This window comes from Coralloluteibacterium thermophilum, from assembly GCF_042654365.1.
Taxonomy (GTDB): Bacteria; Pseudomonadota; Gammaproteobacteria; order Xanthomonadales; family Xanthomonadaceae; genus Coralloluteibacterium; species Coralloluteibacterium thermophilum.
In genome coordinates this window covers 1-111445 of sequence record NZ_JBHSGG010000007.1, presented here as the reverse complement: position 1 = coordinate 111445, position 111445 = coordinate 1, and the positions used below count along the sequence as shown (strand labels likewise).

The window sequence follows — 111445 nt, the reverse complement described above, 5'->3', positions numbered from 1 at the left end:
AGGCAAGACCAGAAGTTCTCAGCCCTTTTACAACCGTCCGTGATTTCGGGGTAGAACCCTGCCTCAACTTTTCGCCTCAGGCACTTACACTCCCTGCACGGACCCGGCGGGGAGTCGCCGGATCGCCGACCGACCTCCCGCGACCTGCCCCCGAGACTGCACATGGACCGCATCCGCCTCCGCATCCTGCTCGTCGACGACCACGAGGGGTTCATCAATGCGGCGATGCGCCACCTGCGCAACGTCGAGTGGATCGAGGTCGTGGGCCGCGCCGGCAACGGGCTGGAAGCCATCGAGCAGTCCGAGGCGCTCCGGCCCGACGCCATCCTGATGGACCTGGCCATGCCGGAGATGGGCGGCCTGCAGGCCACGCGCCTGATCAAGGCGCAGGACGAGCCGCCCTTCGTGGCCATCGCCAGTCATTTCGACGACGCCGAGCACCGCGAGCACGCCATGCGCGCGGGCGCCGACGCCTTCGTCAGCAAGCTCAACTACATGCAGGACGTGATGCCGCTGCTCGAGCGGCTCGCGGGAGGGGAGATGGCATGAGCGAATCGCGTGTCCTGATCGTCGACGCGGACGCCGCGCGCGCGGAGCGCACGGCGGCCCTCCTCGAGTTCATGGACCTGACGCCGGTGATCGTGGGCGGCGTCGACGAGATCCGCATCGAGCGCCAGCAGCAGACCGACTGGGTCGCGATCGTGGTCGGCACCATCGAGGACCACGCCGCCTGGCGGGGCTTCACCGCGTGGCTGGCGCGCGAACCGGTGCATCCGCCGCTGCTGGTGCTGCCCGAGGAGCAGAACGACGCCGCCGCGCGCTTCGGCATCCACCAGGCCCAGATCTGGCCGCTGGACTTCCCGATCCGCCACGCCCAGCTCGAGGAACAGCTGCGCCGCGCCAGCATCAAGCGCATCGCCGAGGAGGAGCGCCCGGCGCCGGCGCCGCAGTTCGGCCCCACCGGCTCCAGCCCCGCGGTCAAGCGCCTGCGGCACATGATCGAGCAGGTCGCGGGCTTCGACACCACCGTGCTGATCACCGGCGAGTCCGGCAGCGGCAAGGAGGTCGCCGCGCGCGCCATCCACGAGCGTTCGCAGCGGCACAAGGGGCCGTTCGTCGCGATCAACTGCGGCGCGATCCCCCCCGACCTGCTGGAGAGCGAGCTGTTCGGCCACGAGAAGGGCGCATTCACCGGCGCGCTGACCGCGCGCAAGGGCCGCTTCGAGATGGCCGACGGCGGCACCCTGCTGCTCGACGAGATCGGCGACATGCCGCATCCCATGCAGGTCAAGCTGCTGCGCGTGCTGCAGGAGCGCTGCTTCGAGCGCGTCGGCGGCACCCAGACCATCCACGTGGACGTGCGCGTGGTCGCCGCCACCCACCGCAACCTCGAGGACGCCATCGCCCGCGGCGCCTTCCGCGAGGACCTGTTCTACCGCCTCAACGTCTTTCCGATCGAGATGCCCGCGCTGCGCGAGCGCGCCGGCGACCTGCCGGAGCTGATCCGCGCCATCACCGACCAGCTCGGCCGCAGCGGCCGCGGCGAGGTGCGCCTCGCCGACGAGACCGTCCGGACGCTCCAGGCCTATCCCTGGCCGGGCAACGTGCGCGAGCTCACCAACCTGATCGAGCGCCTCGCGGTCCTCCACCCCGGCGGCGAGGTCCGCCCCGCCGACCTGCCGACCCGCTACCGGGTCGAGGTGCCCGCCGCCGCGCCCGCCGCCGGCACCGGCGAGGGCAATCGCCTGCCCACCGAACTTCCGGCCGACGGCATCGACCTGCGCGAGCACCTGGCCCAGGTCGAGCTGGGCTTCATCCACGCCGCCCTGGAACGCGCCAACGGCGTCGTCGCCCACGCCGCCCAGCTCCTCGGCCTCCGCCGCACCACCCTTGTCGAAAAGCTGCGCAAGTACGGCATCGAGCGGGATGCGGCCTGAGGGGGTGAAGCGGGTCGGGTGAAGCGGGGACGGGAGGTCGTCGGGCGCCGCGGATCTCCGGCCGCTTCGCGCACCCGCCTCCTTCCCACGCGGGCGCGAGGGAGCTCGTCGCGATCCCTGGCCCGACACGGACGAGGATCTCCGCGCCGCGCCTCCTGCTCCTTCCCCCGCCTGCGGGGGAAGGCTGGGATGGGGGTGAGGCGCGCGTAGCGCGCTGTTTGAGGAGAGTCGTGGAGAGGAGTGAGGAACGAAGATGAGCAGTCGCCTGCCTTTCGCTTCTCACACCTGATCTCTCGCTCCTCGCCGCAAAGCGCCCCCACCCCAACCCTCCCCCGCTGGCGCAGGGGAGGGGGCTGCCGGCGCTTCGTAGGGCGTGGCGAAGAACGATGGGCTATGGGCTATGGGCGAGGAGTTGAGGAGTGAGGAGTAGTGAGGGGTGAGGGCGACCTCTTCCAGCCTTGCGCGACCGGCTCCTTCCCCCGCGTGCGGGGGAAGGCGGGGATGGGGGTGAAGCGCGCGCAGCGCGCTGCTTCGAGGAGCGGGCACGGAGAAGCGACAAACCAGTGCCGGCAACCGCGCTTTTCCTCTCATCTCACTCCTCGTCGCTCGCTCCTGCCGCAAAGCGCCCCCACCCCAACCCTCCCCCGCTGGCGCAGGGGAGGGGGCTGCCGGCGCTTCGTAGGCCGTGGCAAAGAACGATGGCCAAGGCGTTGAGGAGTGAGGGTGACGCTTCCGCCTTGCGCGACCGGCTCCTTCCCCCGCCTGCGGGGGAAGGCTGGGATGGGGGTGAAGCGCGCAGCGTCGAGGAGTGAGTAGGGAGGAGTGAGAAACGAGTACGGCAGCACGCTGCTTCTCTCCCGCTCCTCACTCCTGATCTTTCGCTTCTGCCAAAAAGCGCCCCCACCCCAACCCTCCCCCGCTGTCCGCGGGGGAGGGGGCTGGTGAGGCTGCGACGGGAGCGACGAGGCGTGGGAAACGAGCGCGGGCGGCCAGCGTTCGCCGTTCCCGTTCCCGAACCTCGAAACGTCCCGAGTCCCGGCCTCCGGCCTCCGCCTCGGCCCGGCCCTGAGCCGGAGCCCTGGGCCTAGGGCTCGGGGCTCAGGGCTCAGGGCTCAGGGCCCAAGCTCCAAGCTCCAAGCCCAGCCCCAGCCCCCCAGCCCCCCAGCCCGAAGCCCGAAGCCCGAAGCCCGAAGCCCCAAGCCCCAAGCCCCAAGCCCCAAGCCAAACCGCCCCACACTGCGCGGAATACCAGACAGCGAATGCCCTCCAGGTCCCGATTCCCGCTTCCCCCTTCCCGCCCCACCCAAAACAGGCACGCCTCTTGCACCTCCCCCGCGACCGCACTCCCCCGAGTGCATGACGCGACGGAGAACCGACGTGAGCGACGGCATCAGCGCCATCCTTTCGCAGATCCGCGGCTACCAGGGCCAGTTGAACGTCCCGGTGGCGCGCCCGCTGCAGAGCGGGCTCGAGGGCGTGGGTCGGAACGATGGCGTCGGCGCGGCGCAGGGCGTGCCCGGATTCTCCGAGACGTTGGGCTCGATGCTGCGCGGGGTGAGCGATGCCCAGGCCAAGTCCGGCGCATTGCAGACGGCATTCGAGCTGGGCGATCCGCGGGCCGACCTGGCGCGCGTGATGGTCGCCCAGCAGCAGGCGTCGGTGGCGTTCAAGGCGACGGTCGAGGTGCGCAACCGCCTCGTCCAGGCCTACCAGGACGTCATGAACATGCCGGTCTGAGCTGACGCCCGATGAGCCTGATCTCCCTCACCAAGGATGCCGAGGCCCGCGCCAATGCGGGCCGCAAGCTCCGCGAGCTGCGCGACATCCCCGGCGTCAGCCAGGCCGGGCGCGCCCTGCTGCTGGCCGCCGCGGTGGCGGTCGGCCTGATGGTGTTCTTCTGGTCGCAGAAGCCCGCCTACGTGCCGCTCTACGCGGGTCTCGACGCCAAGGCCACCAACGAGGCCACCGACCTGCTGCGGGCCGCGGGCATCCAGTTCCGGATGGATCCGGCCACCGGCGCCATCGCGGTGCCGCAGGAAAAGATCCACGAGGCGCGGCTCAAGCTCGCCGGTGCCGGCCTGGCCGACAGCGGCCAGCCGGGGTTCGAGATGATCGAGCGCGACCCGGGCTTCGGCGTCAGCCAGTTCGTCGAGACCGCCCGCTACCAGCGCGCGCTGGAGACCGAGCTGGCGCGCACCATCGCGTCGCTGCGCCCGGTGCGCGACGCGCGCGTGCATCTCGCCATCCCGCGGCCCAGCGCCTTCACCCGCCAGCGCGAGCCGGCCAGCGCCTCGGTCGTGCTCGACCTCCAGGCCGGCGCCCTGCTGGAGCGCAACCAGGTGGAGGCCATCGTGCGGCTGGTGGCGTCGAGCATCCCCGACATCTCGCGCGAGCGCGTCACCGTGGTGGACCAGGCCGGGCGCCTGCTTTCCGAGACCGAGGTGAATCCCGACGCCGCGCTCTCCGCGATGCAGTTCGAGCAGGTGCGGCGCGCCGAGCAGAGCTACGTGCAGCGCATCCAGGACCTGCTGGAGCCCATGACCGGGCGCGGCCGGGTCAGCACCCAGGTCGCGGTGGACATGGACTTCTCGGTGAGCGAGGAGGCGCGCGAGGTCTTCAACAACGACCCGGCCAAGCTGCGTTCCGAGCAGGTCGCCGAGTCCAGCAGCACCGAGAGCGGACCGCAGGGCGTGCCGGGCGCGACCGCCAACACGCCGGGCAACGAGCCGGGCGCCGATCCGGCCGCCCAGCCCGTGCAGCAGTCGCGCAGCGCCACCCGCAACTACGAGCTCGACCGCGTCCTCAGCCATACCCGCAATCCCGGCGGCCGCGTCAATCGGGTGACGGTCGCGGTGCTGGTCGACAACGTGCCGCGTCCGGACGAGGAGGGGCGCATGCAGCTCGTCCCGCTGTCCGACGAGGAGCTCGCGCGGGTCGAGAACCTGGTCAAGCAGGCCGTGGGCTTCAACGCCGAGCGCGGCGACTCGGTCTCGGTGATGTCCAGCGCCTTCGTGCGCGACATGGACGATCCCGCGTTCGAGCCCGAGCCGTTCTGGCAGAACCCGATGCTGCGCGACCTCGGCCGCGCCGCGCTGGGCGCCCTCGCGGTACTGGTGCTCCTGCTCGGTGTGCTGCGCCCGGCGGTCAAGCAGCTCCTGAATCCGCCCGCCGCCGCGCAGCCGGAGCCGGAGACGCTCAAGGCCACGCTGGTGGACGAGGAGGAGGGCATCGACGACCTGCGCGTGCCGCTGGCCGCCGCCGGTACGCCGGCGCTGTCGTCCGACCCGTTCGAGCACAGCCTCCAGCAGGCGCGCGACGCGGTGGGCACCGACCCGCGGCGGGTGGCGCAGGTGGTGAAGACATGGGTGAACGCGGATGGCTAAGCCGAACAACGGCGTCGAGGAACTGACCGGCGTGCAGCGCGCCGCCGTGCTGCTGCTCTCGCTCGGCGAGGCCGAGGCGGCCGAGGTGCTCAAGCACCTGGACGCCAAGGAGGTGCAGAAGCTCGGCACCGCCATGGCCACGGTGAGCGGCGTGACCCGCACCCAGGCCGAGCAGGTCATGACCAGCTTCGTCGGCGAGCTCGACCGCCTGACCTCGCTCGGCGTCGGCGCCGACGACTACGTGCGCAACGTGCTGGTGCAGGCCCTCGGGCAGGACAAGGCCGCGAGCCTGATCGACCGCATCCTGTTCGGCCGCAACACCAGCGGCCTGGACTCGCTGAAGTGGATGGACCCGCGCGCCATCCACGACCTGATCCGCAACGAGCACCCGCAGATCATCGCCATCGTGCTGGTCCACCTCGACGGCGACCAGGCGGCCGAGGTGCTCAAGCTGCTGCCCGAGCGCGTGCGCTCCGAGGTGCTGCTGCGCATCGCCACGCTGGAGGGCATCCCGCCCAACGCGCTCAACGAGCTCAACGAGATCATGGAGCGCCAGTTCTCCGGCAACACCGGGCTCAAGGCGTCCAACATCGGCGGCGTGCGCGCCGCGGCCAACATCCTCAACTTCATGGACGGCGGCCAGGACCAGGCGCTGCTGGGCGCGATCTCCAAGGTCGACGCCGAGCTCGGTGCGCGCATCCAGGACCTGATGTTCGTGTTCGACGACATCGCCGACCTCGACGACCGCGCCATCCAGACCCTGCTGCGCGACGTGCCGGGCGACCGCCTCGGCCTGGCGCTGCGCGGCGGCGACACCCGCGTGCGGGAGAAGATCACGAAGAACATGTCGCAGCGCGCGGCCGAGATCCTCCTCGAGGACATGGAGGCCCGCGGGCCGGTGCGGCTGTCCGACGTCGAGGCCGCCCAGAAGGAGATCCTGGTGATCCTGCGCAAGCTGGCCGAGACCGGCATCGTCCAGCTCGGCGGCAAGACCGAGGAGTTCGTATGAGTTCCACGGTGCTGCGCTGGTCGGCGCCCGACCTGGGCGCGCCGCCGCCGCCACCGGAGCCGGAGGTCGCGCCGCCGACGCTGCCCAGCGTCGAGCAGTTGCAGGCCATCGAGGACGCCGCGCGCGAGGAAGGCTTCAAGCGCGGCCACGCCGAGGGCCACGCCGAAGGGCTGGCGCAGGCGCAGGGCGAGATGCGGCGCCTGGCCGCCCAGGTCGAGGGCATCCTCGACAACTTCGCGCGGCCGCTGGCGCGGCTGGAGGACGAGGTCGCGCAGGCCCTGCAGGCGCTCGCCGTGCGCGTCGCCGGCGCCCTGCTCGGGCGCGCCTACGCCGCCGATCCCCAGCTTCTCGCCGCCCTGGTGGACGCCGCCATGGACGCGGTCGGCAGCGCCAGCCGCGCGGTCGAGCTGCGCCTGCATCCCGACGACATCGAGGCGCTGACGCCCCTGCTCGACCTGCCCGCCGGCACCCGCCTGGTGGCCGACACCACGCTCGCGCGCGGCGACCTGCGCGTGCACGCCGAGAGCGTGCGCATCGACGGCGCGCTGGATTCCCGCCTGCGCGCCGCCCTCGCCGAGATCCAGCAGGAACCCGCGCCGTGATGACTCCCGCCAGCGTCCACCCGCACGTCGACCAGTGGGCGCAGGCGCGCAACCTGCGGCTGGCCGCGCGGCTCGACCTGGCCGTGCCGCGCCTGCCGCAGCGCGGCCTCACCCGCGAGGGCGTGCTCAAGCGCGCCGTCGGGCTGACCCTCGAAGCCACCGGCTGCGAGGCGCCGCTGGGCGCCACCTGCCGCGTGGAGACCTCCGGTGGCGGCTGGGTCGATGCCGAGGTGGTCGGCTTCGCCGGCGAGCGCACCTACCTCATGCCGAGCGCGGAACTCGCCGGCCTGCTGCCGAACGCGCGCGTGGTCGCACAGCCGGGCATCGGCGGCGTCGAGGTCGGCGAGGGCCTGCTCGGCCGCGTGATCGATTCCGACGGGGTGCCGCTCGACGGCCGCGGCCCGATCCGCGCCGAAGGCCGCATGCGCCTCACCGGCCAGTCGATCAACCCGCTGATGCGCGAGCCCATCACCACACCGCTCGACGTCGGCGTGCGCGCGATCAACGCCATGCTGCCGATCGGCCGCGGCCAGCGCGTCGGCCTGTTCGCCGGCTCCGGCGTCGGCAAGTCGACGCTGCTCGGCATGATGACCCGCTACACCGCCGCCGACGTCATCGTCGTCGGCCTCATCGGCGAGCGCGGCCGCGAGGTGCGCGATTTCGTCGAGACCACGCTCGGCAGCATGGGCCTGTCGCGTGCCGTCGTGGTCGCCGCCCCGGCCGACCGCCCGCCGCTGGCGCGCCTGCACGGCGCCTACCGCGCGACGGCCATCGCCGAGTGGTTCCGCGACCAGGGCCTCAACGTGCTGCTGCTGATGGACTCGCTCACCCGCTTCGCCCAGGCGCAGCGCGAGATCGGCCTGTCGGTCGGCGAGCCGCCGACCACCCGCGGCTACCCGCCCAGCGTGTTCGCCAAGCTGCCGGCCCTGGTCGAACGCGCCGGCAACGGCGCCGCCGGGCGCGGCTCCATCACCGCCTTCTACACCGTGCTGACCGAGGGCGACGACCAGCAGGAGCCGATCGCCGATGCGGCGCGCGCCATCCTCGACGGCCATTTCGTGCTCAGCCGCCGCATCGCGGAGGCGGGGCTCTACCCGTCCATCGACATCGAGGCCTCGGTCAGCCGCGTGGTGACCGACATCGCCGACCTGCCGTGGCGCGAGCGCATGCGCCGGGTCAAGCAGCTGATCTCCGCCTACACCTCGCACAAGGACCTGATCGCCATCGGCGCCTACCAGCGCGGCAGCGACCCCCTGGTGGACGAGGCCATGGCGCGCTGGCCGGAGATCACCGCCTTCCTCGGCCAGGACGTGACCGAGGGCGCGGGCCTCGACGAAAGCCGCGAGGCGCTGGCTGCGCTGGCCGAGCGCCGCGCGGCCTGATCCTTGCCTTTGCTCCTCGAACGCAGCACCGAAGGACACCGATGAACTCCCGACGCATGCAGCCCCTGCTCGACCGCGCCAAGGAGCGCGAGGACCGGCTCGCGCGCGAGCTCGCCGAACAGCAGCGCAGGCAGGCCGAACAGGAAGGCCGCCTCGAGGAGCTGCGGCGCTACGCCGAGGAGTACGCCCAGGCCGGGCAGGGCACGGTGGCGCCCGCCCTGCTCGCGAACCGCTACGCCTTCGTCGCGCGCATCGACCACGCCATCACCCAGCAGCGCCAGAACGTGGACCGCAGCCGCGAGCGGGTCGACATCGAGCGCGCGCGGCTGATGATGGCCAGCCGCGACGCCAAGGTGATGGAGAAGCTCGCCGCCAGCTACAGGGCCGACGAGGCGCGCGAGGTCGAGAAGCGCTTGCAGCGCGAGATGGACGACCTCGCCGCGCGCGGGGTGCGCCTGCGCCGCGAAGGAGACGCCTCGTGAGCGCCGCCGCGACCGGCGGCGTCTCCACCGGCGCGCCCGCCGCGGCGCCGCGTCCCGCCTCCGGCGGCGGTGGCAGCGGCGGCCCGTCGGGCCCGTCCGGCTTCGCGGACCTGCTGGCCGGCACCGCGTCCGGCGTTCCGGCTGATCCCGAGGCCACCACGGCATCCGACGCCGGGACGAGCGACACCGACGACACCGGGCTCCGCGAGGAGGACGGTGGCTGGCCGCCGCTGTGGCTGACCGGGCTGCCCGCACCGCCGCCCGCGCCCCTGGCGGGGAGCGCGGTTCCGCCTCCGGAGGCCATACCGGAGGAGGGGGCGACGCCGCTGCCGTCGCCGGCGGTCCCGGCGCCGGTCGTCGCCGCGCCCACGACGGGGCCCGCGCCGCGGCCCGAACCCGGCCTGCCCTGGCAGATCGATCCGCGCACGCCGGCGGCCGCCGCCGAGCCGGCCCTCGAACCGGTCGCCCTGGCTCTGGGCGAGGCCGTCGACGCCACCGCCGAGGCGCCCGACGAAACGCTGCGCACCTTCCTCCTGCATCCCACCGCCACGTCGGCGCCGCGCACCGCGGCCGCCGTCGCGGTCGTGCCCGGCCCGCCGGTCGAGGTCGCCGCCGAGGCCGACATGGGCGGCGAGCTCGGCACCCGCCTGCAGTGGATGGCCGACCAGCGGATCGGGCACGCCGAGATCCGCCTCAATCCGGCCGACCTCGGCCCGGTCGAGGTCCGCCTGCGCCTCGACGGCGACAGGCTGCTCGCCGAGTTCTCCAGCACCCAGGCCGAGGTCCGCCAGGCCATCGAGCAGAGCCTCCCGCGCCTGCGCGAGCAGCTCGGCCAGGCCGGCCTCCAGCTCGCCCACGCCGGCGTCGGCGACGGCGCACGCCAGGACGCCCCGGGCGACGGCGCGCCCCGTCGTACCGCCGACGCTCCGCACGACGCATCCGAGCCCGCCGGCGCCACCGCGGCCGAGAGCGCGACCCCGCAGACGCTGCACGCGCGCGGGCTGCTGGATGCGTATGCGTGAGGGTGGGTTCTGGGCGCAGGGCGCAAGGGGCAGGGCGCAGGGTGTAGGGCGTCGTAGGGCGTAGGGCTCAAGGCCTGGGGCCTGGGACCTGGGGTTCTGGAGGGGCGGGAGTCGCCAGGGCGTCGTGCGGGGTGGGAGTGCCTTCGGTCGCGACGCCTGCATGACTCCGGTCGCCACCGGAGCCGCTCCAACAGCTCCCTGACGCAGGCGTCGGAAATCCGTCGGCCGTCCGTCACGGGCACCCGTCCCGCTCCTCACCGAAAGCGCCCCCACCCCAACCCTCCCCCGCTGTCCGCGGGGGAGGGAGCGGGTTGCGCTTCGGCGGGAGAGGGTTCGTCCCGTGGGAGGTCCGCCGTGACATGAGAGCCCCCCGCCCGCGCGACCAGCTCCTTCCCCCGCCTGCGGGGGAAGGCGGGGATGGGGGTGAAGTGCGCGCAGCGCACTGCTTCGGACGCGTGTGGAATAGGCAAGGTGCGAGTACCGCGCAGCCGGGTTCGTCGATTTCGCGTCTGATGCCCGGTTTCCACTGAAAGCGCCCCCTCCCCAACCCTCCCCCGCTGTCCGCGGGGGAGGGAGTGGGTGCGCTTCGGCGGGAGAGGGTTCGTCCCGTGGGAGGTCCGCCGTGACATGAGAGCCTCCACGCCCGCACGACCGGCTCCTTCCCCCGCTTGCGGGGGAAGGCGGGGATGGGGGTGAACGTGCGCAGCGCGTTGCCCGAAGCGTGACTGAGGGAGCGCGCGCGATCGCGCTCCGGCCCGCTCCCCGTCCGGTCCTCACCGAAAGCGCCCCCTCCCCAACCCTCCCCGCTGTCCGCGGGGGAGGGAGCGGGTTGCGCTTCGGCGGGAGAGGGCGCGTCCCGTGGGAGGTCCCATGACGCAAGAATCGCCACGTCCATGCGACCAGCTCCTTCCCCCGCCTGCGGGGGAAGGCTGGGATGGGGGTGAACGCGCGTAGCGCGTTGCCCGAAGCGTGACTGAGGGAGCGCGCGCGATTGCGCTCTGGCCGTCTCCCGCGCCTCGCCGAAAGCGCCCCCTCCCCAATCCTCCCCCGCTGTCCGCGGGGGAGGGAGCGGATCCCAAGCCCCAAGCCCAAACCGCCCCAACACTGCGCGGGATACCAGACAGCGAATCCCTCCAGGTCCCGATTCCCGCTTCCCTCTTCCCGCCCCACCCAAAACAGGCACACCTCTTGCACCTCCCCGCGCGGGACCTCCGGAAACACGTGAGATGGCAAGCAAGGCAGACGCGGGCAAGGGTGAGAAGAAGGGCATGCCGATCGTGCTCATGATGGTGGTGATGCTGCTGGGCATCGGCGGCGGCGCCGGGGCGATGTGGTTCTTCGCCAAGGGCGCGCACGCCGACACCGGTGCCGCCGCCGCGCCGGCGGTCGCGCTGGCGGTGCCGCCGCCCGCGCACTACATCGCCATGGATCCGTCGTTCGTGGTCAACCTCGCCGACCCGGACGGCACGCGCTATCTCCAGGTCGACGTGCAGCTGATGACCCGCGATCCCGCGGCCGCGCCGGTCATCCAGGGCAACCTGCCGGCGCTGCGCAACGGCCTGCTGATGCTGTTCTCGCAGAAGCTCGCCGACGAGCTGCGCTCGCGCGACGACAAGGAGGCGCTGCAGGCCGAGGCGCTGGCCGAGGTGCAGCGCATCCTCACCGCGGAGACGGGCCGCCCCGCCGCCGAGGCCCTGTACTTCACCAGCTTCGTGACGCAGTGAGCGCGCGCGCCATCACGTCCAGCCAGACCCCAGGGACCGCCCCGTGAGCTCCGATCTGCTTTCCCAGGACGAGATCGACGCCCTCCTGCACGGCGTCGACAGCGGCGCGGTCGAGGTCGAGCCCGAGCCCGATCCGCCGGGCACCGTGCGGCCGTTCGACTTCGCCAGCCAGGACCGCATCGTCCGCGGCCGGCTGCCCACGCTCGAGATGATCAACGAGCGCTTCATCCGGCTGTGGCGCATCGGCCTGTTCAACCTGCTGCGCCGTTCGGCCGAGCTCTCGGTCGGCGGCATCGAGATGATGAAGTTCGGCGAGTACATGCACTCGCTGTACGTGCCGACCAACCTCAACCTCGTCCGCATGAAGCCGCTGCGCGGCACCGGGCTCATCGTGTTCGAGCCCAAGCTGGTGTTCACCGTGGTGGACAACTTCTTCGGCGGCGACGGGCGCTACCCGGTGCGCATCGAGGGCCGCGAGTTCACCCAGACCGAGATGCGGGTCATCCAGCTGCTGCTGCGCCAGACCTTCGCCGACCTCGTCGAGGCCTGGGCGCCGGTGATGCCGGTGGAGTTCGACTACATCAACTCCGAGGTCAACCCGCACTTCGCCAACATCATCAGCCCGCGCGACTACATCGTGGTGTCGAAGTTCCACGTCGAGCTGGAGGGCGGCGGCGGCGACCTGCACGTCGCGCTGCCCTACGCCATGCTCGAACCGATCCGCGACCTGCTCGACGCGGCCATGAGCGACCGCGCCGAGCGCGACGACACCTGGATCGAGGCCATGCGCGAGCAGCTGCGCAAGGCGGAGGTGACGCTGTCCTCCACCCTGGTCGAGAAGCGCATGACCCTGGCCCAGCTGCTGAAGCTCAAGGTCGGCGACATCCTTCCCATCGACATGCCGAAGCACGTCGCCCTGAGGGTCGACGAGACGCCCGTGTTCACCGGCGAGTTCGGCGTCGCCAACGGCCGCAACGCGGTCAAGATCACCACCATCCACGCGGCCGGGAAGCGCCGCGACGAACGAGCCCTGGCATCCCATGAGCATCAGTAACGCCGACGCGGCCATGGCCGCCCAGTTCGAGACGCTGCAGGCCGAGCCCGCGGAGGGCGGCGGCGCCGACCTCAACCTCGACGTCATCCTCGACGTGCCGGTGACCCTCTCGCTCGAGGTCGGCCGCGCGCGCATTCCCATCCGCAACCTGCTGCAGCTCAACCAGGGATCGGTGGTCGAGCTGGAGCGCGAGGCCGGCGATCCGCTGGATCTCTACGTCAACGGCACCCTGATCGCCCACGGCGAGGTGGTGGTGGTCAACGACCGCTTCGGCGTGCGCCTGACCGACGTGGTCAGCCCGTCCGAGCGGATCCGGAGACTGAAGTGAGCGCAGCCGCCGCCGCGACCGGCGCGGCCGCGCAGGCCGGCGGCTTCGCCGGCAGCGCCGCGCCGTCGCCGTCGATCGCGGGCGGCCTGTTCGCCCTGCTCCTGGTCGTCGGCCTGATCCTCGGCCTGGCCTGGCTGCTGAAGCGCCTGCCCGGCAGCGGCTTCCGGCCCACGCCCGGGCTGCGTCTGGTCGCGAGCCTGCACGTCGGTCCCAAGGAGCGCCTGCTGGTGGTCGAGACCGGCGGCGAACAGTTGCTGCTCGGCGTCGGCGCCGGCGGCATCCGCCCGCTGCACGTGCTGCGCGAGCCCATCCCCGAGACGCCGCAGCCGCAGGGCTTCGCGGCGCTGCTGAAGCAACGCACCGGTTCCGCGCCATGACGCCCGTCGAGATCCGCGCCACGCCCCGCGGCGCCCGCGCGCGTTGTCCGTTCCGCGCCGAGCGCCTGGCGACCTGGCTGATCGGCCTGCTGCTGGCCGGCCTGCTCGCGCTCGGCGCCGGCGAGGCCCTCGCGCAGGAGGCGCCGGTCCCGCCGACGCCGGTGGCGGGCACCGCGACCGCGCCGGCCGTGGACACCCCGGTGCTGCCGGACCTGCCGGACGTGGCCATCGGCCGGGTCGGCGGCAACGACATCAGCGTGCCGTTGCAGATCCTGCTGCTGATGACGGCGATCACCCTGCTGCCGGCCATGCTGCTGGGGCTGACCGCGTTCACCCGCATCATCATCGTGCTCGGCCTGCTGCGGCAGGCGCTCGGCACCGGCCAGACGCCGTCCAACCAGGTGCTGGTGGGGCTGGCGATCTTCCTCACCGCCATGATCATGATGCCGGTCGGCCAGCAGGCCTGGAGCGAGGGCATCGGTCCCTACCTCAACGACCAGATCGACTTCGCCACCGCCTGGCACCTCACCCTGGCGCCGTTCCGCGAGTTCATGCTGGCGCAGATCCGCGAGACCGACCTGCTGACCTTCGCCGGCATGACCGGCAGCAGCGGCTACGCCTCGCCCGACGACGTGCCCTTCGGCGTCCTGGTCGCCGCCTTCATCACCAGCGAGCTCAAGACCGCCTTCGAGATCGGTTTCCTGATCTTCATCCCCTTCGTGATCATCGACCTCGTCGTGTCCAGCGTGCTGATGTCGATGGGCATGATGATGCTCTCGCCCATGCTCGTCTCCGCCCCCTTCAAGATCCTCCTGTTCGTCCTGGTGGACGGCTGGGTGCTGGTGGTGGGCACCCTGGCGGCGAGTTTCAGTTGATGGGGTGAGGCGGGCGCAGGGCAGGGGGCTCGGACACCGCGCGGGCCCTTCCGAGCCCTCCGCCCGCTTCTCCTGCCCGCATCTGCCGGCGCCGTTGCGAGGCACGCCGCTTGCACCGACCGGACGTTAGCGCTTCTCCACGAACACCATGACCCCCGAACTCGCCCTCACCGAGCTGCGCCTCGGCCTGGAGACCATGATGTGGATCGCGGGCCCGCTGCTGCTGGCGGTGCTGGTGGTGGGCGTGGTGGTGGGCGTGATCCAGGCGGCGACCCAGATCAACGAGCCGACGGTGGCCTTCGTCGCCAAGGCCATTGCCCTGGCCGTGACCATCGCCGCCACCGGCGGCTGGCTGCTGGTGCGCCTGGTGGACTTCACCACCGCGCTGTTCCAGCGCATCCCGCACCTGATCGGCTGAGCCCGGTGCCGCCGCACGCGCGTTAGCTATGGACGCGGTCACCGCCACTGTCATCGACGGCAGCCAGCTCTTCGCGATGCTCGCCACCATCGTGTGGACGCTGCTGCGCGTCGGTGCGCTGTTCATGGTGGCGCCGCTGATCGGCACGCCGGCGGTGTCGGTGCGCGTGCGCCTGGTGCTGTCGGTGGCCATCGCCGTGGTGCTGACGCCGCTCATTCCCGCCCCGCCGCTGGCGCAGCTCGATGCCGCCACCGTCCTCAACGTGCTGCGCGAGATGGCGATCGGCGCGGCCATGGGCTTCCTGCTCAAGCTGGTGTTCGAGGCGGGCGCGCTGGCCGGCGAACTGGTGGCGCAGGGCATGGCGCTGTCCTTCGCGCAGATGTCCGACCCCATGCGCGGCGTCAGCTCCGGCGTGGTCGGGCAGTGGTTCTACATCGCCTTCGGCCTGCTGTTCTTCGCCGCCAACGGGCACATCGCGCTGATCGACCTGCTGCTCGGCACCTACCGCACCCTGCCCATCGGTGCCCCGCTGCCCGACGTGCACGCCCTGCTGCAGGCCGCGCCCATGCTGATGTCGCAGGTGCTGCGCGTCGGCGTCAGCATCGCCCTGCCGGTGATGATCGCCATGCTCGCGGTCAACGTGTCCTTCGGCGTGCTCAGCCGCGCCTCGCCCGCCCTCAACACCATCGCCATCGGCCTGCCCGGCGCCCTGCTGGTCGGCCTCTTCCTCCTCACCGCCCTCGTCGGCCAGCTCGCCGCGCCCGTGCAGGCGCTGTTCGACGAAGCCTTCCGCGCGGCGGCGGATCTGGTGCGTTGAGGCACCCTCCGGGGCTCGCGTCGGCCAAGCGTCGCTGCACCGGAGCGCGCCCGCTTCCGCGCGCTCCGGGGGATCGGTTGCTGCCGTGCCGGCGAGGCGCGCGAGGGACGTCAGCCGCGCCTGGTCCGGCCGCGACGTCCTCCCGCCCTCGTCATGCGGAGGTCCACCCAGGTGGGGGCGTGGTCGCTGGTCCCGGGGAGGGCGCGTACCCAGCGGTCGACGCCGGCGTCGCGCAGGCGGGGGGCGAGGTCGGCGCTGAGCAGGAGGTGGTCGATGCGCAGGCCGGCGTCGCGTTCCCAGTGCTGGCGGAAGTAGTCCCAGAAGGTGAACACCTTGTCCTCGGGGAAGCGCGTGCGCAGGGCGTCGGTCCAGCCCTGTGCGAGCAGGCGCTCGAAGCAGGCGCGGCTCTGGGGCTGCAGCAGGGCGTCCTTCCTCCACGACCTGGGGTCGTAGATGTCGAGCGCGTCGGTGGGCACCACGTTGTAGTCGCCCGCCAGCACCACCGGATGGCCGCTGTCCCACAGGGACTGCGCATGGGCGATCAGGCGCTCGAACCAGGCGAGCTTGTAGTCGAACTTCGGCCCCGGCTGCGGATTGCCGTTGGGCAGGTAGAGGCAGCCGACCAGCACGCCGTGCGCGGCGGCCTCGAGGTAGCGGCTCTGCGCGGGGTCGGGATCGCCGGGCAGGCCGCGCCGGGTTTCCAGCGGCGCCATGCCGCGGGCCAGGATGGCCACGCCGTTCCACGAACGCTGCCCGTGCCACAGCGCGCCGTAGCCGGCGGCGCGGAGGGCCTCGGCGGGGAAGGCCGCGTCGGGCGCCTTGAGCTCCTGCAGGCAGACGATGTCGGGCGCGGCCTCGGCCAGCCAGCGCAGCAGGATGTCCAGGCGCGAGCGGATGCCGTTGATGTTGAAGGTGGCGACGCGCAGGGTCGGCATGCCGCCATGGCTACCGGTTGCCGCGTGCAGGCGGGGTCGGCGGGTCGCCGGCCGTTGGGCGCGGCGTCAGCGCCCGCGCCCCGCCGCAACGGATAATGCCGGCTCCCCACGCCGAGACGCCGCTTCGATGAAGGTTCCCGCCGCGCTGCAGCCGCTGATCGACGACGGCGTGATCGATGCGGTCCTGCGCCCCCTCAAGAGCGGCAAGGAAGCGGCCGTGTACACGGTCCTCGCCGGCGGTCGGGTGCTCTGCGCGAAGGTCTACAAGGACCTGGCGCAGCGCAGCTTCCAGGCGCGCGTGCAGTACCAGGAGGGTCGCAAGACGCGCGGCAGCCGCGAGGCGCGCGCCATGGGCAAGGCCTCGAAGTTCGGGCGCCGGCAGCAGGAGGAGGACTGGAAGAACACCGAGGCCGAGGTCCTCTACCGGCTCGCCGATGCCGGCCTGCGCGTGCCGACGCCGCGCGGCTACTTCCACGGCGTGCTGCTGATGGACCTCGTCGCCGACCTCGACGGCGAGAGCGCGCCGCGTCTGGGCGAGGTCGAGTTCCCGCCCGAGGTCGCGCGGATCTTCCACGACATGCTGATCCGCGACGTGGTGCGCATGCTCTGCCTGGGCCTGATCCACGGCGACCTGTCGGAGTACAACGTGCTGGTCGCGCCGGACGGGCCGGTCATCATCGACTTCCCCCAGGTGGTGAGCGCGGCCGGCAACAATGCCGCGCGGACGCTGCTGCTGCGGGACGTGCACAACATCCGCGCCACCCTGGCGCGGGCGGCGCCGGAACTGGCGCAGACCCACTACGGCGAGGAGATGTGGGCGCTGTACGAGAAGGGCGAGCTGCGGCCGGACACGGCGCTGACCGGACGCTTCGCCTTCGACCGCCGCCGCGCCGACGTGCGCGCGGTGCGGGCGTCCATCGAGGAGGCGCGCCAGGAGGCGCTGATCCGCCGCCAGGGCCGGGAGGCGGCGGAGCAGGGCGACTGACGCGGCGGACGGGCGGCAGGCGCGCCGCGACGCGCTCAGCCGGCGCCGTCGGGCTCGCGCCGGCGCAGGCGCGACTGCGGCACGGCGGCCTCGATCCCGGAGTCGAGCTGCACCAGGTACACGGTGTCCTCGCCCAGCTCCGCGAGGCTGCTCAGGACGCCGCGCTCGCCGGCGTGCTCGCCCTCCATGATCTCGACCGTCTCGTCCACGTCGAAGGTCACGCCCGCCACCGGGCGGTGCGCCATGAAGTCGTTGTACTGCTCCGGAGTCGGTTTCATCGTCTGCTCTCTCCCTTGGGCGCTGCGGCACCACGTGCCGTCGACGCGGCCCTGTCGTGGTCGTGGCTCCACTGTGCCCACGCCGGGGACCAAGGCGACGTGAGCGCGCGCCCGCGGAAGGCCGCCATCTCGTCCCCGCGCACGCCGCGCCCTGGACTCGCGCGCTTTGCCCGGAGGGCGGCATGGCGGCATCGCGCGCGAAAAGGACCCTCGCATGGGCGTGGGCGGAGGACGGGAGCCTGCTGATCACCACGCAGCCCATGACCGGGGTGGGGGTGCTGGCCCTCGTGGCCGGCATGTCCTTCGTCATCGCGCCGCTGAGGAGCCCCGGCCTGGATGCCTGGTTCTTCTGCGCGGTCGGGGTGGGCCTCGGCCTGGTGGTCTGGGCGGGTCGCCTGCTCCGGACCGGGCGGACCTGGCATTTCGATCCGCACCGCCGCGAGCTGGTCGTGCGCTCGGGGCCGGGGCCGCGGGCGCGCGAGTCGCGCATGGGTTTCGACGCGGTCGTCGCGGTCGAGACCGAGGCCAGGCGGCATACCCGGCCCAGCACCGGAGGCGCCGGAGCCGTCCTCGTCCACACCGTGCGTCTGCGCCTGCGCGATGGCGACGCCTTCACCATCTACCAGGGAAGCCACGCGGAGGTGGCACGGCGTCGGGACCGGCTCGCCGCGCTGTTGCTGTAGGCCCGACCCTGCGTCGCCGGGGGTTCCTGGATCGGCGCCCGCCGCGGCGGGGCGCGTCGCGTGGCACGCGGGTTGCACGGCATCGGCACCGCCGGATCCGCCGCGCGGACGGCCGCGGCCGCTTCCGCGCACGCGACGCTCGGCAGGTCATGGCGCAGGAAGGCGAGGACGGCCAGGAAAAGACCGAACAGCCAACCGAGAAACGGCTGCGCGACGCCCGCGAGAAGGGCCAGGTCCCGCGCTCGCGCGAGCTGGCCACGGCGCTGATCTTCCTCGCCGCGGCGGGTGGCCTCGCCCTGCTCGGCACCCGCCTGTCCATCGGCGCCCTCGGCTGGATGCGCGGCGCGCTCACGCCGGACGTGGCCCGCATGGGCGACCTGCGCCGGCTTCCGGCCCACTTCGGCGAACTGCTCGGCGGCCTCCTGTGGCAGGCGCTGCCGCTGATGCTGCTGTGCATCCTGGCCGCGGTGGTGGCGCCCATCGCGCTCTCGGGCCTGCGCTTCAGCCAGAAGGCGCTGATGCCGGACTTCAAGCGCTTGAGCCCGCTCGCCGGGCTCAAGCGCATCTACGGCCGCGAAGGTGCGGTCGAACTGCTCAAGGCGCTGCTGCGCGTGATCCTGATCGGCACCGCCGCGAGCCTCGTGCTGTGGGGCGCCTACGCCCAGCTCCTGGGGCTGGTGAACCAGCCGCTGGAGACCGCCGCGGGCGAGGGCCTGGGCCTCACCGTGATCCTGCTGCTCGCCATGACCCTGGCCACCGCCCTGCTCGCGGGCGCCGACGTGCCGTACCAGCTCTGGAGCCACAAGGAAAAGCTCAAGATGAGCCGCCAGGAGCTGCGCGACGAGATGAAGGAGTCCGAGGGCAGCCCCGAGGTGAAGGGCCGCGTGCGCCGCCTGCAGCAGGAGATCTCGCAGCGCCGGATGATGGAGGCCGTGCCGGGCGCGGACGTGGTGGTGGTCAACCCGACGCACTACGCCGTCGCGCTCAAGTACGACGCCAAGGCCATGGGCGCCCCGCGCGTGGTGGCCCGCGGCGTGGACGAGATCGCCGCCGCCATCCGCACCGTCGCCATCGGCAACCGCGTCCCCATCGTCGAGGCCCCCCCGCTCGCCCGCGCCCTCTACCGCGACGTCCGGCTCGGCCAGGAGATCCCCGCCCCGCTCTACGCCGCCGTCGCCCAGGTCCTGTCCTACCTCTACCAGCTCAAGGCCTGGAAGCCCGGGCAGGGCGTACCCCACCCGACGCTGCCGAAGGTCGAGCTGCCGGAGGGGTATGGGGAGGTGTGAACGCAAAGGCGGGAATGGGGAATCGGGAACAGGGACCTGGACGGCTTAAGGACTTGCAGGCGGTTGTTCCGGGTCGACGCTGTCGGCAAGGCATTCCGGTCGCAACTGAAGTCGTTCCTACAGCGAGCGGCGTGGCGGTCGTCGCCAGCTTCCAGGTCCCGATTCCCCATTCCCGCTTCCCGCCTCCCGCCGCATCGACCGCGCCGGTCATCCGACGACGGCCGACGTCGTTCCTACGGCGAGCGGCATGCGGGTCGCCGCAGGCCCGCATTCCCCATTCCCCATTCCCACTTCCCGCTCCACCCAAGAGCTGGCACACCACTTGTATCCCCCAGGCGCCTGTCGTCCTGGAGTCGCCCGTGATCGTCGCCGTCCGTGTCCGCCCGTCCGCCTGCGCCGCTGGCGCTGCGCCGTCGCGCGCGGGGGGCTGAGCCGTGGCCGCCGCGACGCAGGCCGGGCGGGTGGGGGAGATCGTGCGCCAGGGCATGGGGGCGCCGCTCGTTGTGCTGGCGATGCTGGCGATGGTGGTGGTGCCGCTGCCGCCGCTGGTGCTCGATGCGCTCTTCAGCTTCAACATCGCGCTGTCGATGGTGGTGCTGCTGGGCGTGGTCTACATCAAGCGCCCGCTCGACTTCTCGATCTTCCCGACCGTGCTGCTCATGGTCACCCTGCTGCGGCTGGCGCTGAACGTCGCGTCCACCCGCGTGGTGCTGATGCACGGCCACAACGGGCCCGGTGCGGCCGGCAACGTCATCGAGTCCTTCGCGCAGTTCGTGGTCGGCGGCAGCTTCGCGGTCGGCCTGGTGGTGTTCGCCATCCTCACCATCATCAACTTCGTGGTGGTGACCAAGGGCGCCACGCGCATCTCCGAGGTCTCGGCGCGCTTCATCCTCGATGCGCTGCCCGGCAAGCAGATGGCGATCGACGCCGATCTCAACGCCGGTCTTCTGACGCGCGAGGACGCCAAGGCCCGGCGCGAGGAGGTCCGCGAGGAGGCGGACTTCTACGGCTCCATGGACGGCGCCTCCAAGTTCATCCGCGGCGACGCCATCGCGGGCATCCTGATCCTCTTCATCAACCTGATCGGCGGCATCGTCATCGGGATGAGCCAGCACGGCATGGCCTTCTCGGCCGCCGGCACCACCTACACCCTGCTGGCGATCGGCGACGGCCTGGTGGCGCAGATCCCGGGCCTGCTGGTCTCGGTCGCGGTGGCGATGCTGGTCACCCGCGCCACCCGCCCGCAGGACATGGGCAAGGCGGTGCAGGGCCAGCTGTTCGGCCAGTACAAGGCGCTGGCGATCACCGCGGCGCTGCTGGGCCTGATGGGCCTGGTGCCGGGCATGCCCAACGTCGCCTTCCTGACCCTGGCCGCCATCGTCGGCTACGCCGCCTGGGTGCTCTACCGCAAGGCGCAGGCCCCCGCGCAGGCGACGCCCGAGCCCGTCGTGAATCCCGACGGCACCGTCAGCAGTCCGGCGCAGCCCACGCCCGAGCTGTCCTGGGACGAGCTGCAGCCGGTGGATGCGCTGGGGCTGGAGGTCGGCTACCGCCTCATCCCGCTGGTGGACGCGGCCCGCGGCGGCGGGCTGATGGCGCGCATCAAGGCCGCGCGCCGCAAGCTCACCCAGGACCTGGGCTTCCTGGTCCCGGCGGTGCACATCCGCGACAACCTCGAACTCGCGCCGGGCGCCTACCGCGTCCTCGTCCACGGCGTGCCGGTGGCGACCGGCGAACTCCACCCCGACCGCGAGATGGCGCTCGACCCCGGCCGGGTCTACGGCGAGCTCGAGGGCATCCCCGGCAAGGACCCGGCGTTCGGCCTGGACGCGATCTGGATCACGCCCGCGCAGCGCGCGGACGCGGAGGCGCTCGGCTATACCGTGGTCGATGCGCCCACCGTCGTCGCCACCCACCTGTCGCACCTGGTGCGCGAGCACGCGGCCGAGCTGCTCGGCCACGAGGAGGTCCAGCAGCTGGTCGCGACCCTGGCGAAGTCCGCGCCCAAGCTCGCCGAGGACCTGACGCCCAAGACCCTGCCGCTGTCGGTGGTCGTGCGCGTGCTGCAGAACCTGGTGTCCGAGCGGGTGCCGATCCGGCAGATGCGCCAGATCGCCGAGGCGCTCATCGAGCACGGCGCCCACAGTCAGGATCCCGCCGTCCTCACCGCGGCGGTGCGCACCGCGCTGGGCCGCTTCATCGTCCAGGAAATCAACGGCATGGCGCCCGAGCTGCCGGTCTACACGCTGGCGCCCGGACTGGAACGGGTCTTGCAGGAATCCGTCGGCGCCAACGGCGGCGGCGCGGTCGAACCCGGCCTCGCCGAGCGGCTCCACGCGGGTCTGGGCGACTGCGTGCAGCGCCAGCAGGCGGCGGGCGAGCCCGCGGTCCTGCTGGTTCCCGGCGCGGTGCGTGCGGTGCTGTCCCGCCTCACCCGCCACAGCGTCCCCGGGCTCTCGGTCCTGGCCTACGGCGAAGTGCCGGAGGACAAGCGGCTGAAGCTGGTGGGGTCGATCGGGTAGCGGTGCGGCGGGAATCGGGAAGCGGCAATCGGGACGGGTGAGGCAATGCGAGGCCTGGGCGAAATCATGACGACGCAGCGACTTCAACACGACGGGACAACGGCGGCAGGGCAGCGCGACGCGTCGCCTGCACGCGCCGACGGCGCCATGCCCCATTCCCGCTTCCCGATTCCCGGCGCCACGGGAGCAACCCCATGAGAATCAAGCGCTTCACCGCCTCCGACATGCGCACCGTGCTGCGGCTGGTGCGGGAGGAGCTCGGGGCCGATGCGGTGATCCTGTCCAACCGCCGGACCGATGCCGGCGTCGAGATCGTGGCCGCGACCGACTACGACGAGGAGCAGGTCCAGGAGGCGCTGCGCGCGGCCAGTNATCGTGGCCGCGACCGACTACGACGAGGAGCAGGTCCAGGAGGCGCTGCGCGCGGCCAGTGCGCAGCAGGCGGCGACCGCCGCCCCCGCTCCCGTCCCCGCCCCGGCGGCCCCCGCCGCCGCCGCGCCGGCGCCGCGCGCCGGGGAACCGGCGCTGCCCTCCTTCGCGGAGCGCCTGGCCGCCCTGCAGGCCGGGCAGCCCATGCCGGCCACGCCCTCGGCCGCCGCCGCGGTGCCGCGCGCGCAGCTGGTGGATACGCAGGCGCTGGCCGCTGCGGTCAAGGCCGCGCCGGCCGTGCCCGGGCCGGTCCCGGCACCGCCCGCCGCCGCGTCGCCCGGACTCGCCGCGGTGCCGGCCGCACCCGGGCCGCAGGCCGAACCCGCGCTGGACGAGGTCCGCAACGAGCTGGCGGCCATGCGCGAGATGATCGAGCGCGAGATGGCGCGCCTCGGCGACGAGCGGCTGCGCGGCGCGCCGGTGCGCGCCCAGGCCCTCGACACCCTGTCCGACTACGGCGTGGAGATCGACCTCGCGCGCGTCGTCGCCGCGCAGATCCCGGTCGACATGGAGCCGGCCCGCGCCAAGGGCCTGATGCTCGGCCTGCTGGCCAAGAAGCTCGCGATCACCGACTACGACCCGGTCGACGAGGGCGGCATCGTCGCGCTCATCGGCCCGACCGGCGCCGGCAAGACCACCACGCTGGCCAAGCTCGCGGCGCGCTACGCCGCCCGCCACGGCGCCCGCAACGTCGCCCTGGTGACCACCGACACCGTGCGCGTCGGCGGCCGCGAGCAGCTCGCCGCCTACGGCCGCCTGCTCGGCATGGCGGTGTTCGAGGCGGACAACGAGCAGGCCCTGGTCGGCCTGCTGGAGCGCCTGTCCGACTACGGCCTGGTGCTGGTGGACACCGCCGGCCTGTCGCAGCGCGACCGTGCCCTGATGACCCGTCTGTCGTGGCTGCGCGACACCCATCGCGTGCGCAGCCTGCTGGTGCTGCCGGCCAACGCCCATCCCGCCGACCTCGACGAGACCGTGCGCCGCTTCCGCAGCGTCGGGCCGGAGGCCGTGGTGCTGAGCAAGGTCGACGAGACCGGCCGCCTCGGTGCCGCGCTGTCGGTGCTGGTGCGCCATGCCCTGCCGCTGGCCTTCGTCGCCGACGGCCAGAACGTGCCCCAGGACCTGCAGCGCGCCGAAGCCCACCGCATCGTGCTGCGCCTGGATGCCCTGCGTCGCGCCGCCGACGCCCACAACGAACCGGAGACCGCGCATGTCGCCTGAGATCCATCCCCCGCGCGACGGCGTGCGCGTCCCCGAACAGGCCGCCGCCCTCGCGCGCCCGCCGGTGCGGGTCATCGCGGTGACCAGCGGCAAGGGCGGGGTCGGCAAGACCAATGTCTCGGTGAACCTGGGCGTGGCCCTGGCCGCCGCCGGCCGCAAGACCCTGCTGCTCGACGCCGACCTCGGCCTCGCCAACGTGGACGTGATGCTCGGCCTGTCGCCGCGCTTCACCCTGGCCGACGTGATGGCCGGCCGCTGCGCGCTGGCCGACACCATCCTCGACGGCCCGCACGGGCTCGGCATCGTCCCGGCCGCCAGCGGCAAGCGCCACATGGCGGAGCTGTCGCCGGCCGAGCACGTGGGCCTGATCCGCGCCTTCTCCGAGATCGAGCGCCCGGTGGACACCCTGCTGGTGGACACCGGCGCCGGCATCAACGACGCGGTGCTGACCTTCTGCCAGGCCGCGCAGGACGTGATCGTCGTGGTCTGTGACGAGCCGGCGTCGATCACCGACGCCTACGCCCTGATCAAGGTGCTCTCGCGCGAGCGCGGCGTGGAGCGCGTGCAGGTGCTGGCCAACCAGGTCGGCAGCGTCGCCGAGGGGCGCCAGCTCTACGACAAGCTGGCGCGCGTCACCGACAAGTTCCTCGACGTCACGCTCGGCTTCCTCGGCGCGGTGCCCTACGACGAATACCTGCGCCGCGCGGTCCAGCGGCAGTCGCCGGTGACCGTGACCTTCCCGTCCAGCCCCTCGGCCCGGGCCTTCCGCGACTTCGCCGGGCGCATCGAGCGCTGGCAGCCGCCGAGCGCGCCGCGCGGGCACCTCGAATTCTTCGTCGAACGCATGATCGCCGGAGGCGTCGCCGCATGATCGCTCCCGCCGCCGAATACCGCGCCGCGGCCCGTCCCAGCCCCGGCACCCTGATCGAGCAGCACGCCGAACTGGTGCGGCGCATCGCCCACCACCTGGCCGCGCGCCTGCCCGCCAGCGTCGAGGTCGACGACCTGATCCAGGCCGGCATGCTCGGCCTGATCGAGGCCTCGCGCGCCTTCGACGCCGAGCAGGGCGCGAGCTTCGAGACCTACGCCTCGATCCGCATCCGCGGCGCGATGATCGACGAGATCCGCCGCGGCGACTGGGTGCCGCGCTCGGTGCACCGCGGCGCGCGCGCCGCCGCCGCGGCCATCCACCGCATCGAGCAGGCCAACGGTCGCGCCGCGCAGCCGCAGGAGGTCGCCGCCGCGCTGGAGATGCCGCTGCCCGACTACCTGCGCCTGGTCGAGAACGCCGCGCGCGGGCACGTGCTGAGCCTGGACGCGCACGTCGAGGACGCAGGCGAGCTGCCCGACATCCGCGGCGGCGGCCCGAGCCCGGAACGCGCCCTGGAGCGCGAGGAGTTCGCCGCCCTGCTCGCGACCGAGATCGACGGCCTGCCCGAGCGCGAACGCCTGGTGCTGTCGCTGTACTACGAGCAGGAGCTCAACCTGAAGGAGATCGGCGCGGTGCTCGGCGTGAGCGAATCGCGGGTCTGCCAGATCCACGGCCAGGCGATGCTGCGCCTGCGCGGCCGCCTCGCGCCGTTCCGCGGCATCGACGACGACCTCGACAACGAATGAATCCGGAGCAGTACGTGAACAAGAACATGCGAATCCTGATCGTCGACGACTTCTCCACGATGCGCCGCATCGTGAAGAACCTCCTCGCCGATCTCGGCTACACCAACACCGTCGAGGCCGACGACGGCACCAGCGCCCTGACCGTGCTGCGCCAGGGCGGCATCGAGTTCGTCGTCACCGACTGGAACATGCCGGGCATGACCGGCATCGACCTGCTCAAGGCGATCCGCGCCGATCCCCAGCTGCGCATGCTGCCGGTGCTGATGGTCACCGCCGAATCCAAGCGCGAGCAGATCATCGAGGCCGCGCAGAACGGGGTGAACGGCTACATCATCAAGCCGTTCACCGCCATCACGCTCAAGGAGAAGCTCGACAAGATCTTCGAGCGCATGGGGGCCGCGGCATGAGCGAGGTCGCAGCAGCCGGCCATCCGGTGGTGGACCGCGCCGAGTTCGCCCAGCGCCTGCAGTCCGCGCTGGACGCGGTCGCGCGCGGGGACGAGGTGGGCCTGCGCGGCGAGGTCGAGGCGCTGGCCGCCTGGCGCGCCGCGTCGATGGTGCAGAGCCTGAGCCGCATCGCGCGCGAGCTCGGGCAGGCGCTGGGCGAGCTGCCCGCGGTCGATGCGGCCGCCGCCGAACTGCCCGACGCCTGCGACCGCCTGGACCACGTGGTCCGCACCACCGAGGAGGCCAGCCTGCGCACCCTCGACCTGGTCGAGGACAGCCGCGGCCTGATCGAGCGGGTCGCCGGCGGTCCGCTCGACGACGAGCAGCGCGCGGCGCTGGAGGCCCTGCGCGGCAAGCTCTCGGAGATGTCGCTGGCGCAGAGTTTCCAGGACCTCACCGGCCAGACCATCCGCCGCGTCGCCGCCATCGTGCGCCGCGTGCACGAGGGCTTCGGCGCGCTCGGCCTGCCGCCCGAGGAGCATCGCCGCGGCGGTCTCGCCGGCCCGGCCGTGCCCGGCCTCGACCACCACGCCGTGTCCCAGCAGGACGCGGACGACCTGCTGTCCGCGCTGGGCCTCTGAGGCCCGCGCCATCCGGAGTGCGCGCATGAGCGCCGTCAACGACGACATCGCCGCCGACTTCATCGTCGAAGCCCAGGAACTCGTCGACCGCCTCGGCGAGCAGCTGGTCGCGCTCGAGCAGGCGCCGACCGACCGCGAGCTGCTGAACGCGGTCTTCCGCGCCTTCCACACCATCAAGGGCGGCGCCGGCTTCCTCGACCTGCCGCCGATGGTGCGCCTGTGCCACGCCGTGGAGGACGCGCTCAACATCGTCCGCGACGGCGCCCACGTGCTGGACGCGGCCGACTTCGACGGCGCGCAGCGGGCGATCGACAGCGTCAACGACATGCTCGTCGCGCTGGCCGCGGGCGACCCGCTGCCGGATCCGCCGGAGGACGTGGTCGCGCATTTCCGCGCCATCCGGCCCGGCGGCGGCGCCGTGGCCGCCGCGCCCGCATCCGCGCCCGCGCCGAAGGCGGCGCCCCGGCCGAAGGCCAAGGCGAAGGCCGGCGAGGCGCCGGCCCAGGCCGAGCCGCCGGAAGTGACCGTGCGCGTGGACACGCGCCGGCTCGACACCATCGTCAACCTCGTCGGCGAGCTGGTGCTCGCCCGCAACCGCCTCAAGACCCTGCGCGAGAGCCTGCGCGACGACCAGCTCGACCGCGCCGTGGGCGCGCTCGACATCGCCACCAGCCGCCTGCAGTCGGCGGTGATGAAGACCCGCATGCAGCCGGTGGGGCGGGTGTTCGCGCGCTTCCCCAAGCTGGCCCGCGACGTCGCGCGCAGCCTGGGCAAGGACGTCGAGCTGCACATGGACGGCGTCGACACCGAGCTCGACCGCAACCTCGTCGAGACCCTGGCCGATCCGCTGGTGCACCTGGTGCGCAACGCGATCGACCACGGCATCGAGTCCGCCGACCTGCGTGCGCGCCTGGGCAAGCCGCGCGCCGGCAACGTCTACCTCAACGCCGTGCAGGAGGGCGACCACGTCACCATCGAGGTGCGCGACGACGGCGCCGGCATCGACCCGGAGCGCCTGCGCGCCAAGGCGCGCGAGCGCGGCCTGATCGACGACGAGACCGCGGCGCGGCTGACGCCGGAGGAATGCCTGCAGCTGGTGTTCCTCGCCGGGCTGTCGACCAAGTCGCAGGTCAGCGACCTGTCCGGCCGCGGCGTCGGCATGGACGTGGTGCAGTCCAAGGTGCGCGAGCTGTCCGGCGAGGTGCGCATCCAGTCCGAGATCGGGCGCGGCAGCCGGTTCCTGATCCGCGTGCCGCTGACGCTCGCGATCCTGCCGACCCTGCTGATCCAGTGCGCCAACGCGGTCTACGCGCTGCCGCTGGCGCGCGTGGTCGAGGTGATCGGCTGCAAGCCGTCCGACCGGCGCTGGATCAACGGGCGCGCCACCCTCGACATGCGCGAGCGGCCGCTGCCGCTGGTCGACCTGCGCCACTGGCTGGAACTGCCCGAGGTGCAGACCGAGGGGCTCACCATCGTCGTGCTGCAGGGACGCGACGCGCGCTTCGGCCTGGTCGTCGACGCGGTGCGCGGGCGCGAGGAGATCGTCATCAAGCCGCTGCCGCGCGCGCTGCGCGGACTGCAGGGCTACGCCGGCGCGACCCTCATCGGCGACGGCAGCCTCGCGCTGATCCTCGACGTCGACGGGATCGGCGGCGACTCAAGTTCGACCCCCGCGCGCCGATAGCTTCGCCATGGACGTTCTCAGCCTCGCAGGTCTGTTGCTCGCGCTGGTCGCGCTGGTCGGTGGCAGCATCCTCAAGGGTGCCGGCATCGCCGGACTGTGGTCGCCTGCGGCCTTCGTGATCGTCATCGTCGGTACCGTCGCCGCGATCCTGCTGCAGACGCCGATGGCGACGCTCAAGCGCGCGCTCGGCATGGCGTCGTGGGTGTTCAGCCCGCCGGCCTCCTCGCGCGAGGCGCAGCTCGCGCAGGTCGTGGAGTGGGCCAACGTCGCGCGCAAGCAGGGCCTGCTCGGGCTCGAGGCCGAGGTGCGGCAGCAGACCGACCCCTTCGTGCAGAAGGGCCTGCAGATGCTGGTCGACGGCATGGAGCCGGAGGCCATCCGGCAGATGCTGGAGGTCGAGGTCGGCGCGCAGGAGAGCCAGGGCCTGGCCGCGGCCAAGGTGTACGAGGGCATGGGCATCTATGCGCCCACGCTCGGCATCATCGGCGCGGTGCTGGGCCTGATGTCGGTGATGCAGAACCTCGCCGATCCGAGCAAGCTCGGCCAGGGCATCGCCGCGGCCTTCACCGCGACGATCTACGGCATCGGCGCCGCCAACCTGATGTTCCTGCCGATGGCCAACAAGCTGAAGGGCCTCGTCGAGCAGCGCACCGGCGAGCGCGAGATGATGATCGAGGGGCTGATCGCGATCGCGCAGGGCGAGAACCCGCGCAACATCGAAGCGCGCCTCGCCGGCTACCTGAACTGAGCGCGCCACGGCCATGGCGCGCAGGAAACGGCACGAGGAACACCAGAACCACGAGGCGTGGGCGATCCCCTATGCCGACCTGCTGACCCTGCTGCTCGCCTTCTTCGTCGTCATGTACGCGATCTCCTCGCTCAACGAGGGCAAGTACCGGGTGCTGTCGAACTCGCTGTCCGAGGCCTTCGGCGGCTCGCCGCGCTCGATCCAGCCGATCCAGGTCGGGCCGGTCGCGCCGGCCGAGGTGTCGCCCGAACACGTGCGCCCGGTGCCGCTGGGCGTGCGCGCCAATCCCATCCGCCTCTCGCCGAGCATGCGCGCGGCCAACGGCCCGCAGCTGGCGGAGCGCAGGCCCGCCTACCTGCCGGTGTCCATCCCCAGCAACGACCGCGAGCGCTTCATGTACCGCGGCGCGCAGCAGCAGCTGCGCAGCATCGCCGCGCGCCTGCAGGCCGCGCTGGAGGACCTGGTGCGCGAGGACCTGGTGGTCATGCGCCGCGAGCAGCTGTGGCTGGAGGTCGAGATCAAGAGCGACATCCTGTTCCCGAGCGGCTCGGCGGTGCTGAGCCTGTCCGCGCTGGAGACCATCGCGCGGCTCGGCGCGATCCTCGCCGAGGTGCCGAACGACGTGCACGTCGAGGGGCATACCGACGACGTGCCGATCAGCACCGCGCAGTACCCGTCGAACTGGGAACTCTCCGCGGCGCGCGCGGCCAGCGTCGTGCACAGCCTCGCCGTGCAGGGCGTCGCGCAGGACCGGATGGCCGTGGTCGGGCAGGGCGAATTCCGCCCGCGCGAGAGCAACGCCACGCCCGAAGGTCGCAACGCGAACCGCCGCGTGGTGCTGGTGATCCTCGCCGAGCCCGAGGGGCTGTCGCGCGACAGTCCCGCGCTGCACGCCGGCGAAGTGCCGGTTTCCACCGATTCCGAGGCAGGCTGACATGCAGGTTTGGACCATCGCGAACCAGAAGGGCGGCGTGGGCAAGACCACCACCACGCTGGCGCTGGGCTACTGGCTGGCGCGCCAGGGCGCGCAGGTGCTGCAGATCGACCTCGACCCGCACGCCTCCCTGAGCCGCGCCCACGGGGTGCCGGCCGAACCGGCGCCGCAGGGCACGTTGGAGTTGTTCGCCGACCCGCCGCAGCCGCTGGCCGCGCTCGCCCGGCCGACCGCCCTGGCGGGCCTGGCCCTGGTGCCAGCGCAGTCCGCGCTGGCGACCCTGGAGCGCCGCAGCGCCACCCAGCCCGGCCTCGGCCGCGCGCTCTCGCAGGCGCTGGCGCGCGACGCCGGGCGCTGGGACTACGTGCTGCTCGACTGCGCACCCACCCTGGGCCTGCTGATGGTCAACGCCCTGGCCGCGGCCGACCGGCTGATCGTGCCGACCCAGACCGAGCCGCTGGCCCTGCACGGCCTCGACGGCATGCTGCGCACGGCGCAGATGATCGAGCGCTCGCGCGGCAGCGCCCTGCCGACCTTCGTGCTGCCGACCCTGCACGACCGCCGCACGCGCGTCGCCCAGGAGAGCCTTGCCGCCATGCGCGGGCGGCCCGGGGCCAAGGTGTGGGATGCCGAGATCCCGATCGACACGCGCCTGCGCGACGCGCAGAGCTTCCTCGACCTCGAGGCCCGGTTCGGTCGTGGCCTCCGCGCCTACGGCGACGCCCTCGACTGGCTGCTCGACAGCGCCCCCGTGCAGGAGCAGGTGGCATGACCCACGCCGACGGACTCGACGACTACATGGAGGCGCTGCTGGGCGAGGCCGCGCCGCAGGGCGATCCCGCCCCGGCCGGCGCCGCGGCGTCGCCCGACGGCGACAGCGAGGATCTGGAGGCGGCCTTCGAGGCCGCGCTGAACCTGCCGACGCCCGCACCGGTGTCCGCGTCGGGGGACAGCGAGGACCTGGAAGCGGCCTTCGAGGCGGCGCTGAACCTGCCGACGCCCGCACCGGTGTCCGCGTCGGGCGACAGCGAGGACCTGGAAGCGGCCTTCGAGGCGGCGCTGAACCTGCCGACGCCCGCACCGGCCCCCGCGTCGGGCGACAGCGAGGACCTGGAAGCGGCCTTCGAGGCGGCGCTGAACCTGCCGACGCCCGCACCGGCCCCCGCGTCGGGCGACAGCGAGGACCTGGAAGCGGCCTTCGAGGCGGCGCTGAACCTGCCGACGCCCGCACCGGCCCCCGCGTCGGGCGACAGCGAGGACCTGGAAGCGGCCTTCGAGGCGGCGCTGAACCTGCCGACGCCTGCCCCGGCGAGTCCACCTGCCCCGGCGAGCCCGCCGGCCAAGCCCGCGCCCGCGCGCGACGACCCCGAGCTCGAAGCGGCCTTCGAGGCCGCCCTCAACCTCCCCAGGCCGCTCGCCCCGCTGGCCGCCGAGCTCGCCGCACGCGAGCAGGCAGCCGGTGGCCGCCGCGCGGGCGAGCGCAGCTCGCGCTGGCTGCACATGAGCGTCGCCGGCCAGAACCACTGCCTGGAACTGCTCAAGGTGCAGGAAGTGCTGCGCGTGCCTCCGATCCAGCCGCTGCGCGGCGCCGGCACCGGGATGCTGGGCGTCATGAACCTGCGCGGCCAGATCGTCCCCGTGCTCGACCTCGGCGCCTGGCTCTACGGCCGCCCCTGCGAGCCCGGCCCCGCCTGCCGCGTCGTCGTGCTCGAGGAGCGCGGCGAGACCCTCGGCCTGCTGGTGGAGGAAGTCAGCGACGTCGCCACCCTGTCCGAATCGATGATGGAGAACACCGCCATCGTCGGCGCCGCCAACGCCTGCAACGCCTTCCGCGGCATCGCCCGCGTCGGCAACACGCCGATGATCCTGGTGGACGCGGGGCGGTTGCTGGCCATCTAGGTGAGGTGGGGAGGATGAAGCGGGAATCGGGAGTCGGGACCCGCAGGGCGCTGCCGCCTCCAAGGTTGCGGCGGTAGGGAGCGATCTCAGTCGCGACCGCCGGGACAGTGGGGCGTGCGCTGCCTGGGGGGCGGATCCGACATCCATGCCGGTAAAGCGCGAAGGGTGGAGCGGGAACGGGACCGGGACCCGGAGCGTGCTGCCACCCACACGGGCCTCTGGATCTGTAGGAGCGACTTCAGTCGCGACCGGGGCCTCCAATGCCCTTCACCCAGCCGGCCGAACCGCGCCGGTCGCGACTGAAGTCGCTCCTACGGGGGGCAAGGTGATCCGGCGACGCCTCGCGCCCCAGTGACATCCTCCCGTTCCCCGTTCCCCGTTCCCCGTTCCCCCAGCCCCCAGCCCCCAGCGCCCAGCGCCAAGCGCCAAGCGCCAAGCCCCAAGCCCCAAGCCCCAAGCCCCAAGCCCCAGGCTCCAGGCCCAGGCCCAGGCCCAGGCCCAGGCCCAGGCCCCAGGCCCCAGGCCCCAGGCCCGGGCCCCTAAAGTTCCTCCCCAGCCCGCCGATACCCCCTGCATCCCCCACCTTCGAGCGTGTGATGACAGCAGTGGAACTGGGCGCCGATCTGGGCATCGAGAGCGCGGCCGAGCTCAAGGCCCGGCTGTCGGCGCACCTGGCGAGCGAGACCGGCGTGGTGCTGGACGCCGAGCATGTCGAGCGGGTCCACACCGCGTCGCTGCAGCTCCTGGTGGCCTTCGTGCGCGACCGCCGCGAGGCGGGGCTGCGCACCGACTTCCAGTCCGCGGCCGCGCCGTTGCGCGAGGCCGCGCGCCTGCTCGGACTGGCCTCACACCTCGGCCTCGACGCCGCCGAACCGACTTCCGCTACGGAGCAACCTGCATGAGTTCCAAGATCCTCGTCGTCGACGACTCCACCTCGATGCGCCAGATGGTGGCGTTCGCGCTCACCAGTCAGGGCTTCGACGTGACCGAGGCCGAGGACGGGCTCGTCGCCCTCGATCGCGCCAAGGGACAGCGCTTCGCCGCGGTGGTGACCGACGTCAACATGCCGAACATGGACGGCATCTCGCTGATCCGCGAACTGCGCCAGCTGCCCGACTACAAGTTCACCCCGCTGCTGATGCTGACCACCGAGTCGGGCGCGGACAAGAAGTCCGAGGGCAAGGCCGCCGGCGCCACCGGCTGGCTGGTCAAGCCGTTCAACCCCGAGCAGCTGGTCGCCACGGTCCGCAAGGTCCTGAGCTGACGCTCCCCCGCACGCCCGCTCCGCCCCTCTTTTCGCTCCAGCACGGTCCTCGCCCATGAACATGGATATGCAGCGCTTCCAGGCGGTCTTCCTCGAGGAGAGCCGCGAGGGCCTGGACGTGATGGAGGCGGGGCTGCTCGCGCTGGAGTCCGGCCGCCAGCAGCCCGACACCATCCACGCGGTGTTCCGTGCCGCCCACTCGATCAAGGGCGGCTCTGCGACCTTCGGCCTGACCACGCTGGCCGGTCTCACCCACCTGCTCGAGACCCTGCTGGACGAGATCCGCGACGGCCGCCGTGCGCTGTCGGGCGCGGCCATCGACGCCATGCTCGCCTCCGTCGACGTGCTGCGCGGCCTGCTCGCGGCCGTGGACAGCGGCAGCCCGGAGGACGCCCAGGCGGTGGCCGCGGTCAAGGCCAGCCTCACCGCCGTGCTGGAAGGCAGCGCGGCATCCGCGGCGGAGGCGCCCCAGGCGGCCGCGCCCGCCGCCCCGCCCGCGGGCTGGCGCATCGGCTTCACGCCGCACACCGGCATGTTCATGGGCGGCAACGACCCGCTGCGCATCCTGCGCGAGCTCGACCGCCTCGGGCAGCTCCGTGCGGATCCCGATCTCTCGCGCCTGCCGACCTTCGAGGAACTGGACCCGGTCGAGGCCCACATCGCCTGGGATCTCGCCCTGATCGGCCCGGTCGCGCGCAGCGACGTGGACGACGCCTTCGCCTGGGTCGAGGACGAATGCGACCTGGTCGTGGAGCCGATCGCCGGGGAGGCGCCCCAGCCCGTGGCGGAGGCGCCCGCCGCCGCGCCCGAGGCGGAGCCGGCAGCGGCCGCGCCCATGGCCCAGGGCGGTGGCGCCGCCGAGCCCGCCGGCGCCGACGCGACCATCCGCGTCAGCGTCGCCAAGGTGGACGCCCTCATCAACCTCGTGGGCGAGCTGGTCATCACCCAGGCCATGCTCAAGCAGTCGGGCGCGCTCATCGAGGGCAGCCGCGCGCAGGATCTGCTCTCCGGCCTGGAGCTGCTCGAGCGCAACACCCGCGACCTGCAGGAGGCGGTCATCGGCGTGCGCATGCTGCCGGTGTCCTCGGTGTTCCAGCGCTTCCCGCGCCTGGTCCGCGACCTCGCCGGCCGCCTCGGCAAGCAGGTCGTGCTGGAGACCCGCGGCGAGTCCACCGAGATCGACAAGAGCGTCATCGAGAAGATCGCCGACCCGCTGGTGCACCTGGTGCGCAACGCCATCGACCACGGCATGGAGATGCCAGACGAGCGCGTCGCCGCCGGCAAGCCGCCGGGCGGCCGCATCACCCTCGACGCCTCGCACCAGGGCGGCTTCATCCTGATCGAGGTCGGCGACGACGGCCGCGGCCTCGACCGCGAGCGCATCCTCGCCAAGGCCACCGAGCGCGGCATGAGCCTGCCGGAGAACCCGACCGATGCGCAGGTCTGGGACCTCATCTTCCAGCCCGGCTTCTCCACCGCCGCCCAGGTCACCGACCTCTCCGGCCGCGGCGTCGGCATGGACGTGGTGCGCAAGAACATCCAGTCGCTCGGCGGCGACGTCGCCATCGAGAGCCGCAAGGGCGCGGGCACGCGCATCACCGTGCGCCTGCCGCTGACCCTGGCCATCCTCGACGGCATGACCGTCGGCGTCGGCGGCGAGACCTTCGTGCTGCCGCTGAACTTCGTGGTCGAGTCGCTGCAGCCGGCCGCCGGCGACATCCGCCGCGTGCAGGGCGACGGCCGCCTGCTGCGCGTGCGCGGCGACTACATCCCGCTGCTGGACATGCGCGCGCTGTACCGGCTGGCGCCGACCGCGCGCGACACCGCGCCCCTGGTCGTGGTGGTGGAGAGCGACGGCCGCCGTCTTGCGCTGCAGGTCGACGAGCTCATCGGCCAGCAGCAGATCGTGGTCAAGAACCTCGAGTCGAACTACCGCAAGGTCCACGGCGTTTCCGGCGCGACCATCCTGGGCGACGGCCGCGTCGCGCTCATCGTCGACGTGGGCGACGTGGCGCGCAGTCTCGCCCACGCCGAGGCCGCCTGATGCGCCCGCGCCGCTCGCCCCTCGTGGCCTGCGGCGCGCCGCCTTCGTCCCGCTCCGCATGCCGCCATCGCGCGGCGCCCGCCGGCCGGGCCGGCATTCCCTCCCGATGAACCCGTAGAGCGAGCCATGACCTTCCTCAAGAAGATCCAGACGGCCTTCGGCGACCTGTCCATCCGGCGCAAGTTCGTCGTGCTCAACGTCCTGCTCGCCTTCGGCGTCGTCGCCCTGGCGGTGACGGCGGCGCGCATCCAGTACGTCGACCTCCGCGACAGCCGCGAAGCGGTGCTGCGCACCGAGGTGGAGATGGCGCTGGGCGCGATCGCGCACTACGCGGCGCGCGCCGAGGCGGGCGAGCTCAGCGAGGAGGAGGCGCAGGCCGCCGCCCTGGCGACGCTGGAGACCATGCGCGCCAACGACGACGTGGACTACTTCTTCGTCCACGACATGCGGCCGACGCTCCTGATGCATCCCTTCCGCAAGGACCTGGTGGGCAGGGACGTCGGCGACGTGGTCAGCCCGGACGGCGTCGCGGTGTACCGCGAGCAGGTGGCGGTCGCCCGCGCCGGCGGCGGCCACGTCGACTTCGCGTGGGAGAAGCCCGGCCACGACGCGCCGGTGCAGAAGATGTCCTACGCCGCCGCCTACGCGCCCTGGAACTGGGTGGTGGCCACCGGCATCTACATGGACGACGTGCAGGCGCAGGCGCTGGTGTTCACCGCGATCATGACCGCCGCCGGCGGCTTCGTGGTGATCTCCGTGTTCGTGCTCTGCTGGATCATCGGCAGCGCCATCGTGGTGCCGATGCGCGCCGCCACCGAGGCGGCCGACGCGGTGGCCGCGGGCCGCCTGGACCAGCCGATCGCAGCCGGCGCGCGCGACGAGGTCGGCCGGCTGCTGGGCGCCATGCGGCGCATGCAGAGCACGCTGCAGGACTACAGCCGCGCCCAGCTCGAGATGGGCCGCCGGCACGAGGCCGGCGAGATCGGTCACCGCATCGACGCGGCCGCCTTCCGCGGCGCCTATGGCGAGATGGCGGCGAACACCAATGCCCTGGTGGCCGCGCACATCTCGGTGATGATGCAGCTGGTGGCACTGATCGAGCAGTACGGCCGCGGCGACCTCAGCCAGGACATGCCGCAGCTGCCCGGCGAGAAGGCGCGCGTGACCGAGGCCATGCAGGCGACCAAGGCGGCGTTGACCGGCATCCAGGACGAGATCCTCATGCTCTCGGCGGCGGCGGCCCGCGGCGACTTCTCCGCCCGCGGCGACGAGGCGAAGTACCAGCACGCCTTCCGCGAGATGGTGGCGGCGCTCAACCGCCTGATGCAGGAGGCGGACGCCGGCCTGAGCGACGTGGGCCGGATCATGGGCGCGCTGGCCGAGGGCGACCTGACCCAGCGGGTGGAGCGCGAGTACCAAGGCGCCTTCGGCAGGCTGGCCGCCGACGCCAACCGCACCGTCGAGCAGCTCACGGGCATCGTGCGCGGCATCAAGGACTCGGTGGAGACCATCAACACCGCCTCCGGGGAGATCGCCTCGGGCAACGCCGACCTCTCCAGTCGCACGGAACAGCAGGCGGCGAGCCTGGAAGAAACCGCGTCCTCGATGGAGGAACTCACCTCCACCGTCCGCCAGAACGCCGAGAACGCGCGCCAGGCCAACCAGCTCGCGGTCGGTGCCGGCGACGTGGCCGAGGCCGGCGGCCGGGTGGTGGACGAGGTGGTGACGACGATGGGCGCGATCAGCGAATCCTCGAAGCGGATCGCCGACATCATCGGCGTGATCGACGGGATCGCGTTCCAGACCAACATCCTCGCGCTGAACGCGGCGGTGGAAGCTGCGCGCGCGGGCGAGCAGGGCCGCGGCTTCGCGGTGGTGGCCTCGGAGGTGCGCGCGCTGGCCCAGCGCTCGGCGGACGCGGCCAAGGAGATCAAGACGCTGATCGAGGACTCGGCCGAGAAGGTGGAGCTGGGATCCAGTCTGGTGCACCGCGCCGGCACCACGATGGGCGAGATCGTCACCTCGGTGAAGCGGGTGACCGACATCATGGGCGAGATCACTGCCGCATCGGCGGAGCAGAGTTCCGGCATCGACCAGGTGAACCGGACGGTCATGCAGCTGGACGAGACGACGCAGCAGAACGCGGCCCTGGTCGAGGAAGCGAGCGCCGCGGCGCGCAGCCTGGAGGTCCAGGCCGGCGAGCTGGCGCAGGCGGTGGCGGTCTTCCGCCTGGAACAGGCGGCGGCGAAACCGGCAGCGAAGCCTGCGCCGGCCCCCGGGCCGAAACCGGTCCGGAAGCAGGCCGAAGCCCTCGCCGGGGCAGCGGCCTCCGCAGCGCCGAAGCCCGCCGGCCCGAAGCCGAAGATCGCCGCCGCGTCCGTGGCCACGTCCGACGCCAAGACCGATCCCAAGGCCGATCCCGAGCCTCGGTCGGCACGTGCCGCGCGGCCGGCCCGGCGCGCCGCCAGGGCGGCCAAGGCCGCTGCTCCCCAGCCGGTGCTGAGCGACATCGACGGCGACTGGCAGGAGTTCTGAATCGCCGACGGCCGGTGGGCCTGCTGCGGGTCCGCCGCGCCCGGACATCGCGCGCTCCACGCGAGGCCACCGCCGGCAGCGTGGCGCCGCGGCGAGCGTGATCCCCCGCACAGTTTCTCCATCGGCCATGCCTGCTGCCCTCAAGAACGCGCCGTTCCGGCCGATCAGGGCAGCGTGGGCATGTCCGCCCCCCTGAACCCCCCTCGTCTGGAGACATCCGTCATGCGCTGCACCCGTTCCATCCTCGCCGCCCTCGTCCTCGCCGCCACCGCTGCCGGCGCCGGCGCCCAGGAAATGATCCCGCCGGAGCACGCGTCCCGCTTCATCGGCAAGAACGGCATGGTCTGCGGCAAGGTCGAGCGCGCCCGCTTTGCCCAGAACTCGGAAGGCGAGCCGACCTTCCTGTACATGGGCGGGGCCTTCCCGCGCCACACCTTCTCCGCCCGCATCCCCGGCAGCGAGCGCGCCAAGTTCAACCCGGCGCCGGAATCGCTCGAAGGCCAGGACATCTGCGTGGTCGGCAACATCCGTCGCGACGCCTCGCGCGCCGAGATCGTGGTCACCGGCCCCGCCGACGTGAAGCTGGCGACGATCCGCTAAGCAGCAACCGCCGGGCGTCCACATGGGCGCCCGGCGCCTGTGCGCGCTCGCGCGCAGTCGATCACGAGGGGAGTGTCATCGATGCACTGGTTCAATTCCTTGAAGCTCGCGCCGAAGCTCATGCTGGCCTTCGGCATCGTCCTCGCACTGATGCTGGTGCAGGGCATCGTCGCCTTCAGCGGCATGAGTTCGCTCAACGGGGCGACCAGGAGTGTGGTCGACGAGACCCTCCCCAGCGTCCGCGCCGGCGGTGAGCTGCGCGCCCTGCTGGGCGAGTACCGCAACACCTCCTACCGCGGCCTGATGCGCGCGAGCGAGACGGTGAGGCGCGAGTCGCGCACCCAGGCCGACGCGCTGCACGCGCAGATCGAGGAGCAGGCGCAGCATTTCCTCCAGATCGCCAGCGACGACGAGGAGCGCGGCCGCATCGAGGCCTTCGTCGCCGACTGGGTCGCCGCCCGCGAGTCCTACCTCTCGGTCAACGAGATGATCGACTACGAGCTGGAGGACGACGCCATCGACACCTTCCTCGGCGAGACCCGCGGCCTGCACGAGCGGGCGACCGCCTCGCTCGCCGCGATCATCGCCGCCGAGGACGAGAAGGCCGTGGCCGCCGGCGCCGGTGCGCGCCGGGCCTACGCCACCTCGCTGACGATGACCGTGATCTTCCTGCTCGCCGGCATCGCCGCGGGCCTCGGCATCGCCTGGTTCTTCGCCGCCATGCTCTCGCGCAACCTGCGCGGCGCCGTCGCGGTCGCCAACGACGTGGCGACGGGCAAGCTCGACGGCCACATCGACACCAGCGGCAGCGACGAGGTCGGCGACCTCCTGCGCGCCATGCAGCGCATGCAGCACGACCTGCGCGAACGCATCGAGAGCGACCAGCGCATGGCCGCCGAGAACCTGCGCATCCGCAATGCGCTGGACAACTCCGGCACCAGCGTGATGATCGCCGACCCGCAGCGCCGCATCATCTACAGCAACGGTGCCACCCAGCGCCTGCTCGCGACCTACGAGGACGAGATCCGCAAGGACCTGCCGGACTTCGACGTGTCCGCCGTCGTCGGCAGCAGCATCGACACCTTCCACGCCGACCCCGAGGGCACCGCGGTGTACCTGGAGGCGCTCGAGGGCGTGCACAACGGGCAGATCCGTCTCGGCGGCGCCTGGTTCGGCCAGTCCATCTCGCCGGTCATGGGCGAGGACGGCGAGCGCCTCGGCTTCGTCGTCGAGTGGCGCGACCGCACCGTCGAGGTGCGGGTCGAGGAGGAGGTCGCGCGCATCGTCGAGGCCGCGGCCGCCGGCGACCTGTCGCAGCGCATCGCCACCGGGGACAAGCAGGGCTTCTTCCGCCAGCTGGCCGAGCGCCTCAACGTGCTGCTCGACGCCAACGCCGACAGCCTCGGCCAGGCGTCGGAGCTGCTCAACGCGCTGGCGCGCGGCGACCTCACCCAGCGCATGACCGGCGAGTTCCAGGGCGTGTTCGGCCGCATCCGCGACGACATCAACGCCACCGCCGACCAGCTCGCCGACATCGTGGCGCGCATCAAGGAGTCGTCGGAGGCCATCACCGTGGCGGCGGGCGAGATCGCGTCCGGCAACACGGACCTGTCGGCGCGCACCGAGCAGCAGGCCGCCTCGCTGGAGGAGACCGCCAGCTCGATGGAGGAACTCACCTCCACCGTGCGCCAGAACGCCGAAAGCGCGCGCCAGGCCAACCAGCTGGTGATGGGTGCGGCCGACGTCGCCTCGCGCGGCGGCCAGGTGGTGGGCGAGGTCGTCACGACCATGCAGGGCATCGAGCAGGCATCGAAGAAGATCGCCGACATCATCGGCGTGATCGACGGGATCGCGTTCCAGACCAACATCCTCGCGCTGAACGCGGCGGTGGAAGCCGCGCGTGCGGGCGAGCAGGGCCGCGGCTTCGCGGTGGTGGCCTCGGAGGTGCGTTCGCTGGCCCAGCGCTCGGCGGACGCGGCCAAGGAGATCAAGGGCCTGATCGGCGCCTCGGTGGACAAGGTCGCCACCGGCTCGGAGCTGGTGGGCCGGGCCGGCGCGACGATGTCGGAGATCGTGGCCTCGGTGAAGCGCGTCGCCGACATCATGGGCGAGATCACCGCGGCGAGCGCCGAGCAGGCCTCGGGCATCGAGCAGGTCAGCCGCACGGTCAGCCAGCTCGACGAGACCACCCAGCAGAACGCGGCCCTGGTCGAGGAAGCGAGCGCCGCGGCGCATGCGCTCGATGCGCAGGCGACGGCCCTGGCCGAGGCCGTGGCGATCTTCCGCACCGGCACCCAGGGCGGCGCGGTCGACAGCCTGCTGGTGAAGGCACGCGGCGAGCTGGCCGAGACCGACTGATCCACGCCATCCCCGGTGGCATCCCAAAGCGGCGCTTCGGCGCCGCTTTGCGTTAGGGGACGGTCGACCGCGGACGCTGGCGGTTCGCCGCCGCCTGCCCGCCCGTCCCACGGACGGCTTCCCCGTTCCGCGCCCGGACGGCGGGCCGCGCGCAACGCCATCCGTCCTTGTCCGTCGCGTGTCCCGGTTCCGGCCTTGGACGAGGGGCGGTGTACGCAGAGCTGTAACAATCCGCGCTGCGTGATCCTTTTCGTTCTGATGGCGATCTCAATCCAGGCCGGATCCGGTCGATAAGGCTGCGAGCCCGGCGGGCGGACGTGTTCGTGGCGAGGCGCTGCCTGCCGCGGCGCGGACCCATCTCCGGTCGGTTCGCCATCGCCGCTGCTTCCGAAAGTGACTGGAAGCACAACGGAAATGCGATGGCGATCACGTTTTGTACAGATTGCCGGGTCCGCGCCGATAACCGCGGAGAGGCCGGCCCCCGCATGCCGTCCCGTGGCGACCGGACGACGGTCGCGTCGGCGGCGGGGCGCAAGAGCGGCACGCACGACGTGCCGATCGCGGCGACGGGCAGGCGGAGCCTGCCCGCGTAGTGCGGAAGCGCCGGGTGTCCGGGCCGAAACGGAGCGTGCCGACACCAGCCGGGCGAGGCCCAGGGCCGGGATGCGTTCCCGCGCCGGCAGCGCGACCGCTCGAATCGAGAACCAGGCCCACGCCGGCAGTCCCGGCGTGCGCGGCCTGCCGACACCGAATCACTCTCTAGAAGGATCTGTCATGCACGCGTTGTCCCGCTTGTCCATCGGTACCAAGTTGTCGCTGCTGCTCACCGCGGCGCTCGTCCTGGTGCTGGCCCTTCTCGCATTCCTGATCGACCGGCAGGCGCGCCGCGCGTACGACGCGCGGGTGAACGCGGTGGTGGCCACGGAAGTGCGCGCGCTGGCGCAGCGCTCGGCGGACGCGGCCAAGGAGATCAAGGACCTGATCGGTGCCTCGGTGGACAAGGTCGCCACCGGCTCGGAGCTGGTGGGCCGGGCCGGCGCGACGATGTCGGAGATCGTGGCCTCGGTGAAGCGCGTCGCCGACATCATGGGCGAGATCACCGCGGCGAGCGCGGAGCAGGCGTCGGGCATCGAGCAGGTCAGCCGCACGGTCAGCCAGCTCGACGAGACCACCCAGCAGAACGCGGCCCTGGTCGAGGAAGCGAGCGCCGCGGCGCAGGCGCTCGACGCGCAGGCGACCGTGCTGGCCGAAGCGGTGGCGGTGTTCCGCACCGGCGCGCAGGAGACGGCCCCGCAGGCGGCGCCGAAGGCGCCGACCGCGTCCGCACCGACGCCCGCGCCCCGGCCGGCCGCCAGGGCCCGGGCGGAAACGGGTCCGGCCCTGGCGGCACGGCCCGCACGCGCGCCGAAGCCGGTGCCGCAGCCGGCCCTTGCCGAGGCCGATGGCGAGTGGCAGGAGTTCTGAGTCCGGACCGAAGGGGCGCGGCGGCCGGGCCGGCCGTGCGCCCCGTCGCGCTCCTCCGCATGCGGCGCCTCCGGGCGCCGCCTCTGTCTGCGGCGGGCTGCTCTACTCCGTAAACATGACGTTTTCGTGAAAAAGCCTCAAGTCGGCCGCCTCCGGGTCGATACAGGACGGGAACGTCCCCTGCGGGCCCTTGTCCTCCGATCCGCCGCCGCGCGCGGCTCCCCGTATGCCCTCCATATCGTTGTTCCGGCGCGGGAAGGATCCCCTGCAAACCTGGTCGTCGCGTCCCTCCTGCGGCGCCATCGCCCTCCTCGGCCTGCTGCTCCTCGTCCCCGACACGGCCCGTGCCTGGCCGGACCTCGCGCCCGCATTCCGCGCGGGCGAGGTCGAGCTGGGCCTGAGCGCGAACTGGGTGTACGACAGCAACAGCTTCCATCGCGATCCCGACGGCCGGTTCGAGGACGCGACCGGCTTCCGCCGGCGCGAGACCGGCGTCTTCCTGCGCCGGCCGGGCCACTACGAGGTCATGGTGCAGTACGACCTCGAGGGACGTGCCTGGACCGACACCCTGGTCCGGCTCCACAGCAAGGGGCTGCTCGGCCGCGATCTCGGCAGCGTGCGGATCGGCTACTTCAAGACGCCGGTCGGCTTCGACGCCGTGTCCCCGGTGCGGGCGGCACCCTTCCTCGAACAGGCGCTGCCGGTCCAGGCGGTGTACGCCGGCCGGCGGACGGGCGTGGAATGGGCCCTGCAGCGGCCCGGCTACCTGGTCGGCGTGTCCGGCTTCGCGGGGCACGACCTCGAGGGCGACAACCACGGCCAGACCGTCGCGGGGCGCGCCGCCTGGGTGCCGCGCAACGCGCCGGGCGACGTCCTCCACCTCGGCGTCGCCGCCAGCCGCGAACGTCCCGACGCCGACACGCTGCGCCTGCGTGCACGGCCCGAGGCCGGGTTGACGCCGGTGCGGCTGGTCGATACCGGAACCCTCGCGGGCGTGGAGACCGTGCACCGCGGCGGCATCGAGGCGCTGTGGATCGCAGGGCCCTGGTCGCTGCAGGGCGAGCTGCTCGGAATCGACGTGCGCCGCGAAGGCCAGGACGTGCGCGGCCGGGGCGGCTACGTGTTCGGCAGCTGGATGCTCACCGGCGGTTCGCGCACCTACGGCGGCCATGCCGGCAACCCGACGGCCGGCGACGGCGACCAGGTGGAGCTGCTGCTGCGCTACAGCCACCTCGACCTCGACGACGGCGCCGTGGCCGGCGGCACCCAGTCCGACTGGACCCTGGGCATGAACTGGTACCTCGGCCGCAACCTCAAGCTCCAGGCCAACTACGTGCACGCGCGCAGCCGTCGCGGCGGAGAGACCGCCGACCCGGCGGTGCTCGGCCTGCGTGCCCAGTTCTACTTCTGATCCGCATGCGGCCGCGCGGCATGGGCCGCGCCGACGACACGACCGCAGCACACACAAGACGACTTCAGGACATAACGCGATGCGCTGGTTCAACGACCTCTCCATCACCCGCAAGCTGCTGGCAGGCATCTCGCTGGCGGCCCTGCTCACCCTGACCCTGGGTGTCACGGCGGTGAACCGCCTCACCCAGGCGAACGCGGACGCGAGCTACGTCGTGACGGTCAACGTCCCGCAGGTGCAGGCGATCGGCGACCTGCGCGGCTACCTGGGCGAGCTCCGCACCTACGAGCTGTCCCTGCTCGCCACGCAGAACTACGACGAGTACACCGGCCGCGTCGCCGCCATGGAGCAGGCCATCGCCGCGGCACGCAACGCCTACGCCGAGAACATCTCGGCGGGCACCGACCGCGACCGCTACGACGCCGCCAGGGCCGCGATCCAGGCCTATCTCGACGCCTCGTCGCGGCTCCTCCAGGCGGCCGGCGCGGGCGACTACGAGACCGCCGCACTGATCTCCGACGGCGAGTCGAGGCCGCTGCGCCGCACCGCCTTCGAGGCGCTCGACGCACTGGCGGCCCACGACCGCGAGCGGATGGACGCGCGCATCGCCGCCGCCGACGCCACCTTCCGCAGCAGCCGCGTCCTGCTCGGCGCGCTGACCGTGGCGGCCATCCTCATCGCCCTCGGCGCGGGCGCCTTCCTGGCCTACCGCATGGGCCGCGCGCTCCGCCAGGCGACGGCGGTATCCGCGGCGATCGCCGACGGCCGCTTCGACAGCCGGATCGACATCGAGTCCCGCGACGAGACCGGCCAGCTGCTGGCGAGCATGCAGCGCATGCAGAGCACGCTGCAGGAGTACAGCCGCGCCCAGCTCGAGATGGGCGCGCGCCACGACGCCGGCGAGATCAGCCATCGCATCGACGCGGCCGCCTTCCGCGGCGCCTACGGCGAGATGGCCGCCAACACCAACGCCCTGGTCGATTCGCACATCGTCGTGATGAACGAGATGGCCGGCCTCGCGCAGCGCTACGCCATCGGCGACCTCTCCGAGGACATGCGCGACCTGCCGGGCGAGAAGGCGGCGATCACCGAGGCCATGCGGGCGACCAAGCAGAACCTCGACGCGGTCAACCTGCAGATCAAGGCCCTGGCCGACGCCGCCGCGCGCGGCGACTTCAGCGAGCGCGGCGACGAGGCGAAGTACCAGTACGCCTTCCGCGAGATGGTGGCGGCGCTCAACCGCCTGATGCAGGAGGCGGACGCCGGCCTGAGCGACGTGGGCCGGATCATGGGCGCGCTGGCCGACGGCGACCTGACCCAGCGGGTGGAGCGCGAATACCAGGGCGCCTTCGGCAGGCTGGCCGCCGACGCCAACCGCACCGTCGCGCAGCTCACGGGCATCGTGCGCGGCATCAAGGACTCGGTGGAGACCATCAACACCGCCTCCGGGGAGATCGCCTCGGGCAACGCCGACCTCTCCAGCCGCACGGAACAGCAGGCGGCTTCGCTGGAGGAGACCGCCAGCTCCATGGAGGAACTCACCTCCACCGTCCGCCAGAACGCCGAGAACGCGCGCCAGGCCAACCAGCTCGCGGTCGGTGCCGGCGACGTGGCCGAGGCCGGCGGCCGGGTGGTGGACGAGGTGGTGACGACGATGGGCGCGATCAGCGAATCGTCGAAGCGGATCGCCGACATCATCGGCGTGATCGACGGGATCGCGTTCCAGACCAACATCCTCGCGCTGAACGCGGCGGTGGAAGCCGCGCGCGCGGGCGAGCAGGGCCGCGGCTTCGCGGTGGTGGCCTCGGAGGTGCGTTCTCTGGCCCAGCGCTCGGCGGATGCGGCCAAGGAGATCAAGACGCTGATCGAGGACTCGGCCGAGAAGGTGGAGCTGGGATCCAGCCTGGTGCACCGCGCCGGCACCACGATGGGCGAGATCGTCACCTCGGTGAAGCGGGTGACCGACATCATGGGCGAGATCACTGCCGCATCGGCGGAGCAGAGTTCCGGCATCGACCAGGTGAACCGGACGGTCATGCAGCTGGACGAGGTGACGCAGCAGAACGCGGCCCTGGTCGAGGAGGCGAGCGCCGCAGCCCGCAGCCTGGAGGAGCAGGCCGGCGGCCTGGCCCAGGCGGTGGCCGTGTTCCGGCTCGTGCAGGGCGCGACGGTCCAGCCGGCCGTGAAGACCCCGGCCCCGGCCGCGCCGGCGCCGAAGCCTGCGCCCAGGCCGGCCGCCAGGGCCCAGGCGGAAACGGCCCCGGCTCAGGCCCCGGCGGCGCGGCCTGCGCCCGCGCGTGCGCCGAAGCCGGCGCCACAGCCGGCCCTCGCCGAGGCCGACGGCGAGTGGCAGGAGTTCTGATCCCCGGGGCACGGGCGGGCGCGGCCGTCGCGCCCGCCTCCCGCGGCCCCGCCTGGCGGGGCCGCTAAACCCCGGCCGCTTCCTGCCGATAAGGGGGAAAGGCGAACCTCCCGCCAGTCCCCCCAGCATCCTGGAGCCAGCGTCATGAGTCAGACCAACGCAGCCGTCGCCGCGGCCGAGTCCGCCGAGTACCTCACCTTCGATCTCGGCAGCGAGCAGTACGGCGTGGACATCCTCAAGGTGCAGGAGATCCGCGGCTACGACGGCGTCACCCGCATTCCCGATGCGCCGGAGTTCATCAAGGGCGTCATCAACCTGCGCGGCACCATCGTCCCGGTGGTGGACCTGCGCATCAAGTTCAAGCTGGGCGAGGTCCGCTACGACGAGTTCACGGTGATGATCGTGCTCAACGTGCAGGGCCGCGTGGTCGGCATGGTGGTCGACGGCGTCTCCGACGTGACCGCGCTGACCGCCGAGCAGGTGCGCCCCGCCCCGGAGCTGGGCAGCGCCGTCGACACGCGCTACCTCAGCGGCATCGGCGTCGTCGGCGAGCGCATGCTGATCCTGATCGACATCGAGCGCCTGGTCGGCAGCACCGACATGTCGCTGTTCGAGGACGCCGCCTGACACGGGCGGCTGTACCCGGACCGTCCACGATGAGCGTCGGCCTCGACGAGCGCGAGCGTGCCCGCGAGTTCGCGTTCTCCGAGCGCGACTTCCGCCGTATCCGCGACCTGATCCACGCCCGCGCCGGCATCGCGCTGGCGCCGAGCAAGCGCGACATGGTCTACAGCCGCCTGTCGCGCCGGCTGCGCGCGACCGGCATCGCGAGCTTTTCCGACTACCTGGACGCGCTCGAACGCGACGAGGGCGCGGAGTGGGAGGCGTTCACCAACGCCCTCACCACCAACCTCACCTCGTTCTTCCGCGAGGCGCACCACTTCGACATCCTCGCGCGCCACCTGGAGGCCCGCCGCGGCCGCCGCCTGCGCATCTGGTCCTGCGCGGCCTCGACCGGCGAGGAGCCGTGGTCGCTGGCGATCACCGCCTGCGAGGCGATGGGCACCCTGGCGCCGCCGGTGGAGATCGTCGGCACCGACATCGACACCCAGGTGCTGCAGACCGCGGCGCGGGGCGTCTACCCGCTGGAGCGGATCAAGGGTCTCTCCGCGGAGCGGCAGCGGCGCTTCTTCCAGCGCGGCACCGGCGCCAACGAGGGCATGTGCCGGGTCAAGCCCGAGCTGCGCGCCCTGGTGCGCTTCGCGCCGCTCAACCTGCTGGCCGAGCGCTACGACGTGGGCGGCCCCTTCGACGCGATCTTCTGCCGCAACGTCATGATCTACTTCGACAAGCCGACCCAGCGCGCGGTCCTGCAGCGGCTGGCGCCGATGCTCGCGGAGGACGGCCTGTTCTTCGCCGGGCACTCCGAGAGCTTCTTCCACGCGGGCGACCTCCTCACCCTCACCGGCCACACCGTCTACCGCCGCGCCGCGCGCACTGCAGGCGCGGCATGAGCGCGCGGGTGGCCCCGTCGGGCGCGCAGCGCGACGCCGCGCGCACCTACTTCGACGTGGGCCTGCGCGTGCGCGCGACCAAGCTGTTGCCAGCCGACTACTACGTGGGCGAGCCGGGCGTCGCCCTCACCACCGTGCTCGGTTCCTGCGTGGCCGCCTGTCTGCGCGATCCGGTGATGCGCATCGGCGGCATGAACCACTTCATGCTGCCCGACGGCGACATCGGCGGCGGCGCCCCGGCGCGCTACGGCAGCCACGCGATGGAACTGCTGATCAACGCCCTGCTGGTGCGCGGCGCCCGCCGCGACCGCCTGGAGGCCAAGGTCTTCGGCGGCGGCAACGTGCTGCAGGGCTTCACCAGCACGCCGGTGGGCACGCGCAACGCGCAGTTCGTGCTCGCCTACCTGCAGACCGAGGGCATTCCCGTGCTCGCCAAGGACCTCGGCGGCATCCATCCGCGCAAGGTCGCCTTCTTCCCCGAGACCGGCCGTGCGCTGGTGCGCCAGCTCCCGCACGCGCACGAGGACGCGGTGCGCGCCGAGGAGCGGGCCTACCGCGACCGGCTCGTGTCCGCTCCGCCGGCGGGCTCGGTCGAACTGTTCTGAGCGGTGCCGTGGTCATGCCCATCAAGGTCCTCGTCGTCGACGATTCGGCGCTCATCCGCCAGCTGCTGACCGAGATCCTCTCCGCCGACGACGGCATCGAGGTGGTCGGCACCGCGTCCGACCCCTACATCGCCCGCAGCAAGATCAAGGCCCTGCGCCCCGACGTGCTCACGCTCGACGTCGAGATGCCGCGCATGGACGGCCTCAAGTTCCTCGAGAACCTGATGCGCCTGCATCCGCTGCCGGTGGTCATGGTGTCCTCGCTCACCGAGCGCGGCGCCGACGTCACGCTGGCCGCGCTCGCGCTGGGCGCGGTCGATTTCGTCACCAAGCCCAGGCTGGAGATCGCGCGCGGCATGCACGACTACGCCGAGCTGGTGCGCGAAAAGATCCGCGGCGCCGCGCGCGCGCGGCCCGCGCCGCCGCTGCCGCGTGAGGTCGCGCCGGTGCTGCCGCAGGGCTACCGCACCACCGACCGGCTGATCGCCCTGGGCGCCTCGGCCGGCGGCACCGAGGCGCTGCGCGTGGTCATGGAGGCCATGCCCGCCGACGCACCCGCGGTGGTCATGACCCAGCACATCCCTGCCGGCTTCAGCCGCCCCTTCGCCGAGCGCCTCAACCGCAGCTCCGCCATGACCGTCTGCGAGGCCGAGGACGGCCAGCCCATCACGCCGGGCTGCGGCTACGTCGCGCCGGGCGGCCGCCACCTCGAAGTGGTGCGCAGCGGCGCCCGCTGGCTGTGCCGGCTGACTGACGCCGAGCCGGTCTGCCGCCACCGCCCCAGCGTCGACGTGCTGTTCGGCTCGGTGCTGCGTGCCGCGGGCCGCAACGCCGTGGCCGGCCTGCTCACCGGCATGGGCGACGACGGCGCGCGCGGCCTGCTGGCGCTGCGGCGCGCCGGCGTGCGCACCCTGGTCCAGGACGAGGCGAGCTGCGTGGTCTGGGGCATGCCCGGCGCCGCGCATCGCCTGGGCGCCGCAGACGAGGTCGTCCCCCTGGGCCGGGTCGCCGAGCGCCTGCTGGCCTTCGCCGCGGAATGAGGCGGCGGCCCGGCGCGCGGGCCGACGTGCGCGATGCGCTCTAAAGATGCCGCGCCGGCCGCCGATACCGAGGTCGACACTGGATTGGTGACTTCCATGCAGACCTCGCTCCTCATCCGTCTGGCGGCCCCCGCCGCGCTGACCCTCCTGCTGGTGCTGGCCGAGGCGCTCGGCTGGGCCGCTCCCGTGCGCTGGGCGATCCTCACCACGCTGACCCTGGCCTGGGGCGCCGTCGCGTTCTGGACCGTGCGCAGCCGCACCCAGCCGACCGAGGACGAGGCCAGGCTGATGCGCGAGCAGGACGCCCTGCTCGGCGAGCTGCGCACCTTCGTGGCCAACGAGGTGGACGGTTCCCGCCACGAGATCGACCGCACCCGCACCCTGATCCGCGACGCCGTGGCCCAGCTCGGCCACGCCTTCGAGGCCATGAACCGCAAGTCGCGCGAGCAGGGCAGCGTCGTCGCGCGCATCGTCGACCGCGGCGAGGGCGGCGGCGTGGACATCGCGCGCTTCGCCAAGCAGGCCAGCCGGCAGATGGAGCAGCTCGTCGAGGCGCTCGAGGAGGTCAGCGGCCAGTCCGGCGCGACCGTCCACCACATCGACGCCATGGCCCAGCACCTCGACGGCATCTTCGCCCTGCTGGAGGACGTGAAGTCCATCGCCGACCAGACCAACCTGCTGGCCCTCAACGCCGCCATCGAGGCCGCCCGCGCCGGCGAGGCGGGTCGCGGCTTCGCGGTCGTCGCCGACGAGGTGCGCAACCTGTCCGAGCGCTCGACCGCCTTCAACGAGCAGATCCGCAAGCTGGCCCACAACTCCAAGGACGCCGTCGCCAAGGTGCGCGAGTCGGTCACCCAGATGGCCTCGCGCGACCTCGACCGCTCGCGCGAGGCGCGCGCCGAGTCCGCCTCCATGCTGAGCCAGGTCGCCGCGATGAACGACGCCCTCGGCAGCGGCATGCGCGAGATCTCCGAGTGCGGGCGCGCGGTGGACCAGTCGGTGGCCGAGGCGGTGCGCTCGCTGCAGTTCGAGGACATCGCCAACCAGGCCCTGGGCTCCGCCCTCGTCCACATCGAGCGCCTGGGCACGATCAACCGCGAGGCGAGCGAGCTGCAGGAACTCCTGCATCGCGCCGGCGGCAGCCTGAGCCCGGAGGTCGTGCAGGCCCTGCGCCAGATCGGCGCACGCCTGCGCGAGCAGCGCGGCGAATGGCAGCGGCCCCCGCACAAGCCGGTCTCCCAGCAGCACATGGGCGAGGGCACGGTGGAGCTGTTCTAGGAACGTTGTCCGGGGGGACAACGGGGGTGAGGCGCCGGGCGGTCATGCCGTCCGGCGCCTTTTTTTGTTGGTGAAGCGGGAATCGGGAAGAGGGGGCGGGTGGATGACGTACGCTCTACCGCTTCCCGCTTCCCGCTTCCCGCTTCCCGCTATGCCCACCACCGATCCCCGACTCGCTCCGCTTCTCGAGGAACGCGCCGCGGTCTCGCGCGCGCTGCACGACGACATCGGCCAGGCGCTGACCGCGGCGGTGCTGGAGCTGCAGTTCTCCGGCACCGGGCCGGTCGATGCGGAGACGCGGGATGCGGTGGTGGCGGAGCTGAAGGCGGCCATCGCACGGCTGCGCGACATCTCGCTGCGGCTGGCGAAGCCGCCCGGGGCCACGGGCGGCTGAGCGGCCTCGGCCCGAGGAGCGAGACATCAGGAGCGAGAAACGAGGGCCGCACGGCCAGCCTCCCTTCTCGATTCTCTACTCATCCCTGGCCCACCCGCCCCTCCCCGCGAACGCGGGGGGAGGCTCGGGGAGGGCGCTTTCGGCCGAGAAGCCAGACGCAGGGGCGAAGCACCGGAGAAACAGGGGCCTGACCCTCGTTTCTCACTCCTCCCACTGACTCCTCAAGCTTCTCAGGCCAGCGGCCGGCGGTAGACGGCGGCGTGGATGCAGGCCAGCACGCTCACCACGAACCAGCCGAAGGGCAGCAGCGACAGCGTGAGCAGCCAGGTGATGGCGCCGGCGATGCAGGCCAGCACGAACCAGGCGATGGCCCACAGCACGCGACCCTGCACCAGTTGTCCCAGGCCGGGAATGATGAGGCTGCAGATGGCGGCGATGACGTTGCCGGTGGAACCCTGTCCTGTGCTCATCGTGGCGGCATCCTCGGTTGCGGAACGAAGCCCAAGGGTGCCCGCGGGCCGGCCGTCTGCCAGTGAAGGTCGTCACCGTGCCGGACGGCGGTGCTGCACCGCACGAACACATTTCATTGGCGTCCGCCATGGTCCCCTGCGGCCGTGCCGCGTCCTTGCCGCGGCCCCCACTGGTGGACGAATGGACGATCGCCGACTCGCCCCGCTGGCTGTTGCCCGCGGGCACGCCGCTTCCTCTCATCCCGTCCGCGGCCGCGCCGTGCCGCGCTCCTCGCCGCTTCCGTCCGGAACGTCCCGCCCCCGCGGGGCGCCGCGCCGTCGCATGCCCCACACCCCGACTGTGGCGTCCTGATCCACCCCCGACACCCTCTCCGACCGTCGACGTCCGCCCCATGCATCTCTGCCTGCTCCCGCCCTCCGACTCCTCCGACGCCGATGGCCGTGCCCGTCGCTTCGCCGCGGCCGCGGCCGCCGGCTGCGACCACGTGGCGGTGGAGGGGCCGTTCGCCCGCGACGTGGCAGGACGCCTGCGCGATCCCGGTGCCGACGGGCACGCCGAGGCGCTGCGCGCGCTGGTCGAGGCCGCCGCGGGGCACGGCCTGCGCGTGCTGATCGACCTGCGCATCGACGAGGTCGCCGGCGACGCGGCCCTGGCGACCGGGCACCCGCACTGGTTCCGCCCGCGCGGCACGGCGCTGCCGGACCCGCGCAGCGGTCGCCGCGAGGCCGAGGTCGCGCAGGCCCGCTTCGACGACGGCGGCGACGCGCTCGCGCTCGCGACGTGGTGGGGCGACACGCTGGCCGCCTGGCTGGCGACCGGCATCGCCGGCCTGCGCGTGCTGCATCCCGCGCGCACGCCGGCCGCCGCCTGGGCGGAGCTGCTGCGGCGGGCGCGCGCGGCGGCCCCGGAGGCGGTGTTCTGCGCCTGGACGCCGGGCCTGACGCGGGAGGAGCTCGCCGGTCTCGCCGGCGCCGGCTTCGACGCGGTGTTCTCCTCGCTGGCGTGGTGGGACCTGCGCGCCGGCTGGTTCTACGACGAGGACGCAGCCCTGCGCGCGGTGGCGCCGCGGGTCGTCGCCCTGGTGGATGTCCCGGGCGAGGGCACGCCCGACGATCCGCGGGCGCGGCTCGCCCGGCGCCGCCTGCAGGCGCTCGCCGCGGCGCTCGGCGGGGACTGGGCGGTCGGCGCGGATGCCGTCGCGCCGCTCGCGGACGAGGACGCGGCGCGCCTGGCGCCGCCCGCACCGCCCGCCCTGGTCCGGCCGCTGCTGCCGGAGGGCGGCACCGTCGCCGCGCTGCGCCTGGAGAGTCCCGGCGCGCCGCACACCGTGGTCCTGGTCAACGCGGACGACGACCACGTCGTGCCGGTGCCGGCCTCGGCCCTGCTGCACGCGCTGGGCGACAGCAGCTGCCTGGTCGACCACGACGGCGAAAGCGTCGACGTCGAACACGCCACGATGCTCGAACCCGGCGAGGTCCGCGCCTACCGGCTCGGGCGCGGCAAGCCGGTGCTCGCGGCCCCGCGCGGGCGGGTGCCGGCCGAGCGGGTCGCCGCCGAGTCCCCGCGGGTCAGCATCGAGGCGGTCTCGCCGGCGGTGGACGACGGCCGCTTCCCGGTCAAGCGCACCGTGGGCGAGCGGGTCTGCGTGGAGGCCGACGCCTTCTGCGACGGCCACGACCGCATCGCGGTGGCCGTGCTGTGGCGCGCGGCGGATGCGCGCACCTGGAACAGCGCGCCGATGCGCCACATCGGCAACGACCGCTGGCGGGGCGAGTTCCCGCTCGAACGCATGGGCCGCTACGAGTTCAAGGTCGAGGCCTGGCGCGACGTCTTCGCCACGGTGCACGCCGACCTCGACAAGAAGCGCGCCGCCGGCACCCTGCTGCCGGTGGACGTGCAGGAGGCGACGGCCCTGGTCGAGGCCGCGCAGGCGCGCTGCCGGGGCGCGCTGGCGACGACGCTCAAGGGCATCCTCGCGCGCGTGCGCAAGGCGGCCGACGACCTCGCGCGGGTCGAGGTGCTGCTGGAGCCGGCCACCGCCCAGGCCATGGCCCGCGCCGACGACAAGCCCTTCCGCACCGAGTACCCGGCGGTGTTCCCGGTCGAGGCCGAGCGCCGCGCCGCGCTGTATTCGAGCTGGTACGAGCTGTTCCCGCGCTCGCAGTCGGGCGATCCCGCACGCCACGGCACCTTCGACGACGTGATCGCGCAGCTGCCGCGCATCCGCGCCATGCACTTCGACGTGCTCTACATGCCGCCGATCCATCCCATCGGGCTGAAGAACCGCAAGGGCAGGAACAACGCGGTGACCGCACAGCCCGGCGAGCCCGGCAGCCCCTACGCCATCGGGTCGGAGGAGGGCGGCCACACCGACATCCACCCCGAGCTGGGCGGCATCGAGGCCTTCCGCCGCCTGCGCGACGCGGCCGCGGCGCAGGGCCTGGAACTCGCGCTCGACTTCGCCATCCAGTGCGCGCCGGATCACCCCTGGCTCCGGGAGCACGCGGACTGGTTCACCTGGCGCGCGGACGGCTCCATCCCCTACGCCGAGAATCCGCCCAAGAAGTACCAGGACATCGTCAACGTCGACTTCTACGCGTCGGGCGCGGTGCCGGCGCTGTGGAACGAACTGCGCGACGTGGTCCTGTTCTGGGTGAACGAGGGCGTCAGGCTGTTCCGCGTCGACAACCCGCACACCAAGCCCTTCCCGTTCTGGGAATGGATGATCGCCGAGGTGCGCGGCCGGCACCCCGACGTGGTGTTCCTGTCCGAGGCCTTCACCCGGCCGAAGATGATGTACCGCCTCGCCAAGGTGGGCTTCTCGCAGTCCTACACCTACTTCACCTGGCGCAACCACAAGGCGGAGATCGCGGCCTACCTGGAGGAGCTCAACCAGGGCGTGCCGCGCGAGTGCTTCCGGCCGCACTTCTTCGTCAACACGCCGGACATCAACCCGCACTACCTCCAGACCTCCGGGCGGCCGGGCCACCTCGTGCGCGCCGCGCTGGCGACCACCCTCTCCGGGCTGTGGGGCATGTACCAGGGCTTCGAGCTCTGCGAGGCCACGCCGCTGGCGCCGGGCAAGGAGGAGTACCTCGATTCGGAGAAGTACGAGATCCGCGCCTGGCCCGCGCGCCGGCCGGGCGACATCGTCGACGAGATCGCCCGCCTCAACCTGCTGCGCCGGCTCAACCCCGAGCTGCAGACCCACCTGGGCACGCGCTTCTACGTCGCGCACAACGACCAGGTCCTCTACTACGGCAGGTTCATCGACGCCGCGCACCTGTCGCGCGCGCGCAGCATGGTGCTGGTCGCGGTCAACCTCGACCCGCACCACGCGCACTCGGCCGCGATCGAGGTGCCGCTGTGGGAGTTCGGCCTGCCCGACCACGCCGGCGTGGAGGTCGACGACCTGTGGACCGGCCGCCGCTTCCGCTGGGACGGCAAGGTCCAGCACGTCCACCTCGACCCCTCGCGCCCCTTCTCGATCTGGCGCATCCGCGCAGGAGCCGAACGATGATCCCGGCCACGACGACCGCCCCCGAGGCCGCCGCCCCGCCGCTGGTGGAGGATGCGCTCTGGTACAAGGACGCGATCATCTACCAGGCCCACGTCAAGTCGTTCTTCGACTCCAACGACGACGGCATCGGCGACTTCCCCGGCCTGATCGCGCGGCTCGACTACATCGCCGACCTGGGCGTCAACGCGATCTGGCTGCTGCCGTTCTACCCGAGCCCGCGCCGCGACGACGGCTACGACATCGCCGAGTACATGGCGGTGCACCCGGACTACGGCACCATCGACGACTTCCGCCGCTTCGTCGACGAGGCGCACGCGCGCGGCATCCGCGTCATCACCGAGCTGGTCGTCAACCACACCTCGGACCAGCATCCCTGGTTCCAGCGCGCCCGCACCGCGCCGAAGGGCTCGCCGGAGCGCGACTTCTACGTGTGGTCCGACGACGACACCGCCTACGCCGGCACGCGCATCATCTTCTGCGACACCGAGAAGTCGAACTGGACCTGGGACCCGGTCGCCGAGCAGTACTTCTGGCACCGCTTCTACTCGCACCAGCCCGACCTGAACTTCGACAACCCCGCCGTGCTGGAGGCGGTCCTGGAGGTCATGCGCTTCTGGCTGGACATGGGCGTGGACGGCCTGCGCCTGGATGCGGTGCCCTACCTGATCGAGCGCGAGGGCACCTCCAACGAGAACCTGCCCGAGACCCACGCGATCCTGCGCCGCATCCGCGCCACGCTCGACGCCGAGTACCCGGACCGCATGCTCCTGGCCGAGGCCAACATGTGGCCGGAGGACACCCAGCAGTACTTCGGCGAGAACGGCGACGAATGCCACATGGCGTTCCACTTCCCGCTGATGCCGCGCATGTACATGGCGATCGCACGCGAGGACCGCTTCCCGATCACCGACATCATGCGGCAGACGCCGGCGATCCCCGACACCTGCCAGTGGGCGATCTTCCTGCGCAACCACGACGAGCTGACGCTCGAGATGGTGACCGACTCCGAGCGCGACTATCTCTGGCAGACCTATGCCGCCGACCGCCGCGCGCGCATCAACCTCGGCATCCGCCGGCGCCTGGCGCCGCTGCTCGAACGCGACCGCCGCCGCATCGAGCTGATGACCTCGCTGCTGCTGACCATGCCCGGCACCCCGGTGCTGTACTACGGCGACGAGATCGGCATGGGCGACAACATCCATCTCGGCGACCGCGACGGCGTGCGCACGCCCATGCAGTGGTCGATCGACCGCAACGGCGGCTTCTCGCGCGCCGATCCCGCGGCCCTGGTGCTGCCGCCGATCATGGACCCGCTGTACGGCTTCCAGGCGGTCAACGTCGAGTCGCAGCAGCGCGACCAGCACTCCCTGCTCAACTGGAACAAGCGCATCCTCGCGGTCCGCAAGCGCTACAAGGCCTTCGGCCGCGGCGAGCTCCGCTTCCTGTACCCCGGCAACCGGCGCATGCTCGCCTACCTCCGCGAGCACGAGGACGAGGTGGTGCTGTGCGTGGCCAACCTCTCGCACACGCTGCAGGCGGTGGAGCTGGACCTCTCCGCGTTCGAGGACCGGGTGCCGGTGGACATCATCGGCGGCAACAGCTTCCCCCCGATCGGGCGCCTGCCCTACCTGCTGACCATCCCGCCGTTCGGGTTCTACGCCTTCCAGCTCGTGAGCGAGGGCGCCATGCCCGACTGGCATCTTCCGCCGCCGGCGCCCCTGCCGGAGTACCAGACCCTCGTGCTGCGCGGCGCGCGGCCCGACATGGATGCGCTCGAGGTGCACCGCGGCGTGCTGGAGCGCGACATCCTGCCGGCCTGGCTGGCCGCGCGGCGCTGGTTCGGCGCCAAGGACCGCGACCTGCGCGGCGTGCGCGTGGCCCGCGCCACCGCCCTCTCCGCGGGTGGCCCGCCGGTGCTCTACGAGGTCGAGGCCTCGCTCGGCGACGGCGGCCGCGAGCACTACCTGCTGCCGGTCGGCATCGCCTGGGAGCGCGACCATCCCAGCCTGCTCGCCGAGCAGCTGGCGCTGGCGCGCGTGCGTCACGGCCGCGAGGTCGGCTACCTCACCGACGCCTTCGTGCTGGAACCGCTGGCGCGCGGCGTGCTGGCGGCGATGGCCGAGTCGCGCGTGCTGCGCCTGGGCGAGACCGGCGATGCGCGGCCGGTGGGCGAGCCGGGCGCCGGCGAGCTGGGCGCGGGCGTGTCCGGGCCCGGCGAGATCCGTTTCCTGCCGACCCCGGCGTTCGCCGCCACCGCCTTCCCGGAGGCGCCCGAGATCCGCTGGCTGTCGGCCGAGCAGAGCAACAGCTCGCTGATCATCGGCGACGCGGCGGTGTTCAAGCTGCTGCGCCGGATCGTCCCGGGCATCAACCCGGAGGTCGAGATCGGCCGCCGCCTCACCGCGCTCGGCTATCCCAACGCGGCGCCGCTGCTGGGCGAGGTGGTGCGCGTCGGCGGCGACGGCGAACGCACCACGCTGGCCCTGCTGCAGGGCTTCGTGCGCAACCAGGGCGACGCCTGGCGCTGGACCCTGGACCACCTGTCGCGCTCGCTGGACGAATACCAGGCCGCGCAGACCCCGGAGCAGCTCGAGGAGGTCGCCAGCGGCTACGACACCTTCGCCGCCGTGCTGGGACGCCGCCTCGGCGAACTGCACGAGGCCCTCGCCACGCCGGTGGACGATGCCGACTTCGCGCCGCAGACCATGGGCGCGCAGGAGGCGGCGCGCGCGGTGGCGCGCGTGCGCGAGCAGGTGGAGTCGGCCTGGCTGACGCTGAGCGCGCGCCGCAGGAGCGGCGCCGACGAGGCCGAGGCGGCCTGCATCGACGCCGCCTTCGCCGTGCGCCCGCGTCTGGAGGCCCTGCTGGACCGCGCCGCGCCGGCGCTGGAGGGCAGCCTCGCGACCCGCATCCACGGCGACTTCCATCTCGGGCAGGTGCTGGTCGCCTTCGACGACGTGGTGATCATCGACTTCGAGGGCGAGCCCGCGCGCTCGCTGGAGGAGCGTCGCGCCAAAGCCAGCCCGCTGCGCGACGTGGCGGGCCTGCTGCGTTCGCTGGACTACGCCGGCGAGGTCGCCGCGCGGGGCGAGGAGGGCACCGTGCCGCGCACCGGGACCGGCGCCGACGCGCGCGCCGAGACCTTCATCGCCGAGTTCCGCGGCCGCGCCATGCGCGCCTTCGTGGACGCCTACCGCGCCGTGCTGACCGCGAGCGCGCACCCATGGATCGAGGCGCGGGCCTTCGTCACCGCGACCGAGCTCTTCCTGGTCGAGAAGGTCTGCTACGAGATCCGCTACGAGGCGGCCAACCGGCCGGGCTGGATCGGCGTGCCGATCCGCGGCCTGCTGCGCCTCGCCGAGGCCCTGCCCGACCCGGAGGCCGGTGCATGAGCCCGCCGGTGATCCCGCTTTCCGATGCGACCCGGCGCGCCTTCGCCGAGGCGCGCCACGGCGATCCCTTCGCCGTGCTCGGCGCCCATGCGGGCGAGGGCGGGCGGGTCCTGCGCGTCTTCCTCCCCGGGGCGCAGGCGGTGTCCGCCCGGCTGGACGACGGCGAAGCGGTGGCGCTCTCGCCCGAGGGCGGCGAGGGCTTCTTCGTGGCGACGCTGCCGCAGGACGGCGGCTACCGCCTGCGCATCGAATGGCCGGGCGGCGTGCAGGAGACCGCCGATCCCTACGCCTTCGGTCCCCAGCTGGGGGACCTCGACCTGCACCTGATCCGCGAAGGGCGGCACCTCAACCTGGCCGATGCGCTCGGCGCGGTGGTCGCCGAGGTCGATGGCGTGCGCGGCACCCGGTTCGCGGTCTGGGCGCCGAACGCGCAGCGGGTCGCGGTGGTCGGCGACTTCAACGCCTGGGACGCGCGCCGCCACCCCATGCGCCTGCGCCACGAGGCCGGCGTGTGGGAGCTGTTCCTGCCCGACGTCGGCCCCGGCGCGCGCTACAAGTTCGCCCTGCGCGGCCCGCACGGCGAGGAACTGCCGCTCAAGGCCGACCCGGTCGCCCGCCAGGCCGAGCTGCCGCCCGGGACTGCCTCCATCGTCGCCGACCCGGCGCCCTTCGCCTGGAGCGACGCGCACTGGATGCAGACCCGCGCGCGCCGCCACCGGCCGGACGCGCCGCTGTCGGTGTACGAGGTGCACGCCGGTTCCTGGATGCACGACGCGCAGGGGCGACCGCTCGACTGGGACGCGCTGGCCGACCGCCTCATCCCCTACGTGGCGGACATGGGCTTCACCCACATCGAGCTGCTGCCGGTCAGCGAGCATCCCTTCAGCGGCTCGTGGGGCTACCAGCCGCTGGGCCTGTTCGCGCCGACCTCGCGCTTCGGCGAGCCGGCCGGCTTCGCGCGCTTCGTGGACCGCTGCCACCGCGAGGAGATCGGCGTCATCGTCGACTGGGTGCCGGCGCACTTCCCGACCGACGCGCACGGCCTCGCGCGCTTCGACGGCACCGCGCTCTACGAGCACGCCGATCCGCGGGAGGGCTTCCACCGCGACTGGAACACGCTCATCTACAACCACGGCCGCAACGAGGTCTCGGGCTTCCTGATCGGCAGCGCGCTGGAGTTCCTCCGGCGCTACCACGTGGACGGCCTGCGCGTGGACGCGGTGGCCTCCATGCTCTACCGCGACTACAGCCGCGAGGCCGGCGAGTGGATTCCCAACGTCCACGGCGGGCGCGAGAACTACGAGACCATCGCCTTCCTGCGCCGGCTCAACACCGTGGTGCACGCCGAGGCGCCCGGCGCCGTCACCATCGCCGAGGAATCCACGGCCTGGCCGGGCGTCACCGCCGACGTGGCCCACGGCGGGCTGGGCTTCGACTACAAGTGGAACATGGGCTGGATGCACGACAGCCTGCAGTACATCCACGAGGACCCGGTCCACCGCCGCTACCACCACGACAAGCTGCGCTTCGGGCTGGTCTACGCCTTCTCCGAGCGCTTCATGCTGCCGATCTCGCACGACGAGGTGGTGCACGGCAAGGGCTCGCTGCTGGGCAGGATGCCGGGCGACGACTGGCAGCGGCGCGCCAACCTGCGCGCCTACCTGACCTTCATGTGGACCCATCCGGGCAAGAAGCTGCTGTTCATGGGCTGCGAGTTCGGCCAGCCGACCGAGTGGAACCACGACGCCGCCCTGCCGTGGTGGCTGCTGGACGACCCGGGCCACCGCGGCATCCAGCGCCTGGTGCGCGACCTCAACCGCATCCATGCCGCGCACCCCGCGCTGCACGTGCACGACGCCGACGGCGCGGGCTTCGCCTGGGTGGTCGGCGAGGACGCGGCGCAGAGCGTCTACGCCTACCTCCGCCGCGGCGGGCCGGAGCACCCGCCGGTGCTGGCGGTGCTGAACTTCACCCCGGTGGTGCGCCATGGCTACCGCATCGGCGTGCCCCACGACGGCGCCTGGCAGGTGCTCCTCGATTCCGACCGCGCCGTCTACGGCGGCGCCGGGGCCGCCGATGCCGCCGGCGTGCACGCCGAGCGCGTGCCCGCGCACGGCCAGCCGGCCTCCCTCGTGCTCGACCTGCCGCCGCTGGCCGGGCTGCTGCTGATACCAGGGCCCGGATAGGAGAGGCCCGCCCCCCGGCGGGCGCGCCCGTCCGGCGCGTCCCGTCCCTTCCCGACGCACGGAGGCTCCCCATGCCAACCCGCCCCGATCGACTTCTCCCCGGCAGTCCCTATCCCCTCGGTGCCACCACCGACGGCGTCGGCACCAACTTCGCGGTGTTCTCCGCGCACGCGACCCGCATCGAGCTGTGCCTGTTCGATCCGTCCGGGCGCCGCGAGGTGGCGCGCTACGACCTGCCCGAGTGCACCGACCAGGTCTGGCACGGCTACCTGCCGCACGTGCGCGCCGGCCAGCTCTACGGCTTCCGCGCGCACGGGCCGTACCGGCCGGAGGAGGGGCACCGCTTCAACCACAACAAGCTGCTGCTCGATCCCTACGCGCGGCTGCTCCACGGCCAGGTGCGCTGGAGCGATTCGCTCTACGGCTACCGCATCAACGCGCCCAAGGCCGACCTCAGCTTCGACCGCCGCGACAGCGCCGCGGCCATGCCCAAGTCGGTGGTGGTGGACGACAGCTTCCACTGGCGCCGCGAGCGTCGGCCGGAGGTGCCGTGGCCCAGGACGGTCATCTACGAGGCCCACGTCAAGGGCCTCACCCAGCGCCTGGAGCACATCCTCCCGCCCGAACGCGGCACCTTCAGCGCACTGTCCGACCCGCGCCTGATCGACCACCTGGTCAAGCTCGGCGTGACCGCGCTGGAGCTGCTGCCGATCCACGCCTTCGTCCAGGACCGCTACCTGGTGGAGAAGAAGCTCGCCAACTACTGGGGCTACAACACCCTGGCCTTCTTCGCGCCGGAGCCGCGGTACCTCGGCGAGGGCGGGCTCAACAGCATCCGCGCCGCGGTGCAGAGCCTGCACGCGGCGGGGATCGAGGTGATCCTCGACGTGGTCTACAACCACACCGCCGAGGGCAGCGAGCTCGGGCCCACGTTCTCCTTCCGCGGGCTGGACAACGCCAGCTACTACCGCCTGCTGCCGGACAACCCGCGCCACCACATCAACGACACCGGCACCGGCAACACGGTCAACACCTCCCACCCGCGGGTCATCCAGCTGATCATGGATTCGCTGCGCTACTGGGTGGAGGCCTTCCACGTCGACGGCTTCCGCTTCGACCTCGGCGTCACCCTCGGCCGCGAACCGCACGGCTTCGATCCCAACAACGGCCTGTTCAAGGCCATGCGCCAGGACCCGGTGCTGGCCAACGTCAAGCTGATCTCCGAGCCCTGGGACGTGGGCCCCGGCGGCTACCAGATCGGCAACCATCCGCCCGGCTTCGCCGAGTGGAACGGCCGCTTCCGCGACCACGTGCGCCGGTTCTGGAAGGGCGACGGCGGCATGCGCCCGGCGCTCGCCGCGGCGCTCGGCGGCACCGCCGAGCTGTTCGACAAGGAATGCCGCCGGCCCTGGGCGTCGGTCAACTTCGTCACCGCGCACGACGGCTATACCCTCGCCGACTGGACCGCCTACGAGCAGAAGCACAACGAGGCCAACGGCGAGGACAACCAGGACGGCGCCAACGACAACGAGAGCCGCAACTGGGGCGTCGAGGGCCCGACCGAGGACGAGGCCATCCTCGCGCAGCGCGCGCGGGTCGCCCGCGCGGCGCTGGCGACCCTGGCCTTCTCGCACGGCACGCCGATGCTGCTCGGCGGGGACGAGTTCGGCCGCACCCAGCAGGGCAACAACAACGCCTACTGCCAGGACAACGAGCTGTCGTGGTTCGACTGGGGCCAGGCCGCGAGCGACCCCGGGCGCGCGATGACCGGCTACGTCGCGCGCCTGCTGCGGCTGCGGGCGGAGCTGGGGACGATCTCGGCGGCCTGCTTCATGCACGGCGTTGACGAACCGCTGCCGGGCGTGGCTGATACCGCGTGGTTCGACGAGACCGGCGCGCCCATGGGCGAGGACGACTGGAACTACACCGAAGGCCGCCTGCTGGCCCTGCGCCGCGCGGCGCGCCGCGACGACGGCCGCATCGAGATCACCCTGCTCCTGGTCAACGGCAGCCACGAACCGCGCCGCTTCGAGCTGCCGCCGCCGACCTTCTCCTGGACCTGCCGCCTCGACAGCGCCGCGCCCGAGGCGCCCGAGCACCACCTGGACGACGCCGGCCTCGACGTGCAGGCGCACTCGGTCGTGCTGTTGTCCACCTACGCCGAAGACCACCGCACATGACGATGCACCGCATGCCCTACGGCGCCGAGCCCCAGGGCGACGGCACCACCCGCTTCGCCCTGTGGGCGCCCGACCGCGAGACGGTGACGCTGGAGCTGGACCGCGACGGCCGTACCGACCGGCTGCCCATGCAGGCGGAGGCCGACGGCTGGCACCGGCTGACGACCGCGGCGCCGCCCGGGACCCGCTACCGCTACCGCATCGACCCGGAGCTGGCGGTGCCCGACCCGGCCTCGCGCCTGCAGGAGGGCGACGTGCACGGCTGGAGCGTGGTCGTGGACGCCTCGGGCTTCGCCTGGAAGAACACCCGCTGGCGCGGCCGCCCGTGGCACGAGACGGTGCTCTACGAGTTGCACGTCGGGGTCATGGGCGGCTTCGAGGCGGTCACGCGGGAACTCCCCCGGCTGGCCGAGCTGGGCGTCACCGCCGTGCAGCTCATGCCGGTCAACGAGTTCCCCGGCAGCCGCAACTGGGGCTACGACGGCGTGCTGCCCTACGCGCCGGATTCCGTCTACGGCACGCCGGACGCGCTGCGCACCCTGGTCGACACCGCGCACGGCCTCGGGCTGATGGTGTTCCTCGACGTGGTCTACAACCACTTCGGACCGGACGGGAACTACCTCAACGCCTACGCCTCGGACTTCTTCCGCGGCGACGTCCCCACGCCCTGGGGCGAGGCGGTGAACGTCGCCAATCCGGTGGTGGGCGACTTCTTCGTCCACAACGCGCTGTACTGGATCCACGAGTTCCGCCTCGACGGCCTGCGCTTCGACGCCGTGCATGCGCTGTCCGACCCGGCGTGGCTGCGTTCGCTCGCGCGCCGCGTGCACGCCTCGCTGGACGCCCGCCACGTGCACCTGGTGCTGGAGAACGAGCACAACCAGGCGTCCCTGCTCGGGCCCTGGGCCGACGGCGAGCCGCCGCGCTTCGACGCGCAGTGGAACGACGACTTCCACAACGCCCTGCACGTCATGCTGACCGGCGAGACCGAGGGCTACTACGGCAACTATGCCGACGACCCCGCAGGCCACCTGGCGCGCGTGCTGGGCGAGGGCTTCGCCTACCAGGGCGAGACCACCATCCACGACACCCCGCGCGGCGAGCCGTCGGCGCAGCTGCCGCCGACGGCCTTCGTCAGCTTCCTGCAGAACCACGACCAGGTCGGCAACCGCGCCTTCGGCGACCGCCTCGCGACCCTGATCGACGACGCGGTCTACGACGACGCCATGGCCCTGCTGCTGCTGTGCCCGCAGATCCCGATGCTGTTCATGGGCGAGGAGTGGCGCAGCCGCACGCCCTTCCTGTTCTTCGTGGACCACGATGCCGACGGCCTCGCCGATGCGGTGCGCGAGGGGCGGCGGGCCGAGTTCAGGCATTTCGCCGCCTTCCAGGACGAGGCGGCGCGGGCGCGCATCCCGGATCCGAACGACGAGGCGACCTTCCTCGCCTCGCGCCCCGATCCCGCCGAGGCGGCGCAGGACCGCCACGCGGCGGCGCTCGAGCTGGTGCGCTCCCTGCTCGCCCTGCGCCGCATCGAGATCGTGCCGCGCCTGCACGGCGCGCGCGCGCTGGGCGCGCGGGTGCTGGGCCCGAAGGCCTTCGTCGCCCGCTGGCAGATGGGCGACGGCCAGGTGCTGGCGATCTACGGCAACCTCGACGCCGCCCCGGTGCCGGCGCAGGTCACCCACGCCACCCGCGGGCGCTGGATCTGGGGCCGCGCCTCCGCCATCTCGGCGCTGGAGACCGCCGATCCGCACCAGGGCGTGCTCAACGGCCACACGCTGCTGGCGCACCTGGAGCGGGTGCCATGAGCGACGCGGCCCTGCATGCACTGGCGCGCGCCGCGGGGCTGAGCATCGACTGGCGCGACGCCTTCGACAGCCCGCGCACGGTTGCGCCGGACACCCTGCGCCGCGTGCTCGGCACGCTCGGCCTGCCGGCCGGCAGCGACGCCGAGATCGCGGAGAGCCAGGCCCGCCTGCGCGAGGAGCAGGCCGAGACCCGCTTGCCCGCGCTCGTCGTCGCCGACGCCGGCGGGCGCTGGACGGCGCCGCCCGGCAGCCGCCGCTGGCGCGTCACCGCGGAGGACGGCAGCGCGCTCGGCGAGGGCAGGGTGGGCGAGGACGGGCGGATCCCGGTGCCCGGGCAGGTCGGCTACCACCGGCTGGCGCTGGACGAGGCCGAGACCACGCTCGCGGTGGCGCCGGCACGCGCCTACGGCATCGACGAGGCCGCCGGTGCCGGCGCCCGCCTCGCCGGCATCGCGGCCCAGCTGTACTCGCTGCGGCGCGAGGGCGACGGCGGGGTCGGCGACTTCACCGCGCTCGCGCAGCTGGTGCGCGCCGCGGCCCGGCACGGCATCGACGCCGCCGCCATCAGTCCGGTGCACGCCATGTTCGCGGCGGCGCCGGAGCGCTTCAGTCCCTACTCGCCGTCGAGCCGCCTGTTCTACAACTGGCTGCACGTCGATCCGGCGGAGGTGTTCGGCGCGGACGCGCTGGCGGGGCTGGACCTCGACGCGGCCGAGCGCGAGGCCCTCGCCGCGCGCGAGCACGTGGACTGGCCGCGGGTCGCGCGGCACCGGCGCGCGCTCCTCGCGGCGCTGTTCGAGCGCATCGACCGCTTCCCCTCGGCGCGCGACGCCTTCGTGCGCTGGCGCGCCCAGGCCGGCGAGCCGCTGGCGCGGCACGCGCGCTTCGAGGCCCTGCAGGCGCACTTCGCGGCGCGCGACGGCGAGGTGCGCGGCTGGCAGGGCTGGGACGCGGACTTCCGCAGCCCGGAGTCCGCCGCCGTGGCCGGTTTCGCCGATGCGCACGCGCACGAGGTCGCCTTCCACGCCTGGCTGCAGTACCTCGCCCACAGGGGCCTCGAGGCTGGCCAGCGCGCCGCGCGCGACGCCGGCATGCGCCTCGGCCTGATCGCCGACCTCGCGGTCGGCAGCGATCCCGGCGGCAGCCAGGCCTGGAGCCACGGCGACGAGATGCTGCAGGGCGTCTCGGTCGGCGCCCCGCCCGACATGCTCAACGCCCAGGGCCAGGACTGGGGCCTGACCACCTTCTCCCCGCGCGGCCTGCGCGCCAGCGGCTTCGCCGGCTTCCGCGCCATGCTGCGCGCGGCCTTCGCCCATGCCGGCGGCGCCCGCATCGACCACATCCTCGGCCTCAAGCGCCTGTGGCTGATCCCGCACGGCGCCGGCGCGACCGAGGGCGCCTACCTCGACTACCCCTTCGACGACCTGTGCCGGCTGATCGCGCTCGAATCGCACCTGCACCGTGCCGTGGTCATCGGCGAGGACCTCGGCACGATCCCCGAGGGCTTCGGCGACCAGCTCGCCGAGCGCGGCATCCTCGGCATCCGCGTGCTGTGGTTCGAGCGCGAGCGCGACGGCGGCTTCCGCGCCCCCGCGCGCTGGTCGCGGCGCGCCATGGCGACCACCACCACCCACGACCTGCCCAGCGCCTCCGGCTGGTGGCGCGGCCGCGACATCGAGCACCGCCAGGCGCTCGGCCTGTGCGACGACGCCGGGGCCGAGCTGCGCGAGCGCGAGCGCGACGCGCGCCGCCTGTGGGAGGCCATGCTCGCCGCCGGCACCGCCGAGGGCCCCCCGCCGCCGGAGTGGGACGGCCATCCCGTCGCGCGCGCCGCCGCCGCGACCATCGGCGCCACGCCCGCGCCGCTGGCCGTCCTCCCGCTGGAGGACGTGCTCGGCCTGACCGAGCAGCCGAACCTGCCCGGCCCCACCGACGAAGGGCACCCGAACTGGCGCCGACGGCTCCCGGTGCACGTGGACACGCTGTTCGAGGTGCCCATCGCGCACGACACCCTCGACGCGCTCACCGCCCGCCGCCGCGACTGACCCGGAGCCGCACCGCCGCTCATCCCGCCCCGCTTCCGCGTCGCCGAGGACCCCGACCATGCCCGCCCCCCGCGCCACCGTCCGCCTACAGTTCCATGCCGGGTTCACGCTCGACGACGCCTGCGCACGCCTCGACTACTTCGCCGCCCTCGGCGTCAGCCACGTCTACGCCTCGCCGCTGCTGACCTCGCGTCCCGGCTCGACCCACGGCTACGACGTGGTGGACTGCCACGCCATCGACCCCGAACTGGGCGGCGAGGACGCGCTGCGGCGCCTGGTCGCCGGGCTGCGCGCGCGCGGCATGGGGCTGATCGTCGACATCGTGCCCAACCACATGGGCGTCGGCACCGACAACGCCTGGTGGATGGACGTGCTGCAGTGGGGGCGCGAGAGCGCCTACGCCGGCTACTTCGACATCGACTGGCGCGCCCCCGACCCGCTGGTACGCGGCAAGCTGCTGCTGCCGATCCTCGGCGCGCCCTATGCCGAGGTCCTCGCCGAGGGCCAGTTGCGGCTGGTGCTGGACGCCGACGCCGGCGCGCTCGGCCTGCAGGTCTACGACAACGTGCTGCCGCTGTCGCCGGCCAGCTACGGGCGGGTGCTCGGCGAGGCCGGCGGGCCGCCCGCCGCCGAGGGCTTCCGTCGCTTCGCCGGCCGGCGCATCGAGGCCGCGGCCTTCGCCGCCGCGCAGCGCGAGCTGGCCGCGGCCCTGGCCGATGCCGACGTCCGCGCCGGGGTGGAGCGCGCGCTGGCCGCGCACGACCCGCAGACGCCCGAGGGGCGCGCGCGCCTGGATGCGCTGATCGAGCGCCAGCACTACCGCCTCGTGCACTGGAAGCTCGCCAGCGACCTGGTGAACTACCGGCGCTTCTTCGACATCAACGAACTGGGCGGCCTGCGCATCGAGCGCAACCGCGTGTTCGAGGACACCCACGCGACGATCTTCCGGCTCTATGCCGAAGGGCTGATCGACGGGGTGCGCTGCGACCACGTGGACGGCCTCGCCGATCCGCGCGGCTACTGCCGCAAGTTGCGCCGGCGCTTCGCCTCGCTCGACCGCCAGCGCCCGGCCGGCGCCCCGCGCGGACGCGCCTACGTGGTGGTCGAGAAGATCCTGGGCGAGGGCGAGCACCTGCGCGCGGACTGGGACACCGACGGCACCACCGGCTACGAGTTCATGGACCAGGTCGCGGCCCTGCTGCACGACCCCGGCGGCGAGCCGGCGCTCGATGCGCTGTGGCGCAGCGTCAGCGAGGACGGCGACTTCGCGACGCAGGCGCGCGCCGCGCGCCGGCAGATCCTGGTCGACAGCTTCGAGGCCGAGCTGGACCGCACCGCGCGCGGGCTGTTCGCGGCCGCGCGCGCCGCGCCGGACACGCGCGACGTCAGCCTCGCCGCGCTGCGCCGGGTGCTGGTCGAGCTGCTGGTGCACTTCCCGGTCTACCGCACCTATGCCGGCGTGCTCGGCCGCGACGCCGAGGACGAGGCGGTGTTCGCGCGCGCGGTCGCCGGCGCGCGGCGGCGCGTACGGGTCGAGGACCGGCCCCTGCTCGAGCGCGTCTCGGCCTGGCTCGGCGGCGAGCCGCTGCGTGCGCTGCCGCCGGGGCCGGTGCGCCAGGCGCGCGAGCGCGCGCTGCGGATGTTCCAGCAGGCGACCTCCCCGGTCGCCGCCAAGGCCGTCGAGGACACCGCCGGCTACCGCTACGGCCGCCTGCTCTCGCGCAACGAGGTGGGGGCGGAGCCGCAGCACGTCGCGCTGTCGCCGGACGCCTTCCATGCCGCCTGCGCCGCGCGGCGCGAGACCTTCCCCGACAACCTCCTCGCCACCGCCACCCACGACCACAAGCGCGGCGAGGACCTGCGCATCCGCATCGCGGCGCTGAGCGAGATCGCCGACGACTGGGCCGCCACCGCGCGGACGTGGCGCGCCCGCAACGACATGCTGCGCATCGACGCCGACGGCCGCCTCGCGCCGGCGCCGCAGGACGAGCTCATGCTCTACCAGATGCTGGTCGGCGCGTGGCCGCTGGACCTCGGGCCGGACGACCGCGCGGGCGTTGAGGCCTTCGTGGAGCGCATCGCAGGCTGGCAGCGCAAGGCCCTGCGCGAGGCCAAGCGGCGCTCGCGCTGGACCGACCCCAACGAACCCTACGAGGATGCCTGCGAGGCCTTCCTGCGGCGCCTGCTGCTGGGCGACGCGCCGGGCTTCGTCGCCGCCCTGCACGCGCTGGTCGAGCGCATCGCGCCGGCCGCCGCCCTCGCCTCGCTCGCCCAGGCGACCCTGCGCCTGACCACGCCCGGCGTGCCCGACCTCTATCAGGGCACCGAGTTCTGGGACTTCTCCCTGGTCGATCCGGACAACCGGCGCCCGGTGGACTTCGAGGCGCGCGAACGCGGCCTTGCCGACGGGGCCGACGACGCCGAGCGCCTCGCGCAGTGGCGCGACGGCCGCATCAAGCAGCGCCTCGTCGCGCGCCTGCTCGACCTGCGCCGTCGCGCGCCGGGCCTGTTCGCGCGCGGCGACTACCGGCCGCTGGAGGTGACGGGCAGCCACGCGGCGCATGCGGTCGCCTTCGTGCGCAGCCACCGCGGCCGGCACCTGGCGGTCGTGGTGCCGCGGCATCCGCTGCGCATGGCCGAGGCCGCCGGCGAGACGCTGGCGACGCCGGCACTGGCCGGCGCGCTGTGGGGCGACACCCGGGTGACGCTGCCGGACGTCGGCGGCGGCGCATGGCGCAGCCTCGACGGCGGCAGCGTCCGCACGGGGGCGCAGCTCGCGCTCGCCGATGCGCCGCCGATCCTCGTGCTGTCGCGGATCGACTGAGCGCGGGGGGCGCCGGCCTGCGCGCGGGCGGCCGGGCGCGCCCAAGGTCGCATTGACCGGCCGCCGCCGCGGCCGTCAGCCTCCTCCTCCCGCCCGGTCGGAGCCCCGCATGCAGGACGCGCCCACGCCGTCGCCCCGTCGCTGGACCGCCCTGCTGTTCCTCGCGCTGGCCCTGGTGCTGTCGATGACGCCCTGGTTCTCGGCCACCGCCGTGGTGGGGCAGCTGCGCGCGCAGTGGGGCTTCGGCGGGTCCATGGCCGCGTGGCTCACCATCGCGGTGCAGCTGGGTTTCCTCGCCGGCGCGCTGGTCTCGGCGGGCCTGGGCATCGCCGACCGCTTCCCCGTGCGGCGGGTGATCGTGGTCGCCGCCCTCGGCGCCGCGCTCGCCAACCTGCTGGTGCTCGCGGCCCGCTCGCCCGGGGAACTGCTGGCGGCGCGGCTGGCGACCGGCGCCTTCCTGGCCGGGGTCTACCCGCCTGCGCTCAAGCTCGTCGCGACCTGGTTCGTGCGCGGCCGCGGGCTGGCGCTGGGCGTGCTGATCGGCGCCATCACCCTCGGCTCCGCGGCGCCGCACCTGCTCAACGCCGTCGGCGGCGCCGACTGGCGGCGGGTGATCGCCTGGACCACGGCCGCCACCGTGGTCGGCGCGCTGGTGGTGGGCGCGCTGGTGCGCGAGGGGCCGTATCCCTTCCCCGTCGCGCGCGTGCGCCTCGCCGACCTCGGCGCCATCCTGCGCAACCGCGGCGTGGTGCTGGCGACGCTCGGCTACCTCGGCCACATGTGGGAGCTGTACGCCATGTGGGCCTGGTTCGCGACCTTCGCGGCGACGGCGGCCGCGGTCGGCGGCGACCCCCGCACCGCCGCGGTGCTGGCCTTCGTCGCCATCGCCGCGGGCCTCGTCGGCTGCGTGCTCGCCGGCGTGGCCAGCGACCGCATCGGCCGTGCGCGCACCGCGGCCATCGCGCTTGCGGTGTCCGGCGCCTGCTGCGTGCTCGCGGGCTTCGCGCACGCCGCGCCGCTCGCGCTGTTCCTCGCGCTCGCGCTGGTCTGGGGCGCGAGCGTGATCGCCGACTCCGCGCAGTTCTCGGCCCTGGTGACCGAGCATGCCGATCCCCGCACCGTCGGCACCGCCCTGACCCTGCAGCTCGGCCTGGGCTTCCTGCTGACCGTCGCCACCATCTGGATCCTGCCCCTGCTCGCCGGCGCCCTGGGAAGCTGGCGCTGGGTCTTCCTCGCCCTGGTGCCGGGGCCGGTGCTGGGGCTGGTGGCGATGGGGGCGCTGATGGGGCGTGGGGCAGGGCGTGGGGCGTAGGGCGAGGGGCGAGGGCGCGTAGGGCATAGGGCATAGGGCATAGGGCGAGGGGCGTTGGGTCAGGGGGGCGAGCGAGGGGCGAGGGGGGCGGGAAGAAGGGGGCCGGCAACGGCAACGGGTTGTCGGCGCGTCGAGGTGCTAGCCTTCGCGGCCCATGTCGTACGAACGTTCCGAACCGCGCGTCGGGCCGCCGCGGCGCGATCCGCGTGCCAGGCTCGGCCAGTACTGGCTGCTGATCCGCGGCGACCGCCCCATCGGCACCCTGCTGCTGCTCTGGCCGACGTGGTGGGCGCTGTGGCTGGCGGCCGACGGCCTGCCGCCCTGGCACCTGCTCGCCATCTTCACCGCGGGCGTCTGGCTGACGCGTTCGGCCGGCTGCGTGATCAACGACTACGCCGACCGCTGGCTCGATCCCCACGTCGAGCGCACGCGCAACCGGCCGCTGGCGACCGGCGCGGTGAGCGGCCGCGAGGCGCTGGCGCTGTTCGCCGTGCTGATGCTGGTCGCCTTCGGCCTGGTGCTGCTGACCAACCGCCTGACCGTGCTGCTCAGCGTCGTCGGCGTGGTGCTGGCGGCGACCTATCCCTACCTCAAGCGCTACACCTGGTTCCCGCAGGTGTACCTGGGCGTGGCCTTCGGCTGGGGCATCCCGATGGCCTTCGCCGCGGTGCAGGGAACGGTGCCGCCGCTGGCGTGGCTGCTGCTCCTGGCCAACATCCTCTGGGCCACCGCCTACGACACCTGGTACGCCATGGTGGACCGCGAGGACGACATCCGCGCCGGGTCCAGGTCCACCGCCATCCTGTTCGGCGACGCCGACCTCGCCGCGCAGGCGGTGCTTTACCTGTCGATGTTCGGCGCGCTGCTGCTGGTCGGGCAGCGCGCCGGCCTCGGCGCCGCCTACCTCGCCGGGCTGGGCGTCGCCGCGGCCCTGGTCGCCTGGGAGTTCCACATCGCCCGCCACCGCGCGCCGGCGGCCTGCTTCCGCGCCTTCCTGCACAACAACTGGGTGGGCGCGGCGGTGTTCGCGGGCATCGCCGCGGCGCTGGCGCTGCGCGGCTGACCCGGGCGCGCCCGGTGGACTACCCTTGCGGGTTTTCGGCAGGGGAAGGCGCATGCAGGGGATGAGGACGGTCGTCGCGGCCGCGATGCTGGCCGGCGCGGCGATGGCGCAGGCGGCGTCCGACCCGGCAGAGGCCCTGGCGGCCTACCACGCCGACACCGCCGCCGCGCTGGCGGCGTCCCCGGCGGTGCGCGACCGTGTGCTCGCGCTGCGCTTCGAGGCCCTCGGCCGGATGCAGGAGGGCGAGGAGGCGGCCGACGCCGAGCGCCTCGCCGCACTGGTCGCCGACGCGGGCGCCGACCCGCGCGCGCTGGCCTGGCTGGCGGCGGAGCCGCTGCTGGCGCCGTCGCAGCGCGAGGCCGTGCTGGCCCGCCTGCTCGCGGTCGCGCCCGACGACCTCAATGCCCACCTGCTGGCCATCGCGATGGCGGCCGCGGGCGGCGAGCCGGCACGCGTGACCGCCGCGGTCGAGGCCGCCGCCGCCCGCGAGACGCTCGACGCCGGCTCCGCCGAACTGCTGTCGATGTACGTGGAGCTGCTGGCGCGCCATCCGCTGCCCGCCGTCGTGGTCGCCGCCATGGACGAGGCCGCAGGCGGCGCGGTCGCCAGCGAGGCCTACGCCTTCGCCCTGTGGTCGCGCGACGTGCCGCCCTACCGTCCGCTGCTGCGTGTCTGCGAGCCCACCGCGGTGGCCGACGACCCCGCGCGCGACGCCGCCTGCCAGCGGCTGGGCCGCCGGCTGTTCGAACAGGGCGACCTGATCCTCGCCCAGACCGTGGGCTACGCCGTGCTGTACAAGCTGGTGGATCCCGCGGAGGCCGCCCCGCTGGCCGAGGGCATGCGGCGCATCGAGTGGCAGCAGGAAAGCGTGGGCCGACTGATCGCCGAGCCGGGCCGCGAGCAGGCCCACCTGCGCGAGTGGCTGGCGGCGATGCGCCGCCCCGGCAGCACCGAGAGCGCCAACGCCGCGGCCTTCCTCGCCCGTGCCGGCCGGCCGCTGGACCCGCCCGACGACTGGCGCTCGGTGCGCGAACGCGGCATGGAGTAGACCCCGGCCGCAGCCGGCCGCGCCGCTCAGCCGTGTCCACCGCCCGCGCGGAGGGCGTGGATCGCCGCGCGGGCACGGGCCTCGCCGATGCACCGGGCCAGCGCCGGCGCCGCCTTCCGTGCCAGGCAGAGTTCCCGGCCGCCCGCGGCCTGGCGCAGTTCGAGAACGGGAGGACCGTCCGCGGCCCACCACAGTGCGCAGAGCAGTCCGATGGCGCTGAGGCCGGCTTGCATGGCGAATCCTTCCCGCCGCGCTGGCGGCATGTCCCGCAGTGGGATGCGGCACGGCGCCGGAAGGTTTAGACGGCGCCGGTCGTCGCGGGCGCGGCGAGGTGGGCCCGGCCGGACGGCTCGCCCGTGCGGCGCGGTCTTCGTCGCCGGCGTGGACGGTGCGACGTGCAGGATCCGCGGGGCGCGATCGGTGCCGCCACAGGGACGTGCCGCGAAGCGACGGCCTTAAACCTTCCGCCGGCGCGCCGCATCGAAGTGGCTATGCTCGACACCGCCGTGCTCGCCCCCGTCGCTCCCGCCCCGTCGCCCGCCGTCTCCGAGGACGAGACGCTGGCGCGTGCCGCCGTCGCCGGGGACACCGCTGCCTACGAGGCGATCTACCGGCGCCACGCGCCGCGCCTCTACGCCGTCGCGTGGCGCATCTGCGGCGGCAACGCGGCGCGGGCCGAGGACGTGCTGCAGGAGGCCTTCATCAAGGCGTGGCAGGCGCTGCCGGGGTTCCGCTTCCAGAGCGCGCTCGGGACCTGGCTGCACCGCCTGGTGGTGAACACCGCCCTCATGGAGCTGCGCGCCCGCTCGGTGGCGCAGGACCTGGAGGACGAGGACGACGCGCTCGCCGCGCTGCCCGGGCGCGACGGTGCCGCCGGCGCGGTGGGGCTGGACCTGGAACGCGCGGTCGCGACCCTGCCGCCGCGGGCGCGCGCGGTGCTGGTGCTGCACGACATCGAAGGCTGGAAACATCACGAGATCGCCGAGGAACTCGGCATGGCCGTGGGCAGTTCCAAGGCGCAGCTGCACCGCGCCCGGGGCCTGCTCCGCAAGCGGCTGGGAGAACCCGCATGAACCACGATTCCGACCTCCGTCTCCGCCTGCGCGGCCTGCCGCGCGAGATGGCGCCGCCCGAGCGGGCCTGGGAGGCCATCGCCTCGCGTCTCGGCGAGGTGCCCCGGGATTCGCCGGCGACGGACGCCGTGCCCGTGCGCCGCGCCCGGCGCCTGCCGATGGCCCTGGCCGCCGCCGCCTCGGTCGTGCTGGCGGTCGCCTTCGTCGCGCTGCGCCCGGCGCCGCCGGCGGAGCCGCCCCTGCTCGTGCAGCAGGCCGAACTGATCGACGGCGAATACCGCGAGGCGCTGGCGGCGCTGCCGGCGGCCGAGGTGCCGGCCGAGCTGCAGCCCGCTCTGGCCGAGCTCGACGCCAGCGCCGCCGCCATCCTCGCCGCGATCCGCAGCGAGCCGTCCGCCGACTTCCTGCTCGGCCACCTCCAGCGCACCTACGCGCGGCGGCTCGAGCTCACCTTCCAGGCCGCGCTCGGTTGAGCTGCGGCGCGAACACCAGGACCCATTCCATGCGCATCCTCTCCCGCTTCCACGGCCTTCCCGTCCTCGCCGCGCTGCTCGCGCTGCCGCTCGCCGCGCTGGCGCAGGACATCGACGAGCGCCACCCGCTCGCCCAGGGCGGGCGCGTGGAGGTCAGCAACGTGTCCGGCGCCATCCGCGTCGTCGGCTGGGACCGCGACGAGGTCGAGATCGCCGGCACGCTCGGCGACGGGCAGCGCCTCGACGTCGATGCCAGCCGCGACCGGGTCAGCGTGCGCGTGGAGTATCCCCGCGGTGGCGGCAGCACCCGGCGCGCCACCGAGCTGCGGCTGCGCGTGCCGCACGGCAGCGAGCTGCGCGCGACCGGGGTGAGCGCGCGCATCCAGGTCGAGGACGTCGATCTGCGGCGCCTGCAGGCCAACTCGACCAGCGGCCCGGTCGATGCCTCGGGCCGCGCGGGGGAGGTGGCACTGGAGACGGTGAGCGGCCCGATCCGCGCGCAGGTGGCGACCGAGCGCTTCAGCGCCGGCACCGTCAGCGGCTCGGTCCGCGCCGGCGGCGGCATCGGCGGCGAGGTGGCGCTCAACACCGTCTCGGGCAGCATCGACCTCGACGCGGGGGTCGTGCAGCAACTGCGCGGCGAGACCGTCTCCGGCGGCATGACCCTGCACAGCGCCGGACTGGCGCCGGGCGGCCGCGTGAAGCTGGAGACGGTGAGCGGGCGGGTCGCGCTGCGGATCCCGGCGGACACCTCCGCGCAGGTGCGCGCATCGAGCTTCAGCGGCCGCATCGCGTCCGACGCCGGCGAGATCGAACGCCCGCGCTACGGTCCCGGCAGCAGCCTGCGCACGACGCTCGGCAGCGGCAATGGCGACATCGCGCTGGAGTCCTTCTCGGGCAGCGTACGGCTCGAACTCGTTCCCTGATCGAGCATGACGATGAACACCAGGCCGAAAAGCTACATGACGGATGCGGAGCGCGAGCGGCGCCGGGCCGGTGGCATGTCGGAGAACGCCATGCTCATCGCGGAATCCCGGGCGGCGGATCGCGCCGGCGATGAAGAGGCGGCGTGGGCGTGGCTGGCGCTGGCCCAACTTCCGGCGCACTCGCTGGCCTACCTCAGGGACCGGCACGGGGCCGACTTCATTCGTGCACGCGGCTTCCAGACGGCCAACGCCGATGCCGCCTACGGGCCGGGCTGGCTCGACCGGGCCCGGCCAGGCGCGCACCCGGGCTGAAGTCGCCTGGGCTTCCGGCGCCGCGGAAGCCGCACCCGTTCCCGGATGCAGGAGCCACGTCCCGGTCTGCGCCGGGTCAGTCCGTGCCGGCCGCGCCCGGCGCCTCGACCCGGTAGCCGCGTGCCGCCAGCGTGGCCAGCGGTCCGTCCTCGGCGAGCAGCTCGTAGGCGGGCATGCTGGCGAAGGTGACCGGATTCGCCGCGAGTGCCCGCTCGGCCTCCGCGATCCAGGCGCTGCGCATGCGGCCGCGCAGGTCGGTGGCGCCGAGGCGCTCGGCGATGGCGCTCTCGGTGACTGCGGCGAGGCAGGCGTCGAGCTGCTCCTCCTCGGCCAGGGTGCGCAGGGCGCCGATGTCGCCGACCGCCCAGGCGTTGGCGCGGCGGCGCATGGCGTCGAGGTCGGTCTCGATGCGGGCCAGCGTGCTCCGGAAGCAGTCGAGGTCGTCCAGGCGCGCCGCGGCCAGGCCGCGCACCGCCTCCTTGAGGTTGGCGATCTCCAGCTCCACCGCGACCTCGGTGCGGGGCACGTCGTGGCGGCGGGCCGCGCGCCGCACCACCGGCCGGACCACGCTGCGCTGGCTCAGCCCGACGTCCTCGATGGCGGCCTCGTAGAGCGCCTGCGCCGCCAGCAGCGGGCGCCGCCGTTCGACGGCACGGTCGCGGCCGATGTAGCGCGCCTTGAGCACCGTCCAGCGCGCGTAGTCCTCCGGCGGGACCTGCGCCTCCAGGCTGCGCCCGTCGGGATCGCGGCGCGCGCGCAGCAGGGCCGGGAGCAGCAGCATGCTGCGCAGCCGTCCGCGGTCGCTGCGCAGCTTCACCGTGGGGGCGCCCAGCACCTCCTGGGCCTGCGCGATCACCGCCTCGACCTCGTGCGCGTCCCATTCGATGTCGCGCGGCAACGGGCGCACCGTCGCGAGCACGTGTAGCACGTGCTCGCCGTGGTGGACCCGCCACATCCCCGGCCCGGGCTGGAGCCCCGAGACCACGACGGGGGCGAGCAGTACGGGCTGCTCCGCCGGCGGATCCGCCGCAAGGGCACGCGCCGCGAACGGCAGGGACAGCAGGACGAGGAGCAACAGGCGCATGTGGGCCGTCCGGAACGCGCTCGCGCGCGGGCGAGGCATCCTAGAGCCTGCATGCCCCTGGAGGTGAGTGCTCCGGGGAGTGGGACGTGTGCGGGTCGTCCGGCAGGCGGGCGGAGGGCGCGACCGGGCCGCGGGCGGCCCGTTCCTCGACCCGCGGGCGCGCGGCGGGCTCATGCGGTCGCGGCGAGGCGGTCCACGAGCCGGTCCACGGCAGCCTCCGCCCGCGCAATGGAGGCCGCCAGCCGTGCGTCGGCGAACTCGTCGTACTCCACCGCGATCGCGTGGCTCTCGGTCATGCCGAGGTAGGCGAGCGGCACCTCGATGCCGCGCTCGACCAGGTTGCTGGCCGCCAGGCGGCCGCCGGGGTCGTAGCCGTGGTCGCCGCGGGCCGAGAGGATCACCAGCCGCTTGCCCGGCGGCAGCATGGGCCAGTAGGGCTCGCCGGGGCGGCTGCGGTCGAAGCCGAAGGTGAGGCCCACGCGCACGACGTTGTCGATCCACGCCTTGAGCTGGGCGGGCATGCCGAAGTTGTACATCGGTGCGCCGACGACGACGAGATCGGCGCGCAGCAGCTCGTCCACCAGACCGTCGCTCTCCGCGAGGCGGGCCCGGGCGGCCTCGTCGCGCCGCTGCGGCGGAGTGAAGGCCGCGGCGATCCAGTCCGCCGTCACCGGCGATGGGGGCTGCTGGCCGACATCGCGGTAGGTCACGGCATCCGCCGGCCGGCGGGTGCGCCAGCCGGCGACGAAGCGGTGGGTCAGGCGCCGGGTATGGGAGCCGCGGGGATCGGTGCCCGATCGGCCGGGGCGGGCGCTGGCGTCGATGTGGAGGACATGCCGGGTGCTCATGGACGACTCCTTGATGGATCAATAGGATTCATGCGCATTCGCGCAGTGGATCCAGTCTCATGAGGTCCATGTCGCCCGACAAACGGGGATTTCTCAGCCGATGGATGCAACAGATTCACCCGTAGGCCGGCGGCGCAGGCTGCCTCCGCTGGCGGCCCTGCGGGCCTTCGAGGCGGCGGCACGCCACCTGAGCTTCCGCTGCGCGGCGGAGGAGCTGTCGGTCACCCCCACCGCCATCAGTCACCAGATCCGGCTGCTGGAGCGCCTCCTGGGCCTGCCGCTGTTCGAGCGGCATGTCCGGCGCGTGTCGCTGACCCCGGCGGGGGCGCAGTTGCTGCCCGTGCTGCGGGACGGCTTCGATGCCTTCGAGCGGGCCATCGCCGGGCTGTCTCCGCAGAGCCGGCGCAGCGCCGTCACCGTCACCGCCACCGCCTTCTTCACCGCACGCAGGCTGATCCCGGCGCTGGGGGACTTCCAGGCGCGCCATCCCGGCTTCGAGCTGCGGCTGCATGCCTCGGACGAACCCGTCGACCTGCGGCGCGGCGTGGCGGACGTCGCCGTGCGCTACGGCGGCGGCCCCTACCCGGACCTGGTGTCGGAGCCGCTGTTCCGCGAGCGCTTCGGCGTGGTGTGCAGCCCCGCGCTCGGCATCCGGGCGCCCGCCGACCTGGTCGGCGCCACGCTGATCCACGCCGAATGGCGCCGCCGCGCGCTGCAGCCCGACTGGAGCCGGTGGTGCGCGCGTGCCGGGGCCGCCGGCGTGGACACCACGGCGGGCCTGCGCTTCACCGACGAGAGCCACGCCATCCAGGCCGCGATCGCCGGCCACGGCGTCGCCATCGCCAGCCTCACCCTGGTCCGGGACGAGCTGGCGCGGGGCGTTCTCGTCCATCCCTTTGGGCCGGTGCTCGACGGCGAGGAATACCGCTTCCTGACCACGCCGGAGAACCTGGCCTGCGAGGACGTGCAGGCCGTCCGCGCGTGGCTGGAGGCGCTCGCGGTCCAGGATGTCGGAACGCCCCAGCCTGCGCCCGGCGGACGGGTTCAGGCCCCCGGCCGCTTTGTCCACGGACGGTGAGGTCCGTCCGCGGCGCCCGGGCGGCCGGGTGGGTTGCGTTTCGAGCGCCGGGATGGACCGAGGCGTGCATTCCGCATGGCGTCCGCCGCGGTCGTTCCCTCCGGGCCGCGCGACAAGCGGCCTGCCGCGCCCCGCGGCGTTGCGGCGCGCGCGCGACGGCGGTGCGAATCCGCGCCATGCAACCTGCACGCCGGGGCGCCGTCAGCACCGCTGTCCATCGTGCGGGCCGGTTCACCGCTCGCGCCCCGCGGCGGAGGCGTACTGGTCGGGCCGGCGCCGTGCCGGCCATTTCTCGGAGAAGTACGTCATGGCCAACCAGAACCAAAACCAGCAGGGTCAGGGTCAGAAGCAGGGCCAGGGACAGGGCCAGCAGGGCCAACAGGGCCAACAGGGCCAACAGGGCCAGCAGCAGGGCCAGGGCCGCAACCAGGACCAGAACCGCGACGAGCAGAACCGTCAGCAGCGCTGATCGCTGACGCAACGGCTCGAAACGCCCCGGGTGGTCGACGGGGCGTTCCTTTTTTCGCCGTACGGCAGAAGGCGCGGAATGCGATGACCCCATTCGAAGCGGAAGACCTCTTCCTCCACACCACGCTCAGGAGCCTCAGCGGTTCGACGGCGCACGACGGGGTGGCCTTCCTGCATGGCAGCGCGGACCGGGCCAAGGACCGCTACCGCTCCGCGGCCTGGCTGCTCCGGCCGGGCGCCGGCGGTGCCGACGACGACCTGCGCCAGCTCACCGCATCGGGCTTCGATGCCAGCTCGCCCGTGCTCGATCCCGAGGGCCGGCGGCTCGCCTTCCTGTCGCAGCGCGACGCCGATGCGGGCCTCCAGGTCCACCTGCTCGACCTGGACGGCGGCGAGGCACGGCAGCTCGGCGCGCTCGGCCACGTCCCGCAGCGCATCCTCGGCTGGTCGCCGGACGGCACGCGCCTGCTGCTGAGCGTGCAGGTGCCGTGGGCCGAGGACGACGACGACGATCCCGACGCGCCCCAGCGGCCGCGCGTGATCGGCTTCCTGCCCTACAAGATGGACGGCGCGTCGCCGTTGGTCGGCCGGCGCGTGCAGCTGCTGGAACTCGACGTGGCGTCCGGCGAGGCCTGTGCGCTGGTGCACGGCGACTTCGACGTGGCCGACGCGGCCTGGAGCCCCGACGGTGAGCGCCTCGCCTACGTCCGCGGGCGCAGCGGCGCCCAGCGCCATCGCAAGGACCTCTGGTTCGCGGCCGCGCGCGGCGGCAACGCGCACTGCATCGTGGATGGCCTCGCCAGCATCGGCGCGTTCGCTTGGTCGCCCGACGGGCGCCGCATCGCGCTGGCCGGGAGCAGGGAGGAAGGCGACTCGATGACCGCCCTGTGGCTGCTCGACGTGGAAAGCGGCGCCCTGGCGTGTCCCTTCGGCGACCGGCTGGAGCTCGAGGGCGGGGCGATGGTCTGGCATCCCGGCGGCGAGCGCATCGCGGTGATCGCCAGCCGCCAGGGCCTGCACGAGGTCCTGGCGGTCGATCCGGCCGGAGGTGCCCTGGTCCGCCTTGATGCCGGCCTGCGCCAGGCCACGGCCCTGGCCGCCGCGGGCGAGGGGCTGGTCGCGGTCTCGGCGTCGATGTCGGAGCCCGAGGAGCTGCATCGCCTGGACTGGGACGGCACCGGCATGCGCAGGTGCTCCGACTTCAACCGCGACTGGTTCGCCGAACGCGCGCAGCCGCGCGTCGCGAAACGCAGCTTCCGCGTGCCGCGCGTGGACGCCGGCCCTGGCCACGACGAGGCCGCCGAGGAAGAGGTCGATGCCTGGCTGTTGCTGCCTGCCGAAGGCAGCGGCCCCTTTCCGCTCCTGGTCGACTTCCACGGCGGGCCGCAGAGCACCGCCCTGGTCGACCTCGCGAGCCATGTGTACCGCTACATCCTGCTCGCGCGCGGCTGGGCGATCCTCCTGCCGAACCCGGTCGGGTCCGGGAGCTACGGCGCCCGGTTCGCGCGCCGGCTGCGCGGGCACTGGGGCGAACGCGACCTGCCGCAGCACCTCGCCATCATCGGCGCGCTCCAGGAAGAGGGCGTCGCCGACGACCGCATCGCCTGCACCGGCAAATCCTACGGCGGCTACCTCGCCGCCTGGGCCATCGGCCAGCACCGCCGCTTCAGGGCGGCCGTCATCGTCGCGCCGGTCAGCAACATCGAGTCCCACAGCGGCACCTCGGACACCGGCTTCTACGTCGGGCCCTACTCGATGGCCGGGGAGATCACCGAGGTGCGCGAGCGCTACCACGCGCTGTCGCCCATCGACTATTGCCAGCGCGCGGAGACGCCCACCCTCCTTCTGCAGGGCGAGGACGACCAGCGCTGTCCGCTCGGGCAGGTCGAGGAGCTGTTCGCCAACCTGGTCCGCTGCGGCCGCGTGCCGGCGCGGATGGTCACCTACCCCGGCGGCAGCCATCAGTTCCCGGGCACCGGCCGGCCCAGCCACCGCGTCGACTACCACCGGCGGCTCGCGAAGTGGGTCGGGCACTGGACGGAGGAGGCGTCCGCGGGCTGAGCCTCCCGGCTCAGCCGTCGGTGGACGCGGCGAGCGCGGCCGCGATGCGCCGGGCCGCCTCCTCGGGGGCCACGGCGGCGGTGTCGATCCGCAGCAGCGGCTCCGGCAGGGGCGGGAAGGCGAACCCGCCGGCGCCCTCGATGCTGGCGTAGAGCGCGGGGTCGGTCAGCTTCCCGAAGCGCGTCCGGCTCGGCGCGCCGAGCCGCTCCAGCAGCACCGGGCGCGCGCAGTCCAGCGCGACGTAGTGCACGCGCCCGCCGACCGCCTCGACCCGCGCGGCGAGCGCGGGAAGCAGGCCGGGGTCGACCGAGGCCTCGGGCTGGAAGGTGAACACGAAGGACTGCCGCGCCGCGGCCGCCTCCGCGAAGCCGCTGTGCCAGATCGCCGCGCGCATCCGCACGAAGCCGGTCGTGCCGAACGCGAACAGCGCCATCGCCGCGTCGACCGCGAGGTGGTTGTGGAAGAGCGGCACGCCCAGCCGCGCCGCGAGCAGGCGCCCCACGGTGTACTTGCCGGCCGCGGGCGGCCCGTGCAGGACGACGACGTCCATCGCGCATGCCTGTGGAGAAGGGCGGCCGACGATAGCGCAACGCGGGACCGTCACATCGGCCTTCCTAGACTTTCGGGCCACCTGCGGCGCACGCCGCATCCGAATGCGAAGGAGAACGTGCATGGGCAAGATTCCGGCGGGAACCCTGGTCGTGGTGGCGGACGGCGGGCAGGCGCGCGTGTTCCGCAACGTCGGCGACGAGCGCAGCCTGACCCTGAAGCAGGAGGAGCTGCGCAGCCCGCCGCCCGAGGGCGGCCAGGGCCCGGCCGGCGTGATGCCGCCCGAGGTGAACGTCAAGGAGATGGGCGAGGCCACCTTCGCCAAGCAGCTGGCCTTCGACCTCAACAATGGCGCCCTCAACCACCGCTACGCGCACCTCGTGCTGGTCGCCGACCCGCAGACGCTCGGCCAGATCCGTCCGCTGCTGCACAAGGAGACCACCGACCGCCTGGTCTGCGAACTCGCCAAGACCCTCACCAACGCCCCGCTGGACGACATCGAGCGCGCCCTGACCTCGGCCTGATTCCGCAGCGATCAGGCGTCGGCGAGCATCGCCTGCAGCCGCGCCGCGTCGTCGACCGAATGACCCGCCGCGGTGTTGTCGAGGATGCACCAGGCCGCGTGGCCCGCATCCGCGTCGCGCTGCAACGCCGCCGCGAGCCCGCGCAGCGCCGCGTCGTCGTAGCGGCTGTAGTAGATGCGCGGCGTGCCGTGCCAGCGGCGGTAGCGCCAGCCGGCGGCAGGCGGGCCCGCGGTGTCGGCCGCCGCCGCCGGCCGCGGCGGATCCGCCGCGACGCGGGTGACGGCGTGGCGTTCCCACAGGCGCGCCGCGGCGGGCGCGAACCAGCTCGCGTGCCGCGGCTCGCAGGCGACCGGTCCGTCGTAGCGCCGCCGCAGCATGCCGAAGAAGCGCGCCGCCACGGACGGGTCCAGCGCGAGGCTGGGCGGCAGCTGGACCAGCACGCCGCCGAGCGTCGGTCCCAGCCCGGCGATCTGCGCGAAGAAGGCATCCAGCGCGGCACCGGTGCCCACCAGGCGGGCTTCGTGAGTGATCTGTCGCGGCATCTTCACCGAGAAGCGGAAACCCGGCGGCACGGTCGCGGCCCACCGCTCGAAGGTCTGCGGCCGGTGCGCACGGTAGAAGGTCGAGTTGATCTCCACCACGTCGAAGCGCGTGGCGTACCGTGCGAGATGGCTCCCTTCCGGGCCGAACAGCCTTGCGTGCGACGAGGGGATCGACCAGCCCGCGCAGCCGATGCGGATGCGCGGCGCGGGGGTGGATGCGGACGGGCTGGCCATGCGCGGGCAGCGTGCCGCAGGCGGATGCCGGAACGGAGTGAAGGGACGTGTGCACGAAACGGCGCGGGCGCTTCCTTACACTCGGGCCTGGTTCCGCACGATCCGACCGCATGCCGCGCATCGCCACGCTCACCCTCAATCCCACCGTCGACGTCGCCACCGGCACGCCGCAGGTGCGCCATACCAGCAAGCTGCGCTGCACCGCGCCGCGGCGGGACCCGGGCGGTGGCGGGATCAACGTCGCGCGGGTGGTGCGCATCCTCGGCGGCGACGGCATCGCGGTGTACCCGGCCGGCGGGCCCTGGGGCGCGGTGCTGACCTCGCTGCTCGACGGCCTCGACATCCCGCAGCAGCGCGTGGACATCGCCGGGGAGACGCGCGAGAGCTTCACCGTGAACGAGGAGGAGAGCGGCCGGCAGTTCCGCTTCGTGCTGCCGGGGCCGACGCTCGCGGCGGAGGAGCTGGAGGCCTGCCTCGCCGCCATCGAGGCGCTCGACCCTGCGCCCGCTTTCCTCGTGGTCAGCGGCAGCAACCCGCCGGGCGTGCCGCCGTCCTTCCACGAGTCGCTGATGGCCCTGGCGCGACGCATCGACGCGCGCGTGGTGCTCGATTCCTCGGGCGCCGCGCTGCGGCATGCGGTGGAGGTGGGCGGGCTGCATCTCATGAAGCCGAGCCTGCGCGAACTCGGCGGCCTCCTCGGGCAGGTGCCCGAGGGCGAAGCCGCCCAGGCCGAGGCGGTGCACGGGCTGGTGGCGCGCGGCGCCGCCGAGATCGTCGTGCTCTCGCTGGGCGAGAAGGGCGCGCTGATGGCCACGCGCGACGGAGTGGAGCGGCTCGCGCCGTTCCGCGTCCCCGCCCAGAGCGCGGTCGGAGCCGGCGACAGCATGGTCGCGGCCATGACCCTCGCCCTGGCGCGCGGCCTCCCGCCCGGCGACGCGGTGCGCTACGGCATGGCCGCGGGCGCCGCCGCCGTCATGAGCCCCGGCACGGAACTGTGCCGCCGCGAGGACGTCGAACGCCTGTACGCCGAAGGCGCGCCCACGCCGGCCTGACGGCGGAGCTCAGCGCGCCTCGGCGCCCTCCACCGCCTCCACGATCCGCGCGAGCAGGGCGTGCAGGGCGTCGCGGTGGCCGGAGCGGGCGGAGGCGGCGCTTTCGTCGGAGGTCATCGCCACGGTCAGGCCGAGCGCGGGCACGACGTAGAGCATCTGGCCGCCGTAGCCCCAGGCGTAGCGCACCTCGTGGCCGGCGATGCGCCGGGCGAACCAGGCATAGCCGTAGCCGTCGCCGTTGAAGACCGAGCGCGTGCGGGGCGTCCAGGAGGCGGCGATCCACGCGGGGTCGAGCACGCGCACGCCGTCGCGGCTGAGCCCGCCGCTGCGGTAGAGCTCGCCGAAGGCCAGCAGGGCGCGCGGGGTCATCGCCATCTGGTTGCCGCCGAAGTGGATGCCCTGCGGGTCGCGGTCCCAGGCGGCGATGGCGAAGCCGGGCTGCACGCCGAGCCACTCGTCGGCGAGCGCGCGCGCCGGGCGCCCGCTCACCCGCACGAGGATGGCGGTGAGCAGGTGGGTCGAGCCGGTCGAATACAGCATGCCGCCGCCGGGTTCGTCGACGAAGGGCTGGGCGAGCGCCGCGCGCACCCAGTCGGGGCTGGCCACCCAGCGCCCGTAGTTGCGGCCCGAGGTCGGGGCGAGGCCGGCCTGCATCGAGAGCAGGTGGCCGATGGTGATCGCCTGCAGCCGCGGGTCCGGGTCGGGCGGCAGCGCGTCGGCGAGCAGCGGGGCGGTGGGCTGGTCCACGCCTTCCAGCAGGCCGCGGTCGATGGCGATGCCCACGAGCGCGGAGACGACCGCCTTCGAGGCCGACTTGATGTTGGCCGGCCGCGTGGTGGCGTGGCCGCGGTAGCCGCGCTCGGCCAGCACCTCGCCGTCGCGCGCGACGACGACGGTGCGCAGCGGCGCGAGGGCCGCTGCGTCGTCGAGCACGGCGGCCAGCGCGGGGGCCGCGCGTGCGGGGGCGGACAGGACGAGGAGCACGAGGAACGACAGGACGAGGGCAGGCATGCCGACAGCCTGCCGTCCCGTCCCCGAAGCGCGGATGAGCGCGGAGGCGTTCAGCCGGCGCCGAGCATGTCCTCCACCTTCGCCGCCAGCGCATCGAGCGCGAAGGGCTTGGTGATCATGCCCATGTTGGTGCCGAGGAAGCCGGCGCGGATGGCGGCGTTCTCCGCATAGCCGGTGACGAACAGGATCGGCAGGTCCGGCCGGTGCCCGCGCGCGACCTCTGCGAGCTGGCGCCCGTTCATGCCGGGCAGGCCGACGTCGGAGACGAGCAGGTCGATGCGTGCGCGCGAGGCCAGCACCGGGATGGCCGCCTGCGCCTCGGCCGCCTCCATGACGGTGTAGCCGAGTTCGCCGAGCAGTTCGCGCAGCAGCAGGCGCACGCCGGGGTCGTCCTCGACCACGAGCACCGACTGGCCGTTGCCGCCGGCCATGCGCGGTGCGTGGGTGGGCAGCACCGGGACCGCCGTGTGCTGGCCCGCCGCGGGCAGATAGAGGCAGACCCGCGTCCCCGAGCCCGGCTCGCTGTGCACGCGCACCTGGCCGTTCGACTGGCGGGCGAAGCCGTAGACCATGGACAGGCCCAGGCCGGTGCCCTGGCCCAGCGGCTTGGTGGTGAAGAAGGGCTCGAACACCCGCTCCAGGATCTCGGCCGACATGCCGACGCCGGTGTCGGCGACGGTCACGGTGACGTAGCGCCCCGGCGCGAGCACGCCGTCGGGCGAGGGCGCCTCGGCACCGAGTTCGGCCGTTCCGGTCTCGATGGTGAGCAGCCCGCCCGCGGGCATGGCGTCGCGCGCGTTGATCGCGAGGTTGAGGATGGCGTTCTCGAGCTGGTTGGCGTCCGCCACCGCGGGCGGCACGTCGCCGGCGACGATGCGGAGCCGCACGTTCTCGCCGAGGGTGCGCTGGAGGAGGTCGGACAGCGAGCGCAGCAGCGCATCCACGTCGAGCGGGCGCGAGTCGAGCGACTGCCGCCGCGAGAACGCGAGCAGGCGCGCGGTCAGCGCCGCGGCGCGCTGGGCCGAGGCGTGGGCGGAGGCCAGGAAGCGGTCGATCCCGTCGCTCCGGCCGGCGGCCACGCGCAGGCGCACGATGTCGATGGCGCCGATGATGCCGGTGAGCATGTTGTTGAAGTCGTGCGCGATGCCGCCGGTGAGCTGGCCGACCGCCTCCATCTTCTGGCTCTGCCGGAGCGCGGCCTCGGTCTCGGCGCGGCGCGCCATCTCCGCGTGCAGCTCGGCGGTGCGCTCGGCCACCTTCTCCTCGAGCGTGCCGGCGGCCAGGCGCAGCAGTTCCTCGGCCTCGTTGCGCTCGGTGACGTCCAGCACGAACACGTGGAAGCCGTCCACATCGCCCTGCGCGTCGCGCCGCGGCAGGTAGCGGATGTCGGCGTCGCGCCGCCGTCCGTCGCGGTGCGGCCAGGGCAGCTCCAGCCGCATCGGCTCGCCGGCCAGCGCGCGGCGCATCGCCGCCTCGCGCTGCCGGAAGCCCTCCTCGCCCACGACCTCCATCACGCTGCGGCCGACCAGCGCCTGCGGGCAGATTCCGAACCAGCTCTCGTAGGCCCGGTTGGCGAAGCGGTAGCGGAGGTCGCGGTCCACGAAGGCGATCAGCACCGGCAGGGCGTCGGCCACGTGGCGCAGCTCGGCCTCGCTCGCCACCAGCGCCTCGCGGCTCTCTCGCAGCGCCCTGGCCTGGGCGTCGAGCTCGGCGAGGCGGTCGCGCATCTCGAGCTGGCGCTGGCGCGCGCGCATGGCGGCGTCGATCGCGCTCAGCAGCGACACCAGGCCGAGCGGACGTTCCAGGACGATGACGTTGGTGGCGACCGCGGGCAGCTTCAGCCGCGCCAGCTCGGCGGAGCGCAGCCGGCCCGTGCGCGGCGAGGCGAGCAGCACGAAGGGCATGTCCGACCACGCCGGCTGCGCCTCCAGGGCGCGGGCGAGCACGCCCAGCTCGCCCTGCAGGGCCTCCTCGGTCAGCAGCACCACGCCACTGCGCGCATCCAGCGCGCCCGCCACCGCGGCGACGTCGGCGCAGACGCAGGCGTCGTAGCCGTGCTCGCGCAGGGTGCGCCCGATGGTCTCCGCGTCCCGTCCGAACGGCGCGACCACCAGCACCCGATGGCCTTCCGGGGCCTGCCTATGCATCGACGCCGCGGTCCTCGAGCAGGGGCGTGTGTCCGCCGACGTACTGCGGCGTGCCGGTCAGGACGCCGCGGAACTCCACCAGGGGCGCGCCGACGCGCAGGCCCCGGGCGTCGATGCGGAACTCGCGGATGGCGTCCTCGTGCGCGCCGCCGCGGTTCTTCAGGACCGAGATCGCCTTGCGGATCCGGCCGTCGGCCTCGAAGAAGCGCAGCAGCAGCACCGCGTCGGCGACGTAGGAGATGTCCAGGTTGGTGCCCATCGAGCCCAGCAGGCCGCGCTGCGGGTTCGTCAGCAGGGTGGCCACGCCGTTGTGGCTCAGGTACGACAGCAGCTCGTGCATCTGCAGGACCAGCTGCTGGTCCTCCGGCATGGAGGCGAGGTAGCCGTTGAGGCTGTCGATGGCGATCAGCCGTGCGCCGCGACCCTCGATCTCGCTGCGCACCAGGGCCGCGAACTCGCCCGGCGAGACCGCCGCCGGGTCCATCTGGTGGATTGCCAGGCGACCGCTGTCCAGGTGCGCGCGCAGGTCCAGGCCGAAGGCCGCGGCGCGCGCCAGCAGGGTGTCGATGCGCTCGTCGAACTCGTAGATGACGCAGGGCTCGCCGCGTTCGCAGGCGGTGTGCAGGTACTGCAGGGCGATGGTGGTCTTGCCGCTGCCCGCGGGGCCGGTGAGGAGGGTGGTGGTGCCGCGCAGCGGGCCGCCGCCGAGCAGGGCGTCGAGCTCGGGCACGCCGCTGGCGACCGCCTCGCCCGCGAACGGCACCCGGTGCCGCGCGGCGATGAGCCGCGGGTAGACCTCGAGCCCGCCGGTGCGGATCTCGAAGTCGTGATAGCCGGCGACGAAGGCGACGCCGCGCAGCTTCTGCACCTGCAGGCGGCGCCGCGCGGCGCCGAACTCCAGGGTGTGGCGCTCCAGCGAGATCACGCCGTGGCAGAGGCTGTGCAGGTGGCTGTCGGCCTCGCTCCCGCTGAGGTCGTCCACCAGCAGCACGGTGCAGTCGCGGTCGGCGAAGAAGTGCTTGAGCGCCAGCACCTGACGCCGGTAGCGCAGCGGGTCCTGGGCCAGCAGGCGCATCTCGGAGAGGCTGTCGAACACCACGCGGCGCGGGCGCACGCGCTCGACCTCGGCCTGCACCAGGCGCACCGTCTCGCTCAGTTCCGTCTCCCACGGATGCAGGATGGACTGCGCCCGGTCGTCGCCGAGCATGCCCTCGACGGCGCCGAACTCGAACACGTGGATGTCGTCGATGCTCCAGCCGTGCGAGGCGGCCACCATGACGAGTTCCTCCCGCGTCTCCGACAACGTGACGTACAGCGCGGCCTCGCCGGCGCGCACGCCCGCGCGCAGGAACTGCATGGCGAGGGTCGTCTTGCCCGCGCCCGGGGCGCCCTCCAGCAGGTACATGCGATGCGGTGGCAGGCCGCCCGTCAGGATCTCGTCCAGCCCGGCACAGCCGGTGGAGATGTACGCCATGCTCTTCTGCCTCGATCGGACGCGGGGACCCGGGACCGGGAGCGGCAGCGGGCGGACGACAGGTTAGCGTCGCCGCGCGGACACGGCGTGTATGCCTGGTGCGGCGGCCCTGCGCGCATCCGCACTGCGCCCTGCCGCGCCTCGCTCGCCGATGCGTGCGTGGTCCGGGGACGATGCGCCGCACCATTCCTGCGTCGTCGTCGCGCGCGATCGCGGCGTGGCGCGCGCTTGCGACGCAGCGCGGTGGACCGTCCTCGCCGGCCCGTCCTCGCCCTGGTTTCCGCCGCCTGCGCCCTCGACGCCGTCGCTGCGGGCGCTGCCGGTATGCTTGTGGGTCGCCCACACCGCCACAGTCCGTGCCCTCCTACTCCCCGGAACTCTTCCTCTTCGGCCTCGGCCTGCTGCTGGTGCTCACCGTGCTCGCGGGCAGCCTCTCCAGCCGCTTCGGCCTGCCGGCCCTGCTGGGTTTCATGGCGCTGGGCATGCTGGCCGGATCGGACGGGCCCGGCGGCATCCGCTTCAACGACTACATGCTGGCGCAGACGCTGGGCGTGCTGTGCCTGGTGTTCATCCTGTTCTCCGGTGGCCTCGACACCCAGTGGCGCGCGGTGCGGCGGATGGCGCTGCCGGCCGTGGTGCTGGCGACCGCGGGGGTGATGCTGAGCGCGGGCGTGGTGGCCCTGGCGGCCATGTGGCTGCTCGACTTCAGCCCGCTGCAGGGCTTCCTGCTCGGTTCGGTCATCGCCTCGACCGACGCGGCGGCGGTGTTCGCGGTGCTGCGCCACAGCGGGCTGTCGCTGCGGGACGACGTGCGCAGCCTGATCGAGCTGGAATCCGGCTCCAACGATCCCATGGCCATCTTCCTGGTCGGCGCCGCCCTGCTGCTGATGAGCGTGGCCGGCGCCTCGCCGCTGAGCCTGGTGCCGGACTTCCTGTTGCAGATGAGCGTGGGCGCCGTGGTCGGCTTCGGCGTGGGCGCGGGGCTGCCCCTGCTGCTGCGCAGGGTGCACCTCAACGTGGGCGGGCTGTCGCTGGTGATCTCCATCGCCGCCGCCATGCTCGCCTACGGCGTCGCCGGCGTGCTCGGCGGCAACGGCTTCCTGGCCTGCTACATCGCCGGCATCGTCGCGGGGACCCGCGAGTTCCCGCAGAAGCGCACGATCTCGCTGTTCCAGGACGGGCTGGCCTGGCTGGCGCAGGTGGTCATGTTCCTGGCGCTGGGCCTGCTGGTGTACCCGGCGCAGCTGCCGGACGTGACGGTGCCCGGCCTCGCGGTCACCGCCGCGCTGATGCTGGTCGCCCGGCCGCTGTCGGTGTTCCTCTGCCTGGCGCCGTTCCGCGGCTTCGACTGGCGCGCCAAGCTGTTCGTCTCTTGGGCCGGCCTGCGCGGCGCGGTGCCCATCGTGCTGGCGACCTTCCCCATCGTCGCCGGCATCGAAGGCGCCCAGGCGATCTTCAACATCGTGTTCTTCGTGGTCCTGGTCTCCAGCGTGATCCAGGGCCCGACCCTGGGCTGGTTGGCCCGCCGCCTCGGTCTCGACGAGAAGCCGGCGGGCTGAGTCTGCCGCCGGACGCGGCGCCGGTCGCGCAGGCGAGCGCCGGGCCGACGACGCCAGGACGTGCGCGGCAGGATGGCGCCTCGGAGTGCTGGATCGCGCGGCTTCGGCCCGGGCGGACGACCGGCCGTCAGCGGCCGGCGTCGCGGTATCCCTGCTCGAAGCCCTGGACGACATCGCCGACCGTGCCGCCGAGGAACAGCACGAGTCCGGCCGCGAGCAGGATCCTGCGGTCGTTCCTGACGAAGCCGAAGATCAGCACGCCGAGGGCGCCGAGCATGAGCACGCCTTCCATCCAGTCCATCCATCCCTCCTTCCGTGGCGACGACTCCGCATTGATAGCGGATCCGCCGTGGGGGTGCACGTGTCAGCCGGCCCCGGCGCCGGCATCCGCGTTGCCGGCGCGGTCGGCGAGCCATTCCAGCACGGCCTGCGCGATGCGCGCCTCGGCGGCGGCGAGGACTTCCTTGCGGCGCACCGCGGTGGCGACGAGCCCTTCGGTCAGGTAGGCGGCGCCGAGGGCGGCCGCGACCGGGTCGCGGGGCCGCAGCGTGCGCCGGTGGCGGTCGACGAGGTCGTTCCAGTACCAGGTGTCGGCCACCGCCATGCCCGCGCCGGCGGCGTGGCGCGCGAGTGCGCGGGCGACCAGCCAGCGTACGTCCTCGTCCGGCGCCGGCGGTCGCGGACGTCCCAGAGGTTCATAGAGCATGGCCGGTGGCTCCCGGTCGATGGTGGGGACGGTGCGCGGCGCGCGGCGGACGCGCCGTGCGCGCTGCGTCGGCGGCGAGTTCGCCGAGGGGTTCGAGCGTGGCGGCCTGCGGGTCCGCGCCGGGGCGCCGCCGGATCCGGTAGAGCCGCACCAGGCCGGGGTCGCCGCGACCGGCGCCCGCGACCGCGACGAGTTCCAGCGACGCGAGGCGGCGCACGGCGTCCATCGTCAGCGCGGGGAGCGCGCGTGGGTCGCGGATGGCGACGGTGCCGCCGCCGACCGTGCGCGCGCACCACGCGCGGCCGGCGTGGGAGCGGGTGAGCACCAGCACGCAGCGCCCGGCCGCGCGCAGGCGCCGCACGAGGCCGCGCACCGCGGCGGGATCGGGCGCCACCACCAGCACGTCGGCGGACGCGCCCCCGCACTCCACGCAGGCGCGGAGGGCCGCGCGGGCCTCGGCCTCGGCATCCGGCGGCACCGCGAGGGCGCCTGCGGAGGTGGAGCGGCCGAGCGCGCTCATGCGGTGTTCCCGCGCGGCATGGCGACGACGAAGCGCGCGCCGCGGTCGCCGTGGGCGGCGTCGAGCGTGATGGTCCAGCCGTGCGCGAGGCAGATCTCGCGGCAGATCGCCAGGCCGAGGCCGGCACCGCCCTCGTGCGCGCCGGCGCCGCGCCAGAAACGCTTGAACAGGTGCGGCGCTGCGCCCGCCGGCACGCCGTCGCCCTCGTCCTCGACCGAGAAGCCCTCGGCGCCCACGCGCAGCCGCACTTCACCGCCGGCGGGCGAGTGGTGCACCGCGTTCTCCAGGAGGTTCTTGAAGAGGACGAACAGCGCGCCCGCGTCGGCCTCGATCCAGCGGCCCGGCTCGTCGCGCTCCAGGTCCAGGCGCAGGGCGACGCCGCGCTGGTCGGCCATGCGCGAGAGATAGTCGATCGCCCCGGCGGCCTCGACCCGCAGCGAGACCCGCGCGAAGCGGTAGTTGTGGCCCTCGCTGACCTCGGCCAGGTGCAGCAGCTGGTTGACCTGGCGCGCCATCAGCGCGGTGTCGCGCAGCAGGACCTCCGGATCGGCGGTGGCGCCGAGCTCGATCTCGGCCTGGAGCAGGGCCAGGGGGGTCTTCAGCTCGTGCGCGGCCGTCGCGAGGAACTCCTGCTGCACCCGGAACCCCTCCTCCAGCCGCGTCAGCGCCGAGTTCAGCGCCCCGATGAGCGGCGCCAGCTCGGACGGCAGGCCCTGGCCGCGCAGGCGGATCGAGAGCGTGTGCGGACCGATCCGCGCCGCGGCCTCGGAGGCCTCGCGCAGCGGACGCAGCAGCCGGTTGACCATCAGGAAGACGATCACGACGAAGAACGTCAGGGTCAGCGCCACCGTCACCACGCCGGCGCGCAGGTAGAGCTTGCGCGCGTAGTTGATGAGGGAAAACATCAGGCGTTCGCTGCGCGCGACCCGTGCCGTGTAGAGGCGCCCGTCGCGCTCGATCGTGCCCTCGATGACGTACAGCGGAAGCGGCGTGCCCCTGTTGTCGAGGAGGAGGGCGCGCGCGCCGGCCGGCATGTCGCGCAGCGCCTGGAGCGCCGGGCCTTCGTCGCTGCTGACGAGCTCCCTGCCGTCGGCGTCGAGCACGAGGAAGGCGGTGTCCTTGGGCATCGCGTCGTAGGCATGGGCGCTGGGGCGTTCGAGCATCACGTGCGCGCTGCCGTCCGGCGCCACCACCAGGCCCTCGTCGAGATGTTCGAGCTCCTCGCGCAGTTCCTTCTGCAGCAGGCGGCCGGTGGTGTCGGGCCAATCGATGTCCCAGTCGGCCAGGTCCCCGGCCGGGTCGATGTCGGACGGCGGCGTGGACGCGATCCGCGCCACCTGGGTCAGCGCGAACCCGGCCGAGATCGCCAGCAGCGCCGCCAGCAGTGCGGCGCCGACGAGGCGGGTGCGGAGGCTACACGGCCGCATCGTCCCGCCTCAGCGCATAGCCCTGGCCGCGCTGGTTCACCAGCACCACGGCGGCGTCGATGGCCGCGAGCTTCCTGCGCAGCCGGTGCAGGGCGACGTCGAGCGCGTTCGGCGTGACCGCCTCGGTCACGCCCCAGGCCGCCGCCTCCAGCGTGGCCCGGCGCACGGTGCGCCCCTCGGCCCGCACGAGGCAGATCAGGATCTGCAGTTCGGCCGGCGCCAGGGTGATCGACTCGTCGCCGTGCGTCATGCAGCTCGCGCGCGGCAGCACGCGCAGCCCGTGGCAGGCGAGTTCGAGGTCGCGCAGTTCGTGCGGGCGACGCATCAGTGCCCGCACGCGCGCGACCAGCTCCTCCATCGCGAACGGCTTGGGGAGGTAGTCGTCGGCCCCGGCCTCGAGCCCGTCGACGCGGTCGCGCAGCGCGTCCCGCGCGGTCAGCATGAGGCAGGGCGTGCGGTGCCCGGCCGCACGCAGCCGGCGCACGAGGTCGAGCCCGTCGCCTTCCGGCAGCCCGCGGTCCACCACCACCGCCGCGTAGGGCTGCCCGGCGATGGCATGCCAGGCGCCCTGCATGCCGGGGAACACGTCCACGGCGATGCCGGCCGCGGACAGGCCCCGTTCGACCAGTGCGGCCAGACGGGCGTGGTCTTCGACGAGGGCGATGCGGTTGAGCGCGGACACGGGCTGCCTGGGATCGGGGATGCCGGCCGCGACTCAGAAGCCGCGGGCGATGCCGATCATGAGGCGTGCGGTGCCGTCGGTGTCGGGTTCCATGAGCGGGCTGTCGGCGAGCTCGTCCGGGAGCACCTCGTAGTCGAGCGAGCCGAGCAGCCGCCACTTGTCGCCCAGCGGTCGCGAGAAGCCCAGGCTGGCGCGCGGCACCACCACCGAGCCGGGCGCGTACTCGCGCACGCCGCGCGCGCGTTCCCCGTCGAGCGTGCCGGTGCCGTAGTAGTAGTCGGCGAGGTCGCTGGACATCCAGCGCGCGGCGACGCCCGGGACCAGCGTGGTGCGCCCGATGTGGATGGGATAGCCGTAGGCCACCGAGAACTCCTGCCCGCCGCTGGTGTCGGTGATGTCGGCCAGGGCGCGCACCGCGAGCACGCCGCCGCGCCCGCGCCAGGTCAGGGCGAAGCCGGCATCCAGCGCGTCGTCGCGATCCTCCAGCAGGTCGGCGTCGAGGCCGTTCGCGGCCAGCTCGGCGCGGCCCAGGTCGTCGATGTCGAAGCCGTCGAAGCGTCCGGAGAGGATGGCGTCGAGCTGCACGCTCTGGTTGCGGACGAGGTGGATGCCGCCGGTGAGGCCGTTCCAGAAGAAGCGCTCGCCCTGGTAGGTCACCAGCGGGCCCGGCCGGATGCGCGTGCCCTCGCCGGCGTAGGCGCTGTCGCGGATCGACACGCCGACGCCGAGCGACCAGTCGTCGCTGCGCGGCGTGTGGATCTGGTCCGCGACGCCGCGGCCGGTCTGGGCGGCGGCGGCGAAGGGCAGGACGAGGAGGAGCGCAGTGGCACGTCGGAACATGAGCGTTGTCGCCGCTGGAGAGGGAGCGACACTCTCCGCCGCTCCGACTTACGGACGACTTACGCGACGCCTGCTGCGTTGCCCCGGCGCGCCGCCGGGGGCATGCGCCTGCCGGCGTGCCGCGACGCGTGGCTAGGTCCGGCGCAGTCCGTGGGGCAGGGCGCCGTCCGGAAGCTTGCGCGTGGCGACCATCACCAGCACCGCGGTGGACAGCAGGATGCCCGACACCAGCGCGCCGGTGGCGAGGAGGCCGCGCGTGGAGATCGCCGCCTCGCTCCTCAGCCTGACCGGGCCGATGCGCAGGCGCACCGACGCCCGGTGTTGCCCGTCGCCGTGCCGGGCCTCGCGCCCGCGCGCCATCGTCGTGTCCTTCATGCGCCGCGTCTCCTCTGTCGATGCCGCCGATGGTCGCCGCGGCCCCGTGGGCCGGATGTCGGCGACGCCGCGCGGCGGTGTCGGTACCCTGCCCCCACCCTGCCTCGCGGCTCAGTGCGGGTCCTGCGCCTCCGGACGGTCGGCATTCGGCGCGGCATCGGGGATCGGCAGGCCCTGCGCCGCCGCGCGGCTTTCCCAGCGTCGGCGCGCCAGGCGCTGCATGTCGGCGACGCGGTCGCTCTCGTCGACGATCTCCTGGCCCAGCAGCGTCTCCACCACGTCCTCCATCGTCACCACGCCGAGGGTGGCGCCGTACTCGTCCACGACCAGGGCGATGTGCTGGCGACGGTCGAGCAGGAAGTCCAGCAGCCCGGTCAGCGGCATGCTCTCGGGCACGCTGCGCAGCATGCGCGCGAGCGTGCGCAGCGGGCGGTCGCCCTCGCCGTCGGCCTCGGCCTGCAGCAGCTCGGCGCGCAGCACGAAGGCATCGGCATCGTGGATGTCCTCGCGGTAGATCGGGATGCGCGAGAACGGCGCCACGCGCGGGTCCGCCAGCGCGTCGGAGACGCGGGTGTCGTCGCGCAGGGCCGCCACCACCGGGCGCGGCGTCATCACGTCCTGGGCGCGCAGCTCGGACATGCGGAACAGGTTGCGCAGCACCCGCGACTCGCGCGGCAGGATGTCGCCGCTGAGTTCGCCGACGCCCGCCATGGCGATGAACTCCTCGCGGTTGAACACGTGCGCCTGGCGGCCGCCCGAGATCAGGCGGGTCAGCATCTCCGACAGCCGGATCAGCGGATACAGCACCACGATCAGCAGGCGCACGAAGGTCGCCACCGGTCCCGCGAGCTGGCGCCAGTACTGGGCGCCGAGCGTCTTGGGCACGATCTCCGACAGGAACAGGATGAGCAGCGTCGCCACCGCCGAGAACACGCCCACCCAGGCGCTGCCGAACACGTCCGACGCCTTCGCGCCCGCGCCGACCGCACCGGCGGTGTGGGCGATGGTGTTGAGGGTGAGGATGCCGGCCAGCGACTGGTCGATGCGGTCGTGCCGCAACTGCTGCAGGGTCGCCGCCAGCCGCGGCCGCGTGGCCTTCAGGCCGGCGATGAAGGACGGCGTGATGCTCAGCAGCACCGACTCGGCGATCGAGCACAGGAAGGACAGCGCGATCGCCAGCCCCAGGTAGACCAGCATCAGCGTCACGTCCACCGCGTCGCCGCCGGCGACCGGCGCGGCGGCGGCCGACAGCGGCAGCGCGAGCAGGGCGAGGCAGGACAGCAGCGGGCGAACAGGGCGGACGGTGGGCACGGCGGGTTCCGGGGACACGGCAGGCCAGTCTAGGCCAGGCATGTGTCCGTGACGCCCCCGGACGCGCCGACGAACGGTTCCGTCATCCGTTGCGTAATGAAACTGATTCGCATTTAATTTCGCATGCACCGCGGCAGCCTGCGGGGCCGCGCTCCCCGCAGGCCATGCGGGCCGCGGGGCCTGCACCCGGCGCCCTCCGTCCCTCCCGCCTCCATCCACAAGGCCCGTTCCGCCCATGTCCCCGATGCCCGTCTCCTTCCCGCGGCCCTCCTGCGCGCGCCGCGCCCTGCCCCTGGCCGTCGTCTTGGCGCTGGCCGGTGGGCCGGCGCTCGCCATCGCGGCACCGCAGGCGGGACCGGACGCGGCCGGCACGGGCGAGACGCGCGCGCGCCAGCTCGATGCCATCCTCGTCGTCGCCCAGCGCGAGGCGCGCGTCAGCAACGGCGCCACCAACCTCGACCTCGACATCAAGGAGACCCCGCAGTCGATCAGCGTGGTGACCGGCACGCAGATGCGGCAGTTCGGCGCCGACAGCCTCAACGAGGCGCTGCGCCTGTCCACCGGCATCCAGGTCGAGGAGTGGGAGACCAACCGCACCACCTTCACCGCGCGCGGCTTCGACATCGCCAACACCCAGATCGACGGCGTCGGCCTGCCCAACGACTGGGGCATCGTCACCGGCGCGGTGGACACCTTCGGCTTCGAGAAGCTGGAGGTCATCCGCGGCGCCAACGGCCTGCTGACCGGCGTCGGCAACGCTACCGGCACGATCAACTACGTGCGCAAGCGCCCGACCAACGACACCGAGGGCGCGGTCGGCCTGAGCGTCGGTTCGTGGAACACCCGCCGCGCCGAGGTGGACTACTCCACCCCGTTCACGGCGGACGGCACCTGGGCGGGGCGCATCGTCGCCGCCCACGAGCAGGGCGATTCCTGGCTGCGCGGCAAGTCCGACCGGCGGGATTTCGTCTACGGCGTGGTCGACGGCCAGATCGGCGAGAACGGCACGCTGACCCTGGGCTATTCCTGGCAGGACGCCGACACCGACGGGACCATGTGGGGCGCGCTGGCCTTCATGTACGGCGACGGCACCCAGGCCCGCTGGGACCGCGGCGCCTCCACCACCCAGGACTGGAGCTACTGGGACACCACCACCCGCAACGCCTTCGTGGAGTACGTCCACCAGCTCGGCGACGACTGGCAGCTCAACCTGTCGTGGAACCGCCGCGAGATCCGCAACGACGACCGCCTGTTCTACGCCACCGACTACGCCGGCACCGGCCTCGAGCCGGGCACGAACCTGGGCCTCTTCGGCTATCCGTGGGGCGGCGACGACGCCATGACCGCGGACCTTCTCACCGCCACCCTCAACGGCCGCATCCGCCTGTTCGGCCGCGAGCACGAAGTGATGGCGGGCCTCAGCCGGTCCGAGAGCGAGACCGTCAGCCGCGAGTACGCCGGCGCGCTCTGCGGCGACGCGCCCTGCGGCTATCTCCCGATGCCCGGCTTCCCGTGGGGCGGCGATGCGGTGCCGGAGCCGGTGTGGGGCAGCCCGTCCGTCTACGGCACGCTCGACCAGCGGCTGAAGCGCGCCTACGGCGCCACCCGCCTCGCGCTGACCGACCGCCTCAAGGCCGTGCTGGGCGTCAACTACGCCGAGTACCACCGCGAGGGCATCAACTACGGCGTCGCCTTCGACCAGACCGAACGCGAGACCAGCCCCTACGCCGGCCTGACCTTCGACTTCAGCGACGACGTGCTCGGCTACGTCAGCTATTCCGACATCTACCAGCCGCAGAGCCAGTCCGACGCGGAAGGCCGCTACCTCGACCCGACCAAGGGCTCGAACTACGAGCTGGGCGTCAAGGCCGAGTGGCTGGACCGCCGCCTGCTGACGACGCTGGCGGTGTTCCGCGCCGAGCAGAGCGGGCTGGCGACCGGCGCCGGCTACAACGACAACGGCCAGTTCTACTACACCGGGGTGGACGTCGAATCCAGGGGCGTCGAGCTCGAGGCCACCGGCCGCGTCAACGACCACCTCGACGTGGTGGTCGGCTACACCGCCCTGAAGCTGGCCGGCGACGACGGCGACGACACCTACAGCTGGGTGCCGCGCCGCACCGCCAACCTGATGCTCAGCGCGCGCCTGCCGCACTACAGCGCGCTGTCCTTCGGCGTCGGCGGCCGCTGGCAGAGCGACATCTCCAACGTGGAGACCAACGGCTTCACCGTGCGCCAGGACAGCTACGCCGTGCTCAACGGCTTCGTCGCCTGGGACGTCCACCCCGACGCCACGCTGCGCCTCAACGTCAACAACCTCGGCGACGAGACCTACATCAACACCCTGCGCTACAGCGGCTACTACGGCGCGCCGCGCAACTACACCCTGCGCCTCGACTGGCGCTTCTGACCTCGCCCTCCCAACGCCGACACGAGCCGCCGCCATGTCCCGAGCCGCCGCCGTTCCGTCTCCCGCCCCGCGCCTGCGGCTCGCCGCACGCGTGGGCGCCGCCGTGCTCGGCGGCTACGCCTTCGCCTGGGGCTTCATCGCCGCCGGCGCGGCGCTGCTGTTCAAGGCGGGCATGGACTTCCACGACGCCGAGTTCCTCGCCAGCGTCCTCGGCCTGCTGGCGTTCCTCGGCGTGTTCCTGTGGACCTTCGCCACCCGCAGGCTGCTGCTGGCGTGGTTGCTGCTCGCGGGCGGGGGCGGGCTGATGGCCGCGGTCGCGTCGCTGGTGCAGGCGAGCATCGTCTGATGGCCGCCAACGGAGGAACCGTCGTGACCCAGAGCTTCCGCCAGGCCATGGCCTGGCTGCACACCTGGTTCGGCCTGGTGCTCGGCTTCGTGCTGATGGCCGCCTTCTTCTTCGGCACGCTCTCGGTCTTCGACCGCGAGATCGACCGCTGGGCGATCCCTTCGACGCGCTTCGAGCCGCAGCCAATGCCGTCCTACGAGGCCATCCTGCGGCCGGCGTTCGAACGCATGCAGCCCAGCCGCCAGGCCATCGACGCGATGCGCCCGCGCGTGGACGGCCCCATGCCGGAGCGCTTCGACACCGTCGCCAGCTGGAGCGCCTACACCACCCATCGCGACCCGGTGCTGCAGCTCTTCGCCGGCTACCAGATACCCAACGCCAGGAACCCGGACGAACTGATCTGGGCCGACGCCACCATCGACCCGCGCGACGGCACGCCCCTGCCCGACGACCGGCTCAAGGTCGGCAGCGGGTTCTTCTACCCGATGCACTACGGGCTGACGCTGGACTGGAAGCACCTGGGCATCTGGATCGTCGGCTTCTCGGCGCTCGTCATGCTCGCCGCCCTGGTCAGCGGCGTGGTGATGCACCGCAAGCTGTTCCGCGAGCTGTTCACCTTCCGCCCCGGCAAGGGCGGCCTGCGCAGCGTGCTCGACCTGCACAACCTCACCGGCGTGGTCGCGCTGCCGTTCCATTTCTTCTTCGCCTTCACCGGCCTGGTCATCTTCTCGGCGACCTACTTCTTTCCGGTCGGCCACACCCAGCTGCACGACCTGCACGACCTCCACGCCGAGGTGGAGGCGCGCGAGCTGGGCCTGCCGCACCAGCGCGCCGGCGTGCCGGGCGGCCTTGCCAACGTGGACGCGATGGTCGCCGAGGCGCAGCGGCGCTGGGAGGCGCGCGGCATGGCGGGCGACGTGGGCTTCCTCGTCCTGATGCACGTGGGCGACGCCAACGGCTACGTCAGCGTGTACCGCGCCGGCACCGACCGCATCGCGCTGGTGGGGCAGGGCATCCACTTCAAGGCCGAGACCGGCGAACTGATCCGGGAGGACCCGCCGTCCACCGTCGTCGGCCGCGTCGCGGAATTCCTCACCGGCCTGCACCTGCAGCACTTCCGCCACTGGTTGCTGCGCTGGCTGTACGTGCTCGGCGGCCTGCTGGGCGCGGTGTGCATCGCCACCGGCTTCGTGTTCTTCGTCGAGAAGCGCAAGCGCCAGCACGCGCGCGAGGGCAGCCAGGGTGCGCGCGTGGTCGATGCGCTCGCGGTGACCATGGTCACCGGCATGGTCATGGCCGCGCTGGGCATTCTCGTCGCCAACCGCCTGCTGCCCGAGGACCTGCCGGCCCGCGGCGACTGGGAGCGCTACGCGTTCTGGGGCACCTGGGCGCTGGCGCTGGTGCATGCCGGCTGGCGCAGCGCGCCGGTCGCGCGCGGCCTGGCCAACCCGGCCTGGCGCGAGCAGTGCTGGAGCATCGCCGCGCTGGCGCTCGCGGCGCCCGTGCTGAACTGGATCACCACCGGCGACCACCTGCTGCAGACCGTCGCCGCCCGCTACTGGCCGGTCGCCGGCTTCGACCTCGCGCTGCTGGCGACCGCCGCCATTGCCGGCGCGACCGCACTGCACCTGGGCCGCCGCGCGACCGCGTCCGCCGCCGCCACCGCCCGGCACCGCGAGGCCGCCCATGCATGAGGTCCTGCACGGCTGGCTGCTCGCGGCCGCGCTGCTGGCGAGCCTCGCCGGCATGGGCTGGCTGGCCCTGGCCATGCCCGCGCATGCCCAACAGGTCTGGGCGGCTCCGCTCCCGGCGGGCGCGCGACGGCTGCTGCGTGGCCTGGGCGTCGCCGGCCTCGTCGCCTCGCTGCTGCTGTGCCTCGCCGCCGACCACGCCTCGATGGCCGTCCTGGTCTGGACGATGTCCCTGGCCGGCGCGGCCCTGCTCATCGCCATGACCCTCGCCTGGCGCCCCCGCTGGCTCGGCCTGCTGGCGCCGTGGACAGGCCGCGGACGCAGCACCGCGTGTGCCGGCACCTGAGAGGGGCCGTGGCCGGGCATCCATCACGATCTGCACCGCTGCGCCGCGTCCTCGGGTCGGGGCACCGTTCCACACGCCACTGACGAGACCGTCGCCACCGTCGCGAGCGACCTTTCCCTTGCCTCCGTCCTGCCGCGCCGACGCGCGACCATGACGTTCAGCCGGTGGCGGGCGCCGGTGCGTCCCATGCGAGCTTCAGGCCGACGACCGCGAGCAGGGCGCCTGCGGTCCGCCGCTGCCAGCGCATCCACGCCGGGCGCCGGCGCAGCGCCCCTGCGAGGCGTCCGGCAGCGAGCACGATCGCGGCGTTCACGAACAGGCTGACCGTCATCTGCACCCCGCCGAGCAGGAAGCCCTGCAGCACAGGGCTGCCCGCGGCAGGATCGATGAACTGCGGGATCAGCGCGACGTACATGACCGCAGCCTTCGGATTGAGCAGGTTGGTCAGCAGGCCCATCCGGAACAGCGTGCCGCTGTCGTGCCGGGGCAGGTCCACCACATCGAAGACGCCGCGACCACCCGGCCGGAGGATCTGCCACGCGAGATACAGCAGGTATGCGGCACCCAACAGCTTCAGCCCGACATACAGCCAGGGCACGAGCACGAAGACCGCGGCCAGCCCGAGGTTCGCAAGGGTCATGTACGCCAGGAAGCCGGTCATGGTGCCGGCGAGGGAGACGAGCCCCGCCACCGTTCCCTGCGCCAGCGTGCGCGAGACCAGGTACATCATGTTGGGGCCTGGCGAGAGCACCATGCCCAGTGCCACCAGCGCCATTCCCAGCACGGCCGCGCCGCTGATCATGATCCCCGCCTCCCATGCCCGCCGGACAGCATAACGGGGCGTCGAGCACGCGCCGGCGGCCATGATCGATCCGCCGCCCCTTCGCCGTCCGGCCTCCTCACCTGCGTCGCTTCCGGCACATGGCCGTACGCTCCGGACCGGCGGAGACTGCGCACATCCACACCGAGGGCCAACGCATGTCGATCAGATCCATCCTGCTGGCGCTGTGCCTGTGCGGTGCGCAGATCGCCGCCGTCGCTGTGGCCGCCGACCTGGCCATCGTCGGGGTGCGCGTCTACGCGGCACCCGATGCCGAAGCGCGTGACGACGCGACCGTGCTGGTCCGCGATGGCCGCATCCACGCGGTCGGCGCGGCCGCCGAGATCCAGGTGCCGCACGGGATGGAGCGCATCGACGGCGCGGGCAAGGTGCTGGTCGCCGGGTTCTGGAACAGCCACGTACACCTCCTCTCGCCGGTGCTGGCGGACGCAGCCGCGCGGTCGGCGGACGAGCTTGCGCAGGCGCTGCAGGACGCCTTCACCCGCTGGGGCTTCACCACCGTGTTCGACCTCGCCGGGCTCCCCGGCAACACCGCGGCCCTGCGCCGACGGGTGGAGGCGGGCGAGCTGGAGGGGCCGGCCATCCTCCACGTCGATGCGCCCTTCTATCCGCAGGACGGCACGCCCATCTATGCCCGCGAGTTCTACCGGCAGCGCGGCGCGCCCAGCGCCGAGGTCGCCACGGCCGAGGAGGCGCGCGCACGCGCGCGGCGGCAGATCGCGGACGGAGCCGACGGGGTGAAGGTGTTCGCCGGGGCCATCGTCGGCGGACCCGTGCCCGTGCTGCCGCTGGACGTGGACATCGCCCGCGCGGTGGTCGAAGAGGCGCATGCGGCCGGCAAGCCGGCGTTCGCCCACCCCAGCGACCCGCGTGGCATCGAGATCGCGCTGGCGGCCGGCGTTGACGTACTGGCCCACACCACCGCTGCAACGGGCCCTTGGGGCGACGACCTGGTCCGGCGCCTGCGGGAGGCCGATGTCGCGCTCGTGCCGACGCTCACCCTGTTCGACCACGAGCTGCGCAAGGAACAGGCGCCCGCAGCGGTGCTGCAGCGCTTCCTCGACAACGCCACCCAGCAGGTGCGCGTGTATGCCGCGGCCGGCGGCACCCTGCTGTTCGGCACCGATGTCGACTTCATTCCGCAGGTCGACACCCGCCGCGAGTTCGAGCTGCTGGCGCTGGCCGGGCTGGACTGGCGCCAGGTGCTGGCCTCGCTGACGACCGCCCCCGCGCGGCGCTTCGGGCAGGACGCACGCACCGGCCGGATCGCGCCTGGCCTGCAGGCCGACCTGGTGCTGCTCGATGCCGACCCCGCCACCGACGTCACCGGCTTCGCCGAGGTGCACGCGACCATCCGCGGGGGCCGCATCCTCTACCGGAAGCCGGACTGACCGAGCGCCATGCCTCGGCGGGGCGCTCCGCAGGAGCCCCCGGCGCACCTCCGGTACCTGGCCGGTGCCCCGTTTCGAAAGGCCACTGGCCCCGCTACGCATGCTGCGGAGCCGGGATGGGCGGCCAGACCGCGCGTGGTGCCCGAGCCAGGCTCGGCCGAGATCATCGCCCCGTTCATGCGATCGCCGCGCCGGGGCGGTCATTTCATCCGGTCATCACGCCCGGATCAAAGAACGCGCATCGCGAGGCACGCGCTGCCCGTTTATGTGCCGTTGCTGCTTGACCGCGCCGAAACGGGCTGCCTACTTTCGGATCGCGCAGCAAGCCGGCCGCATCCCGCGCGCCCTGCGACTGCCGCGCGTCGTATCCAGCAAGGCCGTACCGGTCGTCGGATACCGGACGGCAGTCGCAGTGTTCGCGGCCCGCCTCGTCCCGCAGCGCCGCCCGTGGAGGCCACCGGCCGTGCGGGCGACGCGGGCCGACGCTGGCCGGCAGGGACCGGATCGACCTCCCGCACCGCGCTGTCCTCCGTCGTTCGGACGCCCCGCCGGCCCCTGGCACGGCCCATCACGAACGCTACAAGGAGGAAGCACCATGCAGATCTTGCGCGCGGCGGCACGCCGCACTCTCGCCCTTGCCCTGCTCACGGCCGTCTCCGCTGGCGGAACGGCGCTCGCCGCCGGCCCGGTGCGTGCGGACCTCGACCCGGGCATGGTGGTCGCGCTGGAGCGCGACCTGGGCATGACGCAGCAGCAGTATCTCGCCACCGTGGAGGCCGAGCGCCGCGTTCCCGCCGCGGAAGCCGCGGCGCGCCGCGCGTACGGCGACAGCTACGCCGGCACCTGGATCGAGCACGACGCCGCGGGCAACCCGCAGGTGGTGGTGGGCACGGCCGGCCAGGGCGCCAAGCGCCTGCTGGGCGTGGAGGGCGCGGAGACCCGCCTGGTGACCTACAGCCTGCGCGAACTCGACGACGCCGTGCGCGCGCTCGACCTCTCCACCGCGCGCGTGGCGCGCCGCCTCGACGGCGTGCAGTCCTGGGGCGTGGACCTGCCCAGCAACCGCGTCGTCGTCACGCTCTCGCCCGGCGCGGGCAGCGGCGAATCGGTGCTGGACTTCCTCGCCCGCAGCAACGTGGATACCGGCGTCCTGCACTTCGAGGTGTCCGAACAGGTGCCGTCCACGCTGATCAACATCTACGGCGGCATCCGCTTCAACAGCTGCTCCATCGGCTTCCCGGTGACCCGCGGCAGCACCAAGGGCTTCGTGACCGCGGGCCACTGCGGCAACACCGGCGCGGCGGTGACCATCAACGGCACCCGGGTCGGCGCGTTCCAGGCCAGCAATTTCCCGGGCTCCGACGCGGCCTGGGCCACCGTACGCCAGCAGGACACCCTGTTCGGGCGCGTGTGGCAGCACAGCGGCAGCGCCACCACGCCGGTGGTCGGCAGCGCCGAAGCCGCCGTCGGCTCGGCCGTCTGCCGCTCCGGTTTCCGCACCGGCTGGCGCTGCGGCACGATCACCCGCACCAACGTGAGCGTGAACTACGCGCAGGGCACGGTGAGCGGCCTGCGCGAATCCAACGCCTGCGCCGGGCAGGGCGATTCGGGCGGCTCCTGGATCTCGTCGGCCGGCCACGCCCAGGGCGTCACCTCCGGCGGCGCGCTCGGCAGCGACGGCACCAACTGCGGCATCGCCCAGAGCCAGCGCCGCACCTGGTACCAGCGGCTCACCCCGATGCTGAACTCCTACGGCGTCAACCTGGTCACGAACTGACCGCCCGCACCACGGGCACGCGGCGCCCCGGTTCGCCGGGGCGTCGTGCGCAGGGGCCAGGCCCGACCTGGCCCCTTCCTGTGCGTGCCGAAGGCGGCGCCCGCCGCCGCGCTTCTCGTGGCGGCGACCGTCCACGCTGGGCCTATCATGCGCGGCTCGCCCTCCGCAGCGGTGCCGCATGATTCGCCCACAGTCCGTACCGATCCTTGCGCTCGCCCTGCTCCTCGCCGGCGGGACGTGGCATGGCGGCGCCCGCGCCGCGCCCGCCGTGCCGGTCTACCAGGTGTTCCAGGACACGCTCGTCGTCTGCGACAACGGCCGCGACTGCGAGGTCGTCGCGGTCAACCGCGAGGGCAACGGCATGCCGCTGCGCCTGCGGCGCGAAGCGGGACCGGCGGGCATGCAGCATCTGGAACTCGCGGCCCAGGGGCCGGTGGACGCCGAGGCGCTGCGGCTGGATGGACGCATGGTGCCGGCCCTCGACGCGCTGCCGTGGCGCGTGCAGCGGGCGGACGGCCTGCTCGCGCTCGACGAGCCGGCGGCCATCGCCCGCTTCATCGACATCGTGCGCAATGGCCGGCACCTGACGGTCGGCAAGGGCGAGGACGTGCCGACGGCGTCGCTCGCCGGCTTCAGCGCGGCGCTGCTGCGCGTCGACGAGGTCCAGCAGCGGCTCGGCACCGAGGGCGCATGGCTGCGTCGCGGCGACCGCGCCGATGCCGACGTGCCGCCGCCACCCGCGCTGCCGGTGCTGCCGCTGGCGGCGCCCGAACCGGTGGGGCTGGCGAAGGACGTCGCCGCTCGTCTTGCGCAGCACGTGCGCGCCGCGCAGGCCGAGGCCCTGCATGCGGAGGAGTGCGAGGAGGCAGGCGGTCCCTTCGACGTATCGCGCCACGACGGGGCGGCGCCGCTCGACGACACCCACGCGCTCGTCTTCCTCACCTGCTTCGCCGGCGCCTACCAGCACGCGAGCCTGGTGTTCCGCGTCCCGCGCGACGGCAGCGGCCCGGCCGAGCGCATCACGCTCCCGGGCGGCGGCATCCGCGTGGCGGAGCGGGGCAGCGAGGACTTCGCCCTGCTCACCAGCCCCGAGTACGCCCCCGCCACCGCCACCCTCATCCACTTCGCCAAGGGCCGCGGCCTCGGCGACTGCGGGCAGGCCGTCGCCTGGCACTACGACGGCCGCGAGTTCCACCTCGCCGTCTACGCCGAGCTGACCCTCTGCGGCGGCACCGTCCCGGGCGCCTGGCCGCAGCTGTGGCGGACGGTGGATCCGAGCCCGGGCGGGCCCTGACCAGGCCGTCAGCTGCGCGGCCGGAGCGCGACGCCGGGATCCGCGAATTCCGCCACGATCGCGGGCGACATCAGGCGCCTGGCGATCCAGCCGAACACACCGCAGATCGCCAGCACGAGGCCGGCACCGAACACCATGAAGACCGTGAAGACGACCTGCATGTCCGGCGCGTCCGGCGGCATCGTCCCGAACTCCGCGCGCATCGACGACAGCATGACCATCTGCAGGACCAGCCCGCCGATGTTCCAGACGATGCCCAGCACCATCATCGCGATGAACATCCGCCGCGCCCAGTTCCTGCGCAGCAGCAGGCCGATGGCGGCAGTGAGCGTCGCGGCGGCCATGAGGAAGTAGGCGACGAAGAAGAGATGGAAGTAGCGGAACATCCACGCGAACGCCGGTGGCATGTCCGGAGGCGCCGCCTGAAGCGCGGCCTCCATCTCGCCGGTGTTGACGATCACCAGCAGCATGACGTTCTGCAGCGCGGTGATGAGCGTGCCGATGCCCGCCAGCACGATGAAGATCCACGCGACGACGGTCACGAAGGTCGAGCGCTTCTGCGCCTCGGTCATCTGTTTTCCCCCGTTGGAAGTCATTGCTCGTCCCTGCCGTGCGCCTGGCGGCCCATACCGGTGGCCGCCCCACCCGTTACAGCTTCCGGGCCCCTGGGCGATCGGGCGTATCCGCAGAGACAAGGGCTCCGTACCACCGACGGCGGCTGCGCGTCCTGCTCCTCGGCACGCGGCCGATCCTGCTCCCAGTGCGTCGGAAAGCCAACCTTGTCGCGCCGGAAGCGCATGGCGCAGACGACGGGTGTGGTGGGCTCCCCCAGCTGAAGCACGGGCAGCGTACGTGCCACGCGCCTTGACCCGGCCTTCGAGGCCGTCCTTCTAGAGTCGGGTGCGCGGCTCGCGTCGTGCCGGACGCGGCTGCGCGATGCGCGCGGCCGGGTCGGTGTTCGAACGACAACGCGCCCAGCCTGGACGGATGGCGCGCCGGCCGCTTCCGCCCGATCACCCGAAAGGAGACGACAGATGCCGCATCTTCCGCTGGCCGCGCCCGGCCACCGTGCATGGCGATGGCTGCTGCTGGCCTTGCTGACCATCGCCGGCGTGCTGGGCCTGGCGATGGTCGTGCTGGGCATCCGCCTCGTGCTGCTCGGCGGAACCGTCTACTACGCGATCGCGGGGGCGCTGCTGCTTGCCGGTGGCGTGCTGGCGTGGATGCGGCGCGAGACGATGGCGGTGTGGGCGGTGGCCGCGGCCGTCGTCGTCACCCTTGGCTGGTCGCTGCTCGAGATCCACGGCAAGGGCTGGCTGCCTGCGTGGGGCTTCGACCTGGCGGCGCGCATGGGCGTGGTGACGGTGCTGGCCGTGGGCGCCGCCGTGGCCTTGCTGTTCTGGCGGACGGCGCCCGGCCACCGGTGGCGCAGGGCCTGCCTGGCGGGCCTGGGCCTGGCGGTGATCGCGGTGGCCTTGCCCGTCGTGCTGCTGTGGGAGCGCGTGCAGGGGCCGGCGGAGGACGGGGCGCTGGCCGCCGACCCGGCCCGGCCGGGCACGCAGGACGGCGCGACCACCACCGAGTGGAGCGCGTTCGGCGGGACCAACCGCGGTCTGCGCCATTCGGCGCTCGCGCAGATCCACCTGGGCAACGTGGACAGGCTGCAGGACGCCTGGACCTTCCGCAGCGGCGACCACACCCCGGCCGAGGGCCGCGTGTTCTATTCCTCGCAGAACACGCCGCTCAAGGTGGGGGACTACCTCTACACCTGCACGCCGAGCAGCCAGGTCTTCGCCCTCGACCCCGCCACCGGCGAGGCGCTGTGGCATTTCGACCCGCAGGTGCCGGCGCGGGCGATGGAGTCGCTGTTCAGCGCCGCCTGCCGCGCCGTGGCCTATTTCGACGAGGGCGACGCGGCCGGGCAGCCGGAGCGGTTCCCGCAGACGGCCGGTGCCGAGGGATTGGTCAACACACTGCCACGGAGCGGCAGCCAGTGTCGCCGCAGGGTCTACGTCGCCACGCCCGACGGGCGCCTCGTCGCCCTCGATGCCGCGGGCGGGTTCCCCTGCCCGGGTTTCGGCACCGATGGCGTGGTCGATCTCAACGCGGGGATGGGCCTGCGGGAAACGGGCTTCGCCTCCAACACCTCGGGTGCGACGGTCGCGGGCGGGCTGCTCATCGTCGGGCAGCAGGTCAGCGACAACCAGCGCCGCGATGCGCCGTCGGGCGTGGTGCGCGCCTTCGACGCACGCACCGGCGAACTGCGCTGGGCGTGGGACGCGCTGCGCCCCGACGCCACCGCGCCGCTGGCGCCCGGCGAGATCTACCCGCGCGGCACCCCCAACGTGTGGAACGTGATCTCCGCCGACGAATCGCTCGGCCTGGCCTTCCTCGGCACGGGCAACCCCGGCGCCGACCACTGGGGCGGCAACCGCACACCGGAAGAAGACCGCTTCACCGCCGCGGTCGTGGCGGTCGACCTGGAGACCGGCGCCACGCGCTGGTCGTTCACCACCGTCCTGCACGACCTGTGGGACTACGACCTCGGCGCCCAGCCCATGCTGGTGGACGTGCCCATCGACGGCGCCATGCGCCGCGCCGTGCTGCAGGGAACGAAGGCCGGCGACCTGTTCCTGCTCGACGCGGCCACGGGCGAACCCCTGCGACCGGTGACGATGCAGCCCGTGACGCAGGAAGGCGCGCTGCCGGGCGAGTGGCTCTCTCCGCACCAGCCGCGGTCGGAGTTCTATCCCAACCTCGGCGGCCTGCCGGGGCCCGAGTCGGAACGCATCGACGGCCGGCACATCTGGGGCATGACGCCCATCGATGCCGCGCTGTGCCGCATCGGCTTCCACGAGCGGCAGTACCTGGGCATCTTCACGCCGCCCACGATCGAGAAGAAGGGCATGGTGCTGCTGCCCGGCACCATCGGCGGCATGAACTGGGGCGGCCTGGCCTTCGACCCGGTGCGCCGGATCGTCATCGCCAACTACTCGCGCCTGCCCAACATCGTGGACATGCACCCGCGCGAGGAGGTCGTGGACCGGCCGGTCGGCTCGGGCGGCGCCCGGCCCGACCAGGCGGTCGCCCCGCAGACCGGCACGCCCTTCGGCGTCAACCGGCCGATGTGGCTGTCGGCGCTCAACGTGCCCTGCCTCGCGCCGCCCTGGGGCTTCATCGCCGCCGTGCACATCGACACCGGCGAGCTGGTCTGGTCGAAGCCGCTGGGGACGGGGTTCGACGCCGGGCCGCTGGGCATCCCGATGCGCATCAAGATCCCCATGGGCACCCCGAACATCGGCGGGCCGCTCACCACCGCCGGCGGGCTCACCTTCGTCGCCGCCGCGCAGGACAACTTCCTGCGCGCGTTCGAGACCGCCACCGGCCGCCTGGTGTGGCAGGCGCGCCTGCCCGCAGGCGGGCAGGCCGGCCCCATGACCTACGAGCACGACGGCATCCAGTACATCGCCATCGCCGCGACCGGCCATGCGCGGCTGGAAACGGAGGAGGGCGACTACCTCAAGGTGTTCGCGCTCGATCCCCGCAGCCCGGACCTGACGGGGCTGCCGCCAGGCGCCGCGACGCGGGCGGGCGGGACGGACCCGGAAGACGAGGGGCCCTGACGCCGTGGGGTGCCTGCGCCTCCGTCGGCACCCCACCGGCCGACGTGGCGGTGAAAGTGAACCTGACCCTGCGGCATGACGGCGCATCGACGGCCGGGTCACGGCCGGATCACCGCGCTCGGATCACCCTGAGGCGTGCTTCCACATTCGAGGAGACCGCGATGGGAATCCTGAGGACCGCGGCCGTGGCCGCCATCGGTGTCGCCGCCTACCGTGCCTGGCAGCGGCGGCAGCCTGCCGAGCGGCCGGCGCCGCAGCCCGACGAGGGCACCGCCACACCCCCGCACGGCGACCCGCAGTTTGCCCGCCGGACCGAGGACGCCGGCCTGCCGCTGCGCACCCCGGCCCAGTCCAGCCAGGGCTTCGGCGGACCCTGAGCCCCCTGGGGCTGCTGCACCTATCGAAGCAGGCTGAGCGAACGCGGCATCGTCATCCCAGGTGCGGCTCGTTCACACACGCACGGCATGCCGATCAGACGTCATCAGACGGCGGTGTCGGCCGTGCCGCCGTCGCGTTCCGCATCAGCATCGTTGTTGTCGGTGTCGGTGTCGGAATCGGCGACCAGCGAATAGCGATACACCCTGTCGTTCAGACGCACCTCGACCTGCTCGCGGTCGCGCCGCGGCACCGCGTAAATGTCCCCCTTCCAGCCCGCAGTCATCGCCGTCATCGGATCGAGCCCGCCGAGCGAGCGGGCCTTGAGGTGCAGCACGACCGTCTCGTCGGTATAGGAGACCGCCACATCGGAGAAGAAATGCGCCGTCTGGCCGCTGCGCACGGCGGCGTAGGAGGTTCCGTCCGGGTGCGCCACCAGGAAGGCGAACTGCGTGTCGAAGTCGATGCCGCGGAGATTGGGTGGCTGCTCGTGGCGGCGCAGCCGCCGCATCCCCGGCGACGGTTCGAACATGTCCGGCCGGGTGATCGGGAAGAACTCGAGATCGGCATAGCCCGGCACCTGCACGCCTTCGAGGTGCAGGCCGCTGCCCTGCAGCACATTCGCCACGGCGTGGGTGCTGTTCATCGACGGCCGGTGGCCGACCTTGAAGCGGCTGTGCGGCTCCAGTTCCGTCGGTGGCTCCACCGGCTCGTATCCGTTGCACCCGATAAGCGCGGCTGCGGCGAGGGCGAGCAAGGCGATGCGGTGGGAGCGCAGGAACGGCATGGGCAAGAGACCTCTGGTTCGGAAGCGCCCGAAAGTCTAGCGGCGCCGGGTAACGGGGTCAGGCTCACTTCTCCGACCGGCGCGTGGGGTAACGGATGACAGGAAGTGAGCCTGAGCTGCTACTCGTTCGCGCCGTCGGAAACCGGCGGGCTGCGACCCGCGCGCAGCCCGCCACTCGGCAGGTCAGTGGCAATAGCGCGGAGGCTGTGTCCTCCGGCCCACTGCCGCCAGCATCGCCGCAGGGACTTCTTCGCTGGAAGCGATCCACTCCGCTCCGGCGCCGTACACCGCCCGCGCCTCGGCGACGCTGCCGCGCGGGTGGGGCGCATGGCCCAGGCGCTGGGCTTCCACCTCGTCGAGGATGCCGCGCAGCGCATCGGCGGCATCGCAGATCGCCTGCCCCAGCTGCGGCAGCGTCCCCTTGGCCAGTTCGTCCACCTGCCCCACGGCCATGACATCGCCATGCGCGGAGACTGTCTGGACCAGGCGGGCCAGCGCATCCACCTGCGCCAGCGTGATGCCGAAGGTGTAGCGCGCATCGCCTTCCGCGGGCGCCCCGTCCGTGGGTGCGGCCTGCATCGCCGTTGCCTGCCCGGCTGCTTCGTCCTCGTCCTCCGTGGCCCTTGGCGTCGCCTTCGCGGGCTGCAGGCGCGCCGGCCAGGCCACCTCGTCCAGCACGATGGCCACCTGCTCGGCCAGCAACTCCAGGCAGATCGCCACCTCGCCCACGCTCACCTCGGGCGCCCACTCGCGCTCCTCGTCCGCCGTGCGCGGTTGCGCCAGCTGGGAGAGGAACGCCATGTACTGCTGCAGTTTCTTCAGCCGGAACTGGCTGTCCTCCGGCAGGTAGTAGTCGGCCCTGAAGAATCCGCCTCTCATCCCCGTGCGGGTACCGTTGGCTGCGATCCA

Annotated in this window: 96 protein-coding genes and 1 pseudogene; 74 read left to right on the top strand and 23 right to left on the bottom strand. The window is 73.2% G+C overall.

Features of this window, described 5'->3' with window-relative positions:
• Window positions 1-162: 162 nt before the first annotated feature.
• The 16 genes from ACFO3Q_RS04020 to fliR all read left to right on the top strand — a co-directional run bounded on the left by ACFO3Q_RS04020 (window position 163) and on the right by fliR (window position 15410).
• On the top strand, window positions 163-549 hold the full coding sequence (locus ACFO3Q_RS04020) for a response regulator (RefSeq protein ID WP_377003354.1): 387 nt from the start codon (window positions 163-165) through the stop codon (window positions 547-549).
• Window positions 546-1937, top strand: a complete 1392-nt coding sequence (locus ACFO3Q_RS04015; RefSeq protein ID WP_377003353.1) for a sigma-54 dependent transcriptional regulator — start codon at window positions 546-548, stop codon at window positions 1935-1937. The genes ACFO3Q_RS04020 and ACFO3Q_RS04015 overlap by 4 nt, the downstream gene beginning before the upstream one ends.
• Before the next feature lie 1377 nt (window positions 1938-3314).
• Window positions 3315-3674 carry a flagellar hook-basal body complex protein FliE gene (gene fliE, locus ACFO3Q_RS04010; RefSeq protein WP_377003352.1) on the top strand — a complete coding sequence of 120 codons (360 nt, stop codon included), beginning with the start codon at window positions 3315-3317 and terminating at the stop codon, window positions 3672-3674.
• Between the two features lie 11 nt (window positions 3675-3685).
• Window positions 3686-5320 (top strand): flagellar basal-body MS-ring/collar protein FliF, encoded by a 1635-nt coding sequence (gene fliF / locus ACFO3Q_RS04005; RefSeq protein WP_377003351.1) that lies wholly within the window; start codon window positions 3686-3688, stop codon window positions 5318-5320.
• A 22-nt stretch (window positions 5321-5342) separates the two neighbouring features.
• Window positions 5343-6329, top strand: coding sequence for a flagellar motor switch protein FliG (gene fliG / locus ACFO3Q_RS04000; protein ID WP_377003356.1), 987 nt, complete (start codon window positions 5343-5345; stop codon window positions 6327-6329).
• The gene (locus ACFO3Q_RS03995) at window positions 6326-6931 is read left to right on the top strand and encodes a FliH/SctL family protein (protein WP_377003350.1); all 606 of its coding nucleotides are present in this window, start codon (window positions 6326-6328) and stop codon (window positions 6929-6931) included. Before fliG ends, ACFO3Q_RS03995 begins: the two co-directional genes overlap by 4 nt.
• Entirely contained in the window at window positions 6931-8313 is a 1383-nt protein-coding gene (locus ACFO3Q_RS03990) for a FliI/YscN family ATPase (RefSeq protein WP_377003349.1), read from the top strand. The genes ACFO3Q_RS03995 and ACFO3Q_RS03990 overlap by 1 nt, the downstream gene beginning before the upstream one ends.
• 41 nt (window positions 8314-8354) lie before the next feature.
• Window positions 8355-8795 (top strand): flagellar export protein FliJ, encoded by a 441-nt coding sequence (gene fliJ, locus ACFO3Q_RS03985; RefSeq protein ID WP_377003348.1) that lies wholly within the window; start codon window positions 8355-8357, stop codon window positions 8793-8795.
• On the top strand, window positions 8792-9817 hold the full coding sequence (locus tag ACFO3Q_RS03980; protein WP_377003347.1) for a flagellar hook-length control protein FliK: 1026 nt from the start codon (window positions 8792-8794) through the stop codon (window positions 9815-9817). Before fliJ ends, ACFO3Q_RS03980 begins: the two co-directional genes overlap by 4 nt.
• Window positions 9818-11043: 1226 nt before the next feature.
• Window positions 11044-11541, top strand: a complete 498-nt coding sequence (locus ACFO3Q_RS03975) for a flagellar basal body-associated FliL family protein (RefSeq protein WP_377003346.1) — start codon at window positions 11044-11046, stop codon at window positions 11539-11541.
• A 43-nt stretch (window positions 11542-11584) separates the two neighbouring features.
• Window positions 11585-12595: a flagellar motor switch protein FliM gene (gene fliM, locus ACFO3Q_RS03970; RefSeq protein ID WP_377003345.1), complete on the top strand. Its 1011-nt coding sequence runs from the start codon at window positions 11585-11587 to the stop codon at window positions 12593-12595.
• The gene (gene fliN / locus ACFO3Q_RS03965; RefSeq protein WP_377003344.1) at window positions 12582-12923 is read left to right on the top strand and encodes a flagellar motor switch protein FliN; all 342 of its coding nucleotides are present in this window, start codon (window positions 12582-12584) and stop codon (window positions 12921-12923) included. Before fliM ends, fliN begins: the two co-directional genes overlap by 14 nt.
• Window positions 12920-13300 carry a flagellar biosynthetic protein FliO gene (fliO, locus tag ACFO3Q_RS03960; RefSeq protein WP_377003343.1) on the top strand — a complete coding sequence of 127 codons (381 nt, stop codon included), beginning with the start codon at window positions 12920-12922 and terminating at the stop codon, window positions 13298-13300. Before fliN ends, fliO begins: the two co-directional genes overlap by 4 nt.
• Window positions 13297-14175, top strand: coding sequence for a flagellar type III secretion system pore protein FliP (fliP, locus tag ACFO3Q_RS03955; protein ID WP_377003342.1), 879 nt, complete (start codon window positions 13297-13299; stop codon window positions 14173-14175). Before fliO ends, fliP begins: the two co-directional genes overlap by 4 nt.
• A gap of 148 nt (window positions 14176-14323) precedes the next feature.
• Window positions 14324-14593, top strand: a complete 270-nt coding sequence (locus ACFO3Q_RS03950) for a flagellar biosynthetic protein FliQ (protein ID WP_377003341.1) — start codon at window positions 14324-14326, stop codon at window positions 14591-14593.
• A 28-nt stretch (window positions 14594-14621) separates the two neighbouring features.
• Window positions 14622-15410, top strand: coding sequence for a flagellar biosynthetic protein FliR (fliR, locus tag ACFO3Q_RS03945; protein WP_377003340.1), 789 nt, complete (start codon window positions 14622-14624; stop codon window positions 15408-15410).
• A 110-nt stretch (window positions 15411-15520) separates the two neighbouring features.
• Here the strand turns inward: fliR and ACFO3Q_RS03940 are convergent, their stop codons facing one another.
• Window positions 15521-16345: an exodeoxyribonuclease III gene (locus ACFO3Q_RS03940; protein ID WP_377003339.1), complete on the bottom strand. Its 825-nt coding sequence runs from the start codon at window positions 16343-16345 to the stop codon at window positions 15521-15523.
• 127 nt (window positions 16346-16472) lie between these two features.
• Here ACFO3Q_RS03940 and ACFO3Q_RS03935 point away from each other — a divergent pair, with 127 nt between their 5' ends.
• On the top strand, window positions 16473-17330 hold the full coding sequence (locus ACFO3Q_RS03935) for a PA4780 family RIO1-like protein kinase (RefSeq protein WP_377003338.1): 858 nt from the start codon (window positions 16473-16475) through the stop codon (window positions 17328-17330).
• A gap of 35 nt (window positions 17331-17365) precedes the next feature.
• Here ACFO3Q_RS03935 and ACFO3Q_RS03930 read toward each other — a convergent pair whose 3' ends face one another.
• On the bottom strand, window positions 17366-17608 hold the full coding sequence (locus tag ACFO3Q_RS03930; RefSeq protein ID WP_377003337.1) for a hypothetical protein: 243 nt from the start codon (window positions 17606-17608) through the stop codon (window positions 17366-17368).
• A 182-nt stretch (window positions 17609-17790) separates the two neighbouring features.
• On the opposite strand from ACFO3Q_RS03930, the gene ACFO3Q_RS03925 reads away from it, so the two are divergent.
• The 28 genes and pseudogenes from ACFO3Q_RS03925 (at window position 17791) to ACFO3Q_RS03790 (ending at window position 50527) form a co-directional block, all read left to right on the top strand.
• The gene (locus tag ACFO3Q_RS03925; protein WP_377003336.1) at window positions 17791-18291 is read left to right on the top strand and encodes a hypothetical protein; all 501 of its coding nucleotides are present in this window, start codon (window positions 17791-17793) and stop codon (window positions 18289-18291) included.
• Window positions 18292-18440: 149 nt separating this feature from the next.
• Entirely contained in the window at window positions 18441-19577 is a 1137-nt protein-coding gene (gene flhB / locus ACFO3Q_RS03920; RefSeq protein ID WP_377003335.1) for a flagellar biosynthesis protein FlhB, read from the top strand.
• Window positions 19578-20062: 485 nt separating this feature from the next.
• A complete protein-coding gene (gene flhA, locus ACFO3Q_RS03915; RefSeq protein ID WP_377003355.1) occupies window positions 20063-22099 on the top strand; it encodes a flagellar biosynthesis protein FlhA in 2037 nt (678 codons plus the stop codon).
• Window positions 22100-22323: 224 nt separating this feature from the next.
• Window positions 22324-23749 (top strand): annotated as a pseudogene (flhF, locus tag ACFO3Q_RS03910) (flagellar biosynthesis protein FlhF).
• On the top strand, window positions 23739-24620 hold the full coding sequence (locus tag ACFO3Q_RS03905) for a MinD/ParA family protein (RefSeq protein WP_377003334.1): 882 nt from the start codon (window positions 23739-23741) through the stop codon (window positions 24618-24620). Before flhF ends, ACFO3Q_RS03905 begins: the two are co-directional and overlap by 11 nt.
• Window positions 24617-25366 (top strand): RNA polymerase sigma factor FliA, encoded by a 750-nt coding sequence (locus tag ACFO3Q_RS03900; protein ID WP_377003333.1) that lies wholly within the window; start codon window positions 24617-24619, stop codon window positions 25364-25366. The genes ACFO3Q_RS03905 and ACFO3Q_RS03900 overlap by 4 nt, the downstream gene beginning before the upstream one ends.
• 14 nt (window positions 25367-25380) lie before the next feature.
• The gene (locus ACFO3Q_RS03895) at window positions 25381-25773 is read left to right on the top strand and encodes a chemotaxis response regulator CheY (protein ID WP_377003332.1); all 393 of its coding nucleotides are present in this window, start codon (window positions 25381-25383) and stop codon (window positions 25771-25773) included.
• Window positions 25770-26393 carry a protein phosphatase CheZ gene (locus ACFO3Q_RS03890; RefSeq protein WP_377003331.1) on the top strand — a complete coding sequence of 208 codons (624 nt, stop codon included), beginning with the start codon at window positions 25770-25772 and terminating at the stop codon, window positions 26391-26393. The genes ACFO3Q_RS03895 and ACFO3Q_RS03890 overlap by 4 nt, the downstream gene beginning before the upstream one ends.
• A 25-nt stretch (window positions 26394-26418) precedes the next feature.
• Entirely contained in the window at window positions 26419-28077 is a 1659-nt protein-coding gene (locus ACFO3Q_RS03885; RefSeq protein WP_377003330.1) for a chemotaxis protein CheA, read from the top strand.
• Between the two features lie 7 nt (window positions 28078-28084).
• Window positions 28085-28825: a flagellar motor protein gene (locus ACFO3Q_RS03880; protein WP_377003329.1), complete on the top strand. Its 741-nt coding sequence runs from the start codon at window positions 28085-28087 to the stop codon at window positions 28823-28825.
• Window positions 28826-28838: 13 nt separating this feature from the next.
• On the top strand, window positions 28839-29759 hold the full coding sequence (gene motD / locus ACFO3Q_RS03875; protein ID WP_377003328.1) for a flagellar motor protein MotD: 921 nt from the start codon (window positions 28839-28841) through the stop codon (window positions 29757-29759).
• A gap of 1 nt (window position 29760) precedes the next feature.
• Window positions 29761-30531, top strand: coding sequence for a ParA family protein (locus tag ACFO3Q_RS03870; RefSeq protein ID WP_377003327.1), 771 nt, complete (start codon window positions 29761-29763; stop codon window positions 30529-30531).
• Entirely contained in the window at window positions 30528-31658 is a 1131-nt protein-coding gene (locus tag ACFO3Q_RS03865; RefSeq protein WP_377003326.1) for a chemotaxis protein CheW, read from the top strand. The genes ACFO3Q_RS03870 and ACFO3Q_RS03865 overlap by 4 nt, the downstream gene beginning before the upstream one ends.
• 596 nt (window positions 31659-32254) lie before the next feature.
• Complete coding sequence (locus ACFO3Q_RS03860) at window positions 32255-32560, top strand: STAS domain-containing protein (protein ID WP_377003325.1); 306 nt, start codon at window positions 32255-32257, stop codon at window positions 32558-32560.
• Entirely contained in the window at window positions 32557-32922 is a 366-nt protein-coding gene (locus ACFO3Q_RS03855) for a response regulator (RefSeq protein ID WP_377003324.1), read from the top strand. Before ACFO3Q_RS03860 ends, ACFO3Q_RS03855 begins: the two co-directional genes overlap by 4 nt.
• Window positions 32923-32977: 55 nt before the next feature.
• Window positions 32978-34966 carry a chemotaxis protein CheA gene (locus ACFO3Q_RS03850; RefSeq protein WP_377003323.1) on the top strand — a complete coding sequence of 663 codons (1989 nt, stop codon included), beginning with the start codon at window positions 32978-32980 and terminating at the stop codon, window positions 34964-34966.
• 126 nt (window positions 34967-35092) lie between these two features.
• On the top strand, window positions 35093-37501 hold the full coding sequence (locus ACFO3Q_RS03845) for a methyl-accepting chemotaxis protein (protein ID WP_377003322.1): 2409 nt from the start codon (window positions 35093-35095) through the stop codon (window positions 37499-37501).
• A 222-nt stretch (window positions 37502-37723) separates the two neighbouring features.
• A complete protein-coding gene (locus tag ACFO3Q_RS03840) occupies window positions 37724-38101 on the top strand; it encodes a hypothetical protein (protein WP_377003321.1) in 378 nt (125 codons plus the stop codon).
• Window positions 38102-38182: 81 nt separating this feature from the next.
• Window positions 38183-40459: a methyl-accepting chemotaxis protein gene (locus tag ACFO3Q_RS03835; RefSeq protein WP_377003320.1), complete on the top strand. Its 2277-nt coding sequence runs from the start codon at window positions 38183-38185 to the stop codon at window positions 40457-40459.
• A gap of 774 nt (window positions 40460-41233) precedes the next feature.
• Window positions 41234-41923, top strand: coding sequence for a methyl-accepting chemotaxis protein (locus ACFO3Q_RS03830; protein ID WP_377003319.1), 690 nt, complete (start codon window positions 41234-41236; stop codon window positions 41921-41923).
• Window positions 41924-42149: 226 nt separating this feature from the next.
• Entirely contained in the window at window positions 42150-43334 is a 1185-nt protein-coding gene (locus ACFO3Q_RS03825) for an OprO/OprP family phosphate-selective porin (protein ID WP_377003318.1), read from the top strand.
• Between the two features lie 79 nt (window positions 43335-43413).
• Window positions 43414-45696 carry a methyl-accepting chemotaxis protein gene (locus ACFO3Q_RS03820; RefSeq protein WP_377003317.1) on the top strand — a complete coding sequence of 761 codons (2283 nt, stop codon included), beginning with the start codon at window positions 43414-43416 and terminating at the stop codon, window positions 45694-45696.
• 144 nt (window positions 45697-45840) lie between these two features.
• Entirely contained in the window at window positions 45841-46323 is a 483-nt protein-coding gene (locus tag ACFO3Q_RS03815; RefSeq protein ID WP_377003316.1) for a chemotaxis protein CheW, read from the top strand.
• Window positions 46324-46352: 29 nt separating this feature from the next.
• Window positions 46353-47210, top strand: coding sequence for a CheR family methyltransferase (locus ACFO3Q_RS03810; protein WP_377003315.1), 858 nt, complete (start codon window positions 46353-46355; stop codon window positions 47208-47210).
• Entirely contained in the window at window positions 47207-47815 is a 609-nt protein-coding gene (gene cheD, locus ACFO3Q_RS03805) for a chemoreceptor glutamine deamidase CheD (protein WP_377003314.1), read from the top strand. The genes ACFO3Q_RS03810 and cheD overlap by 4 nt, the downstream gene beginning before the upstream one ends.
• 14 nt (window positions 47816-47829) lie before the next feature.
• The gene (locus ACFO3Q_RS03800; RefSeq protein ID WP_377003313.1) at window positions 47830-48855 is read left to right on the top strand and encodes a protein-glutamate methylesterase/protein-glutamine glutaminase; all 1026 of its coding nucleotides are present in this window, start codon (window positions 47830-47832) and stop codon (window positions 48853-48855) included.
• Window positions 48856-48951: 96 nt separating this feature from the next.
• Window positions 48952-50133 carry a methyl-accepting chemotaxis protein gene (locus ACFO3Q_RS03795; RefSeq protein ID WP_377003312.1) on the top strand — a complete coding sequence of 394 codons (1182 nt, stop codon included), beginning with the start codon at window positions 48952-48954 and terminating at the stop codon, window positions 50131-50133.
• A gap of 151 nt (window positions 50134-50284) precedes the next feature.
• Window positions 50285-50527 (top strand): histidine kinase, encoded by a 243-nt coding sequence (locus ACFO3Q_RS03790; protein ID WP_377003311.1) that lies wholly within the window; start codon window positions 50285-50287, stop codon window positions 50525-50527.
• Between the two features lie 230 nt (window positions 50528-50757).
• Here ACFO3Q_RS03790 and ACFO3Q_RS03785 read toward each other — a convergent pair whose 3' ends face one another.
• Entirely contained in the window at window positions 50758-50997 is a 240-nt protein-coding gene (locus tag ACFO3Q_RS03785) for a hypothetical protein (RefSeq protein WP_377003310.1), read from the bottom strand.
• Window positions 50998-51389: 392 nt separating this feature from the next.
• Here ACFO3Q_RS03785 and ACFO3Q_RS03780 point away from each other — a divergent pair, with 392 nt between their 5' ends.
• The 10 genes from ACFO3Q_RS03780 (at window position 51390) to ACFO3Q_RS03735 (ending at window position 72379) form a co-directional block, all read left to right on the top strand.
• Window positions 51390-54518, top strand: a complete 3129-nt coding sequence (locus tag ACFO3Q_RS03780; protein WP_377003309.1) for an alpha-1,4-glucan--maltose-1-phosphate maltosyltransferase — start codon at window positions 51390-51392, stop codon at window positions 54516-54518.
• Entirely contained in the window at window positions 54515-57910 is a 3396-nt protein-coding gene (treS, locus tag ACFO3Q_RS03775) for a maltose alpha-D-glucosyltransferase (protein ID WP_377003308.1), read from the top strand. Before ACFO3Q_RS03780 ends, treS begins: the two co-directional genes overlap by 4 nt.
• Entirely contained in the window at window positions 57907-60096 is a 2190-nt protein-coding gene (glgB, locus tag ACFO3Q_RS03770) for a 1,4-alpha-glucan branching protein GlgB (RefSeq protein ID WP_377003307.1), read from the top strand. The genes treS and glgB overlap by 4 nt, the downstream gene beginning before the upstream one ends.
• 71 nt (window positions 60097-60167) lie before the next feature.
• The gene (glgX, locus tag ACFO3Q_RS03765) at window positions 60168-62276 is read left to right on the top strand and encodes a glycogen debranching protein GlgX (protein ID WP_377003306.1); all 2109 of its coding nucleotides are present in this window, start codon (window positions 60168-60170) and stop codon (window positions 62274-62276) included.
• The gene (gene treZ / locus ACFO3Q_RS03760; protein WP_377003305.1) at window positions 62273-64087 is read left to right on the top strand and encodes a malto-oligosyltrehalose trehalohydrolase; all 1815 of its coding nucleotides are present in this window, start codon (window positions 62273-62275) and stop codon (window positions 64085-64087) included. Before glgX ends, treZ begins: the two co-directional genes overlap by 4 nt.
• A complete protein-coding gene (gene malQ, locus ACFO3Q_RS03755) occupies window positions 64084-66132 on the top strand; it encodes a 4-alpha-glucanotransferase (RefSeq protein ID WP_377003304.1) in 2049 nt (682 codons plus the stop codon). The genes treZ and malQ overlap by 4 nt, the downstream gene beginning before the upstream one ends.
• Window positions 66133-66190: 58 nt before the next feature.
• Window positions 66191-68956, top strand: a complete 2766-nt coding sequence (gene treY / locus ACFO3Q_RS03750) for a malto-oligosyltrehalose synthase (RefSeq protein ID WP_377003303.1) — start codon at window positions 66191-66193, stop codon at window positions 68954-68956.
• 109 nt (window positions 68957-69065) lie between these two features.
• The gene (locus ACFO3Q_RS03745; protein ID WP_377003302.1) at window positions 69066-70268 is read left to right on the top strand and encodes an MFS transporter; all 1203 of its coding nucleotides are present in this window, start codon (window positions 69066-69068) and stop codon (window positions 70266-70268) included.
• Window positions 70269-70422: 154 nt separating this feature from the next.
• Window positions 70423-71331 carry a 4-hydroxybenzoate octaprenyltransferase gene (gene ubiA, locus ACFO3Q_RS03740; RefSeq protein ID WP_377003301.1) on the top strand — a complete coding sequence of 303 codons (909 nt, stop codon included), beginning with the start codon at window positions 70423-70425 and terminating at the stop codon, window positions 71329-71331.
• Between the two features lie 61 nt (window positions 71332-71392).
• Window positions 71393-72379, top strand: a complete 987-nt coding sequence (locus tag ACFO3Q_RS03735) for a hypothetical protein (protein ID WP_377003300.1) — start codon at window positions 71393-71395, stop codon at window positions 72377-72379.
• Window positions 72380-72405: 26 nt separating this feature from the next.
• Here ACFO3Q_RS03735 and ACFO3Q_RS03730 read toward each other — a convergent pair whose 3' ends face one another.
• Window positions 72406-72612: a hypothetical protein gene (locus ACFO3Q_RS03730; protein WP_377003299.1), complete on the bottom strand. Its 207-nt coding sequence runs from the start codon at window positions 72610-72612 to the stop codon at window positions 72406-72408.
• Between the two features lie 258 nt (window positions 72613-72870).
• On the opposite strand from ACFO3Q_RS03730, the gene ACFO3Q_RS03725 reads away from it, so the two are divergent.
• From ACFO3Q_RS03725 to ACFO3Q_RS03710, 4 genes are read left to right on the top strand one after another with little or no spacing between them, the layout of a single operon-like run.
• Window positions 72871-73452, top strand: coding sequence for an RNA polymerase sigma factor (locus ACFO3Q_RS03725; RefSeq protein ID WP_377003298.1), 582 nt, complete (start codon window positions 72871-72873; stop codon window positions 73450-73452).
• Window positions 73449-73925, top strand: a complete 477-nt coding sequence (locus ACFO3Q_RS03720) for a hypothetical protein (RefSeq protein WP_377003297.1) — start codon at window positions 73449-73451, stop codon at window positions 73923-73925. Before ACFO3Q_RS03725 ends, ACFO3Q_RS03720 begins: the two co-directional genes overlap by 4 nt.
• A 29-nt stretch (window positions 73926-73954) precedes the next feature.
• Window positions 73955-74851 carry a DUF4097 family beta strand repeat-containing protein gene (locus ACFO3Q_RS03715; RefSeq protein WP_377003296.1) on the top strand — a complete coding sequence of 299 codons (897 nt, stop codon included), beginning with the start codon at window positions 73955-73957 and terminating at the stop codon, window positions 74849-74851.
• A gap of 6 nt (window positions 74852-74857) precedes the next feature.
• Complete coding sequence (locus tag ACFO3Q_RS03710; RefSeq protein ID WP_377003295.1) at window positions 74858-75163, top strand: hypothetical protein; 306 nt, start codon at window positions 74858-74860, stop codon at window positions 75161-75163.
• 76 nt (window positions 75164-75239) lie between these two features.
• Here ACFO3Q_RS03710 and ACFO3Q_RS03705 read toward each other — a convergent pair whose 3' ends face one another.
• Both ACFO3Q_RS03705 and ACFO3Q_RS03700 read right to left on the bottom strand, forming a co-directional pair.
• Window positions 75240-76247 (bottom strand): TraB/GumN family protein, encoded by a 1008-nt coding sequence (locus ACFO3Q_RS03705; protein WP_377003294.1) that lies wholly within the window; start codon window positions 76245-76247, stop codon window positions 75240-75242.
• Window positions 76248-76417: 170 nt separating this feature from the next.
• Complete coding sequence (locus ACFO3Q_RS03700) at window positions 76418-77095, bottom strand: FMN-dependent NADH-azoreductase (protein WP_377003293.1); 678 nt, start codon at window positions 77093-77095, stop codon at window positions 76418-76420.
• A gap of 100 nt (window positions 77096-77195) precedes the next feature.
• Between ACFO3Q_RS03700 and ACFO3Q_RS03695 the strand changes: the two genes are divergently transcribed.
• The 3 genes from ACFO3Q_RS03695 to ACFO3Q_RS03685 all read left to right on the top strand — a co-directional run bounded on the left by ACFO3Q_RS03695 (window position 77196) and on the right by ACFO3Q_RS03685 (window position 80702).
• A complete protein-coding gene (locus tag ACFO3Q_RS03695) occupies window positions 77196-78173 on the top strand; it encodes a LysR substrate-binding domain-containing protein (RefSeq protein WP_377003292.1) in 978 nt (325 codons plus the stop codon).
• 307 nt (window positions 78174-78480) lie between these two features.
• Window positions 78481-78642: a hypothetical protein gene (locus tag ACFO3Q_RS03690; RefSeq protein ID WP_377003291.1), complete on the top strand. Its 162-nt coding sequence runs from the start codon at window positions 78481-78483 to the stop codon at window positions 78640-78642.
• Window positions 78643-78725: 83 nt separating this feature from the next.
• Complete coding sequence (locus ACFO3Q_RS03685; protein WP_377003290.1) at window positions 78726-80702, top strand: S9 family peptidase; 1977 nt, start codon at window positions 78726-78728, stop codon at window positions 80700-80702.
• Window positions 80703-80712: 10 nt separating this feature from the next.
• On the opposite strand, the gene ACFO3Q_RS03680 is transcribed toward ACFO3Q_RS03685, so the two are convergent.
• On the bottom strand, window positions 80713-81252 hold the full coding sequence (locus ACFO3Q_RS03680; RefSeq protein ID WP_377003289.1) for a P-loop nucleotide/nucleoside kinase family protein: 540 nt from the start codon (window positions 81250-81252) through the stop codon (window positions 80713-80715).
• Window positions 81253-81373: 121 nt separating this feature from the next.
• On the opposite strand from ACFO3Q_RS03680, the gene ACFO3Q_RS03675 reads away from it, so the two are divergent.
• Window positions 81374-81775 carry a host attachment family protein gene (locus ACFO3Q_RS03675; protein WP_377003288.1) on the top strand — a complete coding sequence of 134 codons (402 nt, stop codon included), beginning with the start codon at window positions 81374-81376 and terminating at the stop codon, window positions 81773-81775.
• 11 nt (window positions 81776-81786) lie between these two features.
• On the opposite strand, the gene ACFO3Q_RS03670 is transcribed toward ACFO3Q_RS03675, so the two are convergent.
• Window positions 81787-82551 carry a DUF72 domain-containing protein gene (locus tag ACFO3Q_RS03670; RefSeq protein ID WP_377003287.1) on the bottom strand — a complete coding sequence of 255 codons (765 nt, stop codon included), beginning with the start codon at window positions 82549-82551 and terminating at the stop codon, window positions 81787-81789.
• A gap of 110 nt (window positions 82552-82661) precedes the next feature.
• Between ACFO3Q_RS03670 and ACFO3Q_RS03665 the strand changes: the two genes are divergently transcribed.
• Entirely contained in the window at window positions 82662-83603 is a 942-nt protein-coding gene (locus tag ACFO3Q_RS03665) for a 1-phosphofructokinase family hexose kinase (RefSeq protein ID WP_377003286.1), read from the top strand.
• A gap of 9 nt (window positions 83604-83612) precedes the next feature.
• Here the strand turns inward: ACFO3Q_RS03665 and ACFO3Q_RS03660 are convergent, their stop codons facing one another.
• The 3 genes from ACFO3Q_RS03660 to ACFO3Q_RS03650 are packed head-to-tail and all read right to left on the bottom strand — an operon-like array spanning window position 83613 to window position 88235.
• The gene (locus ACFO3Q_RS03660; protein WP_377003285.1) at window positions 83613-84614 is read right to left on the bottom strand and encodes a serine hydrolase domain-containing protein; all 1002 of its coding nucleotides are present in this window, start codon (window positions 84612-84614) and stop codon (window positions 83613-83615) included.
• A 50-nt stretch (window positions 84615-84664) separates the two neighbouring features.
• Window positions 84665-86761, bottom strand: a complete 2097-nt coding sequence (locus ACFO3Q_RS03655; RefSeq protein WP_377003284.1) for a PAS domain-containing protein — start codon at window positions 86759-86761, stop codon at window positions 84665-84667.
• Window positions 86754-88235 (bottom strand): ATPase domain-containing protein, encoded by a 1482-nt coding sequence (locus ACFO3Q_RS03650; protein ID WP_377003283.1) that lies wholly within the window; start codon window positions 88233-88235, stop codon window positions 86754-86756. Before ACFO3Q_RS03650 ends, ACFO3Q_RS03655 begins: the two co-directional genes overlap by 8 nt.
• A 356-nt stretch (window positions 88236-88591) precedes the next feature.
• Here ACFO3Q_RS03650 and ACFO3Q_RS03645 point away from each other — a divergent pair, with 356 nt between their 5' ends.
• The gene (locus tag ACFO3Q_RS03645) at window positions 88592-89794 is read left to right on the top strand and encodes a potassium/proton antiporter (RefSeq protein WP_377003282.1); all 1203 of its coding nucleotides are present in this window, start codon (window positions 88592-88594) and stop codon (window positions 89792-89794) included.
• A gap of 127 nt (window positions 89795-89921) precedes the next feature.
• Here ACFO3Q_RS03645 and ACFO3Q_RS03640 read toward each other — a convergent pair whose 3' ends face one another.
• From ACFO3Q_RS03640 to ACFO3Q_RS03605, 8 genes are all read right to left on the bottom strand, one after another.
• Window positions 89922-90095, bottom strand: a complete 174-nt coding sequence (locus tag ACFO3Q_RS03640) for a hypothetical protein (protein ID WP_377003281.1) — start codon at window positions 90093-90095, stop codon at window positions 89922-89924.
• Window positions 90096-90158: 63 nt separating this feature from the next.
• Window positions 90159-90500: a hypothetical protein gene (locus ACFO3Q_RS03635; RefSeq protein ID WP_377003280.1), complete on the bottom strand. Its 342-nt coding sequence runs from the start codon at window positions 90498-90500 to the stop codon at window positions 90159-90161.
• The gene (locus ACFO3Q_RS03630) at window positions 90490-91020 is read right to left on the bottom strand and encodes a hypothetical protein (protein ID WP_377003279.1); all 531 of its coding nucleotides are present in this window, start codon (window positions 91018-91020) and stop codon (window positions 90490-90492) included. The genes ACFO3Q_RS03635 and ACFO3Q_RS03630 overlap by 11 nt, the downstream gene beginning before the upstream one ends.
• Entirely contained in the window at window positions 91017-92447 is a 1431-nt protein-coding gene (locus tag ACFO3Q_RS03625; protein ID WP_377003278.1) for a sensor histidine kinase, read from the bottom strand. The genes ACFO3Q_RS03630 and ACFO3Q_RS03625 overlap by 4 nt, the downstream gene beginning before the upstream one ends.
• Complete coding sequence (locus ACFO3Q_RS03620) at window positions 92434-93129, bottom strand: response regulator transcription factor (RefSeq protein ID WP_377003277.1); 696 nt, start codon at window positions 93127-93129, stop codon at window positions 92434-92436. The genes ACFO3Q_RS03625 and ACFO3Q_RS03620 overlap by 14 nt, the downstream gene beginning before the upstream one ends.
• 33 nt (window positions 93130-93162) lie before the next feature.
• Complete coding sequence (locus ACFO3Q_RS03615) at window positions 93163-93969, bottom strand: MipA/OmpV family protein (protein ID WP_377003276.1); 807 nt, start codon at window positions 93967-93969, stop codon at window positions 93163-93165.
• A gap of 132 nt (window positions 93970-94101) precedes the next feature.
• Window positions 94102-94344 (bottom strand): hypothetical protein, encoded by a 243-nt coding sequence (locus tag ACFO3Q_RS03610; RefSeq protein ID WP_377003275.1) that lies wholly within the window; start codon window positions 94342-94344, stop codon window positions 94102-94104.
• Between the two features lie 111 nt (window positions 94345-94455).
• Window positions 94456-95655, bottom strand: coding sequence for a CNNM domain-containing protein (locus ACFO3Q_RS03605; RefSeq protein WP_377003274.1), 1200 nt, complete (start codon window positions 95653-95655; stop codon window positions 94456-94458).
• 235 nt (window positions 95656-95890) lie between these two features.
• On the opposite strand from ACFO3Q_RS03605, the gene ACFO3Q_RS03600 reads away from it, so the two are divergent.
• Genes ACFO3Q_RS03600 through ACFO3Q_RS03585 form a run of 4 tightly spaced genes read left to right on the top strand, consistent with a single transcriptional unit; the run spans window position 95891 to window position 100448 of the window.
• Window positions 95891-98065, top strand: a complete 2175-nt coding sequence (locus tag ACFO3Q_RS03600) for a TonB-dependent siderophore receptor (RefSeq protein WP_377003273.1) — start codon at window positions 95891-95893, stop codon at window positions 98063-98065.
• A 34-nt stretch (window positions 98066-98099) separates the two neighbouring features.
• The gene (locus ACFO3Q_RS03595; protein WP_377003272.1) at window positions 98100-98411 is read left to right on the top strand and encodes an iron uptake protein; all 312 of its coding nucleotides are present in this window, start codon (window positions 98100-98102) and stop codon (window positions 98409-98411) included.
• A gap of 23 nt (window positions 98412-98434) precedes the next feature.
• A complete protein-coding gene (locus ACFO3Q_RS03590) occupies window positions 98435-100105 on the top strand; it encodes a PepSY-associated TM helix domain-containing protein (protein ID WP_377003271.1) in 1671 nt (556 codons plus the stop codon).
• Window positions 100098-100448: a DUF3325 domain-containing protein gene (locus ACFO3Q_RS03585; RefSeq protein ID WP_377003270.1), complete on the top strand. Its 351-nt coding sequence runs from the start codon at window positions 100098-100100 to the stop codon at window positions 100446-100448. The genes ACFO3Q_RS03590 and ACFO3Q_RS03585 overlap by 8 nt, the downstream gene beginning before the upstream one ends.
• Window positions 100449-100605: 157 nt before the next feature.
• Here the strand turns inward: ACFO3Q_RS03585 and ACFO3Q_RS03580 are convergent, their stop codons facing one another.
• A complete protein-coding gene (locus ACFO3Q_RS03580) occupies window positions 100606-101250 on the bottom strand; it encodes a LysE family translocator (RefSeq protein WP_377003269.1) in 645 nt (214 codons plus the stop codon).
• 176 nt (window positions 101251-101426) lie between these two features.
• Between ACFO3Q_RS03580 and ACFO3Q_RS03575 the strand changes: the two genes are divergently transcribed.
• The 3 genes from ACFO3Q_RS03575 (at window position 101427) to ACFO3Q_RS03565 (ending at window position 105751) form a co-directional block, all read left to right on the top strand.
• Window positions 101427-102680 carry an amidohydrolase family protein gene (locus ACFO3Q_RS03575; protein ID WP_377003268.1) on the top strand — a complete coding sequence of 418 codons (1254 nt, stop codon included), beginning with the start codon at window positions 101427-101429 and terminating at the stop codon, window positions 102678-102680.
• A 595-nt stretch (window positions 102681-103275) separates the two neighbouring features.
• The gene (locus tag ACFO3Q_RS03570) at window positions 103276-104457 is read left to right on the top strand and encodes a S1 family peptidase (protein WP_377003267.1); all 1182 of its coding nucleotides are present in this window, start codon (window positions 103276-103278) and stop codon (window positions 104455-104457) included.
• A 178-nt stretch (window positions 104458-104635) separates the two neighbouring features.
• Entirely contained in the window at window positions 104636-105751 is a 1116-nt protein-coding gene (locus ACFO3Q_RS03565) for a DUF1176 domain-containing protein (RefSeq protein ID WP_377003266.1), read from the top strand.
• An 8-nt stretch (window positions 105752-105759) separates the two neighbouring features.
• On the opposite strand, the gene ACFO3Q_RS03560 is transcribed toward ACFO3Q_RS03565, so the two are convergent.
• A complete protein-coding gene (locus ACFO3Q_RS03560; RefSeq protein WP_377003265.1) occupies window positions 105760-106323 on the bottom strand; it encodes a hypothetical protein in 564 nt (187 codons plus the stop codon).
• A gap of 462 nt (window positions 106324-106785) precedes the next feature.
• Between ACFO3Q_RS03560 and ACFO3Q_RS03555 the strand changes: the two genes are divergently transcribed.
• Both ACFO3Q_RS03555 and ACFO3Q_RS03550 read left to right on the top strand, forming a co-directional pair.
• Window positions 106786-109374 carry an outer membrane protein assembly factor BamB family protein gene (locus ACFO3Q_RS03555; RefSeq protein WP_377003264.1) on the top strand — a complete coding sequence of 863 codons (2589 nt, stop codon included), beginning with the start codon at window positions 106786-106788 and terminating at the stop codon, window positions 109372-109374.
• Between the two features lie 161 nt (window positions 109375-109535).
• Complete coding sequence (locus ACFO3Q_RS03550) at window positions 109536-109751, top strand: hypothetical protein (protein ID WP_377003263.1); 216 nt, start codon at window positions 109536-109538, stop codon at window positions 109749-109751.
• Between the two features lie 104 nt (window positions 109752-109855).
• Here ACFO3Q_RS03550 and ACFO3Q_RS03545 read toward each other — a convergent pair whose 3' ends face one another.
• Complete coding sequence (locus ACFO3Q_RS03545; protein ID WP_377003262.1) at window positions 109856-110536, bottom strand: hypothetical protein; 681 nt, start codon at window positions 110534-110536, stop codon at window positions 109856-109858.
• 183 nt (window positions 110537-110719) lie between these two features.
• Window positions 110720-111445: XAC0095 family protein (locus ACFO3Q_RS03540; protein WP_377003261.1), on the bottom strand; the 726-nt coding region annotated here is incomplete at its 5' end.

Excerpts from the sequence above, each read along its gene's own strand:
- ACFO3Q_RS03880 (WP_377003329.1), top strand. The coding sequence starts at position 28,085 with ATGGACGTTCTCAGCCTCGCAGGTCTGTTGCTCGCGCTGGTCGCGCTG.
- ACFO3Q_RS03705 (WP_377003294.1), bottom strand. The coding sequence starts at position 76,247 with ATGCGCCTGTTGCTCCTCGTCCTGCTGTCCCTGCCGTTCGCGGCGCGT.
- ACFO3Q_RS03550 (WP_377003263.1), top strand. The coding sequence starts at position 109,536 with ATGGGAATCCTGAGGACCGCGGCCGTGGCCGCCATCGGTGTCGCCGCC.
- fliF (WP_377003351.1), top strand. The coding sequence starts at position 3,686 with ATGAGCCTGATCTCCCTCACCAAGGATGCCGAGGCCCGCGCCAATGCG.
- ACFO3Q_RS03845 (WP_377003322.1), top strand. The coding sequence starts at position 35,093 with ATGACCTTCCTCAAGAAGATCCAGACGGCCTTCGGCGACCTGTCCATC.
- treZ (WP_377003305.1), top strand. The coding sequence starts at position 62,273 with ATGACGATGCACCGCATGCCCTACGGCGCCGAGCCCCAGGGCGACGGC.
- ACFO3Q_RS03930 (WP_377003337.1), bottom strand. The coding sequence starts at position 17,608 with ATGAAACCGACTCCGGAGCAGTACAACGACTTCATGGCGCACCGCCCG.
- cheD (WP_377003314.1), top strand. The coding sequence starts at position 47,207 with ATGAGCGCGCGGGTGGCCCCGTCGGGCGCGCAGCGCGACGCCGCGCGC.
- ACFO3Q_RS03695 (WP_377003292.1), top strand. The coding sequence starts at position 77,196 with ATGGATGCAACAGATTCACCCGTAGGCCGGCGGCGCAGGCTGCCTCCG.
- ACFO3Q_RS03575 (WP_377003268.1), top strand. The coding sequence starts at position 101,427 with ATGTCGATCAGATCCATCCTGCTGGCGCTGTGCCTGTGCGGTGCGCAG.
- ACFO3Q_RS03990 (WP_377003349.1), top strand. The coding sequence starts at position 6,931 with ATGACTCCCGCCAGCGTCCACCCGCACGTCGACCAGTGGGCGCAGGCG.
- ACFO3Q_RS03630 (WP_377003279.1), bottom strand. The coding sequence starts at position 91,020 with ATGAGCGCGCTCGGCCGCTCCACCTCCGCAGGCGCCCTCGCGGTGCCG.
- ACFO3Q_RS03925 (WP_377003336.1), top strand. The coding sequence starts at position 17,791 with ATGGCGGCATCGCGCGCGAAAAGGACCCTCGCATGGGCGTGGGCGGAG.
- malQ (WP_377003304.1), top strand. The coding sequence starts at position 64,084 with ATGAGCGACGCGGCCCTGCATGCACTGGCGCGCGCCGCGGGGCTGAGC.
- treS (WP_377003308.1), top strand. The coding sequence starts at position 54,515 with ATGATCCCGGCCACGACGACCGCCCCCGAGGCCGCCGCCCCGCCGCTG.
- ACFO3Q_RS03790 (WP_377003311.1), top strand. The coding sequence starts at position 50,285 with ATGCCCACCACCGATCCCCGACTCGCTCCGCTTCTCGAGGAACGCGCC.
- ubiA (WP_377003301.1), top strand. The coding sequence starts at position 70,423 with ATGTCGTACGAACGTTCCGAACCGCGCGTCGGGCCGCCGCGGCGCGAT.
- fliP (WP_377003342.1), top strand. The coding sequence starts at position 13,297 with ATGACGCCCGTCGAGATCCGCGCCACGCCCCGCGGCGCCCGCGCGCGT.
- treY (WP_377003303.1), top strand. The coding sequence starts at position 66,191 with ATGCCCGCCCCCCGCGCCACCGTCCGCCTACAGTTCCATGCCGGGTTC.
- flhA (WP_377003355.1), top strand. The coding sequence starts at position 20,063 with ATGGGGGCGCCGCTCGTTGTGCTGGCGATGCTGGCGATGGTGGTGGTG.
- ACFO3Q_RS03625 (WP_377003278.1), bottom strand. The coding sequence starts at position 92,447 with ATGCGGCCGTGTAGCCTCCGCACCCGCCTCGTCGGCGCCGCACTGCTG.
- fliR (WP_377003340.1), top strand. The coding sequence starts at position 14,622 with ATGGACGCGGTCACCGCCACTGTCATCGACGGCAGCCAGCTCTTCGCG.
- ACFO3Q_RS03670 (WP_377003287.1), bottom strand. The coding sequence starts at position 82,551 with ATGGCCAGCCCGTCCGCATCCACCCCCGCGCCGCGCATCCGCATCGGC.
- ACFO3Q_RS03680 (WP_377003289.1), bottom strand. The coding sequence starts at position 81,252 with ATGGACGTCGTCGTCCTGCACGGGCCGCCCGCGGCCGGCAAGTACACC.
- flhB (WP_377003335.1), top strand. The coding sequence starts at position 18,441 with ATGGCGCAGGAAGGCGAGGACGGCCAGGAAAAGACCGAACAGCCAACC.
- ACFO3Q_RS03650 (WP_377003283.1), bottom strand. The coding sequence starts at position 88,235 with ATGGCGTACATCTCCACCGGCTGTGCCGGGCTGGACGAGATCCTGACG.
- ACFO3Q_RS03995 (WP_377003350.1), top strand. The coding sequence starts at position 6,326 with ATGAGTTCCACGGTGCTGCGCTGGTCGGCGCCCGACCTGGGCGCGCCG.
- ACFO3Q_RS03865 (WP_377003326.1), top strand. The coding sequence starts at position 30,528 with ATGACCCACGCCGACGGACTCGACGACTACATGGAGGCGCTGCTGGGC.
- ACFO3Q_RS03675 (WP_377003288.1), top strand. The coding sequence starts at position 81,374 with ATGGGCAAGATTCCGGCGGGAACCCTGGTCGTGGTGGCGGACGGCGGG.
- ACFO3Q_RS03905 (WP_377003334.1), top strand. The coding sequence starts at position 23,739 with ATGTCGCCTGAGATCCATCCCCCGCGCGACGGCGTGCGCGTCCCCGAA.
- motD (WP_377003328.1), top strand. The coding sequence starts at position 28,839 with ATGGCGCGCAGGAAACGGCACGAGGAACACCAGAACCACGAGGCGTGG.
- ACFO3Q_RS03710 (WP_377003295.1), top strand. The coding sequence starts at position 74,858 with ATGACGATGAACACCAGGCCGAAAAGCTACATGACGGATGCGGAGCGC.
- ACFO3Q_RS03640 (WP_377003281.1), bottom strand. The coding sequence starts at position 90,095 with ATGGACTGGATGGAAGGCGTGCTCATGCTCGGCGCCCTCGGCGTGCTG.
- ACFO3Q_RS03825 (WP_377003318.1), top strand. The coding sequence starts at position 42,150 with ATGCCCTCCATATCGTTGTTCCGGCGCGGGAAGGATCCCCTGCAAACC.
- ACFO3Q_RS03730 (WP_377003299.1), bottom strand. The coding sequence starts at position 72,612 with ATGCAAGCCGGCCTCAGCGCCATCGGACTGCTCTGCGCACTGTGGTGG.
- ACFO3Q_RS03715 (WP_377003296.1), top strand. The coding sequence starts at position 73,955 with ATGCGCATCCTCTCCCGCTTCCACGGCCTTCCCGTCCTCGCCGCGCTG.
- ACFO3Q_RS03850 (WP_377003323.1), top strand. The coding sequence starts at position 32,978 with ATGAACATGGATATGCAGCGCTTCCAGGCGGTCTTCCTCGAGGAGAGC.
- ACFO3Q_RS03565 (WP_377003266.1), top strand. The coding sequence starts at position 104,636 with ATGATTCGCCCACAGTCCGTACCGATCCTTGCGCTCGCCCTGCTCCTC.
- ACFO3Q_RS03900 (WP_377003333.1), top strand. The coding sequence starts at position 24,617 with ATGATCGCTCCCGCCGCCGAATACCGCGCCGCGGCCCGTCCCAGCCCC.
- ACFO3Q_RS03665 (WP_377003286.1), top strand. The coding sequence starts at position 82,662 with ATGCCGCGCATCGCCACGCTCACCCTCAATCCCACCGTCGACGTCGCC.
- ACFO3Q_RS03545 (WP_377003262.1), bottom strand. The coding sequence starts at position 110,536 with ATGCCGTTCCTGCGCTCCCACCGCATCGCCTTGCTCGCCCTCGCCGCA.
- ACFO3Q_RS03940 (WP_377003339.1), bottom strand. The coding sequence starts at position 16,345 with ATGCCGACCCTGCGCGTCGCCACCTTCAACATCAACGGCATCCGCTCG.
- ACFO3Q_RS03815 (WP_377003316.1), top strand. The coding sequence starts at position 45,841 with ATGAGTCAGACCAACGCAGCCGTCGCCGCGGCCGAGTCCGCCGAGTAC.
- ACFO3Q_RS03785 (WP_377003310.1), bottom strand. The coding sequence starts at position 50,997 with ATGAGCACAGGACAGGGTTCCACCGGCAACGTCATCGCCGCCATCTGC.
- fliJ (WP_377003348.1), top strand. The coding sequence starts at position 8,355 with ATGAACTCCCGACGCATGCAGCCCCTGCTCGACCGCGCCAAGGAGCGC.
- ACFO3Q_RS03780 (WP_377003309.1), top strand. The coding sequence starts at position 51,390 with ATGCATCTCTGCCTGCTCCCGCCCTCCGACTCCTCCGACGCCGATGGC.
- ACFO3Q_RS03735 (WP_377003300.1), top strand. The coding sequence starts at position 71,393 with ATGAGGACGGTCGTCGCGGCCGCGATGCTGGCCGGCGCGGCGATGGCG.
- ACFO3Q_RS03615 (WP_377003276.1), bottom strand. The coding sequence starts at position 93,969 with ATGTTCCGACGTGCCACTGCGCTCCTCCTCGTCCTGCCCTTCGCCGCC.
- ACFO3Q_RS03935 (WP_377003338.1), top strand. The coding sequence starts at position 16,473 with ATGAAGGTTCCCGCCGCGCTGCAGCCGCTGATCGACGACGGCGTGATC.
- ACFO3Q_RS03885 (WP_377003330.1), top strand. The coding sequence starts at position 26,419 with ATGAGCGCCGTCAACGACGACATCGCCGCCGACTTCATCGTCGAAGCC.
- ACFO3Q_RS03870 (WP_377003327.1), top strand. The coding sequence starts at position 29,761 with ATGCAGGTTTGGACCATCGCGAACCAGAAGGGCGGCGTGGGCAAGACC.
- ACFO3Q_RS03725 (WP_377003298.1), top strand. The coding sequence starts at position 72,871 with ATGCTCGACACCGCCGTGCTCGCCCCCGTCGCTCCCGCCCCGTCGCCC.
- ACFO3Q_RS03950 (WP_377003341.1), top strand. The coding sequence starts at position 14,324 with ATGACCCCCGAACTCGCCCTCACCGAGCTGCGCCTCGGCCTGGAGACC.
- ACFO3Q_RS03585 (WP_377003270.1), top strand. The coding sequence starts at position 100,098 with ATGCATGAGGTCCTGCACGGCTGGCTGCTCGCGGCCGCGCTGCTGGCG.
- ACFO3Q_RS03595 (WP_377003272.1), top strand. The coding sequence starts at position 98,100 with ATGTCCCGAGCCGCCGCCGTTCCGTCTCCCGCCCCGCGCCTGCGGCTC.
- ACFO3Q_RS03855 (WP_377003324.1), top strand. The coding sequence starts at position 32,557 with ATGAGTTCCAAGATCCTCGTCGTCGACGACTCCACCTCGATGCGCCAG.
- ACFO3Q_RS03720 (WP_377003297.1), top strand. The coding sequence starts at position 73,449 with ATGAACCACGATTCCGACCTCCGTCTCCGCCTGCGCGGCCTGCCGCGC.
- ACFO3Q_RS03660 (WP_377003285.1), bottom strand. The coding sequence starts at position 84,614 with ATGCCTGCCCTCGTCCTGTCGTTCCTCGTGCTCCTCGTCCTGTCCGCC.
- glgX (WP_377003306.1), top strand. The coding sequence starts at position 60,168 with ATGCCAACCCGCCCCGATCGACTTCTCCCCGGCAGTCCCTATCCCCTC.
- ACFO3Q_RS03600 (WP_377003273.1), top strand. The coding sequence starts at position 95,891 with ATGTCCCCGATGCCCGTCTCCTTCCCGCGGCCCTCCTGCGCGCGCCGC.
- ACFO3Q_RS03655 (WP_377003284.1), bottom strand. The coding sequence starts at position 86,761 with ATGCATAGGCAGGCCCCGGAAGGCCATCGGGTGCTGGTGGTCGCGCCG.
- ACFO3Q_RS04020 (WP_377003354.1), top strand. The coding sequence starts at position 163 with ATGGACCGCATCCGCCTCCGCATCCTGCTCGTCGACGACCACGAGGGG.
- fliN (WP_377003344.1), top strand. The coding sequence starts at position 12,582 with ATGAGCATCAGTAACGCCGACGCGGCCATGGCCGCCCAGTTCGAGACG.
- ACFO3Q_RS03580 (WP_377003269.1), bottom strand. The coding sequence starts at position 101,250 with ATGATCAGCGGCGCGGCCGTGCTGGGAATGGCGCTGGTGGCACTGGGC.
- ACFO3Q_RS03610 (WP_377003275.1), bottom strand. The coding sequence starts at position 94,344 with ATGAAGGACACGACGATGGCGCGCGGGCGCGAGGCCCGGCACGGCGAC.
- ACFO3Q_RS03835 (WP_377003320.1), top strand. The coding sequence starts at position 38,183 with ATGCACTGGTTCAATTCCTTGAAGCTCGCGCCGAAGCTCATGCTGGCC.
- ACFO3Q_RS03745 (WP_377003302.1), top strand. The coding sequence starts at position 69,066 with ATGCAGGACGCGCCCACGCCGTCGCCCCGTCGCTGGACCGCCCTGCTG.
- ACFO3Q_RS03975 (WP_377003346.1), top strand. The coding sequence starts at position 11,044 with ATGGCAAGCAAGGCAGACGCGGGCAAGGGTGAGAAGAAGGGCATGCCG.
- ACFO3Q_RS03840 (WP_377003321.1), top strand. The coding sequence starts at position 37,724 with ATGCGCTGCACCCGTTCCATCCTCGCCGCCCTCGTCCTCGCCGCCACC.
- ACFO3Q_RS03685 (WP_377003290.1), top strand. The coding sequence starts at position 78,726 with ATGACCCCATTCGAAGCGGAAGACCTCTTCCTCCACACCACGCTCAGG.
- ACFO3Q_RS04015 (WP_377003353.1), top strand. The coding sequence starts at position 546 with ATGAGCGAATCGCGTGTCCTGATCGTCGACGCGGACGCCGCGCGCGCG.
- glgB (WP_377003307.1), top strand. The coding sequence starts at position 57,907 with ATGAGCCCGCCGGTGATCCCGCTTTCCGATGCGACCCGGCGCGCCTTC.
- ACFO3Q_RS03570 (WP_377003267.1), top strand. The coding sequence starts at position 103,276 with ATGCAGATCTTGCGCGCGGCGGCACGCCGCACTCTCGCCCTTGCCCTG.
- ACFO3Q_RS03795 (WP_377003312.1), top strand. The coding sequence starts at position 48,952 with ATGCAGACCTCGCTCCTCATCCGTCTGGCGGCCCCCGCCGCGCTGACC.
- ACFO3Q_RS03860 (WP_377003325.1), top strand. The coding sequence starts at position 32,255 with ATGACAGCAGTGGAACTGGGCGCCGATCTGGGCATCGAGAGCGCGGCC.
- ACFO3Q_RS03890 (WP_377003331.1), top strand. The coding sequence starts at position 25,770 with ATGAGCGAGGTCGCAGCAGCCGGCCATCCGGTGGTGGACCGCGCCGAG.
- ACFO3Q_RS03810 (WP_377003315.1), top strand. The coding sequence starts at position 46,353 with ATGAGCGTCGGCCTCGACGAGCGCGAGCGTGCCCGCGAGTTCGCGTTC.
- ACFO3Q_RS03635 (WP_377003280.1), bottom strand. The coding sequence starts at position 90,500 with ATGCTCTATGAACCTCTGGGACGTCCGCGACCGCCGGCGCCGGACGAG.
- ACFO3Q_RS03560 (WP_377003265.1), bottom strand. The coding sequence starts at position 106,323 with ATGACCGAGGCGCAGAAGCGCTCGACCTTCGTGACCGTCGTCGCGTGG.
- ACFO3Q_RS03820 (WP_377003317.1), top strand. The coding sequence starts at position 43,414 with ATGCGCTGGTTCAACGACCTCTCCATCACCCGCAAGCTGCTGGCAGGC.
- ACFO3Q_RS03555 (WP_377003264.1), top strand. The coding sequence starts at position 106,786 with ATGCCGCATCTTCCGCTGGCCGCGCCCGGCCACCGTGCATGGCGATGG.
- ACFO3Q_RS03830 (WP_377003319.1), top strand. The coding sequence starts at position 41,234 with ATGCACGCGTTGTCCCGCTTGTCCATCGGTACCAAGTTGTCGCTGCTG.
- ACFO3Q_RS03800 (WP_377003313.1), top strand. The coding sequence starts at position 47,830 with ATGCCCATCAAGGTCCTCGTCGTCGACGATTCGGCGCTCATCCGCCAG.
- ACFO3Q_RS03690 (WP_377003291.1), top strand. The coding sequence starts at position 78,481 with ATGGCCAACCAGAACCAAAACCAGCAGGGTCAGGGTCAGAAGCAGGGC.
- ACFO3Q_RS03700 (WP_377003293.1), bottom strand. The coding sequence starts at position 77,095 with ATGAGCACCCGGCATGTCCTCCACATCGACGCCAGCGCCCGCCCCGGC.